82 protein-coding genes, 1 tRNA gene and 1 pseudogene are annotated in these 83324 nt (G+C 64.5%); 17 read left to right on the top strand and 67 right to left on the bottom strand.

Annotation, left to right across the window (positions count from 1 at the left end):
* Nucleotides 1-426: 426 nt before the first annotated feature.
* Nucleotides 427-2385: an alpha/beta hydrolase domain-containing protein gene (locus tag JQ586_RS27745; RefSeq protein WP_212397814.1), complete on the top strand. Its 1959-nt coding sequence runs from the start codon at nucleotides 427-429 to the stop codon at nucleotides 2383-2385.
* A gap of 115 nt (nucleotides 2386-2500) precedes the next feature.
* Here the strand turns inward: JQ586_RS27745 and JQ586_RS27750 are convergent, their stop codons facing one another.
* Nucleotides 2501-2848, bottom strand: coding sequence for a hypothetical protein (locus JQ586_RS27750; protein ID WP_212397815.1), 348 nt, complete (start codon nucleotides 2846-2848; stop codon nucleotides 2501-2503).
* Nucleotides 2849-2891: 43 nt separating this feature from the next.
* Complete coding sequence (locus JQ586_RS27755) at nucleotides 2892-4424, bottom strand: acyl-CoA carboxylase subunit beta (RefSeq protein WP_212397816.1); 1533 nt, start codon at nucleotides 4422-4424, stop codon at nucleotides 2892-2894.
* A 196-nt stretch (nucleotides 4425-4620) separates the two neighbouring features.
* Between JQ586_RS27755 and JQ586_RS27760 the strand changes: the two genes are divergently transcribed.
* Entirely contained in the window at nucleotides 4621-5031 is a 411-nt protein-coding gene (locus tag JQ586_RS27760; protein ID WP_212397817.1) for a DUF4260 domain-containing protein, read from the top strand.
* Nucleotides 5032-5082: 51 nt separating this feature from the next.
* Here JQ586_RS27760 and JQ586_RS27765 read toward each other — a convergent pair whose 3' ends face one another.
* Nucleotides 5083-5484 carry a GFA family protein gene (locus JQ586_RS27765; RefSeq protein ID WP_212397818.1) on the bottom strand — a complete coding sequence of 134 codons (402 nt, stop codon included), beginning with the start codon at nucleotides 5482-5484 and terminating at the stop codon, nucleotides 5083-5085.
* A 134-nt stretch (nucleotides 5485-5618) separates the two neighbouring features.
* Here JQ586_RS27765 and JQ586_RS27770 point away from each other — a divergent pair, with 134 nt between their 5' ends.
* The gene (locus JQ586_RS27770; protein WP_212397819.1) at nucleotides 5619-6620 is read left to right on the top strand and encodes a dienelactone hydrolase family protein; all 1002 of its coding nucleotides are present in this window, start codon (nucleotides 5619-5621) and stop codon (nucleotides 6618-6620) included.
* Between the two features lie 224 nt (nucleotides 6621-6844).
* Nucleotides 6845-7330, top strand: coding sequence for a hypothetical protein (locus JQ586_RS27775; RefSeq protein ID WP_212397820.1), 486 nt, complete (start codon nucleotides 6845-6847; stop codon nucleotides 7328-7330).
* Nucleotides 7331-7372: 42 nt separating this feature from the next.
* Here JQ586_RS27775 and JQ586_RS27780 read toward each other — a convergent pair whose 3' ends face one another.
* From JQ586_RS27780 to JQ586_RS27790, 3 genes are read right to left on the bottom strand one after another with little or no spacing between them, the layout of a single operon-like run.
* Nucleotides 7373-7642 (bottom strand): EscU/YscU/HrcU family type III secretion system export apparatus switch protein, encoded by a 270-nt coding sequence (locus JQ586_RS27780; protein ID WP_212397821.1) that lies wholly within the window; start codon nucleotides 7640-7642, stop codon nucleotides 7373-7375.
* The gene (locus JQ586_RS27785; protein WP_212397822.1) at nucleotides 7639-9222 is read right to left on the bottom strand and encodes a flagellar hook-length control protein FliK; all 1584 of its coding nucleotides are present in this window, start codon (nucleotides 9220-9222) and stop codon (nucleotides 7639-7641) included. Before JQ586_RS27785 ends, JQ586_RS27780 begins: the two co-directional genes overlap by 4 nt.
* Nucleotides 9223-9280: 58 nt before the next feature.
* A complete protein-coding gene (locus JQ586_RS27790; protein ID WP_212397823.1) occupies nucleotides 9281-10066 on the bottom strand; it encodes an ATP12 family chaperone protein in 786 nt (261 codons plus the stop codon).
* A gap of 70 nt (nucleotides 10067-10136) precedes the next feature.
* On the opposite strand from JQ586_RS27790, the gene JQ586_RS27795 reads away from it, so the two are divergent.
* Complete coding sequence (locus JQ586_RS27795) at nucleotides 10137-10592, top strand: hypothetical protein (protein WP_212397824.1); 456 nt, start codon at nucleotides 10137-10139, stop codon at nucleotides 10590-10592.
* Here the strand turns inward: JQ586_RS27795 and JQ586_RS27800 are convergent.
* Complete coding sequence (locus JQ586_RS27800; RefSeq protein ID WP_212397825.1) at nucleotides 10582-10785, bottom strand: hypothetical protein; 204 nt, start codon at nucleotides 10783-10785, stop codon at nucleotides 10582-10584. The genes JQ586_RS27795 and JQ586_RS27800 overlap by 11 nt on opposite strands.
* Before the next feature lie 262 nt (nucleotides 10786-11047).
* Between JQ586_RS27800 and JQ586_RS27805 the strand changes: the two genes are divergently transcribed.
* The 3 genes from JQ586_RS27805 (at nucleotide 11048) to JQ586_RS27815 (ending at nucleotide 15193) form a co-directional block, all read left to right on the top strand.
* On the top strand, nucleotides 11048-12049 hold the full coding sequence (locus JQ586_RS27805; RefSeq protein ID WP_249148240.1) for a formylglycine-generating enzyme family protein: 1002 nt from the start codon (nucleotides 11048-11050) through the stop codon (nucleotides 12047-12049).
* 27 nt (nucleotides 12050-12076) lie between these two features.
* The gene (locus JQ586_RS27810; RefSeq protein WP_212397826.1) at nucleotides 12077-13891 is read left to right on the top strand and encodes a sulfatase-like hydrolase/transferase; all 1815 of its coding nucleotides are present in this window, start codon (nucleotides 12077-12079) and stop codon (nucleotides 13889-13891) included.
* A 276-nt stretch (nucleotides 13892-14167) separates the two neighbouring features.
* Nucleotides 14168-15193 (top strand): transporter, encoded by a 1026-nt coding sequence (locus tag JQ586_RS27815; protein WP_212397827.1) that lies wholly within the window; start codon nucleotides 14168-14170, stop codon nucleotides 15191-15193.
* A 128-nt stretch (nucleotides 15194-15321) separates the two neighbouring features.
* On the opposite strand, the gene JQ586_RS27820 is transcribed toward JQ586_RS27815, so the two are convergent.
* Both JQ586_RS27820 and JQ586_RS27825 read right to left on the bottom strand, forming a co-directional pair.
* Entirely contained in the window at nucleotides 15322-16107 is a 786-nt protein-coding gene (locus tag JQ586_RS27820) for a carboxymuconolactone decarboxylase family protein (protein ID WP_212397828.1), read from the bottom strand.
* A complete protein-coding gene (locus JQ586_RS27825; RefSeq protein ID WP_212397829.1) occupies nucleotides 16104-17315 on the bottom strand; it encodes an arabinose transporter in 1212 nt (403 codons plus the stop codon). The genes JQ586_RS27820 and JQ586_RS27825 overlap by 4 nt, the downstream gene beginning before the upstream one ends.
* A 111-nt stretch (nucleotides 17316-17426) precedes the next feature.
* On the opposite strand from JQ586_RS27825, the gene JQ586_RS27830 reads away from it, so the two are divergent.
* Both JQ586_RS27830 and JQ586_RS27835 read left to right on the top strand, forming a co-directional pair.
* Nucleotides 17427-18341 (top strand): LysR family transcriptional regulator, encoded by a 915-nt coding sequence (locus JQ586_RS27830; protein WP_212397830.1) that lies wholly within the window; start codon nucleotides 17427-17429, stop codon nucleotides 18339-18341.
* Between the two features lie 123 nt (nucleotides 18342-18464).
* On the top strand, nucleotides 18465-20651 hold the full coding sequence (locus tag JQ586_RS27835; protein WP_212397831.1) for a prolyl oligopeptidase family protein: 2187 nt from the start codon (nucleotides 18465-18467) through the stop codon (nucleotides 20649-20651).
* A 39-nt stretch (nucleotides 20652-20690) separates the two neighbouring features.
* Here the strand turns inward: JQ586_RS27835 and JQ586_RS27840 are convergent, their stop codons facing one another.
* The 4 genes from JQ586_RS27840 to JQ586_RS27855 all read right to left on the bottom strand — a co-directional run bounded on the left by JQ586_RS27840 (nucleotide 20691) and on the right by JQ586_RS27855 (nucleotide 25636).
* A complete protein-coding gene (locus tag JQ586_RS27840) occupies nucleotides 20691-21662 on the bottom strand; it encodes an amidohydrolase family protein (RefSeq protein WP_212397832.1) in 972 nt (323 codons plus the stop codon).
* Between the two features lie 98 nt (nucleotides 21663-21760).
* Nucleotides 21761-22843, bottom strand: a complete 1083-nt coding sequence (locus JQ586_RS27845; protein WP_212397833.1) for a serine hydrolase — start codon at nucleotides 22841-22843, stop codon at nucleotides 21761-21763.
* Between the two features lie 97 nt (nucleotides 22844-22940).
* A complete protein-coding gene (locus tag JQ586_RS27850; RefSeq protein WP_212397834.1) occupies nucleotides 22941-24158 on the bottom strand; it encodes an amidohydrolase family protein in 1218 nt (405 codons plus the stop codon).
* Nucleotides 24159-24328: 170 nt separating this feature from the next.
* On the bottom strand, nucleotides 24329-25636 hold the full coding sequence (locus tag JQ586_RS27855) for an RluA family pseudouridine synthase (RefSeq protein WP_212397835.1): 1308 nt from the start codon (nucleotides 25634-25636) through the stop codon (nucleotides 24329-24331).
* A gap of 474 nt (nucleotides 25637-26110) precedes the next feature.
* On the opposite strand from JQ586_RS27855, the gene JQ586_RS27860 reads away from it, so the two are divergent.
* A complete protein-coding gene (locus JQ586_RS27860; protein ID WP_212397836.1) occupies nucleotides 26111-26566 on the top strand; it encodes a VOC family protein in 456 nt (151 codons plus the stop codon).
* A 173-nt stretch (nucleotides 26567-26739) separates the two neighbouring features.
* On the opposite strand, the gene JQ586_RS27865 is transcribed toward JQ586_RS27860, so the two are convergent.
* The 4 genes from JQ586_RS27865 to JQ586_RS27880 form a co-directional block, all read right to left on the bottom strand.
* Complete coding sequence (locus tag JQ586_RS27865; RefSeq protein WP_212397837.1) at nucleotides 26740-27123, bottom strand: hypothetical protein; 384 nt, start codon at nucleotides 27121-27123, stop codon at nucleotides 26740-26742.
* 275 nt (nucleotides 27124-27398) lie between these two features.
* Complete coding sequence (locus JQ586_RS27870) at nucleotides 27399-28064, bottom strand: hypothetical protein (RefSeq protein WP_212397838.1); 666 nt, start codon at nucleotides 28062-28064, stop codon at nucleotides 27399-27401.
* 51 nt (nucleotides 28065-28115) lie between these two features.
* The gene (locus JQ586_RS27875) at nucleotides 28116-29399 is read right to left on the bottom strand and encodes a replication-associated recombination protein A (RefSeq protein WP_249148246.1); all 1284 of its coding nucleotides are present in this window, start codon (nucleotides 29397-29399) and stop codon (nucleotides 28116-28118) included.
* A gap of 58 nt (nucleotides 29400-29457) precedes the next feature.
* A complete protein-coding gene (locus JQ586_RS27880; protein ID WP_212397840.1) occupies nucleotides 29458-30870 on the bottom strand; it encodes a DegQ family serine endoprotease in 1413 nt (470 codons plus the stop codon).
* Nucleotides 30871-31165: 295 nt separating this feature from the next.
* Here JQ586_RS27880 and JQ586_RS27885 point away from each other — a divergent pair, with 295 nt between their 5' ends.
* On the top strand, nucleotides 31166-32788 hold the full coding sequence (locus JQ586_RS27885) for an OprO/OprP family phosphate-selective porin (protein WP_212397841.1): 1623 nt from the start codon (nucleotides 31166-31168) through the stop codon (nucleotides 32786-32788).
* A 59-nt stretch (nucleotides 32789-32847) separates the two neighbouring features.
* Here the strand turns inward: JQ586_RS27885 and JQ586_RS27890 are convergent, their stop codons facing one another.
* The gene (locus JQ586_RS27890) at nucleotides 32848-33225 is read right to left on the bottom strand and encodes a helix-turn-helix domain-containing protein (RefSeq protein WP_212397842.1); all 378 of its coding nucleotides are present in this window, start codon (nucleotides 33223-33225) and stop codon (nucleotides 32848-32850) included.
* A 185-nt stretch (nucleotides 33226-33410) separates the two neighbouring features.
* Between JQ586_RS27890 and JQ586_RS27895 the strand changes: the two genes are divergently transcribed.
* Nucleotides 33411-34424, top strand: coding sequence for a zinc-binding alcohol dehydrogenase family protein (locus tag JQ586_RS27895; protein ID WP_212397843.1), 1014 nt, complete (start codon nucleotides 33411-33413; stop codon nucleotides 34422-34424).
* Between the two features lie 8 nt (nucleotides 34425-34432).
* On the opposite strand, the gene JQ586_RS27900 is transcribed toward JQ586_RS27895, so the two are convergent.
* The 33 genes from JQ586_RS27900 to rpsL all read right to left on the bottom strand — a co-directional run bounded on the left by JQ586_RS27900 (nucleotide 34433) and on the right by rpsL (nucleotide 54639).
* Nucleotides 34433-34732, bottom strand: coding sequence for a DUF1330 domain-containing protein (locus JQ586_RS27900; protein ID WP_212397844.1), 300 nt, complete (start codon nucleotides 34730-34732; stop codon nucleotides 34433-34435).
* 9 nt (nucleotides 34733-34741) lie between these two features.
* Nucleotides 34742-35536, bottom strand: a complete 795-nt coding sequence (locus JQ586_RS27905; protein WP_212397845.1) for an SDR family NAD(P)-dependent oxidoreductase — start codon at nucleotides 35534-35536, stop codon at nucleotides 34742-34744.
* A gap of 147 nt (nucleotides 35537-35683) precedes the next feature.
* Nucleotides 35684-36100: a 50S ribosomal protein L17 gene (gene rplQ / locus JQ586_RS27910; RefSeq protein WP_212397846.1), complete on the bottom strand. Its 417-nt coding sequence runs from the start codon at nucleotides 36098-36100 to the stop codon at nucleotides 35684-35686.
* A 122-nt stretch (nucleotides 36101-36222) separates the two neighbouring features.
* Nucleotides 36223-37254, bottom strand: a complete 1032-nt coding sequence (locus JQ586_RS27915) for a DNA-directed RNA polymerase subunit alpha (RefSeq protein ID WP_212397847.1) — start codon at nucleotides 37252-37254, stop codon at nucleotides 36223-36225.
* A gap of 103 nt (nucleotides 37255-37357) precedes the next feature.
* On the bottom strand, nucleotides 37358-37747 hold the full coding sequence (gene rpsK, locus JQ586_RS27920; protein WP_006021048.1) for a 30S ribosomal protein S11: 390 nt from the start codon (nucleotides 37745-37747) through the stop codon (nucleotides 37358-37360).
* Nucleotides 37748-37870: 123 nt separating this feature from the next.
* A complete protein-coding gene (gene rpsM, locus JQ586_RS27925) occupies nucleotides 37871-38239 on the bottom strand; it encodes a 30S ribosomal protein S13 (RefSeq protein WP_212397848.1) in 369 nt (122 codons plus the stop codon).
* Between the two features lie 190 nt (nucleotides 38240-38429).
* Nucleotides 38430-39269, bottom strand: coding sequence for an adenylate kinase (locus JQ586_RS27930; protein ID WP_212397849.1), 840 nt, complete (start codon nucleotides 39267-39269; stop codon nucleotides 38430-38432).
* A gap of 73 nt (nucleotides 39270-39342) precedes the next feature.
* Nucleotides 39343-40674 carry a preprotein translocase subunit SecY gene (secY, locus tag JQ586_RS27935; protein ID WP_212397850.1) on the bottom strand — a complete coding sequence of 444 codons (1332 nt, stop codon included), beginning with the start codon at nucleotides 40672-40674 and terminating at the stop codon, nucleotides 39343-39345.
* Between the two features lie 145 nt (nucleotides 40675-40819).
* Nucleotides 40820-41305, bottom strand: a complete 486-nt coding sequence (gene rplO / locus JQ586_RS27940; protein WP_212397851.1) for a 50S ribosomal protein L15 — start codon at nucleotides 41303-41305, stop codon at nucleotides 40820-40822.
* A gap of 21 nt (nucleotides 41306-41326) precedes the next feature.
* Complete coding sequence (gene rpmD / locus JQ586_RS27945) at nucleotides 41327-41530, bottom strand: 50S ribosomal protein L30 (protein WP_212397852.1); 204 nt, start codon at nucleotides 41528-41530, stop codon at nucleotides 41327-41329.
* 39 nt (nucleotides 41531-41569) lie between these two features.
* Nucleotides 41570-42145, bottom strand: a complete 576-nt coding sequence (gene rpsE / locus JQ586_RS27950; protein ID WP_139862949.1) for a 30S ribosomal protein S5 — start codon at nucleotides 42143-42145, stop codon at nucleotides 41570-41572.
* Nucleotides 42146-42203: 58 nt separating this feature from the next.
* Complete coding sequence (gene rplR / locus JQ586_RS27955; RefSeq protein ID WP_212397853.1) at nucleotides 42204-42563, bottom strand: 50S ribosomal protein L18; 360 nt, start codon at nucleotides 42561-42563, stop codon at nucleotides 42204-42206.
* Between the two features lie 11 nt (nucleotides 42564-42574).
* A complete protein-coding gene (gene rplF / locus JQ586_RS27960) occupies nucleotides 42575-43108 on the bottom strand; it encodes a 50S ribosomal protein L6 (RefSeq protein ID WP_212397854.1) in 534 nt (177 codons plus the stop codon).
* Nucleotides 43109-43123: 15 nt separating this feature from the next.
* Nucleotides 43124-43522 (bottom strand): 30S ribosomal protein S8, encoded by a 399-nt coding sequence (rpsH, locus tag JQ586_RS27965; protein ID WP_212397855.1) that lies wholly within the window; start codon nucleotides 43520-43522, stop codon nucleotides 43124-43126.
* Between the two features lie 14 nt (nucleotides 43523-43536).
* The gene (rpsN, locus tag JQ586_RS27970; protein WP_212397856.1) at nucleotides 43537-43842 is read right to left on the bottom strand and encodes a 30S ribosomal protein S14; all 306 of its coding nucleotides are present in this window, start codon (nucleotides 43840-43842) and stop codon (nucleotides 43537-43539) included.
* Nucleotides 43843-43888: 46 nt separating this feature from the next.
* Nucleotides 43889-44446 carry a 50S ribosomal protein L5 gene (gene rplE, locus JQ586_RS27975; RefSeq protein WP_212397857.1) on the bottom strand — a complete coding sequence of 186 codons (558 nt, stop codon included), beginning with the start codon at nucleotides 44444-44446 and terminating at the stop codon, nucleotides 43889-43891.
* Nucleotides 44439-44753: a 50S ribosomal protein L24 gene (gene rplX, locus JQ586_RS27980; protein ID WP_212397858.1), complete on the bottom strand. Its 315-nt coding sequence runs from the start codon at nucleotides 44751-44753 to the stop codon at nucleotides 44439-44441. The genes rplE and rplX overlap by 8 nt, the downstream gene beginning before the upstream one ends.
* A complete protein-coding gene (gene rplN, locus JQ586_RS27985; RefSeq protein WP_011473865.1) occupies nucleotides 44753-45121 on the bottom strand; it encodes a 50S ribosomal protein L14 in 369 nt (122 codons plus the stop codon). Before rplN ends, rplX begins: the two co-directional genes overlap by 1 nt.
* 75 nt (nucleotides 45122-45196) lie before the next feature.
* Nucleotides 45197-45445, bottom strand: coding sequence for a 30S ribosomal protein S17 (gene rpsQ, locus JQ586_RS27990; RefSeq protein WP_066499426.1), 249 nt, complete (start codon nucleotides 45443-45445; stop codon nucleotides 45197-45199).
* 10 nt (nucleotides 45446-45455) lie between these two features.
* The gene (rpmC, locus tag JQ586_RS27995) at nucleotides 45456-45662 is read right to left on the bottom strand and encodes a 50S ribosomal protein L29 (protein ID WP_212397859.1); all 207 of its coding nucleotides are present in this window, start codon (nucleotides 45660-45662) and stop codon (nucleotides 45456-45458) included.
* Nucleotides 45663-45667: 5 nt separating this feature from the next.
* Nucleotides 45668-46081: a 50S ribosomal protein L16 gene (gene rplP / locus JQ586_RS28000; RefSeq protein ID WP_212397860.1), complete on the bottom strand. Its 414-nt coding sequence runs from the start codon at nucleotides 46079-46081 to the stop codon at nucleotides 45668-45670.
* Between the two features lie 30 nt (nucleotides 46082-46111).
* A complete protein-coding gene (gene rpsC / locus JQ586_RS28005; protein ID WP_212397861.1) occupies nucleotides 46112-46810 on the bottom strand; it encodes a 30S ribosomal protein S3 in 699 nt (232 codons plus the stop codon).
* 17 nt (nucleotides 46811-46827) lie between these two features.
* The gene (gene rplV / locus JQ586_RS28010) at nucleotides 46828-47214 is read right to left on the bottom strand and encodes a 50S ribosomal protein L22 (protein WP_066499414.1); all 387 of its coding nucleotides are present in this window, start codon (nucleotides 47212-47214) and stop codon (nucleotides 46828-46830) included.
* 10 nt (nucleotides 47215-47224) lie between these two features.
* Entirely contained in the window at nucleotides 47225-47503 is a 279-nt protein-coding gene (gene rpsS / locus JQ586_RS28015; protein WP_008136357.1) for a 30S ribosomal protein S19, read from the bottom strand.
* 12 nt (nucleotides 47504-47515) lie between these two features.
* Nucleotides 47516-48349 (bottom strand): 50S ribosomal protein L2, encoded by an 834-nt coding sequence (rplB, locus tag JQ586_RS28020; protein WP_212397862.1) that lies wholly within the window; start codon nucleotides 48347-48349, stop codon nucleotides 47516-47518.
* A 12-nt stretch (nucleotides 48350-48361) separates the two neighbouring features.
* The gene (locus JQ586_RS28025; RefSeq protein ID WP_212397863.1) at nucleotides 48362-48661 is read right to left on the bottom strand and encodes a 50S ribosomal protein L23; all 300 of its coding nucleotides are present in this window, start codon (nucleotides 48659-48661) and stop codon (nucleotides 48362-48364) included.
* Entirely contained in the window at nucleotides 48658-49278 is a 621-nt protein-coding gene (rplD, locus tag JQ586_RS28030) for a 50S ribosomal protein L4 (protein WP_212397864.1), read from the bottom strand. Before rplD ends, JQ586_RS28025 begins: the two co-directional genes overlap by 4 nt.
* A gap of 1 nt (nucleotide 49279) precedes the next feature.
* Nucleotides 49280-49999 (bottom strand): 50S ribosomal protein L3, encoded by a 720-nt coding sequence (gene rplC / locus JQ586_RS28035; protein ID WP_212397865.1) that lies wholly within the window; start codon nucleotides 49997-49999, stop codon nucleotides 49280-49282.
* Nucleotides 50000-50053: 54 nt separating this feature from the next.
* Entirely contained in the window at nucleotides 50054-50362 is a 309-nt protein-coding gene (gene rpsJ, locus JQ586_RS28040) for a 30S ribosomal protein S10 (protein WP_002712302.1), read from the bottom strand.
* Between the two features lie 86 nt (nucleotides 50363-50448).
* Nucleotides 50449-51639 (bottom strand): elongation factor Tu, encoded by a 1191-nt coding sequence (gene tuf / locus JQ586_RS28045; protein ID WP_146991522.1) that lies wholly within the window; start codon nucleotides 51637-51639, stop codon nucleotides 50449-50451.
* A gap of 39 nt (nucleotides 51640-51678) precedes the next feature.
* Nucleotides 51679-53751: an elongation factor G gene (fusA, locus tag JQ586_RS28050; protein WP_212397866.1), complete on the bottom strand. Its 2073-nt coding sequence runs from the start codon at nucleotides 53749-53751 to the stop codon at nucleotides 51679-51681.
* A 30-nt stretch (nucleotides 53752-53781) separates the two neighbouring features.
* Complete coding sequence (rpsG, locus tag JQ586_RS28055) at nucleotides 53782-54252, bottom strand: 30S ribosomal protein S7 (RefSeq protein WP_212397867.1); 471 nt, start codon at nucleotides 54250-54252, stop codon at nucleotides 53782-53784.
* Nucleotides 54253-54267: 15 nt separating this feature from the next.
* A complete protein-coding gene (rpsL, locus tag JQ586_RS28060; RefSeq protein WP_006611834.1) occupies nucleotides 54268-54639 on the bottom strand; it encodes a 30S ribosomal protein S12 in 372 nt (123 codons plus the stop codon).
* A 685-nt stretch (nucleotides 54640-55324) separates the two neighbouring features.
* Here rpsL and JQ586_RS28065 point away from each other — a divergent pair.
* The gene (locus JQ586_RS28065; protein WP_212397868.1) at nucleotides 55325-56509 is read left to right on the top strand and encodes an NAD(P)/FAD-dependent oxidoreductase; all 1185 of its coding nucleotides are present in this window, start codon (nucleotides 55325-55327) and stop codon (nucleotides 56507-56509) included.
* A 174-nt stretch (nucleotides 56510-56683) separates the two neighbouring features.
* On the opposite strand, the pseudogene JQ586_RS40665 reads toward JQ586_RS28065, so the two are convergent.
* Nucleotides 56684-57565 (bottom strand): annotated as a pseudogene (locus tag JQ586_RS40665) (GNAT family N-acetyltransferase); the annotation flags it as partial.
* A 196-nt stretch (nucleotides 57566-57761) separates the two neighbouring features.
* Between JQ586_RS40665 and JQ586_RS28075 the strand changes: the two are divergent.
* On the top strand, nucleotides 57762-58970 hold the full coding sequence (locus JQ586_RS28075) for an FAD-dependent monooxygenase (RefSeq protein ID WP_212397869.1): 1209 nt from the start codon (nucleotides 57762-57764) through the stop codon (nucleotides 58968-58970).
* Between the two features lie 33 nt (nucleotides 58971-59003).
* Here the strand turns inward: JQ586_RS28075 and JQ586_RS28080 are convergent, their stop codons facing one another.
* The 13 genes from JQ586_RS28080 to JQ586_RS28140 form a co-directional block, all read right to left on the bottom strand.
* On the bottom strand, nucleotides 59004-61088 hold the full coding sequence (locus JQ586_RS28080) for an ABC transporter ATP-binding protein (RefSeq protein WP_212397870.1): 2085 nt from the start codon (nucleotides 61086-61088) through the stop codon (nucleotides 59004-59006).
* A 136-nt stretch (nucleotides 61089-61224) separates the two neighbouring features.
* Entirely contained in the window at nucleotides 61225-63282 is a 2058-nt protein-coding gene (locus JQ586_RS28085) for an FAD-dependent oxidoreductase (protein WP_212397871.1), read from the bottom strand.
* 178 nt (nucleotides 63283-63460) lie between these two features.
* Complete coding sequence (gene rpoC / locus JQ586_RS28090) at nucleotides 63461-67663, bottom strand: DNA-directed RNA polymerase subunit beta' (RefSeq protein WP_212397872.1); 4203 nt, start codon at nucleotides 67661-67663, stop codon at nucleotides 63461-63463.
* A gap of 130 nt (nucleotides 67664-67793) precedes the next feature.
* On the bottom strand, nucleotides 67794-71912 hold the full coding sequence (gene rpoB, locus JQ586_RS28095; RefSeq protein ID WP_212397873.1) for a DNA-directed RNA polymerase subunit beta: 4119 nt from the start codon (nucleotides 71910-71912) through the stop codon (nucleotides 67794-67796).
* A 440-nt stretch (nucleotides 71913-72352) separates the two neighbouring features.
* Entirely contained in the window at nucleotides 72353-72730 is a 378-nt protein-coding gene (rplL, locus tag JQ586_RS28100) for a 50S ribosomal protein L7/L12 (protein WP_212397874.1), read from the bottom strand.
* A 54-nt stretch (nucleotides 72731-72784) separates the two neighbouring features.
* A complete protein-coding gene (rplJ, locus tag JQ586_RS28105) occupies nucleotides 72785-73303 on the bottom strand; it encodes a 50S ribosomal protein L10 (RefSeq protein WP_212397885.1) in 519 nt (172 codons plus the stop codon).
* 575 nt (nucleotides 73304-73878) lie between these two features.
* The gene (locus tag JQ586_RS28110; protein ID WP_212397875.1) at nucleotides 73879-74832 is read right to left on the bottom strand and encodes a 2-hydroxyacid dehydrogenase; all 954 of its coding nucleotides are present in this window, start codon (nucleotides 74830-74832) and stop codon (nucleotides 73879-73881) included.
* Nucleotides 74833-74926: 94 nt separating this feature from the next.
* Nucleotides 74927-75619 (bottom strand): 50S ribosomal protein L1, encoded by a 693-nt coding sequence (gene rplA, locus JQ586_RS28115; protein WP_212397876.1) that lies wholly within the window; start codon nucleotides 75617-75619, stop codon nucleotides 74927-74929.
* A gap of 6 nt (nucleotides 75620-75625) precedes the next feature.
* Complete coding sequence (rplK, locus tag JQ586_RS28120; RefSeq protein ID WP_212397877.1) at nucleotides 75626-76054, bottom strand: 50S ribosomal protein L11; 429 nt, start codon at nucleotides 76052-76054, stop codon at nucleotides 75626-75628.
* Between the two features lie 128 nt (nucleotides 76055-76182).
* A complete protein-coding gene (gene nusG / locus JQ586_RS28125) occupies nucleotides 76183-76716 on the bottom strand; it encodes a transcription termination/antitermination protein NusG (RefSeq protein ID WP_050625731.1) in 534 nt (177 codons plus the stop codon).
* A 20-nt stretch (nucleotides 76717-76736) separates the two neighbouring features.
* The gene (secE, locus tag JQ586_RS28130; protein WP_212397878.1) at nucleotides 76737-76928 is read right to left on the bottom strand and encodes a preprotein translocase subunit SecE; all 192 of its coding nucleotides are present in this window, start codon (nucleotides 76926-76928) and stop codon (nucleotides 76737-76739) included.
* Nucleotides 76929-77236: 308 nt separating this feature from the next.
* Nucleotides 77237-78850, bottom strand: a complete 1614-nt coding sequence (locus tag JQ586_RS28135; RefSeq protein ID WP_212397879.1) for an acyl-CoA synthetase — start codon at nucleotides 78848-78850, stop codon at nucleotides 77237-77239.
* Nucleotides 78851-78984: 134 nt separating this feature from the next.
* Nucleotides 78985-79060 (bottom strand) — tRNA-Trp (locus JQ586_RS28140).
* A gap of 169 nt (nucleotides 79061-79229) precedes the next feature.
* Here JQ586_RS28140 and JQ586_RS28145 point away from each other — a divergent pair.
* The gene (locus tag JQ586_RS28145; protein WP_212397880.1) at nucleotides 79230-80453 is read left to right on the top strand and encodes a serine hydrolase; all 1224 of its coding nucleotides are present in this window, start codon (nucleotides 79230-79232) and stop codon (nucleotides 80451-80453) included.
* A gap of 103 nt (nucleotides 80454-80556) precedes the next feature.
* On the opposite strand, the gene JQ586_RS28150 is transcribed toward JQ586_RS28145, so the two are convergent.
* Both JQ586_RS28150 and JQ586_RS28155 read right to left on the bottom strand, forming a co-directional pair.
* Nucleotides 80557-81324: an SDR family NAD(P)-dependent oxidoreductase gene (locus tag JQ586_RS28150; RefSeq protein ID WP_212397881.1), complete on the bottom strand. Its 768-nt coding sequence runs from the start codon at nucleotides 81322-81324 to the stop codon at nucleotides 80557-80559.
* A gap of 52 nt (nucleotides 81325-81376) precedes the next feature.
* Nucleotides 81377-82072, bottom strand: coding sequence for a histidine phosphatase family protein (locus JQ586_RS28155; protein ID WP_212397882.1), 696 nt, complete (start codon nucleotides 82070-82072; stop codon nucleotides 81377-81379).
* Between the two features lie 138 nt (nucleotides 82073-82210).
* On the opposite strand from JQ586_RS28155, the gene JQ586_RS28160 reads away from it, so the two are divergent.
* Nucleotides 82211-82996 (top strand): SDR family NAD(P)-dependent oxidoreductase, encoded by a 786-nt coding sequence (locus JQ586_RS28160; protein WP_212397883.1) that lies wholly within the window; start codon nucleotides 82211-82213, stop codon nucleotides 82994-82996.
* The last annotated feature ends 328 nt before the right edge of the window (nucleotides 82997-83324 follow it).

Raw genomic sequence — 83324 nt, forward strand, 5'->3', positions numbered from 1 at the left:
GACACCTGCCACTAGGGCGTCAGGCCTGCACGATTTCGCCGTCCGCTTCATGCGCTCTCGTCAGTCACGCACGCAACGTCCACCGCATCCCACCACAACGTTCGTGACGATCGCGAGCGCCCCTCGAGCGGGTGAGACGGGAAACTCTATACACTGATTTGACATTACGATAAACGGAAATATTTTTGTCGAAGGGGCTGGACAGGTTTTACTGATTTGCCCGTCGTGTTGAATTTGTCGCACCAACATCAGGGAACGCTGCGCTCACCGGGGCGACACATGCTCCATGCGAATTGCGCGGGGGTGAAATGACCGGGCATTTTCGCACGCGCCGCATTCGCGAGTGATGTATAGCTCGTCAGCAACGACAATGAGCGCGCGAAGCGGACATCAACCTCTCGCGCCGCAGATTCGGGAGCAACGGCGATGCGCAGAATCCTGGCGGGCGTGATCGCGGCGGCTTGCCTCTCACCATCAGCGCTGCGGGCCGAGGTCATCGGCTTCGACATCACCGAACGCGTGCCGGCCTTCGCGGGCCGCAGCTTCGGCGATGTCGGTCCCTATGAGCGGATCACGGCCCGGGCGACGATCGCGCTCGATCCATCCGACGATCGCAACGCCGTCATAACCGACCTGACGCAGGCGCCGCGCAACCCCGACGGCAAGGTCGAAGCGATCGCCGACGTCGTGATCCTGCGGCCGGCCGATCCCGCGCATGGCAACGGCACGCTGCTGCTCGATGTGCCCAATCGCGGCCGCAAGCTCGCGCCGCAGCTGTTCGACGATTCACCCCAGCCCGGCGCCAACAATGCCGACGGCGCCGGCGACGCCGGCATCGGCTTCCTGCACCGGCAGGGCTACACGATGGTCTGGGTCGGCTGGCAGGGCGACATCCCCTCGAAGCCCGGCCAGATGGCGATGAGCGCGCCGGTGCTGAAGGGCATCACGGGACCCGCGCGCGAGGAAGTCGTGTTCGACACCACGACGAGCCCGGCGCTGACGACCCTGACCTGGCCGGCAGCCGATCCCGCCAATCTCAACGTCACCGTGCGTGCCGCCTGGGCCGATGCTCGCCAGACGCCGGCGGGCCTCTCCGCCCGCCTCGTCGATCCCACGACGGTCGAGATCGCGCGGCCGGACGGGTTCGACGCCGGCGCGCTCTACGAGATCACCTACACGGCGCGCGATCCGGCGCCACTCGGCATGGGCTTTGCCGCGGTCCGCGATGTCGTGAGCTTCCTGCGTCGTGACACGACGCCGGCCAATCCGCTTTTGGCCGGCCTGCATCCGTCGGTGAGCCGCGCCATCGGCTTCGGCGTCTCGCAATCCGGCCGCTTCCTGCGCGATTTCCTCTATCTCGGTTTCAACGAGGACCTGAAGGGCCGCGTCGTATTCGACGGGCTGATGCCGCACGTCGCCGGCACACGGCGCATGGCCACCAACGTCCGCTTCGGACAGCCCGGCCGCAATCCGCGCCATCCGCAGGATCCAGCCTGGCAGGCCGACCTGTTCCCGTTCACCTACGCGACGCTGTCGGATCCGCTCTCCGGCAAGACCGACGGCCTGCTGCGCCGCTGCGCGCTATCGGCGACCTGCCCCAGGGTGATGCAGACCGACAGCGAGCTCGAATGGTGGTCATCGCACGCCTCGCTGCTGGTCACCGATCTCGCCGGCGATCATCTCGACCTGCCGGACAATGTGCGCGCCTACATGATCGCGGGCACGCCGCATTTTGCCGGACCGACCGACGTGATGCACAAGGGCGTGCCTGCGCTGTCGCTGCCGCAGAACCCGATGCATGCCGGCGCCCCGATGCGCGCATTGCTGACCGACCTCAATGCCTGGATCAGCGACGGGGTGCCGCCGCCCTCGAGCCGCGTGCCGATGCGCTCGCAAGGCACGCTGGTCGAAGCCGGCGGCGCGGTGCCATCAGACATCCCCGGCCTGCCCTACAAGGGCATCCACATGCCGGCCGTCTTCTCCGACCAGAGCGTGTTGCCACCGAAGATGATCGGCAGCTATCCCGTGTTCGTGCCCAAGGCCGATGACGACGGCATCGCGATCGCGGGCGTCCACCAGCTTGCCGTCGCCGTGCCGCGCGCCACCTACACCGCCTGGAATCCGCGCGCGCCGGGCTTCGGCCCGACCGCCCTCTATCCGCTGCAAGGCGCCGTCGTGCCGTTCGCGCCGACCGAGGCCGCACGGAAGGAGGTTCACGACCCGCGGCCGTCGATCGCGGAACGCTATTCCGACAATGACGCCTATGTCGCGACGGTGCGCCGCGAGGCGGCGCGGCAGGTGGCGGAACGCTTGCTGTTGCCGGAGGACGCCGATCGCGCAATCGAGGCGGCGAGACAGGGAAAGCTGGCGAAGCTCGGGCAGTGATGTGGCCCGGATGTAGCCCAGCGCGATCCGGCAAGATCCATCCGCGGATGGCACGCCCCCGGATTTCGCTTCGCTCCATCCGGGCTACCGTCTGCTGAGCTTGACGCGAGCCTCCTCACATCAGCTTCAGCGGCGCATCGTGAACCAGGCGAAGGTCGATGGTGCCGATCAGGCGCGCACGGCGGGCCTCGGCGACGCTGATGGCGGCCTCGGTCTGCCGCAACGTGCTGACATTCGAACCGAGCGACACGATACCGCCGAGCACCAGCGCGATCGAACCGAGCGCCGAGACCTCCGTCGTCCCGAACAATCCGAGCAGCGTGACCAGGAGCAAGGCGAAACCGCAGGCGACGGCAATTTTCGAACCCAGAATGATCCGCCTGCTGCGTTCGGCGCTCTCGGCAAGCTCCTCGATCCGCGCCTCGATCTCGGAAATCTCGTCGGTCGGTTCGTCTTCAGTCATCAGATTCGAACCTGTAGCGCGGGTCAGGCGCAGTTCTGACGCGTCAGAGCGGCAAATTGTCGTGCTTCTTCGCCGGGATCTCGACCTTCTTGTCCCTGAGCATCGCCAGCGCCCGCGCGATCCTGCGCCTGGTCGAATGCGGCATGATGACGTCGTCGATGTAGCCGCGCTCGGCCGCGATGAACGGCGACAGGAAGCGGTCCTCGTATTCCTTGGTGCGCGCCGCGATCTTGTCGGGGTCGCCGATATCACTGCGGAAGATGATCTCCACCGCACCCTTGGCGCCCATGACAGCGATCTGGGCCGTCGGCCAGGCGTAGTTCATGTCGGCGCCGATTTCCTTCGAGGCCATGACGTCGAAGGCACCGCCATAGGCCTTGCGGGTGATGATGGTGACGAGCGGCACCGTGCACTGCGAATAGGCGAACAGGAGCTTCGCGCCGTGCTTGATCAGGCCGCCATATTCCTGCGCGGTGCCCGGCAGGAAGCCCGGCACATCGACGAAGGTGACGATCGGGATATTGAACGCATCGCAGAAACGCACGAAGCGCGCGGCCTTGCGTGAGGCGTCAGAGTCGAGCACACCGGCCAGCACCATCGGCTGATTGGCGACGAAGCCGACGGTGCGGCCGGCAATGCGGCCGAAGCCGGTGACGATGTTCCTGGCGAAGGTCTCCGAGATCTCGAAGAAGTCGCCCTCGTCGACGACCTTCAGGATCAGCTCCTTCATGTCGTAGGGCTTGTTCGGATTGTCGGGAATCAGCGTGTCGAGCGACATGTCGAGGCGGCCGATATCGTCGAAGCTCGGCCATTCCGGCACGCCGTCGGTGTTGTTCGATGGCAGGAAGTCGATCAGCCGGCGCATCTGCAGGAGCGCGTCGACGTCGTTCTCGAACGCGCCGTCGGCGATCGAGGAGCGTGTCGCATGCACCGAGGCGCCGCCGAGTTCTTCCGCGGTCACCACCTCGTTGGTGACGGTCTTCACCACGTCCGGGCCGGTGACGAACATGTAGGAGGTGTTCTTCACCATGAAGATGAAGTCGGTCATCGCGGGCGAATAGACGTCGCCGCCGGCGCAGGGGCCCATGATGACGGAGATCTGCGGAATCACGCCCGAGGCGATGACGTTGCGGCGAAACACGTAGGAATAGCCAGCGAGCGCGGCGACGCCCTCCTGGATGCGCGCGCCGCCGGCATCGTAGAGGCCGATGATCGGCGCCCTCGCCTTCATGGCCATGTCCTGCAGTTTCGTGATCTTCAGCGCATGGGTTTCCGAGAGCGAACCACCGAACACCGTGAAATCCTTGGCGAAGACGAAGGTCTTGCGGCCGTTGACGGTGCCCCAGCCGGTGACGACGCCGTCGCCGGGGATCCTGGTCTTCTCCATGCCGAACTCGATCGAGCGGTGCTCGACGAACATGTCGAATTCCTCGAACGAGCCCTTGTCCAGCAGCAGCTCGATCCGCTCCCGGGCGGTCAGCTTGCCGCGGGCGTGCTGCGCCTCGATCCGCTTCTCACCGCCGCCCAATTTCGCGCCGGCGCGCCGTTCTTCGAGGGTGTCGAGGATATCTTTCATTTGCTCCCGCCCATATTAGCTACAGTTCCGTCACTCTTTGCCTGAGCATGATCTTTCGGAAAACCGGTTTCCACTTTTCCGGATCATGCTCGGATTGTGGCGGGTTCTAACACGGCCGTTTCCGATCGGGAAAGCTTCCTTCCGGGCCTCCGGACGACGAAAACGGTAGGATTTTCCGATATCTGGGGAGACTGCAATGACCGACACGACCATCACCGAGACCGGGGCCGCGACCGGCGGGGTGCGCACCCTGCTCCGGCTGGAGGGGCTGGTGCTGTTTCTCGGCATGACCCTGCTCTATTACCAATGGGAGGGGTCGTGGCTGGTCTATGTGCTGCTGTTCCTGGTGCCGGATTTGAGCTTTGCCGCCTATCTCGCCGGCCCGCGCGCCGGCGCCATCGCCTACAACGCCGCCCACACCTATCTGGCGCCGGTGGTGCTGATGACGCTCGGCTTTGCCGCGTCCGCGCCGCTGGTGCTCTCGATCGCGATGATCTGGCTCGCCCATATCGGGATCGACCGCGCGCTCGGCTATGGGCTGAAATATTCGGCCGGCTTCGGCTTTACCCATCTCGGGAGATTCGGGAAGGCGCAGGGGCCGGCTTAGGTCGAATGCTTTCGCTTCATAGGTCATGGCCGGGCTTGTCCCGGCCATGCGTCAGGCCGGCAAGGCCTGGTATTCGACCACATCATCGGCGAGCGCATCCCAGGGCGCGCGGCTGCGGCAGAACACGGCGAAGCTTGGCTTGACGAGCGACGGATCGTCCAGCGTTCCCGCGGTCACGTTGACGATGTCGGGCGGCCGCGCCTCGGACTGCGAAGAGATCAGCGAGCCGCAGGTCGGACAGAATGCGCGCGTCACAATCTTGCCGCTGCCACCGGTCGATCGGTAGAATGCCAGCTCGCCCTCGATATGCAGCGCGGCCTTGGCAACGCCGAACGCCGTCATGTGGCCGGAGCCGGAGACCCGGCGGCAATCCGTGCAGAAGCAATGTCCGGCATAGAGCGGTGCGGCATCGATCCGGTAGCTCACCTGACCGCACAGGCAACGACCTGTCATTCCCATTGTCCCTATCCTTGCTTGGTTTGAGATCGAACATGCCGGCCGGCGTGTGCGCATGAGCCGGAGAAATTGACAGCATGGCGCGCGCTTGATCTAGTCGCGCCCATTCAGAAAAACATATGGGTGAGCCGATGCTGACAGACTGGCGCCTGGCCGCAACCGCCGTGATGCTTTGCTGCGCCGTGCTGTTCACCTGCATCGAGACCAGCGCGCAATCGATCCCGAAGGAGATCGCCGCCCGCACCGAGATCTACGGCATCCCGTCGCTGACGATCTCCGACCACCAGTTCCTGACCGGCGACGCCAACGGCAAGCCGGTCACCGTCGGCGGCGAACTGCGCATCGCGCAAGGGTCGGGCCGGCTGCCGGTCGTGGTGCTGATGCACGGCTCGAGCGGCGTCGGCAGCACGATGGATGCCTGGGTGCACCAGTTCAACAGCATGGGGATCTCGACCTTCGTGATCGACGGCTTCTCCGGGCGAGGCCTGACCGCGACGGGGCCGAACCAGGCGCTGCTCGGCCGGCTCAACTTCATCGTCGATATCTATCACGCGCTGGACATCCTCGCCAGGCATCCGCGGGTCGATCCCGAGCGCATCGCGCTGATGGGATTCTCGCGTGGCGGCCAGGCGGCGCTCTATGCGAGCCTCGACCGCTTCAACAAGCTATGGAACAAATCCGGCATCCAGTTCGCGGCCTACATCCCGTTCTATCCGGATTGCTCGACGAGCTATGTCGATGACACCGAGGTCGCGGCGCGGCCGATCCGCATCTTCCACGGCACGCCCGACGACTACAATCCGGTCGCGAGCTGCAAGGCCTATGTCGCGCGCCTGCTGGAGGCCAAGCGCGACGTGGCGCTGACCGAATATCCCGATTCCGCGCACGGCTTCGATGCCGGCCTGATCGGCATCACCAACGTCGTGGAGGCGACGGGATCACAGACCGTGCGCCACTGCACCATCAAGGAAGCCGACGGCGGCGTGCTGATCGATGCCGCAACCGAAGCGCCGTTCAGCTACAAGGACGCCTGCGTCGAGCTCGGCCCGCATGTCGGCGGCAACGCGACCACGGCGATCGAGGCGCGCAAGGCGGTCAGCGATTTCCTGACGACGCTGTTCAAGCTGGGATAGCGCACGCAGCCCAACGCGGAACCGGACTCCGCCGATTGCGTTGGCGAAAGACCGGTTCGCTGCGGCGCCAAGAACCTTTGCAACGGTCCTGCGTTGACTTGCACCAACCCGGAGCCTCTTCGTTACGATGGAACCGGAACGGAGCTCCGGATTCCTGATTTGACGCGTTTTCTTCACGCGAACCGGAATCCACTTCGCTGGAAAACGCTCCAGAGGAGGCCAAGATGTCTCGATCAACACTTGCGAAGGCCAGCCTCGTGCTGTCGCTCGGTCTGTTGGCTTCGCCCTTGCAGGCGGCACCCGCTTCGCCCTTCCTCGCCATGGCCGGCTCGTGGTCCGGTGGCGGCACTCTGACCACGTCCGACGGAGGGCAGGAGCAGCTGCGCTGCCGGGCCAATTACGATGTCGCGGGAGACGGTGTGCAGCTTCGGCTGTCGCTCAAATGCGCCAGCCAGAGCTACGCCTTCGACCTGGCGGGCGACGTCGAATACCGAGGCGGCGCGATTTCCGGCGCCTGGACCGAATCCAGCCGCAATGCGTCCGGAACGATCTCGGGGCACGCGGCAGGCGACCATGTCGAGGCCGCCGCGCGCGGCAACAATTTCTCTGCCAATCTGTCGCTGACGACACGCGGCGGCAGACAATCGGTGTCGATCCGTCCGCAACAGAGCAGCGTGACCGACGTTTCGCTCGCGCTGGCGCGGCACTAGAGCCCTGTCGCTGCTGCCGCGAAGCCAATTCGCTGCGAAGCGCTATTGTTGGCGCGCCTTGCCGGACAGCCGCAGCACGAAGATCAGGACTTCGGCGACGGCCCTGTAGAGCTCGGTCGGGATCTCCTCGCCGAGCTCGACATTGGAGAGCGCGCCGGCGAGCACCTCGTTCTCCTCGATCGGGATATCGTTGGCCTTCGCGACCTCGATGATCTTGGCCCCGACCGCGCCCCTGCCCTTGGCGACGACGCGCGGCGCACCGCTGCCCTCATAGTGCAAGGCGATCGCGAGCTGGCGCTTGCCGTCGCTCATAGCGCGCGGTCCAGGAAATGGCCGGCGCGCGCAGCGGCAGCCTGCTGCGGCGCGCCGTCGCGGATCTCGATCTCGCCGGGCGTGAGCTCGGCGCGTGCCAGCGCCTGGCTCAATTCGAAGGCGTTGGCTCGGAGCTGGGCTGCGGTCGCCGGCCGCTCGGCCCACATCCGCACCGACGTACGTTCGCCGGTCAGCGACACCAGCGCGTGCACCGGACCTGCCGGCTCGATGTCGAGCGTGAAGCGCGCCCGCCACACAAGCTGCGTGGCCTCGGCGGCCTCGTTGCCGCCGTCACGGGAGATCTCGAACTGCGCCATCGCCGTGCCCTGCTGGGTCAGGAACGGGACCTCGAAATTCCAGCGCGGGATCATCGCGTCGACTGGCGCGCGCGGGTCGACACCATGCGGCAGCGAGGCGACCTGGAGCAGCGTCTGCCGCGCCAGCGCGGCGTCGGTGTCGCCAAGCAGGCGGTGCGCAACGGCCGGCAGCGGCGCGTCGGGCGCGATCGACGGCTGCGCCATCGCCTGGGCGGCCGGCAGCGATCCGCGGATCGGCGGCGGCGGCATGGTGGTGCGGATGACGACGTCGCCGGCCGGCATCTCCCTTGCTGCAGGCTGGCGCGGGTGACCATCGAGCTCCTGCAGCGCCTCCTGGATCAGATTCAGCGCGCCGCCTGGCGACGGACCGGTATCGAGCGCGCGGGCCAGCGCGCCGGCGACGCCCGTGCCTGCGGGCAACAGATCCTCCGCGACCGGCACACGCGCCTGCGGCAGCAAAATCTCCTGCACTTCGAGATCCGGCGCAGCCGGCGGCACCAGGCCGGGTGCCGCACTGTGCGGAGCCGCCGCGTCCTGCATGGCCGGCACCGCCGGCTTGATGGCGTTGTCCGCGCCGAGCGAGGATTGCAGCGTCTGGCGCAGCACGATCAGTGCGGCCTTGAGATCGGGCACGCCGTTCGACGGCGTCACACCCGAGGCCAGCGAGGCCTCGAGCAGCAGGCCGGATTTCTGGAATGCGGTCTTGACGGCGTCGCCGTCGAGATGCTCGTCGAGGCCGGTCTGCTGCGCCAGCACCTGCGCGATCGCGGCCTGCAGCTTCGGAGGCAGGTTCGCCGAGACGACCGCGGCGAGATTGGCGAACAGCGGCCCCTGGCTGTCCTGCACCGTCGCCGCGCTCTGCACGGCTGACGTGATGGTGACGCGCTCGAGCGGCGTCAGCACCGCGCCGGACGTGGTCGTATTGCCCTGCGCGGCGGTGCCGAGACTGGCGACGATGCCCGGCGACAGCTTCACGGCATCGCTCGTTCCGCCGGATGGATCGCCCGGCCCAACCAGTTGCAGGCGGACGCCGTCGTTGGTCTGCGAGACCGCAAGCTGCAGGTTCTGCCCCGCCTGCAGCGGCACCTCGGTCTGGACATCGATCGACAGACCGGCGATCGCGATCCGCACGAGGTCGGCGGACAGTATCTTCAGCACCTGCGCGTCGACGAGGCTGCCCTGCTGCAGCGTGAGGTCGGACGCGACCTGGCCCGCCTCCTGGGGGGCAAGCACCGGCAATACGGGACTGATGGAGATTGCCATGTCGGAGGTCTCGGCCGGGGATCGACCTCGAGGCTAGCCCAGCGCCGTAAACCACTCCTTAACCGAGTGGTGCGGACAGCTCCCTGAGCACGCGGGCCGCAGCCGTGAAGTCGACCAGCCGCGCGGCACGGCGCGCGGCGACCTCCTCGTCGACGCCCCATTTCTCGATGTTCCAGTCCTCGTCGACATGGGCGGCGGCCCAGACCTGGTCCTCGTCGCGAAATCGATGCGCCAGCGCCAGCGCGAGCAGCGCCGAGCCGGTCAGCGTGGTCACCACATGGAGGGCGGCGACCGACCACGGATCGGCCGGAAACGCCGCCCGCGCCGCCTTGATCGCAGCCTCGGGCTGGCCGACATGCACGATCCCCTCGCCGAGGATGAAATGGGCGCCGAGCGTGTCGGCGGCCCAGAACAGGACCGGATCCCAATGCGCAGCCTCGCGCGCGACCAGCGGCTCGGGATGGCCGGCCCGATAGAACAGCATGTCGCTGCCGAGAAACTTCGCGGCATCCGCCGCCACCTCGTCGACGCGGTCGATCACCCCCTCGACTACGCTGTTGGCAAGGCGCGTCAGCGGCATGGTCACGGGATCGATGGTCTCGCCCTGCGCGTTCCATTCCGCCGCGACCGCATCGGCAATGGCGCGCGTCGGCACCATGATCGGCTTGCCGGAGGGCGAGCGGATCGAGCGGCCGTCGAGCGTGACGGAAAATCCGCCATCCGCCTCCGCGACGCCGGCGCCGGTATAGAAGCGCTTGCGCAGCGGCGCGCGGGTCTGGCGCCGCACCGCCTCCTGCGGGTCGAGCGGGGATTGTCCTGTCACGTCGTCAAAGAGTTCGCGCATCGCGCCGGCCGGCTTTCGTTCGGAGGGATTTCGCGGCAAGATATGTCAGGGACAACGGCAAATAAAGCTGATGCGACGCGCCATTATCCTGGCAGGCCCCCTGGTCGCCGCGACCGCCTTTGGCATCGCGCCGGCCGAGGCCGGGTTCCGCTCGCCGGAATCCCTGATCCGCAACGTCTACGCCCATTACGGCCAGGGCAGCGCCGAACACTCGAACGGCCTGCCGCACGACGACGAAACCGCCCGGCAATTCTTCGACCCGAGCATGTACCGCGCCTGGATCGCGCCGCACGACGCGCCCTACGACTTCCTGGTGCAGAGCCCGAGCTGGCGCCTCGGCGCGATCTCGATCGCGGTCCTGCGCCGGCAATTCGACAGGACCTATGTGACGGTGACCTTCGACAACGAAGGCCACACGGTGACGCTCAACTTCATTTTGGTCAACGGGCCTGCGGGCTGGGTGATCTCTGACGTCGAAAGTCCGCACGATTCACTGCGGATGTTTCTCGCGCAGTTCAAGCGCTAGCACGCGGCAGCGAAAAAGCGTTGCAATGCCACGGCACGGCCTGCGACAACTTGCCCGTGCCGCTGTCGATTTGCGCGGCATGATCATGCCACCACAGCGTAACCGCGCTGATTTTCATTTGTTTTTCCGACAACGCGGGGCGGATGGCGTGATCGGATCGATCGACCCGGAGCATCTTTCGCCAGGCCTGCATGCCTCGTTGTCGTGATTGGCACAAATTGCACATTACACGCAGAGCGTGTTGATCTATCGTTTGACCCCAAAGAGAACGCCGCGACGAAGAAAGGGAAGAGAGACTGACGAAGAACGCCGCCGAAGCTCGCGGCACAGGGTATGGAAGGGCGCAACAATGCAATCGAAGACGACGTTCGGTCGCCAAGTGTATCAGCCAACAGCGTTCAAGACACAGGGCTTCCGGGACCACTGCCCGCGGTAGTGCGTGCAGGTGCATCGCCATGTCCCGGATCACGATCGGATCTCCTGAGCCAGCCGCTGACGACGGCATCCGGACCGACGACATGGTCTGGATCCCCGGCGGAACGTTCCGCATGGGCTCGGACCACCATTATCCCGAGGAAGCGCCGTCGCATCAGGCGTCGGTCGATGGCTTCTGGATCGACCGCACGCCGGTGACCAATGCCCGGTTCCGCGCGTTCGTGCGCGACACCGGTCACATCACCGTCGCAGAGCAGCCGCCCGATCCCGCGCAATATCCGGGCGCGCTGCCTGAGATGCTGTTTGCAGGCTCGCTGGTGTTTCAGCCGCCACGACGTCTGCAAACGCTGCGCGACTGGAGCCAGTGGTGGACCTTCATGAGAGGCGCGGACTGGCGGCATCCCTACGGTCCGCGAAGCAATATCGATAAGCTCGGCAGCCATCCGGTCGTGCACGTCGCCTATGCCGATGCGCTCGCCTACGCCAAATGGGCCGGCAAGGACATCCCGACGGAAGCCGAGTGGGAGTTCGCGGCACGCGGCGGGCTCGAGGCTGAAGAATATGCCTGGGGCGGCGCCTTCACGCCCGACGGCGTGCACATGGCCAACACCTGGCAAGGCGATTTCCCGCTGCAGAACCTGCGTGAGGACGGCTTCGAGCGCACCTCGCCGGTGACAGCGTTTCCGCCGAACCGCTATGGCGTCCACGACATGATCGGCAATGTCTGGGAGTGGACGACGGATTGGTGGTCCGCTCGCCATGAAGCCGACGCCGTCAAGCCCTGCTGCATTCCGCAGAACCCGCGTGGCGGCCGCGAGGACGCAAGTTACGACCCCGCCCTGCCCGCGATCAGGATTCCGCGCAAGGTTTTGAAAGGCGGCTCGCATCTTTGCGCGCCGAACTATTGCCGCCGCTATCGCCCCGCCGCGCGTCACGCCGAGCCGATCGATACCTCCACCAGCCATGTCGGATTCAGGTGCGTGGTGCGGCCGCCGGCTGCCGTTTCCCACCCTCCGAAGTGAAGGCCTCAGCAATGTAGGGAGTTGGATATGAGTAACGAAGGCAAGGACAAGAAACAGGCCGACAAGAATCAAGCCATCGACCGCCGCAATCTGTTGCTGGGGACATCCACCCTGGTGGCGGCCGCAACGCTGACGTCGGACGCGTTGGCGCAGGCGCAGACGGCCACACCGGCCGCGAGCCCGGCGCCGGCCGCACCATCCGGCCGCAAGCCGAACATCCTCGTCATCTTCGGTGACGACGTCGGCGTTGCCAACATCAGTGCCTATTCGAGCGGGTTGATGGGCTACGAGACCCCCAGTCTCGACCGCATCGCGCGCGAAGGCATCCGCTTCCTGCATTATTACGGCGAGCAATCCTGCACGGCAGGACGCGCCGCCTTCCTCACCGGCCAGCACGGTATCCGCACCGGCCTGACCAAGGTCGGATACCCCGGTGCGCCGATGGGGATGAGCCAACTCGATCCCTCGATCGGTGGCCTATTGAAGAACCTCGGCTACGCCACCGGACAATTCGGCAAGAACCATGTCGGCGACCGCAACGAATCCCTGCCGACGGTGAACGGCTTTGACGAGTTCTTCGGCAACCTCTACCACCTCAACGCCGAGGAGGAGCCCGAACTCCCCGACTACCCCAAGGACCCCGCCTATCGCGCCAAGTTCGGTCCGCGCGGCGTGCTCCGCTGCAAGGCGAGCGATCGGGACGATCCAACCGAGGATCCGCGCTTCGGCAAGATCGGCAAGCAGACCATCGAAGACACCGGCGCGCTCACCAAGAAGCGCATGGAAACGATCGACGACGAGACCTCGGCGGCCGCAATCGATTTCATGAAGCGGCAGCAGAGCGCCGGCAAGCCGTTCTTCTGCTGGTACAACGCGACGCGCATGCATCTGCGCACGCATGTCCGCGCCGAACATCGCGGCCGGTACAAGTATGGCGACAGTGAATACATCGACGGCATGATGGAGCACGACGACACGGTCGGGTCGCTGCTGAAAGCGCTCGACGACATGGGCGTCGCTAACGACACGATCGTTGTCTACAGCAGCGACAACGGTCCGCACATGAACACGTGGCCGGACGGCGCGATGACCTGGTTCCGTTCAGAGAAGAATACCAATTGGGAGGGCGCATTCCGCGTTCCCTGCCTGGTGCGCTGGCCCGGCGTTATCAAGCCCGGCACGGTCACCAATGAGCTGATGAGCCACAATGATTGGGTACCGACATTATGCGCGGCGGCCGGCGAACCCGACATCGTCAACAAGCTGAAAGCCGGCTACACCGCCAACGGGATCTCCTACAAGGTACACCTCGACGGCTACGATCAATCGCAGTTCCTGCGCAATGTGAGCGGGACGGCCGGCAACAACAACGGGACCAAGAGCGCGCGCAACACGTTCTTCTATTCCGACGACGACGGGCTGCTCGTCGCCATCCGGCAAGGCGAATACAAGTACACATTCTCCGAGCAGCGCCTGCAGGGCACCATGGGCGTGTGGGCCGAGCCCTTCACCACGCTGCGCATGCAGAAGATCTACAACCTGTTTCAGGATCCGTTCGAGCGGGCCGATATCACCTCGAACACATATTGGGACTGGTTGATCAACCATGTCGGCGGCGTCTACGGCACGATCGACGAGGTCGCAGTGTTTGCGGTGAGCCTCAAGGAATTCCCGCCCCGCTCGTTCCCGCCGAGCTTCAACCCCGCCACCATCGTGGAAGAGATCACCAGCGGCATCAAGGACGAGCGGAGCAGGCAAGGTGCGCGGCAGCAGAGCATCGACCGCATCCGCGCCAACCTGAGGCAGATGATCGACCAGCAAATCCAGCAAAGGATGCGGTAGCGGCGAATATCCCAAGGTGGCAGCCGTGAACGGCTACGATATCTTCGCGTGGATCGTGCTCGTTATCCTACCGGCGAGCACGATCGGCAAGCAGCTCAACCTCGCACTGCTCGAGGCCGGGCAATCGGGTTGGTGGAAGGGACGTCCAGTTCGGATATCTGGGGAGACGCGACGCGAACCGGAATAGGATCAGGTTCGAATCGGCGGATCGAACGGTGCGAATGATGAAGTCAGCCGGGTGCTGAAGATGCGCCCGACAAGAAACGGGAGGCAGACATGGACTACATCAGGCATCGGAAGCCGATTTTGATCGCGGGCCTGTGCACGATCGCGCTGATCGCGCTGCCGCGTACGGCTCTGGCCGATGCCAGCGGTGTCAGCTTCTGGCTTCCCGGCACGTTCGGCAGCCTCGCAGCGACCCCGGTCGCGCCGGGATGGGCCTATGAAACCATCTATCTCCACCTCCAGCAGAGCGCCGGCGCCGGGAAGAATTTCGTCACCACCAACGGCATTCCCGGCTCGGTGACATCGGGCCTCAATGCGCGCGCTGACGCGCTCGTAGAAGGCGTGACCTACACCTGGGCAACCCCGATCCTGGGCGGTCAGGCAGGCTTCACCATGCTGGCGGCTCCCGGCAATCTCGGCGTCGGAATCGGCGCCTCGCTGACCGGCCCCCTCGGCAACACGGTCTCAGGCGTCAAGACCGATAACCGCACGACCGTATCCGACGTGTTCTATCAGGGCACGCTGAAATGGAACCAGGGCGTCAACAACGAGATGATCTATGTCGCCGGCAACATTCCGAGCGGCACCTATGACGTCAACCGCCTCGCCAATTTGAGCTTCGGCTTCACGGCCGTCGACGCCGGCGCGGGCTATACCTATCTGGACCCGAAGACGGGACACGAGTTCTCGATCGTGGGAGGCCTCACCTACAGCGGCCCCAACAACGCGCTGCAATACCAGAACGGTATCGACGCTCACCTCGACTGGGCGGCTTCGCAATTCATCAGCAAGGACGTGCTTGTAGGCGTGGCGGGATACTATTTTCAGCAGCTCACCGACGACACCGGCCTGGGCGCCAAGCTCGGCGGCTTCCGCGGCATGGCGGTCGGTGTCGGTCCGCAGATCGGCTTCCTGTTCCCGGTCGGCGACTATCAGGGCTATCTCAATATCAAGGGATACGCGGATCTCGAGGTGCAGAACCGGCCTCTGGGATGGTCGACCTGGGTAACGTTTGCAATCCAGCCGAAGGCGCCGGAGCCGCCACCGACGGCGGCGCCGATCGTTCGCAAGTACTGAGCACGATCGTCATCTCCGATACTGTTCGTGATCCCGATATGATGAACCTCCTTCGCCTGTTCCGACGTTTGCGCCCGCATGAAGCCACGCCGCACATGAAGCCGCTCCTGCCATCATCGTCCTGCGTTTCAGCGCGGCCGCTTCTCGATCACGTCCTTGACCACCGGCGCCGCGGAGAACGCATTGGGCCAGCCGGCATAGAAGGCGAGATGGCCGAGCACCTCGCCCGCCTCTTCGCTCGTCAATCCGTTGTCCATCGCGCGGTTCAAATGGTACGTGATCTGGGCTACCTGTCCGGTCGCGATCAGGGCGCTCACGGTGACGAGGCTGCGATCGCGCGGAGCAAGGCCCGGTCTCAGCCAGAGATCCCGGAACAGCACGTCGGTCGTGTACTGGACGAGGCTCGGCGTGATCCGGCCGAATTGCTCGAAGACCCGCGTCGCACGCTGGGTTTCCGCAACCTCGTCGAGCGGAAGCCGCGGTCCTGAGGCCGGCGGGAGCTGATCTGCGCCGATCCCACGGCTCGCGAAGACGTCTCGCGCCGCCGGGATTGCATCCATCGCGTTCGCCCATCCCGTGTAGAAGGCAAGGTGGGTGATGATCTCGGAAATCTCGGCCGCGGTGACGCCGTTGTCGAGCGCAAGCGCGAGATAATATGGCAGCTCGACGGTCTGGTTACGCGCGATGAGCGCGGCGATGGTGACGATGCTGCGATCGCGGCGTGCAAGGCCGGGGCGTTTCCAGAGATTGCCGAGAACGACTTCTCGGGCATATTGCTCCAGCGCAGGCGCGACGGTGCGGATGTCTTCCGGTTTCGACATGGCATTTGCTCCTTCGATGGTTGCCGTTTCGCCGGCGGCCGCGCTGCCGGCGATCAGGCAAAGCGAACACAGGACTGCCGCGAGCGGCTTCATTGCGGATGTCCCTCCACAATCGCGGGATGCGCCAGCAGCCATGACGCGACGAGCGCGGCGCAGAGCACCGTGACCGCGCTGGCGAGAAACACCACGTTCAGGCTCGCGCCGGTTGCGATCAATCCGAGCGCGGGACTTGCAAGCCCCTGGGCGAGGTCGAGAAAGGCGGTGTAGGCGCCCATGGCCAGGCCGCGGCTCTGGACCGGCACGCGGCGAACCGCTTCGACGCCGAAGCCGGGATACACCAGCGAGAAGCCGAAGCCGGTAAGCGCAGCGCCAGCCAAAGCCATCTCGGGCCGCACGGCGAGCCAGATCAGCGCCTGACCGGCGGCTTCGACCAGCGCGAACACCAGCGCGACCCTGGCGCCGCCGATCGCATCGGCGAGATGGCTGAGGACCAGTCGCGCCAGAATGAAAGCCAGGGCATAGGCCGTGTAGGCCAGCCAGCCATTGGGCCAGCCCCGGCCCGCAAACAGCAACGCGACGAACGTGGTCACGGCGCCGAAGCCGACGCTGCCGAGCGCCGCGCCGACGCCCGGGACCCAAACCGCGCCGATCACCCTGGCGAACGAGACGCGGGCATGCGGCGCCGGGGCGACCGGAGGCAGTGTCGCTACCAGCAGCAGTGCCACGAGCGGCGCCACCGCGGTTACGCATGCGATCGCCGCAAAGCCGTACGCCCCGTAGAGCGCGGAGCCGGCCGGCGCGCCGATCGCGAAGGCCGCGAACATCGCCGACCCGACCCATGCGATGACCTTGCCGGTGCTTCCCGTATCGACCAGCGCCAGTCCCCAGCTCACGGCCGCGGTGATGATGAAGCTCTCGGCAGCGCCTAACACCCCTCGCCCCAGCAGCAGAATGGCGACCGACGTCAACGGCGCGCCGCCGACACCGAGCGACAACAGATAGAAGAGCCCGGCGATCGCCGCTGCCAACAGCCCGACGACCACGCCGTGCTTCGCTCCGCTGCCGTCGGAATAGTGGCCGGCCCATGGCCGCGAGATCAGTGACGCTGCGAACTGGCTGCCGGCGACCAGGCCGACGACGACCGTGCCGAAACCCAATCCGTCGTGCACGTGGAGCGGGAGCACCGGCATCGCGATGCCGATGACGAGAAAGGCCGTGAACACCACCGCCATGATCGGCAGCAGCGTCGCCACGACGCGCGGCGCCGCGATAATGCTGCTGCTTGCGGTTTGAATCGTCATTGCTGCGGTCCGCTCCCGAGATGCCGTCATCCTGTCGGGGCAAACCTAGGGCTTCCGGTCCCTGCCGATTAGGTGATAAAAACTAACAGTGGTTATTAGACAGGCTTATCAATGAAGCGAGACGACGCGAGCGATCTCCTCGCCTTCCTGGCCGTGGCACGGGAGCGCAGTTTCACGCGGGCAGCCGCCAGACTCGGGATGACGCAGTCCGCGCTGAGCCAGATCATCCGCAGCCTGGAGGAACGGATGGGCGTTCGGCTCCTGAACCGGACCACCCGCAGCGTGACGCCGACGCAAGCCGGGGAACGGCTGTTCCTGAACATCGGCCCGAAATTCGACGAGATGGATCTCGAGCTGGCAGCCTTGAGCGAACTGCGGGAAAGACCGGCGGGCACCATCCGCATCACGGCGACCGAATATGCCGTGCAATCCATCCTGATGCCGGCACTCGGCAGGATCCTGCCGAAATACCCTGACATCAAGGTGGAGGCGTTCATCGACTATGGGCTGACCAACATCGTTGCCGCGCAATACGATGCGGGGATCCGACCCGGCGAAATGGTTGCAAGGGACATGATCGCCGTGAGGGTCGGGCCGGATCTGCGCATGGCCGTCGTCGGCGCGCCCTCCTACTTCGAGCATCACAAGAAGCCGCGGACGCCCCAGGATTTGACCGAACACAATTGCATCAACCTGCGGCTGCCCACTCATGGCGGCAGCCTGTACGCATGGGAATTCGAGAAGAACGGCCGTGACATCCACGTCCGTGTCGACGGACAGCTGGTCTTCAACGGCGCCGGCGCGCTGCTCGATGCCGCGCTCATGGGCTTCGGCCTCGCCTATCTCACCGAAGCTCACGTGCAGCCCTACATCTCGCAAGGCCGGCTGGTGCGCGTGTTGTCGGATTGGTGCGGACCGTTCTCGGGCTATCACCTCTATTATCCAAGCCGCCGCCAGCCCTCGCCGGCCTTCTCGCTCCTGGTGGACGCGCTTCGATACAGGGGCCGATCGGCACTCAAGGCCTGAACAGCTCTCCGGGTGATGTGCCTCACTAAACTGCTACCGGCGCCGCAATGGCGACCGGCCTAAATCTATGGTAGTGCACATCCGCGGTCGGAACTGAACGGCGAACCGTGATAGGGCAGGAAAATGCACTCCAACGATAGCAGCCGGCTGACCCGCCGGGCCATCCTGAGCGGGGTCGCATCCGGCGCGCTGCTGGTTGCCGATCGGGCGCTCGGCCAGGCGGTGACCGGCCTCACCGCCGGCAACGGCAATCTGCCATCGGCCCCGAGCGACGACACCGTGGACATCCTTCATGGCGTCAGCATTCCCGATCCGTATCGCCCGCTTGAGGATTCCACGCGGGCCGACGTGAAGGCCTGGATCGAAGCCCAGGATATCCGCACGCGCGACCTGATCGACGCCATGCCGATCCGAAAGCAGCTTCACGATTTCGCGAACGCGGCGCTGGACTATCCGCGGAGCTCGATCCCGGCGCGATTTGGCCGGCGTCACTTCACGTTCTTCACCGAAGGCCTCGACAATCAGCGCAGCGTCGGCGTTCAGGAGCATCCGGACGGCCCGAGAAAGACGCTGATCGACGCGAGCACCTTGTCCTCAGATGGAACGGTGGCCATCCTGTCGTTCTTCCCCGACCGGTTCGGCACCAAGGTCGCCTACCTCGTGGCAGAGGCCGGAAGCGATCGGGAGACGATGCACATCCGTGACGTCGAGACCGGCAAGGACCTGCCCGACGCGCTCGCCTGGTGCAAGCATACGACCGTTGCGTGGTCCCGCGACGGGCGCAGTTTCTACTATTCGCGCTACCCTGCCGACAGCGATCCCGCCGACTGGTACCGCCGCAGCCAGATTGTGTGCCTGCATCGGCTTGGCGAACCACAATCGGCCGACCGGGTGATCTTTCGGCGGACGGAGGCGCGCGACTTCTATTTCCAGGTCATGTCATCGATGGATGCCGATCTGTTGAAGATCGTCGCGAGAGTCGGAACATCCGAAAAGGCCGGCTACTTCGTCGCGCCCCTGCACGATGCCTCGCAGATCGACGAGATCTTTCCGATCGGTTCAGCGGGCTTCTATCCGATCGCGAATGTCGGTCCGACGCATTATGCGATCACCAATCTCGACGCGCCGAAATGGCGGCTGGTGCGTATCGACCAGTCCGATCCAAAGCCGGACCGATGGCACACCGTGATTGCGGAAAGCGAGGCTCCGCTGAATTTCGCTGCGGTGTTCGACAGCAAATTGGTGGTCAAGCACTATCAAGACGTCAATCAGCGCATCGCCATTCATGATCTGAGCGGCAAGCACCTGTCGACGATCGATCTCGGCGGCCTCGAAAGCGTGGCGTTCGGGCGACATTTCAGGGGCGATGACCATCTGCTGCTCGAGGTCAACGACTACAAACGGTCGAGCCGGATCGAGTGGCTGGACCTGGAGACCGCGAAGCCGACCCTGTTTCGTCCATCGGCGGCGAAATACGACCTTGCCGATGTCGTGGTTGAGCAGACCTTCGTGACCAGCAAGGATGGCGCCCGAATCCCGATGACTTTGATCCATCGGCCGGATATCCCACGCGACGGCAGCAATCGCACGCTGCTCTACGCCTATGGCGGCTTCGGTATCTCGTTGTGGCCCTATTACAGCGACAAGATCGCGGCCTGGGTCCGGATGGGCGGCGTCTACGCCCTTGCCTCGATACGTGGCGGTGGCGAATACGGTCAGCCATGGCATGACGAAGGCCGACGCACGCATAAGCAGACGTCGTTCGACGATTTCATCGCATCGGCGGAATGGCTGCTCGCCAACGGCTACACCCGCCCGGACAGATTGGGCATCAATGGCGCGAGCAATGGCGGCCTGCTGGTTCTGGCAACGATGCTGCAACGGCCCGAGCTGTTCGGAGCCGTCGTCTCCGAGGTTCCCGTCACGGACATGTTGCGGTTCACGAAATTCACATTCGGCGTCAACTGGGTTCCCGAATACGGCAATCCTGAAGCCGGCGAAGCCGACTTCAGGACGCTGTTCGCCTATTCGCCGCTGCACAACATCCGCAAGGGAGTGAAGTATCCGCCGCTTCTGGTTCTGACCGCAGATAGCGACGACCGCGTTGCGCCGGCGCATTCATACAAGTTCGTCGCAAGTTTGCAGGCGTTGTCTCCAGAAAGCACCGTCTACCTGGGCGTCGAGCGGCGCGCGGGACACTCCGCCGGCAATTCACTGAGCAAATCGGTCAATCGCGAATGCGACGCGCTCGCCTTCCTGACCGACAAGCTTGGCGGCGAGGTGCGGGAATTGCCGAAGATCAGCGGTTAGAGGGTTTTCGCGCTATCCCTGGTGTAGCCGCGCGCTTGCTCAAAGCCTGAACAGCTTCTCCGCATTGCCATGCGCGATCAGCGCACGATCGGCGGCGGAGACCGGAATCTGGTCGAGGAACGCGCGGGCTTTTTCCATCGAGCCATAGGGATAGTCGGCCGAGAACATGATGCGGCCGACCCCGATCTCGAGCAGCAGATCGAGGAACGTCGCCGGAAAATTGAAGCCGGCGAAGGTGTAGTGCAGATTGTCGCGCAGATAGGCGCTGACCGGGCGCTGGAGCCGCGTCAGCTCGACCGGCATCACGTCGACGCGCTGCATGAAGAACGGCAGCCCCTCGCCCATGTGGCCGATCACGATCTGAAGTTTCGGGAAGCGGTCGAACACGCCGCCCAGCACCATGCGCAGCACATGCACCGCGGTCTCGATGTGCCAGCCGAAACCCGGGCCCGCCAGCATCTCGGTGACGAGTGGGGCAAAGCCGCCGAACGAGGCTTCGATCACCGGTTTGGGCGGCCTGGTCGGATGCAGGTAGATCGGCGCGCCGAGCGCTTCGGCGGCCTCCAGCACCGGCCAGAAGAATCTGTCGTCGAGATAGCGGCCACGCTGATGGCCATTGATGACGGCGCCGGCGAAGCGCTGGTGGCTGAAGCGGCGCTCGAGCTCCTGCGCCGCCTGATCCGGCGTCGCAATCGGCAGCGCGGCGAAGCCGGACAAGCGCGTCGGATGCCTTGTGATCGCCTCGGCCAGCGCATCATTGGTGTCGCGCGCGAGCGCCGCCGCATCAGTAGCGTCCAGCTGCTCGACACCGGGCGCCGTCAGCGAGAGCACCTGCATGTCGATCCCGGCCGCGTCCATCTGGGCGATCCGGCCCTCGCCGAGGTCGCACAAATCGCGCATCAGCCGCTCGGCGCGGCCGCCGACCTGGCGCGCCTGCTCCCTGAGGTCGTGGCCCGGACCACCGAGAAAACCCGGCGTCGCGAAATGCTCTTCAAGCGTGATGGTGCGCATGGACCTGATGCTCCGCTGCCGGCCGATGGCGGCTTGTCGCCATGCCGCAGAGTCTTGCGGCGAATGGTGGCGAATTTCGGAGCCGGAATGCCGGACGATCAGCTGAGGAAGCTGGGCAACACGACATCCGAAAGAACTGTCGTGCTCACGCGGGACTGCTCCTGTCCCGGCTTGCCGTAATTGCCGCAGTTGATCGCGCCGACGAGGTCGAGCCCGGGAATGACGTACAGGCGCTGGCCGCCCCAGCCGATCCCGCCGATCCAGTGCTGCTGACGCGGCGGCTGACCGTCGCCCATGTACCAGTGATAGCCATAGCTGCGGTTTGGATCGATCGTGACCACAGGCGTGGTCACGCGCTTGACCCAATCGGACGGCACGATTTCCCTGCCGTTCCACTTGCCGCCGGCCTGCACCAGCTGGCCGACCTTCAGGAGATCGCGCGGCAACAGGCGCAGTCCCGACGCCGTGTGTGGCTCTCCGTCGTGGCCTGTCGTCCATTCGGCCGGACCGAAGCCCATGGGATCGAACAGAACGCGGCGGCAATAATTCAGCAGCGGTTCGCCCGTGCCCCTGGCAATCAGATGGCCGAGCAGCGCGGTCGCGCCGCCGCAATAGGTCCATTTCGCACCGGGCTCGCCAACGATCGGCCGTTCGAGGATGAAACGGAAACGGTCCGGTGCCGCCTCCATCGCATTCTCGCTGTTGCGCAGATCGCCATAGGGGATCGTCAACTCGTCCCATTCAAGGCCGAGCGTCATGCTGAGCACATGATGCAGCGTGATCCTGTCGCGACCGGCTTGCCCGGCGAGATCGGCGTATTCGGGGAATTGCTCGTAGAGTTTCGCTTCGGGCGCCGGCACCTTGCCGGCGGCAAGCGCAATGCCATAAGCCAGTCCGACGACGCTCTTGGAGACCGAGCGCAGATCGTGAAGCACGTCGGGCGCAAAGACCACCGTGCCGAGCGGCCGCCCCCAGATCTGGTCCTCGCCCCGGCCATAGTACTCAAACACGGTATTGCCGCCCTGGCTGACGAGCAGTGCATGCAGTCCGCTGACCTTGCCGGTCTCGAGCGATCGGGACAGCCGCTCGCCGATGTCCTCATTCATGGTTCGAGCGAAGCCAGGGCGCGCTGCGGCCGCAGCCGCAATCGCGAGGAAGTTTCGGCGGCTGAACTGTTTCATTGGGACCTCGCTCGTCTCGTGGTTGGTGCAGGATCGTGAATAGGATGGCGCTCACGCAAATCATCCTGCGCTCGTCTGCCTGGGTCCGAAATCCTGGTCACGGTTTCTGGTAGATCACGTGACCGGCTCGGATGGTGGTGCTCACTTTTGCGAGATTGCGGACGTCGCTCAAGGGATCGCCGTCGAGCACCACCAGATCCGCGTCGAAGCCCTGCTCGACCCGACCCTTCTTCGCAGCCTTGAAATACTGCGCCGGATTCGATGTCAGTGACGCCAGCACCTGACGCTCGGACAGCGCGCGATGCATCAGCTCGTATTCGAGCGTGGTGTCATAGAGCTTGATGAAGCCGACATCGGTGCCGAACAGGATCGGCCCGCCATTCTCCGAAAACTGCTTGAGCTCGTTGACGGCCGCGGCAACAAGGCGGTTCGTCACGTCGGGAATGAGAACGACGGTCGTGTAGAGCGACAGGGTCGGAATCAATGCCGTTCCCTGCGCCTTGAGCCGCGCCAGTTGCTCCGTCGTGTAGCCGCCTTCGGTCGGGTTGCTGTGTGCGAGGATATCGACGCCGGCGGCGATCACCGTGTCGACGCCGACCTGGTTTTGCGGGTGGGCAAACACCGGCTTGGCCGCCGCATGCGCCACGTCGACGGCCGCCCTGGCGATGGCGGGATCCATATTGACGACCGGCTTGCCGCCCTTGTAGACGCCGGTGAACAACTTCACACCGTCGAGATTGAGGGCCATGTAGCCGCGCGCCAGTTGCGTGGCCTCGTCAGGCGTGGTCGCCTCGGGCAACTGCATCGCGGCCGGCAGATAGGCGGGATGGCCGTCCTTCGGGAAGATGCTGCCGGCCATCAAGATCCTGGGGCCGGCAACTTCGCCCGCAGCGATGCGCTTGCGCAGCGGCAGCGTGTCCTGCGGATCCGAGCCGAGGTCCCAGACGGTGGTGAACCCCCACCGCGTCAGCATCTCCTGCATGTGCCCGGTCAGCGGCGCAGCCGGCGCCGTGGCGGCGTTGTGCCACGCCCCTTCCGTGAAGTGCACATGACTGTTCCAGAACCCGGCGACGACGGTCTTGCCGCTGCAATCGATGACGCGGGCATCGGCCGGCACATTGACGTCGCCGGATTTGCCGACCGCGCTGATGACACCATCCGTCATCACGATCACGGCATCCGGCAGCAGCGCGGCGTCGGGCGATGCATAGAGGCTGCCTCCGCGCAGCACGATCGTTTCGGCGTCTGCGCTGGCCGCGGCAGCCGTGCCGAGCAGCCCGAGGAGAAGCGCAGTACGGAGCCAGGTCCCGGTCATGGACAGCCTCTTCGATCAGGTGTGACGCCGGAAACGGGCCGGCGCGCGGCACCATAATTGCCGCGCGCGACACCGCTTTGATCGTTGTTGCTGTGGCCGGGCCTAATTCGGCATCACGTTCACGCGAACCGGTATCCACTTCGCTGGAAGACGCTCTGCGCGCCGTCCGGTCACTCCTCCGGCGCGTTCTCGATCGGATCGAACCGGTCGGCCTCGAGCCCGAGCAGATTCCAGGATTGCAGCATATGAGGCGGCAAGGGCGCGGTCGCATCGATCACGCCGCCGCGCGGGTGCGGGATCACGATCCGGCGCGCCAAGAGATGCAGCCGGTTCTGCAGGCCGCCGGGCAGCTGCCAGTTCTCCTTGTTGAAATACTTGGGATCGCCCACAATCGCGTGATCGATATGTGCCATGTGGGCGCGGAGCTGGTGGGTGCGGCCGGTCACCGGTTTGAGCGAGACCCAGGCGAGCTTCGTCGCCGAGGTCTCGACCACGGCATAATAGGTCACGGCATGGCTGGCACCCTCGTCGCCGTGGTCTGCGATCCGCATGATGGTGTCGTCCTCGCCCTCCTCCTTCGCGAGATACGTGGAGATGCGGCCCTGCTTCGGCTTCGGCACGCCCGCAACCAGCGCCCAGTAGATCTTGCGCGCCGAGCGATGACGGAACGAACCGGTCAACGCGGTGGCAGCGAAACGGGTCTTGGCGATCAGGAGGCAGCCCGAGGTTTCGCGGTCGAGCCGGTGCACGAGGCGCGGCTTCTGCCCCTTGGCGTCGCGCATCACCTCCAGCATCTGGTCGACGTGGCGCGTCATGCCGGAGCCGCCCTGCACGGCGAGGCCCGCGGGCTTGTTCAGCACCAGCACGTCGTCGTCCTCGTAGAGCGTCATCTCCTTCAGCGTGTGCAAGGTCCGGCTTTCGGCCTCGGAGAGCGCGCGGGCCGCCTTCGGCGCATCGAGCCGCAGCGGCGGGATGCGCACGCTCTGGCCCTCCTCCAGCCGGTCCTTGGAATCGGCGCGCTTGCCGTCGACCCTGAGCTCGCCCTTCCGCACGATGCGCTGGATGTGGGAGAACGACAGGCCCGGAAACCGCGCCTCGAGGAAGCGGTCGACCCGCATGTTGTTCTCGTCGGCGGTCACCACGACGGTCTGCACCTTGGTCGGCAGCTGCGGCTCGGCCGCCTTCGCAGCCGTTGATGCTGCAGGCCCGGAGCGCTCGCGCCGTTCAAGTCGCTCCTGGCGTGGCTCACGCCGCTCTTGGCGTGGCTCACGCCGCTCTTGGCGTGGCTCACGCCGCTCTTGGCTCGGCTCCGCGAAACGCTGCGGCTTGCCAGCCGCGCGGTGTGCCGGCGGGCGGTCGCCTGCCTTGCGATCCTCCGTCTTGCGGCTGCGATGTCCCGATCCGCCATTGCCGCGATCCTTGGTTCGATCCTTGCTGCGATCGCCCGGCGATATCGTTCTCTTGATGCGGCGGCTCATGGTGAATTTTCGGCTCCAGACCTGCATTGTGCCTAGCGCAAATGCAGCGAATCGTCACTGCGGAATCGGTGCAAATCCCCGCGCAGCAATCGATCTCCGCCCGAACCGGTCGAAAATGAACCATTGCAGACGTTTGCGCGTTGCGCCGAACCCGGACGCGACGCCACACCGGCAGTACCACCATTCGGCCCAAATATGCCTTAGCATGGCCGAGTGCGCGGCCATTGCTGCAGGAGCTCGCCATGCGGTTTGCGATTGGGGATGCGACCGTCGATATCATCGTGCGGAAGCTGCTGATAGCGGCCGGCTCGTGGTGCCAGCCCACTTCCGTGGGAGGCGGTGCGCTCGTATTCGCGCGCACGGAAACGGCTACGAGCCGGTGTTCGGCGCCAGCAAGGGCCGGCTGCCGTCGGCCCATCCGGCGGACGCAAGCCGGCGCGCCAATGCGCAGCGTTGATGTCAGGGAGTGACGAGATGATACTCAATCCGGATCACATCACTATCGCGGTGGCAGACGCCGGCCCTGCGATCGAGTTCTTCAAACTCCTCGGTTTCAGAAAGGGTCACGTCGCGACTATCGACGGTGGCGTTCCCGCCCGGTACATGGGCATGCCCGCCATGAAAGCCCAGCACATCACCCTCGTACTCGAAGGAGCAGACCCTCATTTCGAAATCCAGCTGCTCGAGTTCGACCCGCCCCCGGGGACCGATCCGGGTGCGCACCCCACGAACCTTCGAACACGGGGCTTCAATCACCTCGCGTTCCGCGTCGACGACATCGAGGCAATGACCGCACACCTGGTTGCCAATGGTGTAACTGTGCTGAGCGACGAGATGGACTACATCAACCGAAAGCTCCGGCTCTTCGAGGGACCAGAGGGCATCACATTCGAGCTGGTACAGCAGGACGGTTCAGAGGTTCCTGGCTAGGCCCCCACTTGCGACGCGGCATCGCCTGAGCGATCGCGATGTCGCGTGACTGCCCTTCACGGCAGTGGACGTTATCTGACGAAGGTCCGCTTTGCGCTATTGCCGCGGCCTGAGCCAAAGGCGGACACCTTCGCTCCCCATTTCGGTCAATATTGACCGCAATGTGGTGCCCGTTAGTTTTTGCACAGCGTGGCTCCGGGAGCCGCGCAGTCGATTTGATCAACCAATGTCATTTGAAGGACGCCGATGAAACGCGCGACGCTCCTTGCCCTTGGCTTCCTGTGTGCCTGCGTTTGGTCATACGGCAGCGCGAGAGGCCAGACCCCATCCGCTCCGCCGCTCTCGCTTGCTCCGCCGTCGACAGAGCAGCGTGCGGCGCCTTCGGCCGCCACCGACAGCGCCTCGCCGCCGACGGCGAAGCCCAGGGAACCGCGAGCGACCGCCGCAAGATCCAGGCCCCCGGCAAAACCCAGTGGCGATGCGTCCCTTGCTCCGAGCGATGCACTCCCGCCGGCGGCGTCCGACAAGGATTTGTCCACGCCGGTGATCGGCGACACTCGGCCGTCGCTGAATCCAGGCGTCGACTATGACGGCTTCAGCGTCGGCACCGTTGACGACGGTGCACCGTCAGGCCAGGCGGCCCGCACAACGAGGTCACGCGCTGTAAAAGGCGCCAAGCCCAATTCGGGGACGCATGGCTTTGCGGGGCAGCACTCGGCTGATCAGGAAGATGCGGCGTTGAAAGGCAAGCTTACGATCTGCCGCGACTGCAAATAGGCCGGCATGGCACCGTGGCGGCAACTGCGAGCCGGTCTGCTGATGATGAGTCAGTTCAGAACAGCCGGACCTGAACCGCGGTGCTGGCCAGCTTCGGTGCACTGGCGTCGACGACCTTCTGGACCTCCGGGAATTTGGCGCGCAGCGCCCTCTCGACCTCGTTGCGCAGCGACGAATCGTTCTCCCCCGACACGAACGCGACCGTGCCCGACGCGAGCCGGTTGGCGTCACTGAGCTCGGTGAAATCGGTGTAGACCGCGTTGGCGCTATAGCCCTGCTGCAGCAGGTAATCCTGCATCTGCATCGCGAGATCCTTGCGCTCGTTGACGTAGAGCACGACGACGACCTTGCCCTTGTTGACGTCGGCCTCGGGCTTTTCGGCTACCGTCGGAGTGACCCTGGTGGTTTTCTCAAGCGTCTCGACCCGCCGGCGGAGCATCACGATCTGCCGCCTGACGTCGGCGCCCTGCTCACCGATTTGCTGGGTCTGGGTCTGCAACTGCTCGCGGACCAGGCTGATCTCGCCGCCGCCGGGCAGCTTGATGGCGAGATTGAGAATGGTCGGTGCGACGCACAGCAAGGCCGCGACGCCGAGCACGATGGCGATGCCGTTCGGAATATCGGGATTTTTGAGTATCCTGCGCACCAGCGCCCCGATCAGTCCGAGGCCGGCGAGAAGCGGCACCGCGACGATGGCGGCGGTCAGCCAGACATTATCCATTCGGCACCTCCGGAGGTTGCCGAGATACCATACCGCTATTTCAAGGAGATGTCAGCCGCTTCCACGTTGAGCCCGCAGCCTCTGCCAATAGTCCAGCCGCTTGCGGATCTCGCGCTCGAAGCCGCGGTCGGGCGGATCGTAGAAGGTCTGGCGTCCCAGCGCTTCCGGGAAATAGTCCTGGCCCGAGAAGGCGTCGGGCATGTCGTGGTCGTATTGATAGCCGGAGCCATAGCCCTCCGACTTCATCAGCCTGGTCGGCGAGTTGAGAATATGCTTCGGCGGCAGCAGCGAGCCCGCCTGCTTGGCGGTCTGCATCGCCGCGCCGAACGCGGTGTAGGCCGCGTTCGACTTCGGTGCGGTGGCGAGATAGATCACAGCCTGCGCGATGGCGAGCTCGCCCTCGGGCGAGCCGAGGAAATCATAGGCGTCCTTGGCGGCGTTGCAGATCACCAGTGCCTGCGGATCGGCAAGGCCGATGTCCTCGATGGCCATGCGCACCACCCGCCGCGCCAGGAACAGCGGATCCTCGCCGGCATCGAACATGCGCGCGAGATAATACAGCGCAGCGTCCGGATCGGAGCCGCGCACCGATTTATGCAGCGCCGAGATCAGGTTGTAATGGCCGTCGGCCGACTTGTCGTAGATCGGCGCGCGGCGTTGCAGGATCTCCTGCAACTGCGCGGCGTTGAAGACCTCGCCCTTGCGCGCGGCACGCCAGACCTCCTCGGCGAGCGTCAGCGAGGCGCGGCCGTCGCCATCGGCCATCCGCACCAGCACGGCGCGCGCCTCGGCATCGAGCGGCAATTCTTTGCCCTCGATTTTCTCGGCATTGGCGAACAGTCTTTCGATCGCGGCCGCATCCAGCGAGTGAAACACCAGCACGCGGGCGCGCGACAAAAGCGCCGCGTTGAGCTCGAAGGACGGATTCTCCGTGGTGGCGCCGACCAGCACCACGGTGCCGTCCTCCATCACGGGCAGGAAGGAATCCTGCTGCGCGCGGTTGAAGCGGTGCACCTCGTCGACGAACAGCAGCGTGCCCTTGCCGGTCTCGCGGCGCGCGCGGGCGGCGTCGAACGCCTTCTTCAGGTCGGCGACGCCGGAGAACACCGCCGAGATCTGCTCGAAATGCAGCTCGGTGGCGTCGGCCAGGAGCCGCGCCACGGTGGTCTTGCCGGTGCCGGGAGGCCCCCAGAATATCAGCGAGCCCAGCGTACGCGTCTCCAGCATGCGCGTCAGCGCGCCGTCGGGGCCGAGGATGTGGTCCTGGCCGACGACGTCGGAGAGCGAACGCGGGCGCAGCCGGTCCGGTAGCGGATGCGGCGCGTCCTGCTCCATGCCCGCCGCGGCGAACAGGTTGGCAGCGTCGCGAGGCTGCTTCGGGCTCACCTGGCGCTCACCCGCCGAGTGTGACGTTGATCTGCTGGCCGCCGCGCACCAGCGTAATTCGCCAGACCCGCGTCCCTGCCTTCGACGCCTGCTCGAGATCGCGGGTCCGCGCGATCTTCTCGTTGTTGACCGCGAGGATGATGTCGCCCTTCTGGAAGCCGACATTGGCCGCGGTGCCGTCGTCGGCGAGATCGGTCACCACGACGCCCTCGGTGCCGGCGTCGAGATGCAACTCATCGGCCAGCGCCGGCGAGATATTGGCAACCTTGGCGCCCTGGAACGGCGAGCGCGCGGTGAGGACGATTTCGTCGCGGTTGGTATCAGGCGCGGTCTCCAGCGGTACGGTGAGCTTGATCGGCTTGCCGCCGCGCTGCACGTCGATCTGCGCGGTGCCGCCGAGCGGCCTTGTGGCAAAGCGATAATCGAACGCGTTGGGATCATCGATGGCCTGGCCGTCGATCGCGACGATCAGGTCGGACAGTTTCAGCCCGGCCTTCGACGCCGGACTGTTCGGCGCGACACTGGCGACCAGCGCGCCGCTCGGCAGCTTCAACCCGAGCGACTCGGCGATCTCGGGCGTCACCGCCTGGAGGCGCGCACCGAGCCACGGCCGCTTCACCGCCTTGCCGCCGCTCTTGGCCGAGGCCACCACCACCCTCACCATGTTGGCGGGGATTGCGAAGCCGATGCCCTGCGAGCCGCCGGAGCGCGAGAAGATCGCGGTGTTGATGCCGGCGAGCCGCCCGGTCATGTCGACCAGCGCGCCGCCGGAATTGCCGGGATTGATCGCGGCATCGGTCTGGATGAAGAACTGGTAGTCGGTGATGCCGACCTGGGTGCGCGCCAGCGCCGAGATGATGCCGTGGGTGACGGTCTGGCCGACGCCGAACGGGTTGCCGATCGCGAGCACGACGTCACCGACCTGCAGCCCGTCGGAATTGTCGAAATCGAGGGTCGCGAACTTTTCTCCGTTGGTGTCCTTCAGCCTGAGCACCGCGAGGTCGCTGCGGCTGTCCTTCAGCACGATCTCGGCCTCGTATTCGCGCTTGTCGGCGAGCGAGACCTTCACCTGGTCGGCGCCTTCGATCACGTGATTATTGGTCACGACGAGGCCGGACGAATCGACCATCACCCCCGAGCCGAGCGAACGCTGCATCTGCTCGGGCTGCTGGCCCGGCACGCCGAAGAATCGACGGAAGATCGGATCGTCCAGCAGCGGGTTGCGGTTCTGGATGGTCTTGGCGGCATAGACGTTGACCACCGCCGGCCGCACCCGCTGCACGATCGGCGCATAGGACAGCTGGAGCTCCGCCTGCGAGGACGGCACGCGGCGGTCCTGCGCCTGGGCGTGGCCAAGGCTGCCTGCGACGGCCAGCGCGCCAAGCACGGGAATTGCGGCAAAGCGGATCAATCGGAGCATTCTCACCTCTTTCGGAAAACGCGGGAATATAGGCGCGTTCGTACGGCAAATGAAGGGTATCGGGCTCAATATCTCGTGCCCGTTCGGCCGGTGCAAAACCCGCCACAGGCGGTTTGAAGGCGGCTGTCAACCTCATATGATCGATGTCATCTCACTGGGTTGCTTCGCCTGTTGCGCGTCCACAACAAGCGGAACTCCGATCACGTCCTGGGCTGTCGCGCGTCAGTCACGCAAGGCTCCTAGGACTCAAGGCTTCGGTGAGCGGGGAATGCAGACATCAACTGGGGAGCGTAGAATGGGTGCGACAAGATTTGGTGCAATCACGATAGGACTGGGGCTGGCCGGCGCTCTGGCGACATCGCCGGCACATTCGGAATCCGGCAGCGACGCGGAAATCGCGCTGCTCAAGCAACAGCTCAAGATGCTCGAGCAGAAGATCGACAAGCTGCAGAAGCAGAGCGATGCGAACGCCGCCACCGCGGCGGCCGCCAACGCCCATGCCAAGGCGGCAGACGCCAAGGCGGCCGATGCCAAGACTGTCGCGAACGCCAACGCCGCCCTCCCGGTCAAGGGTCCGGTCGCAGCGTCCGGCGTCGTGGTGTCGATGCCGAACAACCGGCCGACGATCTGCACCGCGGACGACCAGAACTGCATCGCGATCACGGGCCGCATCCACTACGACGTCGGCGGTTACAGGTATCGCCCCGACACGGCAGCGACCACACCGCAGAAGCTCGACAATGGCGAGAACCTGCGCCGCGCACGCATCGGCATCACCGGCAAATTCCTCAGCGACTGGAATTTCGCGTTGATCTACGACTTCGGCGGGTCGTCCGACGGCTTCGGCGGCACCGGCGCGGCCGGCGCCGCCCCGGTCGGATTCCTTCCCGGCGGCCAGACATCGGGCGTCGAGAACGCCTATCTGAGCTACACCGGCTTCAAGCCGTTCGGCGGCAAGATGGCGATCGAGGGCGGCGTCATGGACCTGCTCTGGACGATGGACGAATCCACCAGCTCCAACGACATCCTGTTCATGGAGCGCGCCTCGGCCGGCATCATCGCCCAGAACATTGCAGCCGGAGACTTCCGTTCGGCGTTCGGCTCGCGCTGGTGGAACGACCAGCTCTGGGTCGGCGGCTACGTCACGGGACCGACCTCGGGTTCGATCCACTCCGCGTCCAGCGTCATTCCGGCCGGAACGTCGGAGCAATATGGCGGCGTTGTCCGTGCCGCCGGCAACCCGATCAACGGCAAGGATTACTCGGTGCACATCGGCGCCGATGCGGAGTGGCTGATCCAGCCGCCGCGCAACCTGGTGACGCAGGCGCAGACGCTCACGCTCAGCGACCGACCCGAACTGCGCATCGATCCGACGACGCTGATCTCGACCGGCGCGATCGCCAACGTCTCGGGGGCGCAGGTCTATGGCGTCGAAGCGGCGGCGACCTATGGCTCGTTCATCGCGCAGGGCGAGTACTACTGGTTCAACATCGATCGCACTGCGAATACGGGCCTGCCGCCGTTCGGCGCACCGAGCCTGAAATTCGACGGTGGCTACGCGCAGGTCGGCTACGTGCTGACCGGCGAGACGCACGCCTACAACCCGGCGACGGCCTCCTATGGCGGGATCAAGCCGGCGAACCCGGTCTCGTTTGCAGGCGGCGGCTGGGGCGCCTGGGAAATCGCCGGGCGCGTGAGCCAGATGAACCTGAACGATCAGCTTGCGACGGCGGCCGGCATCGCCGGTGGACGGCAAACCGTCTACACCGCAGCCCTGAACTGGTACGTCACCGGCAACGTTCGCTTCATGCTGGACTACCTGCATGGCACCATCTCCAAGCAGGCGTCGGCGATCTCGACCGTCGATGCGGGCTCGAAGTTCGACGCGGTGGCGCTGCGCACGCAGGTCGCATGGTGATGTAGCAAGGCCGGGAGCCTGCACCTGCTCCCGGCCTCCCCTTCACGATGGTGTCGCGGCTACGCTGCCCGCTTCGGTTTCCGCACGACCTCCGGCGGCGGCGCGCAGGACAGCCGCTCCTGATGGCCCTCGCCCCATGCCTTCAGAATATCGATCACCGGGCGCAGGCTCTCGCCGAGTTCGGACAACGTGTATTCGACGCGCGGCGGCACCTCGGCATAGACCTTGCGGATCACGAGCTTGTCGTCCTCGAGCGCACGCAGCTGCTTGGTCAGCATGCGCTGGGTGATGCCGGGCATCCGCCGCCGCAATTCGCCGAAGCGCTGGGTGCCGGCCTGCAGGTGAAACAGGATCACGCCCTTCCATTTGCCGTCGATCAGGTCGAGGGCCGCCTCGACCGCGCAGCCCGGCCGGCGCGCGAAATTCTTCCGTTTCATGCGGGTATCCTTGGTATTTCCTTGGGATTTTCCTTGGGATTTTCCTTGGGATTACCTTGGGATTTCCTCGGGATTTTCCCAATAGTATCCAAACGGGGACTAGTTCCCTGTTTTTACAGTACTTGCCAATTGAACGCTAGCGCGACAGTTAGATGGCAGGCAATTGCCACCAATGGAGAGAAGGCATGAAGGCCGTCGGATACCAGAAATCGCTGCCGATCGAGGCGGCGGACGCACTCGTCGATATCGAGATCGCAAAGCCGGAGCCGAAGGGACGCGACGTCAGAGTGGTTGTGAAGGCGGTCTCGGCCAATCCGGTCGATTACAAGGTCCGCAAGCGCGCGGCGCCGCCCGAGGGCGAATACAAGATCCTCGGCTTCGACGCCGCAGGCGTGGTCGACGCCGTTGGTCCTGATGTCAGCCTGTTCAAGCCGGGCGACGAGGTGTTCTATGCCGGCTCGATCCTGCGCCAGGGTACCAATTCGGAATTTCACCTCGTCGACGAACGTATCGTCGGCGCCAAGCCGAAATCGCTGTCGTACGCGCAGGCCGCCGCGCTGCCGCTGACCTCGATCACCGCCTGGGAGCTGCTGTTCGACCGGCTCGGTGCCGTGCCGGGCAAGAGCCTTGATGCGCGCACGCTGCTGATCACGGGCGGCGCCGGCGGCGTCGGCTCGATCCTGATCCAGCTCGCGCGCCGCCTCACCGGGCTGACCGTGGTTGCCACCGCAACGCGGCCGGAATCGCAAAAGTGGTGTCTCGATCTCGGCGCCCATGCCGTGATCGATCACTCCAAAGCGATGAAGGAGCAGATCGAAAGGTTGAAGCTGCCGCCGGTCGGCCTCGTCGCCAGCCTCACCTTCACCGAGCAGCACTACAAGGGCATCGCCGAGTTGATCGCGCCGCAGGGCAAGTTCGGCCTGATCGACGATCCCTCGGAGTTCAACGTCGCCGCGTTCAAGGGCAAGGCGGTGTCGGTTCACTGGGAATCGATGTTCACGCGCTCCTCGTTCCAGACATCAGACATGATCGCGCAGCATCACCTGCTCGACGACGTCGCCGACCTCATCGACAAGGGCGTGCTGCGCACGACGCTGGACCAGACCTTCGGCACCATCAACGCCGCCAACCTCAAGCGTGCGCACGCGCTGCTGGAGAGCGGCAAGTCGCGCGGCAAGATCGTGCTGGAGGGGTGGTAGCTTTCGCCCTACAAAGCTGGCGGCACGCCTTCCACAAACAACAGCCGCCGCTCCAGCGCTGACGCGCGGAGTTTCAGCGCCTCGGCGTATTCCGGCGACGCGTACCATTCCCGCAGGATCGTCATCGTCGGAAATTCGACGATGACGATCGCCTTCGGTGGCGGACCGCCCTCCACCACCTCGGCCGCGCCGCCGCGCGCGATGTAGCGCCCGCCATATTGCGCGATGGTCCTCGCCGCGAGCGCGCGATAGGCCTCGAACGCCTCGGCGTCGCGCATCTCGACTTCGGAGATCACGTAGGCCGGCAAGCGCCGCCCCTACGCAATCGTGTTGACGATGCCGCCCTCGGCGCGCAACGCGGCGCCGTTGGTCGCGGAGGCCTGTTTCGAGCAGACATACACGACGAGATTCGCGATCTCCTCGGTGCTGGCGAAGCGTTGCAGCAGCGAGGTGGGTCGGTGCTGCTTGACGAAGTTGGACGCCGCCTCCTCGATTGACTGGCCATTTTGTCTTGCGAGATCCTTCACGAAGGTCTCGACGCCCTCCGACATCGTCGGGCCCGGCAGCACGGAGTTCACGGTCACCGCCGTGCCACGCGTCAATTGCGCAAGCCCGCGCGCGATCGCGAGCTGCGCGGTCTTGGTGGTGCCGTAGTGGATCATCTCGGTCGGGATGTTGAGGCCGGACTCCGATGAGATGAAGACGATGCGGCCCCAGTTGCGCTTCAGCATGCCCTGCAAGTAGCCGCGCGACAGCCGCACGCCCGACATCACGTTGACCTCGAAGAAGCGGCTCCAGTCCTCGTCGGGAATCGCGAAGAAGTCCTTCGGCTCGAAGATGCCGGCATTGTTGACGAGGATGTCGACGTCAGGCAGCGCCGCGAGCAGCGCCTTGCAGCCGGCCGCCGTCGAGACGTCAGCGGCGATGCCGCGGACCCTGCTGTCAGGCACAGCCTTCGCGATGGACGCGACGGCGGCATCGACCTTGGCCTGGCCGCGACCGTTGACCACGACATCAGCGCCGGCCGCGGCAAGGCCCTTGGCGATGGCATGGCCGATACCCGCGGTCGAGCCGGTGACGAGCGCAGTCTTTCCGGAAAGGTCGATTTTCATGGGAGGTCTCCTGTGGGTGCAGCAGGAGATATTTGCGCGCCAACACGCGGCCGCAACCGGCACACCGCACGGGGCAGATGCGCAAATAAAAAACGGCGCCGCAAGGCGCCGTTTTCCAAGCCTTTCCGAAACCTGATCGAGACCGGCTTACGCCGCCTCGGCTTCCTTGTCCTGCACCGGACCGGAGTCCTGGCCCTTGGCGTCGACGTCGCGGTCGACGAACTCGATCACGGCCATCGCCGCGTTGTCGCCGTAGCGGAAACCGGCCTTGATGATGCGGGTGTAGCCGCCCTGGCGGTCCTTGTAGCGGGTCGCCAGCGTGTCGAACAGCTTCTTGACCTGGTCGACGTCGCGCAGCTCGGAGATCGCCTGACGGCGCAGCGACAGCCCGCCCTTCTTGCCGAGCGTGACGAGCTTCTCGACGATCGGCCGCAGCTCCTTGGCCTTGGGCAGCGTGGTGACGATCTGCTCGTGCTTGATCAGGGCCGCCGCCATGTTGGCGAACATCGCACGCCGATGCTCGGCCGTGCGGTTGAGCTTCCGGTGAACCTTGCCGTGACGCATTGACTTCTTCCTTCTTCAATTCTGTCGCGGTGGTTCAGCGACAAGTTTCTCAGGTGGGCTGCCTGCGTTCGCCCAATAAAAAGTCGTGGCCGGAAATCTCCGGCCACGACAATCAGAATCGATCAGTAGTGATCCTCGAAGCGCTTGGCGAGCTCGTCGATGTTCTCCGGCGGCCAGCCCGGCACTTCCATGCCGAGGTGCAGACCCATCTGGGCCAGCACTTCCTTGATCTCGTTGAGCGACTTGCGGCCGAAGTTCGGGGTGCGGAGCATTTCCGCTTCCGACTTCTGCACGAGGTCGCCGATGTAGACGATGTTGTCGTTCTTCAGGCAGTTTGCCGAACGCACCGACAGCTCGAGTTCGTCGACCTTCTTGAGGAATGCCGGGTTGAAGGCGAGATCGGGGATGATCTCCTGCGCGACTTCCTTGCGCGGCTCCTCGAAGTTGACGAACACGTTGAGCTGATCCTGCAGGATGCGCGCGGCATAGGCGACGGCATCCTCCGGCGAGATCGCGCCGTTGGTCTCGATCGTCATGGTCAGCTTGTCGTAGTCGAGGATCTGGCCCTCACGGGTGTTCTCGACCTTGTAGGAGACCTTGCGAACCGGCGAGAACAGGCTGTCGACCGGGATCAGGCCGATCGGGGCGTCCTCGGGACGGTTGCGCTCGGCGGCGACGTAGCCCTTGCCGGTCGTGACCGTGAACTCCATGCGGATCTCGGCGCCGTCGTCCAGCGTGCAGAGCTGCAGGTCGGGGTTGAGCACCACGACGTCGCCGACGGTCTGGATGTCGCCGGCGGTGACGGCGCCCGGGCCTTGCTTCTTCACGACCATGCGCTTGGGGCCTTCGCCCTGCATCTTGATCGCGATGTCCTTGATGTTGAGGACGATGTCGGTGACGTCCTCACGGACGCCGGCGATCGAGGAGAACTCGTGCAGCACGCCGTCGATGTGCACCGACTGCACCGCCGCGCCCTGCAGCGAGGACAGCAGGATGCGGCGCAGCGCGTTGCCGAGCGTCTGGCCGAAGCCACGCTCGAGCGGCTCGGCGACGACGGTGGCGAACCGGCTCGCGTCCGAGCCCGGCGTCACCTGCAGCTTGTTCGGTCGAATGAGTTCTTGCCAATTCTTCTGGATCGTCACTGTTTCACCCATGTGCCGGTGGAGTGGATGGACCCGGCGTTGGAGATCGCGGAACAGTCCGCGCGGTCAATTCCAAAAACGATCGCAGGGCGGCCGAGGCCGCCCGCGACTTCGATCAGACGCGCCGGCGCTTGCGCGGGCGGCAGCCATTGTGCGGGATCGTGGTCACGTCGCGGATCGAGGTGACGGTGAAGCCCGCAGCCTGCAGCGCGCGAAGCGCCGATTCCCGGCCCGAACCCGGGCCGGCCACTTCGACCTCCAGCGTGCGCATGCCGTGTTCCTGCGCCTTCTTGGAGACGTCTTCGGCCGCGACCTGCGCGGCATAGGGGGTCGACTTGCGCGAGCCCTTGAAGCCCATGGTGCCGGCGGACGACCAGGCGATCGTGTTGCCCTGCGCGTCGGTGATGGTGATGGTCGTGTTGTTGAACGACGAATTCACATGCGCGATGCCGGAGGCGATGTTCTTGCGTTCGCGACGGCGGACGCGGGTGGCTTCCTTGCCCATTTCTAACCTTTCCTGTGATCTCAAGCGCCGCCGTAGTGCCAGCGGCTACACCAAAAAAACGAATGGCGAGTGGTGAATAGCGAATGGATCAATCCGCTATTCCCTACCCGCTGTTCGCGAATCTTACTTCTTCTTGCCGGCGATCGCCTTGGCCGGCCCCTTGCGCGTACGCGCATTGGTGTGGGTGCGCTGGCCGCGCACCGGCAGACCGCGGCGATGACGCAGGCCGCGATAGCAGCCGAGGTCCATCAGCCGCTTGATGTTGATGCCGACCTCGCGACGCAGATCGCCCTCGACCAGATAGTCGCGGTCGATGACTTCGCGGATCTGCAGCACTTCCTGGTCGGTCAGCTGGCTGACGCGACGGTCGAGCGGAATCTTCACCTTCTCCATGATTTCGGCGGCGTTCTTCTGGCCGATGCCATGGATGTACTGAAGCGCGATCAGCACGCGCTTGTTGGTCGGAATGTTGACGCCGGCAATACGGGCCACGGACTTCTCTCCTGTCGCCGATCCCTCACGGATACGGACTGCTCAAGTTCTTGCTACTGCGGGCTTGTGTCCACAAACGCGAACACGACGCCCTTCCCCTCATGTCCTTCGGGGCCCGGCATCGTCATAAAACTATCCAACTTGGATGCGGGGCTTATTAAAGGATTCATGTCGGTTTCGTCAACCGCTCCTAGCGCTTAGCTCGCTTTTTCGTGAGCTTTTTTGCAGGCTTTTTGGCGGCTTTCGCCCCCTTCCGGGCACTTGCGGCGCGGGCGACCTTCTTTGCGGGCTTCTTTGCCGCTTTTGCCTTGGAGACCGCCTTGGCGGCCTTCCGGGCCGATCCTGTGGCCTTTTTGGCCGATTTGACCGGTTTCTTGGCTGCCTTCTTGGCCGTCTTGGCGGCCTTCACGCTTTTGGCAGGCTCGTGGTCCTTCGGTTCCAGCGCACCGATGGCGCCAAGGATCCGGTTGATATCGCGGGTGACGTGCTCGATGGTCATCATTCCATCGACGGTCAGGAGCTTGCGCCGCTCGGAGTAGTAGTGAATCAGCGGCTCGGTCAGGGAGCGGTACTGGGCCAGGCGCTTGCTCAGCACCTCCGGCGTATCGTCGAGCCGCACCTCCTCGCCGCGCGCCCGGGTCTCCTCGGCACGCTTCTCGACGCGATCCAATAGCGCGCTCTCGTTGACGCGGAGCTCGACGACGGCATCGAGCTTGAGGTGCTTCTTCTTCAGGAGCTCATCCAGCGCCGCCGCCTGCGGCACCGTGCGCGGGAACCCGTCGAGGATGAAGCCCTTCCTGGCGTCGTCCTGCTCGATGCGGTCGGCGATGATACCCACCACGACCTCGTCGGGGACGAGGCCTCCATTGGACATGATCTCCCTGGCCTGCAGACCGATCGGAGTTCCAGCGGCCACCGCGGCACGGAGCATTTCGCCGGTCGAGAGCTGAACGATGCCGTGCTTGTGGACCAGCCGCTGCGCCTGGGTTCCCTTGCCCGAGCCCGGCGGCCCCAAAAGGATCAATCTCATGACTATTTCGCCCCCCGGCTAGGTGAGCGAAAGCCGCGCACCCGTGTTTTGAGTTTGGAACGGCCGCCCGTGATCAGCGACGACGGCCCCTGAGCTTCGACTTCCTGATCAGCCCTTCATACTGATGGGCGAGCAGATAGCCCTGAACCTGCGCCACCGTGTCCATCGTAACGCTGACGACGATCAGCAGCGAAGTGCCACCAAAGTAGAAGGGCACCGAGGCGTAGGAAATCAGAATCTCGGGAATCAGGCAGACGATCGCCAGATAAATCGCGCCAAGCACCGTGATGCGCGACAGCACGTAGTCGATATATTCCGCGGTGCGCTCGCCGGGTCGGATGCCCGGGATGAAGCCGCCGTGCTTCTTCAGGTTGTCCGCGGTCTCGGTCGGGTTGAACACGATCGCGGTGTAGAAGAAGGCGAAGAACACGATCAGCGCCAGATAGAGCACCAGGAACAGCGGGCGGCCATGGGCGAGCTGGGTGGTGATCCACTGCAGCCACTCCGGCCCCTTGCCGGCGTTGAAGTTCGCAACCGTGGTCGGCAGCAGCAGCAGCGACGAGGCGAAGATCGGCGGAATCACGCCCGAGGTGTTGAGCTTGAGCGGCAGATGCGAGGACTGGCCCTCGAACATCTTGTTGCCCACCTGGCGCTTCGGATACTGGATCAGCAGCCGGCGCTGGGCGCGCTCCATGAACACGATGAAGGCGATCACGGCGATCGCCATGACGATGACGATCAGGATCAGGCCGGTCGACATCGCGCCCTGGCGGCCGAGTTCCAGCATGTTGGCGAGCGCCGATGGCAGTTCGGCGACGATGCCGGACAGGATGATCAGGGAGATGCCGTTGCCGATGCCGCGCGAGGTGATCTGCTCGCCGAGCCACATCAGGAACATGGTGCCGCCGGTCAGCGTGACCGCGGTCGAGAGGCGGAAGAACAAGCCGGGGTCGCTGACGACATTGCCGGCGCCCTCGAGGCCGACCGCGATACCGTAGGACTGGAACGCGGCCAGGATCACCGTCAGATAGCGGGTGTACTGGTTCAGCGTCTTGCGGCCCGCCTCGCCTTCCTTCTTCAGCGACTCCAGCTGCGGCGAAACCGTCGTCAGCAGCTGGATGATGATCGATGCCGAGATGTACGGCATGATGTTCAGCGCGAAGATCGCCATGCGGTGAATGCCGCCGCCGGCGAACATGTTGAACATGCCGAGGATGCCGCCCGCCTGGGTGCGGAACACCTGTTCCCAGATGTTGGGATCGATGCCCGGCAGCGGGATGTAGGTGCCGAGCCGATAAACAAGCAGCGCACCCAGCGTGAACCAGATGCGCTTCTTCAGCTCGTCGGCCTTGCCGAGCGCTGCAAAATTCAGGTTGGCTGCAAGTTGTTCGGCTGCTGAGACCATGTTTCGGCTTTCTCCCGGAGCCCCCTTCGCCGAGGTCCCGGCAGGACCATCGGCAGACGCCGGACATTATCTGGTGCTCGGCCTCGATAAGTCCATTACTCGATCGGCGGATTGCCCGCGGAGGCCGCGGGCAATGACGCAGATGTTACGCCGCCGCGCCTTCTTCCTTGGCGGGCGCCAGGACCTTGACCGAGCCGCCGGCCTTCTCGACCGCGGCAATGGCCGACTTGGAGGCGCCGTGCACCTCGATGGTCAGCTTGGCCTTGATCTCGCCACGGCCGAGCAGCCGGAGGCCGTCCTTGGCGCGGCGCAGCACGCCGGCCTTGACCAGCGATTCGGCGGTCACGGTCGCGGTCGTGTCGACCAGCTTGTTGTCGATCGCTTCCTGCAGACGGTCGAGATTGATCTCGGCGAAGTCGAGCCGGAAGATGTTGTTGAAACCGCGCTTCGGCAGACGGCGATGCATCGGCATCTGGCCGCCTTCGAAACCCTTGATACGGACGCCGGAACGCGCGGTCTGGCCCTTGCCGCCGCGGCCCGACGTCTTGCCCTTGCCGGAACCGATGCCGCGACCGACACGCATGCGCTTCTTGCGCGAGCCGGCGTTGTCGGCGATATCGCTGAGCTTCATCGCCCTTCTCCTATGTCTTGCTTACTCGCCGATAACGCGGACGAGGTGATGGACCTTGTTGATCATGCCGCGAACCTCAGGGGTGTCCCGCAGTTCGGAAACCCGGCCGATCTTGTTGAGCTTGAGGCCGATCAGCGTCGAACGCTGCGAGTGATGGCGGCGGATTGCGCTGCCGATCTGCTCGACCTTGATCGTTTTGCTGGCCGTCTCGTTGGCCTTGGCCATGACAGTAACTCCAAATAGCGCGCAGGCTTGTCGCGCGGGTTATTCCGCCACCGCTTCGGCGTCGCCGCCGACGCGGCGCGACTGCAGGGTGGAGACCTTGATGTTGCGGCGCGCGGCCACCGATCGCGGCGAATCCTGATGCTTCAGCGCGTCGAAAGTGGCGCGAACCATGTTGTAGGGATTCGACGAGCCGATCGACTTCGCCACCACGTCCTGGATGCCGAGCGTCTCGAACACCGCGCGCATCGGGCCGCCGGCGATGATGCCGGTACCGGCCGGAGCGGCACGCAGGTAGACCCGGCCGGCGCCGTGACGGCCGGCGATGTCGTGATGCAGCGTGCGGCCCTCGCGCAGTGCGACGCGGGTCAGGTTGCGCTTGGCCGATTCGGTCGCCTTGCGGATCGCCTCGGGCACTTCGCGCGCCTTGCCGTGGCCGAAACCGACCCGGCCCTTCTGGTCGCCGATCACGACCAGCGCCGCAAAGCCGAAGCGCTTGCCGCCCTTGACGACCTTCGCCACGCGATTGATGTGGACGAGCTTGTCGACGAACTCGCTGTCGCGCTCCTCGCGCTCCCTGCTCCGTTCGCGTCCGCCGCGTTCGCGTTCACCTGCCATGGTGTTTTCCAATCTCTAGGAGGCCTTGCGCCTCTTTCCTCGTAATCGTTCGAATGGTTTAGAAGCTCAATCCGCCTTCGCGGGCCGCATCCGCGAGCGCCTTGACGCGCCCGTGATAGATGTAGGCGCCGCGATCGAACACGACTTCCTTGACACCCTTCTGCGCCGCCCGCTCGGCGAGCAGCTTGCCCACCGCCTTGGCCGCGTCGATGTCGGCGCCGGTCTTGCCGGCATCGCGCATCGACTTCTCCAGCGACGAGGCCGAGGCCAGCGTCTCGCCCTTCAGGTCGTCGATGACCTGGGCGTAGATGTGCTTGGACGAGCGGAACACCGACAGCCGCGGACGGCCGCCTGCCGAGCGGCGAAGCGCAAGGCGCACGCGCTGCTTGCGCCGGGCATTCGTAACCTTCAGTGACATGACCGGCTCCGTTACTTCTTCTTGCCTTCCTTGCGGAAGATGAATTCGTTGGCGTACTTCACGCCCTTGCCCTTGTACGGCTCCGGCGGACGGTAGGCGCGGATCTCGGCGGCGACCTGGCCGACGCGCTGCGGATCGTTGCCGGTGATCGTGATCTCGGTCGGCTTCGGCACCGCGATGGTGATGCCTTCCGGGATCGCGTAGATCACGTCGTGGCTGTAGCCGAGCGCGAGCTGCAGGTTCTTGCCCTGCATCGCGGCGCGGTAGCCGACGCCGGTGATCTCGAGCTTCTTCTCGAAGCCCTTGGTGACGCCCTCGACGAGGTTGGCGACCTGCGCGCGCGCGGTGCCGTACAGCGCCTGCGCACGGTTGGTCTCGACGCGCGGGGCGACCTTGATCTGGCCGTTCTCGAACTTCACCTCGACGTCGTCATGTACGACGAACTGAAGCTGGCCTTTCGGCCCCTTCATCTTCACCGTCTGGCCTTCCACGGTCGCCGTCACACCCGACGGGATCGCCACCGGCCGCTTGCCGATACGTGACATCGCAAAAATCCTTCCTCAGAACACCGTGAAGAGAACTTCGCCGCCCACATTGGCGTCGCGCGCCTCGTGGTCGGCCATGATTCCCTTCGGCGTCGACAACACCGAAATGCCGAGACCGTTGTTCACGCGCGGCAGGTTCTTCACCGAGGCGTAAACGCGGCGGCCCGGCTTCGACACCCGCTCGATCTCGCGGATGACGGGTTCGCCGTCAAAATACTTCAGCTCGATCTCGAGCTCGCTGCGGCCCGAGGCATGCTCGACGCTGGCATAGCCACGGATGTAGCCCTCGGCCTTCAGCACCTCGAGCACGTTGGCGCGCATCTTCGAGCCCGGGCTCGAGACCTTGGACTTCGAACGCATCTGCGCGTTGCGGATGCGGGTGATGAGATCGGAGATCGGATCGTGCGTAGACATGGTTACGACCCTCCTTACCAGCTCGACTTCACGAGCCCGGGAACCAGGCCCTTGGAGCCGAGTTCACGCAGCGCGATGCGCGAGAGCTTGTTCTTGCGGTAGTTCGAGCGCGGTCGGCCGGTCAGCTCGCAGCGGTTGCGGATCCGCACCGGCGACGAGTTGCGCGGCATCTCGGCGAGCTTCAGCGTCGCCGCGAAGCGCTCTTCCATCGGCTTGGTCTTGTCGGCGATGATCGCCTTCAGCTTCTCGCGGCGCGGAGCGGCGTTCTTCGCCATCCGCTTGCGCCGGTTGTTCTTCTCGACTGAACTCTTCTTTGCCATGCTTGGCTCCTGGGTATCCGCGTTTGAGTGGCTGCTGGTCAGCTACTCACTGCCGGAACGGGAAATTGAATGCGGTCAACAAGGCACGCGCCTCGTCGTCGGTCTTGGCGGTGGTGCAGACGGTGATGTCCATGCCACGCGCTTCCGAGACCTTGTCGAAGTCGATCTCGGGGAAAATGATGTGCTCCTTGATGCCGAGCGAATAGTTGCCGCGGCCGTCGAAGCTCTTCGGGTTCAGGCCGCGGAAGTCGCGGACGCGGGGCAGCGCCACGTTCACCAGGCGGTCGATGAACTCGTACATATGGGTCTTGCGCAGCGTGACCTTGCAGCCGATCGGCTGGTTCTCACGCAGCTTGAAGGTCGCGATCGCAATGCGCGAATAGGTCACGATCGCCTTCTGGCCGGCGATCTGGGTCAATTCGGCGGCGGCGGTCTCGGCCTTCTTGCGGTCGTTGACGGACTCGCCGACGCCCATGTTGAGCACGACCTTGTCCAGGCGCGGAACCTGCATCACGTTGGCATAGCCGAACTTCTCGGTCATCATGCCGCGGATCTTCTTGTCATACTCCGCGCGCAGGCGCGGCACGTAAGCTGTATCAGCCATCGATCTCTGCTCCCGAGCTCTTGGCAACACGAACCTTCTTGCCATCGGCCTGAATCTTGAATCCAACGCGGGTCGGCTTTCCGTCCTTGCCGACATACGCGATGTTGGACAGGTGGATCGGCGCCTCCTTGGAGATGATGCCGCCCTCCTGGGACTGGGTCTGCTTCTGGTGACGCTTCACCAAATTGATGCCGCGCACGAGAGCCTTGTTCTCGTCCGGACGCACCTCGAACACCTCGCCGGTGCGGCCCTTGTCGCGGCCGGTCAGCACGATCACCTTGTCGCCCTTGCGGATCTTGGCAGCCATCACAGCACCTCCGGCGCGAGCGAAATGATCTTCATGTGGTTCTTGGCGCGAAGCTCGCGCGGCACCGGCCCGAAGATACGGGTGCCGACCGGCTCCGACTGGTTGTTGATCAGCACGGCGGCGTTGCGGTCGAAACGGATGACCGAACCGTCGGCGCGGCGGATGTCCTTGCGGACCCGGACCACGACGGCCTTCATCACGTCGCCCTTCTTCACCTTGCCGCGCGGAATGGCTTCCTTGATCGACACAACGATAACGTCGCCCACGGTGGCATAGCGGCGCTTGGAACCTCCAAGAACCTTGATGCACATGACACGGCGTGCGCCAGAATTATCGGCCACGTCGAGGTTGGTCTGCATCTGAATCATTGATGCACCTCGTCCTCTTTCTGCGCTTTAGCGCGCTCAAAATTTCCCTGAATTGCCTCGGCCAAGCCGAAGTAATCAGGCCGTTTTCTTGTGTTCGCCCCGGACCACGGTCCAGCGCTTCAGCTTCGAGATCGGCTTCGATTCCTCGATCCAGACCATGTCGCCAGGCTTGAACTGGTTGTTCTCGTCGTGCGCGTGGTAGTTCTTGGAACGGCGGATCGTCTTCTTGTAGATCGGATGGGTGAAGCGGCGATCGACGCGCACCACCACCGTCTTGGCTTGCTTGTCGCTGACGACCACGCCCTGCAGAGTACGTTTCGGCATAGCTGGCCCCTTACTTCTTCTTCGCGCGCTGCTGGGCAGCGACGGTCTTGATACGAGCGATATCGCGGCGGGCTTCCCGCATCCGCGAGGTGTTCTCGAGCTGTCCGGTGGCGCGCTGGAAGCGCAGGTTGAAGCGTTCCTTCTTCAGGTTGAGGATCGCGTCTTCCCGCTGGTCGTCGCTCATCGCGCGAATGTCTTCAACTTTCATCTCGGCCATGGCGATTACTCCGCAATGCGCGCAACGAAGCGCGTCTTGATCGGCAGCTTGGCGGCGGCGAGCGACAGTGCCTCCCTGGCGGTCTGCACCGTTACGCCGTCGATCTCGAACATCACGCGGCCCGGCTTGACCCGGACCACCCACAATTCCGGCGAGCCCTTGCCGGAGCCCATGCGGACTTCGGCCGGCTTCTTCGACACCGGCACGTCGGGGAACACACGGATCCAGACGCGGCCGGCGCGCTTCATGTGACGGGTCAGCGCGCGGCGGGCGGCTTCGATCTGACGTGCGGTGACGCGCTCAGGCTCCATCGCCTTCAGGCCGAACTGGCCGAACGCCAACGTCGCGCCAGAGGTCGCAACGCCGTGGATACGGCCCTTATGCGCCTTCCGGAACTTCGTTTTCTTAGGTTGCATCATGGCTTCAAGCCCTCAAATTCCTGCTTTGCCTCAGGCGGCGTCGCGACGCGAACGCGGCGTGTCACCCTCGGCCATCTTCTTGTCCTGGGCCATCGGATCGTGCTCGAGGATCTCGCCCTTGAAGATCCAGACCTTGACGCCGCAGGTGCCGAAGGTCGTGAACGCGGTGGCAACGCCGTAATCGACGTCGGCGCGCAGCGTGTGCAGCGGCACGCGACCCTCGCGGTACCACTCCATGCGCGCGATTTCGGCGCCGCCGAGACGGCCGGAGCAGTTGATGCGGATGCCTTCCGCACCGAGGCGCATCGCCGACTGCACGGCGCGCTTCATGGCGCGGCGGAACGCGACGCGGCGCTCGAGCTGCTGGGCGATCGATTCGGCGACCAGGGTCGCGTCGAGCTCCGGCTTGCGGATTTCGACGATGTTGATCACGACGTCGGACGAGGTGATGTCGGCGACCTTCTTGCGCAGCTTGTCGATGTCGGCGCCCTTCTTGCCGATCACCACGCCCGGACGCGCCGAGTGGATGGTCACGCGGCACTTCTTGTGCGGACGCTCGATCACGATGCGGGCGACGGCCGCCTGCTTGAGCTCCTTGTGCAGGATCTCGCGGATCTTGACGTCTTCGTGCAGCAGCTTGCCGTATTCCTGCTTGCCGGCGAACCAACGGGAGTCCCAGGTCCGGTTGATGCCGAGACGCAGCCCGATTGGATTGATCTTTTGACCCATCGTCTTCTCCTGCGCCCTTAAGCGCTTGCCTCGGCCTCGACCTGACGAACCACGATGGTCAGGTGCGAGAACGGTTTGTACACACGGCCCGAACGGCCACGGCCGCGCGGAGCAAAGCGCTTCATCACGATGCCGTTGCCGACATGCGCCTCGGCGACGACGAGGTCGTCGACTTCGAGGTCATGGTTGTTCTCGGCGTTGGCGATCGCCGATTCCAGGCACTTCTTGACGTCGACCGCGATCCGCTTGCGCGAGAACTGCAGGTCGGCGAGCGCCGCCGACGCCTTGCGGCCGCGGATCAGCTGCGCCACCAGGTTGAGCTTCTGCGGGCTGACGCGCAGCATGCGGGCGACGGCCTTGGCCTCATTGTCCGCGAGGCTACGTTCGCGCTTTGGTTTGCTCATCGTCTAATCCTCAAGCCTTCTTGGCTTTCTTGTCGCCCGAGTGGCCATGGAAGGTCCGGGTCGGCGAGAACTCGCCGAACTTGTGACCCACCATTTCCTCGTTGACGGCCACCGGCACGTGCTTCTGGCCGTTGTAGACGCCGAACGTCAGACCGACGAACTGCGGCAGGATGGTCGAGCGACGGCTCCAGATCTTGATGACGTCGTGACGGCCGGACGCGCGTGCGGCATCTGCCTTCTTGAGCAGAGAACCTTCGACGAACGGGCCTTTCCAGACTGAACGAACCATGTCCGGCGTTCCTTACTTCTTCCGCTTGTGGCGGCTTAGGAGAATGAATTTGTTGGTCGACTTGTTGGTGCGGGTCTTCTTGCCCTTGGTCGGCTTGCCCCACGGGGTGACCGGGTGGCGACCGCCCGAGGTGCGACCTTCACCACCGCCGTGCGGGTGATCGATCGGGTTCATGACGACGCCGCGGTTGTGCGGGCGCCAGCCGAGCCAGCGGGTGCGACCGGCCTTGCCGATCGAGATGTTCATGTGATCGGGGTTCGAGACCGCGCCGATCGTGCCGCGGCAACGGCCGTGCACGAGACGCTGCTCGCCCGAGTTCAGGCGGACGATCACGTAGTCCTGGTCGCGGCCGACGATCTGGGCGTAGGTACCGGCGGAGCGCGCCAGCTGGCCGCCCTTGCCGATCTTCAGCTCGATGTTGTGCACGATCGTGCCGACCGGCATGTTGCCGAGCGGCATGACGTTGCCGGGCTTGACGTCGACATGGTTGCCGGCAACCACGGTGTCGCCTGCGGCGAGACGCTGCGGCGCCAGGATGTAGGCCTGCTCGCCGTCCTGATACTTGATCAGGGCGATGAAGGCGGTGCGGTTCGGATCATACTCGAGCCGCTCCACGGTCGCCGGCACGTCCACCTTGTCGCGGCGGAAGTCGACGGTGCGGTAGGCCTTCTTGTGGCCGCCGCCGCGGAAGCGCACGGTGATGCGGCCGGTGTTGTTGCGACCGCCCTTACCGAGCTTGCCCTCGGTCAGCGCCTTCACCGGCTTGCCCTTGTAGAGCGCCGAACGATCGACCATGACCAGCTGGCGCTGGCCCGGCGTCGTGGGATTGTAGGTTTTCAATGCCATCGTCGTTACGCCTTATAGTCCGGTCGTCACGTCGATCCGGTGGCCCTCTTCCAGGGTCACGATCGCGCGCTTGGTGTCCGACTGCGAGCCGAGATTGCCGCGGAACACCTTGGTCTTGCCCTTGCGAACGAGGGTGTTGACGCTCTTCACCTTGACGTCGAACAGCTTCTCGATCGCTTCCTTGATCTGCGGCTTGGTCGCGTTGTGCGCGACCTTGAACAGAACCTTGTTGTGCTCGGAAGCGATCGTCGCCTTTTCCGTCACGACGGGGGCAACGATCACGTCGTAATGGCGCGGGTCGATATTCTTCATTTGAAGCGCGCCTCCAGCGCATCAACCGCAGCCTTGGTCAGCACCAGCTTGTGGCGGCGGAGAATGTCATAGACGTTGATGCCCTGGATCGGCAGCACGTCGATGTTGGGGATGTTGCGGGCCGCGGTCGCGAAACCGGTGTTCAGCTCGGCACCGTCGATGATCAGCGCGTTGGTGAGCCCGAGGCCGGAGAAGTGACCGACCAGAGCCTTGGTCTTGGCTTCCTTCACCGCGGCACTGTCGATCACGATCAGCCCGCCGTCCTTGGCCTTGGCCGACAGCGCATGCTTCAGCGCGAGCGCGCGCACCTTCTTCGGCAGGTCGGTCGCATGCGAGCGCACGACCGGACCGAACGCACGGCCACCGCCGCGGAACTGCGGCACGCGGGCCGAGCCGTGACGAGCGCCGCCGGTGCCCTTCTGCTTGTACATCTTCTTGCCGGTGCGCCAGACGTCGGCGCGGCCCTGGGCCTTGTGCGTGCCGGCCTGACGCTTGTTGAGCTGCCATTGCACGCAGCGCTGGATGATGTCCGCACGCGGCTCCAGACCGAAGATCGCGTCCGAGAGCTCAACGGAGCCCGCGTCCTTGCCTTCAAGGGTCGTGACTTTCAGTTCCATCTCACGCACCCTCCTTCTCGGCGGCAGCCTCGACAGCCTCGCCGCCGGCAACCTTGAACTTGCCGGGCTTCGGGGCTTCCTTCGGCAGCGGCTTCTTCACCGCGTCGCGCACCGAGATCCAGCCGCCCTTGGAGCCGGGAACGGCACCTTCGACGAGGATCAGGCCGCGCTCGACGTCGGTCTGCACCACGCGCAGATTCAGCGTGGTGATGCGATCGACACCCATGTGGCCGGGCATCTTCTTGTTCTTCCAGGTCTTGCCGGGGTCCTGACGGCCACCGGTCGAACCGATCGAGCGGTGCGAGATCGACACACCGTGGGTGGCGCGCAGACCGCCGAAATTCCAGCGCTTCATGCCGCCGGCGAAACCCTTACCGACCGAGGTGCCGGTCACGTCGACAAACTGGCCAACCACGAAATGGTCCGCCTGGATTTCAGCGCCGACCGGGATCAGCGCGTCCTCGGACACGCGGAACTCGGCGACCTTGCGCTTCGGCTCGACCTTGGCGACGGCGAACTGGCCACGCTCGGCCTTGGGCATGTAGACGGTCTTGCGGGCGCCCGCGCCGACCTGAAGGGCGACGTAGCCGTTCTTCTCGGTCGTGCGGTGGCCCAGCACCTGGCAGTTGCCCAGCTTCAGCACGGTCACAGGGATATGCTCGCCGGCCTCCGTAAAGACCCGCGTCATCCCGACCTTTTGTGCGATCACTCCGGAGCGCATCGGCGTGCTTCCTGTCTTTCTGTCCGCAACCCGCGGACGTAAAAATCCAAAACCTTAGAGCTTGATCTCGACGTCGACACCGGCGGCCAGGTCGAGCTTCATCAGCGCATCGACGGTCTGTGGGGTCGGGTCGACAATGTCGAGGAGGCGCTTGTGGGTGCGCATCTCGAATTGCTCGCGGCTCTTCTTGTCGACGTGCGGCGAACGGTTGACGGTGAACTTCTCGATGCGGGTCGGCAGCGGAATGGGTCCGCGAACCTGCGCACCGGTGCGCTTCGCCGTGTTCACGATCTCGCGGGTCGACGTATCGAGGATCCGATGGTCGAACGCCTTGAGACGGATGCGAATGTTTTGGCCGTTCATTGCCGTATTCTTTCTTTAGTGAGTGGCGAGTAGCGAATAGCGAATGGATCGACCCACTCGCTACTCGCCATTCCCTATTCGCGTACTTACTCGATGATGGCGGCGACGACGCCGGCGCCGACGGTGCGGCCGCCCTCGCGGATCGCGAAGCGCAGCTTCTCTTCCATCGCGATCGGCACGATCAGGTGCACTTCCATCGCGATGTTGTCGCCCGGCATCACCATCTCGGTGCCTTCGGGCAGGTGCACGACGCCGGTCACGTCGGTGGTGCGGAAGTAGAACTGCGGACGGTAGTTCGTGAAGAACGGGGTGTGACGACCGCCTTCTTCCTTGGTGAGGATGTAGGCCTCGGCCTTGAACTTGGTGTGCGGCTTGACCGAGCCGGGCTTGCACAGCACCTGGCCACGCTCGACTTCCTCGCGCTTGGTGCCGCGGAGCAGCGCTCCGATGTTGTCGCCGGCCTGACCCTGATCGAGCAGCTTGCGGAACATTTCGACGCCGGTGACGATGGTCTTCTGGGTGTCGCGGATGCCGACGATTTCGATTTCCTCGCCGACCTTGATCACGCCGCGCTCGACGCGGCCGGTGACCACGGTGCCGCGACCCGAGATCGAGAACACGTCTTCAACCGGCATCAGGAACGGCTGGTCGATCGGACGCTCCGGCTGCGGGATGTACTCGTCGACATTGCGCATCAGCTCGAGGATGGCGTCGTGACCGAGCTTCTTGTCCTTGTCTTCGAGGGCGGCGAGCGCCGAACCCTTGATGATCGGAATGTCATCGCCGGGGAACTCGTACTTCGAGAGCAGTTCGCGAACTTCCATCTCGACGAGCTCGAGCAGCTCCGGATCATCGACCATGTCGCACTTGTTGAGGAACACGACGAGCGCGGGAACGCCGACCTGGCGGGCGAGCAGGATGTGCTCGCGGGTCTGCGGCATCGGGCCGTCGGCAGCCGACACGACCAGGATCGCGCCGTCCATCTGGGCAGCACCGGTGATCATGTTCTTGACGTAGTCGGCGTGGCCGGGGCAGTCGACGTGGGCATAGTGACGATTGGTCGTCTCGTACTCGACGTGAGCGGTCGAAATCGTGATGCCGCGCGCCTTCTCTTCCGGCGCCTTGTCGATCTGGTCGTAGGCGGTGAACGTCGCGCCGCCGGTTTCTGCGAGCACCTTGGTGATCGCTGCGGTCAGCGAGGTCTTGCCATGGTCGACGTGACCGATGGTACCGATGTTGCAGTGCGGTTTGTTACGTTCGAATTTTGCTTTGGCCATTTGACTCTCCGTTCAATCGTTGACTGCCGTCAACGACAATCAGGCAAACTTCTTCTGGACTTCAGCCGACACGTTCGCCGGAGCTTCGGCGTAGTGATCGAACTGCATGGTGAAGGTCGCGCGCCCCTGGCTCATCGAGCGCAGGTTGTTCACGTAACCGAACATGTTCATGAGCGGCACCATCGCATTGATGACGTTGGCGTTGCCGCGCATGTCTTGACCCTGGATCTGGCCGCGCCGCGAATTCAGGTCCCCGATGACCGAACCGGTGTAGTCTTCCGGGGTCACCACCTCGACCTTCATGATCGGCTCGAGCAGAACGGACTTGCCCATCTGCAGCGCCTCGCGGAAGCAGGCCCGCGTGGCGATTTCGAATGCCAGCGCCGACGAGTCGACGTCATGGTACTTGCCGTCGATCAGCTGCACCTTGACGTCGACGATCGGGAAGCCCGCGACCACGCCGGAGGACAGCACGCTCTCGATGCCCTTTTCGACGCCCGGGATGTATTCCTTCGGCACCGCGCCGCCGACGATCTTCGACTCGAACTCGTAGCCCTTGCCGGGCTCGTTCGGCTCGACGATGATCGTCACCGCAGCGAACTGACCGGTACCGCCGGTCTGCTTCTTGTGGGTGTAGCTGTGCTCGACGCGCTTGGTGACACGCTCACGGAACGCCACCTGCGGCGCGCCGATGTTGGCGTCGACCTTGTAGGTGCGCTTGAGGATGTCGACCTTGATGTCGAGATGGAGTTCGCCCATGCCCTTGAGGATGGTCTGGCCGGACTCGTGATCGGTCGACACGCGGAAGGACGGATCCTCCGCGGCGAGCTTGGCCAGCGCCACGCCCAGCTTCTCCTGGTCGGCCTTCGACTTCGGCTCGATCGCGATCTCGATCACCGGCTCCGGGAATTCCATCTTCTCGAGGATCACCGGCTTGTTGGGATCGCACAGCGTGTCACCGGTGCGCGCTTCCTTCAGGCCGGCCAGCGCGACGATGTCGCCGGCATAGGCTTCCTTGATGTCTTCGCGGTTGTTCGCATGCATCAGCAGCATGCGCCCGATGCGCTCCTTCTTCTCGCGGGTCGAGTTCACCACGCCGGTGCCCGATTGCAGGATGCCGGAATAGATGCGGCAGAAGGTGATGGTGCCGACGAACGGGTCGTCCATGATCTTGAACGCGAGCAGCGCCAGCGGCTCCTTGTCGTCCGCCTTGCGCACGACTTCGTTGCCGTCCTCGTCGGTGCCCTTGATCGCGGGCACGTCGATCGGCGACGGCAGGTAGTCGACGACGGCGTCGAGCAGCGGCTGCACACCCTTGTTCTTGAACGCCGAGCCGCACAGTACGGGGTAGAAGGCGCCGGTCAGCACCGCCTTGCGGATCAAGCGCTTCAGCGTCGCCTCGTCCGGCTCATTGCCGTCGAGGAAGGCAGCCAGCGCGTCGTCGTCGAGCTCGACGGCGGCTTCCACCATCTTCTCGCGGTATTCCTTGGCCTGCTCGACCAGATCTTCCGGAATGTCGACATAGTCGAACTTGGCGCCGAGCGATTCATCGTTCCAGATGATGCCCTTCATCTTCACGAGGTCGACGAGACCCTTGAAGTTGTTCTCGGCACCGATCGGAAGCTGGATCGCGATCGGCTTGGCGCCGAGGCGGTCGACGATATCGGCCAGGCACTTGAAGAAGTCGGCGCCGGTCTTGTCCATCTTGTTGGCGAAGACGATGCGCGGAACCTTGTACTTGTCACCCTGGCGCCACACGGTCTCGGTCTGCGGCTCGACGCCCTGGTTGGAGTCGAGCACGCATACGGCGCCGTCGAGCACGCGCAGCGAACGCTCGACCTCGATGGTGAAGTCGACGTGGCCGGGGGTGTCGATGATGTTCAGACGCTTGCCGTTCCAGAACGCGGTGGTCGCAGCCGAGGTGATCGTGATGCCACGCTCCTGCTCCTGCTCCATCCAGTCCATCGTCGCGGCACCTTCGTGCACTTCGCCGATCTTGTGGCTCTTGCCGGTGTAATAGAGGATGCGCTCGGTGGTCGTGGTCTTGCCGGCGTCGATATGCGCCATGATACCGAAGTTGCGGTAGTCCTCGATGGCATGTTGGCGGGGCATGAGACTGTTCCTTAAATTCCGTTATTCGCCTTACCAGCGATAGTGCGAGAAGGCGCGGTTGGCTTCCGCCATCCGGTGCACGTCTTCACGCTTCTTGACGGCGTTGCCACGGTTGTTCGACGCGTCGAGCAGTTCCGCCGACAGGCGCTCCGTCATGGTCTTCTCGTTGCGCTCGCGCGCGGCCGCGATCAGCCACCGGATGCCGAGCGCCTGACGGCGCACCGAGCGGACTTCCACCGGAACCTGGTAGGTCGCGCCGCCGACGCGGCGGGAGCGAACCTCGATGGTCGGCATGACGTTCTCGAGCGCCTGCTCGAACACGCCGAGCGGGTTCTGCTTGGTCTTGGACTCGATCATGCCGAGCGCACCGTAGACGATGCCTTCGGCAACCGACTTCTTCCCGGCGTACATCACCGAATTCATGAACTTGGTAATGACGATGTTCCCGAACTTCGGATCGGGAAGGACTTCACGCTTCTCGGCAGAATGGCGACGCGACATCTGATCGTTTCCCGCTTACTTCGGACGCTTCGCGCCGTACTTCGAACGACGCTGCTTACGGTTCTTGACGCCCTGGGTATCCAGCACGCCGCGGAGGATATGGTAGCGAACGCCGGGCAAGTCCTTGACGCGACCGCCGCGGATCATGACCACCGAGTGCTCCTGCAGGTTATGGCCCTCACCCGGGATGTAGCCGATCACCTCGAAGCCGTTGGTCAGGCGCACCTTGGCGACCTTGCGAAGCGCCGAGTTCGGCTTCTTCGGGGTCGTGGTGTAGACGCGCGTGCACACGCCGCGCTTCTGCGGCGACTGCTGCAGCGCCGGCACCTTCTTGCGCGACTTCTGCACTTCACGTGGATTTGCGATCAGCTGGTTGATCGTCGGCATGTAGCCTTCACCCTTTTATTCGCGCGAACCCTTGAGTGGCTTCGCAAATTCTTCTCGGGATCAGCCGTCCCGTACGGCCCGTCCCGCGCGGAAAAGCATCCGCGCAAAACGAAATCACGCCAACCGCTCATTGCTGAGCGGAAAGCGCTTCGACGCCACAGAGGACCGCGATCCCGGGCTGATCAGCGTTCGCTGTTCAGTCCGCCACCGAGGTCATGCATCCGAATTCACTCTCAAGAGGACTTGCTCAAGAGAACCAAAATCGTCCTGGCATTGCCTAGCTATAGTCGACAGCGTTTGAGCGGCATTCGTCGAGGTTGGTGCCCGTTCCGACCCAAAAAGGCCGTCCGGGTGTTCCGTTCCGACTCTGGCGTTGCTCACCGCCTGTCGATAAGTGCGCGCCTTGTATAAGCGTGAGATAGTGAAGTCAAGCAAAACGACAAGCAAAGAAACGCTTCTGCCGCCTGCGTATTTCGCATTTCGCCGACGTCGCATCCAGCGCGGATTGTGACAGCTCCCCTGTCCCGCGCGGTCCGTCCCGGCCGGTCCTGCTCCCTATTTTACCCGGATTAAATAAGTTTAGAAACACTTCTCTTCGACTTGGTCGTCAAGGCAGGCGGCAAAACTAAGCGTTTATTTGCCATTCGCGGCGCAAAAACGGGTTCGAGGACGCGGAACACCCTGCATGCGGCATACGGATATTGCGATCATCGGCGGAGGACTTGCGGGATCGACCGCAGCCGCGATGCTCGGGCGTGCCGGGATCACCTGTATCCTGATCGACCCGCACCAGATCTACCCCTTCGATTTCCGCGTCGAGAAGCTCGGCGGCTCACTCCAGCTCGGGCGATTCGCCAGGACCGGCCTTGCCGAATCCGTGCTGCGCGCGGCGACACAGGATTATGAGAACTGGATCGCCCGATACGGCACCCTGCTCGACAAGGCGCCGTACCAGCAATTCGGCATCATGTATGATGCGCTGATCGCAGCGCTCCGCGCGGAAATCTCCGGGTCGGCGGAGTTCATCCGCGACAAGGTCGTCGACGTCGCGACCAGCGCCGAGCGGCAAAAGCTGGTGCTCGCGGGCGGCGAGGAGATTTCGGCACGCCTCGTGATGCTTGCCAACGGACTGAACGTCGGGCTGCGCCGCACGCTCGGCATCGAGCGCCAGGTCATCAGTCCCTGCCACTCGATCTCGATCGGCTTCGATTTCACGCCGGTGGGACGTCCCGCCTTCCCGTTTCCGGGGCTCACGTATTTTTCGGAGCAGCCGAGCGACCGGATCCCCTACATCACGCTGTTTCCGATCGGAAACCGGATGCGCGCGAACCTCTTCACCTATCGCGAGGCGAGCGATCCCTGGCTGCGTGCGTTCCGGCACGCCCCGGTCGAGACGCTGAATGCATCGCTGCCGCGGCTGCGCCGGATCACCGGCGACTTCGCAATCGCCGGCGACATCAAGATCAGGCCGGCGGATCTCTATGTCAGCACCGGCCATCGGCAGGCCGGCGTCGTGCTGGTCGGCGACGCCTTCGCCACCAGCTGCCCAGTCAGCGGCACCGGGACCGACAAGGTGTTCACCGACGTGGTCCAGCTCTGCAACGTCCATATCCCGGCCTGGCTCGCCACCGACGGCATGGGTGCCGACAAGATTGCGGCATTCTATGACGATCCGCTGAAGACGGCCTGCGACGCCTGGTCGAACGCCAAGGCGTTCAGCTTCCGCTCAGTGTCGATCGACCGCGGGATGTACTGGAAGGCCCAGCGGCTCGCTCGGTTTATCGCCCATTTTGGCCGCGGCCGTCTGCGGCGGCTGGGTGGCGGACGGCGCCGGGCGGCCGTCGTGCATGTGATGCCACAAACGCCGTAGCCACTGGTAGCCGATCAGCCGGCCGGCCTCCATCCGGTACGCGAGCGATCGACCGGTGCGTAGATCGATCAGCATGTCCACCATCGGACGGCGGCCGCTCCACAGACTCCCCATGAAGCTGTCTTCCGCCGCGCAGGAGTTGATCGCGGTGATATCGCTGCTGGCGAGCAGCTCATCGGTGACCTTGTCGACCAGGAGCACGCCCGGCGAGTATTTGCCGAAGCTGGCGTCGAACGCCGTCTTCCAGGTGTAGGCCATCGTGCCGCAATACATCAGGACCTGCGCCGCGATGACGTTCCCGCCGGAGCGCAACAGCGCGACCGACGCGCAGCCTTCGGCCGCGAGCTTTTGCACCAGGGTCCGCGCAAACACGGCGTCGTGGCCGTGCGACAGCAGCGCGGTGCCCCGCGCGCCTTTCCAGCTCGCCTGCTCCATTTTGAGGAACGTCTCGAACGCCATGCGCACCGCGGCCGGAGATCTGTCGTTGACGACCTCGGCGGGCCCCAGCGCGGACAGCCTGTTCCAGTCCTGGCGCAACTTCTTTCGCGTCGAGCCGGACCGCTTCACGCCGAAATCCCTGGTCACAAACGGCCTCGCGCCGGTCGACAGCACCAACGGGGCGATGCCTCGCTCGGACAGCGTATCGAGCACGACCCGATGGCTCGGCGTGTCAGCGTCGAACGCGCCGAGATTGATGGTTTTCGGCAGTCGCGAGCTCTTCTCGATCGCCGCAAGCAGCGCCGGGATCACCTCATCGACATGAGCGGGATCGATCACCGGATTGGACAGGAAGGCATAATTGTAGGGCAGCGCCTCCAGCACTTCGGGCCAGAGCGGGATGATCCTGCGCAGCTGCATCGCCCAGGCGCCGACGAGGCGACGCGAGCCGGCGCCCTCGTCCCAGGCGAGCAGCATCCCGATCCGCGCAAAACGCGTGTCGTTCGCAGCCCTCAAGGCTGCGGGATGCATGAAGACATTTGGCGACGACCGCCGGACGAGATCGTCCCATTGCGCGCCGAGGTCCAGACTTGGTGAATCAATCGTTACCGAAATCATCTGCAACCAGCCCTTGCAGCCGCTTCGAGGGCCGGATCGTGCGATGCGGAGATTGTCATTCCATTAAACGCTGCCGCGTTGACCAGATCGTGATCGACGTTTCACCGCATCTTTTCAGCGTTTCTTTGCCATTCAACCCCACAATCCGCGCCTCACATCGGGGCCCGATCTCCAACAAGAGCCAAGCGGTGAGCCAATGCGGTACACGGACGTTGCGATCGTCGGCGGCGGCCTGGCCGGCGCAACTGCCGCGGCCATGCTGGGTCGCGCGGGGATTGCGGCCTGCCTGATCGATCCGCACGTCACCTACCCACCCGAGTTGCGCTGCGAGAAGCTTGCCGGCGACCAGCTCGAACTGTTGCGCAGGACCGGGCTCGCCGAGCAGACACTCCGCGCCGCAACCCTCGACGACGAGGTCTGGGAGGCGCGCTTCGGCATGGTGGTCGCGAAGAAGCCGAGCGACCAGCACGGCGTCATGTACGACACGCTGGTCAACGCCGTTCGCGCGCAGATTCCACCAAGTGTCGAGATCATCCACGGCAAGGCCTACGCGGTCGCGACCGGGAGCGACCGCCAGCGGATCACGCTGGCAAATGACGAGACGATCTCCGCGCGCCTTATCGTGCTCTCCAACGGGCTGAACATCGGCCTGCGCCAGATGCTCGGCATGGAGCGCCGCATCATCAGCGCGTGTCATTCCATCACGCTGGGTTTCGACATCGCGCCGATCGGTCGTCACAGCTTTGAATTTCCGGCGCTGACCTACTGGCCGGGACGGCCGGGCGCGCGGATGGCCTACCTCTCGATCTTCCCGATCGGCGAGAAAATGCGCGCCAACCTGATGGTCTACCGCGACATGACCGATCCGTGGCTGCGCGAATTCCGCCAGGCGCCGGAATCCGCCCTGATGGCGTTGATGCCCGGCCTGCATCGCATGCTCGGCGATTTCAGGGTTGGCGACCCAATCCGGATCAGGCCCGCCGATCTCTGCGTCACCGAAGGCCATCTCCAGCCGGGCGTCGTACTGGCCGGCGACGCCTTCTCGACGTCGTGCCCGGCCGCTGGCACAGGCACGACCAAGGTGTTCACCGACGTCGAGCGGCTCTGCAACGTCCACATCCCGGCGTGGCTGTCGACCGACGGCATGGACGTCGACAAGATCAGGCAATTCTACGAGGACCCCGCCAAGATCGACTGCGAGACCCGCTCGCTGGCCAAGGCGTATCACCTTCGCTCGCTCTCGATCGATCGCGGGCTTGCATCGCGCGCCGGACGCTGGGGCCGCTTCGCCGTTCGCGTCGCCCAAGGGTTCCGCTATGCCGTCGGCAAACGGATTCCGGCAACAGCTGCGCCCCCGGAGCAGCGCGCGATCGGCGGACAAGCGCATCGAGGCCGGCTCGCCTGAGCGGAGAATCGAAGGCGACGCGACGATGCGGACCTACTCCTCGTCCTCCTCGTCCTCGTCCTCTTCGCTGTCTTCCCCGTCCTCGGCGTCCTCCTCATCGTCCTCCTCCAGGTCCTCCTCATCCTCATCGTCTTCGTCGCCGTCGGCCGAATCGTGCTGAGCGTGGCCCTGATCGTCCCAGAGCTTGCGATAGACGCCGTTCCTGGCGAGCAGTTCGGCGTGCGAGCCGCGCTCGATCGCCCTGCCGCCCGAGATCACGATGATCTCGTCCATGTCGACCACCGAGGTCAGGCGGTGCGTCGACCAGATCATGGTGCGCCCCCTGGCGACCTTGAGCAGCGTGCGATTGATCGCGGCTTCCGTGGTCTGGTCGAGCGCAGACGTGGCTTCGTCCAGCAGCAGCACCGACGGATTGCGGATGATCGCGCGCGCGATCGCGATGCGCTGGCGCTGGCCGCCCGACAGAGTGTCGCCGCGCTCGCCGACCGGCGTGTCGTATTTCTGCGGCAGGCTCATGATGTAGCGGTGGATCTCGGCCTTTTTCGCCGCGTCCACGACCTCGGCGTCGGTCGCGCCCTCCTGGCCGAGCCGGATGTTCTCGCGGATCGACATGTTGAACAGCATGTTCTCCTGGAACACGACAGCCATGCTCGCGCGCAGCGATTCCCGCGTCACGCGGCGGATGTCGACGCCGTCGATGGTGACGCGGCCCTCGTCCGGGACGTAGAGGCGCAGGATCAGGTTGAGCAGCGTGCTCTTGCCCGAGCCGCTGGGGCCGACGATCGCGACGCTCTTGCCGGCATCGAGCTTGAGGCTGAGATTGTCGAGCACCGGCGCCAGCGCGCCTTCGTACTGGAAGGTAACGTGGTCGAAGGTGATGTCGTTGGTGATGCGCGGCAGGTCGGGGGCGCCCGGCCGGTCGGCGCCGCGGGTCGGCTCGTCGAGCAGCTCCTGGATATGCCGCACCGCCGCCGCCGCCTGGATCGACACCGGGATGAAGTGCATCACATGCGCGATGTTGTACGAGACCTCCCAGAACGCGCTTTCGAAGGTCACGAAGGTGCCGACCGTGATCTGGCCCTTGGTCGCGAGATAGGCGCCGATCGCCAGCACCACCAGATGGAGCAGGAGCACCGCGATGGTGACGGTGCGCTCCACCATGGTCGACAGGAACATCGCCGAGGCCGCCTTCGCCCGCACTTCGCGGTTGCGCAGCGTGAACCAGCCGAGCGCGCGGCGCTGCAAATTGAAGGCCTTCACGACCGCCTGCGCCGCGACGTTCTCCTGGACCGTGCCGAGCAGCGCGGATTCGTTGAGCTTCTGCTCGTAATTCGCCTGCACCGCCTTTGGCGTCAGGACGCGCGGGCCAATCAGCGTGATCGGAAACACCAGGAGCGCGACCGCGGCGAGCTGCCAGTTCAGGAACAGCATCAGGATGATGCCCGCGATCAATTCCAGGAACGGCAGCGCCGCGCTGTTGGCGAAGATCTTGACCACGCCCTCGAACGCCGAAAGATCGATCGAGAAGCGCGACAGGATCTCGCCGCGCTTGGTACGGGCAAAATAGGCCGACGGCAGGTTCTGGACGTGGTCGAACAGCCGCGTCCGAACGTCGGAGATGATGCCGGCGGCGAGCCGCGCATCCCAGCGCTCGTACCAGACCGCGATGATCGATGTGATGATGCCTGCGACCGCGAGCACGCCAAGGATCACGTAGAGGGCCCCGAAATCCTCCTCGCCGAGCGCATCGTCGATCAGGAATTTCAGGCTTAGCGGCATGATCACGTTGAACAGCGTCTCGACCACCACGCCGATGGCGACGAACGCGACCAGCTTCCTGTAGCTGGCGAGGAACGGCCGGATGAAACCGAGGACGGTGGAGAGCGCGCCGGCGGCCTCCTTGGCGGTGAAGACGACGAGGTCCTCGTCGTCATCATCGTCGTCGAGCTCGAGCTCGTCTTCGTCATCCTCCTCGTCATCATCGTCAGGAGCGGCGGACGGTTTCGGTTGGGCGGCCCGCGCCGAAGAAACGGGTGTCGCCGCGAGCTTCTTCTTCAGCTCGGGATCGTCGGCATCGACCCGTTTCGGATCGTCAGATGCAGGAGGCTTGGGCGCCATGAAACCAACCGATGCTCCACGGCCGGCATGACCGCAAATCGAAAGCGCAAGCGTCGAGCGCCGCCGCGCGATCCTACGCGATCAGGATGCATTCGGCAAAGCGCTTGCGGCTACGGACGTAGTCGTAGCTGTAACGCTAATCGTCGTCGGCCTCGACCTTGTCGAAGAAGGAATAGCGCAGGCTGTCGGAGTCGGCGTACCACTGTCCCGGCCCCTTGCCGGCGGCGAGCGTCAATTCCCACAGCGCATCGGTGCAGTCGCGGCGATGCATCGAGAGGTCGAATCCGTTGTTGAAGAACAGCTCCGACCACTCCCACCAGGTGCCGAGCTTCTTCACCCCGTGCAGAAGGTCGTAACGGTCGATCAGCCCCGGCGCCATGTCCGAGGTCACCGAGCCGAACAGCAGGCCGGTCTTGACCACGCGGTTGATCTCGCGCACCGCGCGCGCGACCTGCTTCTCGCCGAGATGGCACAGGCTCGTCTCGAACACGAAGTCGAACTCGTCCGTCTTGAACGGCATGTCGGCGATCGAGCCGAGCTTGTTGTACTTCTTCAGCGCCTTCGGCGTCTTGCCGTGGATGTAGCGGTTGTTCTCGATGCCCCAGGCATCGACGCCGCGCTCGCGCAGCGCGCCGACCAGCTCGCCGCTGGCGGAGCCGGCGACCAGGAGCTTGTAGCCCTTCGCCCTGCCCCAGACGGTCTTGATCAGGTCCATCAGATAGGCCGGGTCGCTGAACTGGCGCCAGGTTTCACCGTACGGGCCGACGCCGCGATAGTTCTCGAAATAGGCGCGGTCGATCTTGTCGGCGAACTCCGCCTTGTCCTGCGCGCGTGCCCGGCGCAGCCGCATCATCTCCGTGACGATGATATCGGTCGCGGCATCGGAGGAGTCGAGCAGCCCGTTCAGCGTCGAATCGAACAGATAGTCGCCGACCACGACCAGGCCCGGATGCTGCTTCGGTTCGGGGCGATGATTGGTCATGACGTCGCGCACCGGCAGGCCGCCCGGCAGTGCGTTGACCGACGACAGCCAGCGATGGATCTTGCCTTCCATGAAATGCGCGCGGGCGTTGCCGAGCGAGGCCGGCAGCGACTTCAGCGCGGCGTCGATCAGCTCCTCGTCGCCGAGATTGGCGAAGGCCAGCGCGTCGGAGCCGGCGATCAGCCAGTTCAGCACGCCGTGCTTGCCGACGTCGTGGCGCGCGCCTTCGTTGTAGACGCAGCAGCCGCCGAATGCCTCCGACATGAACCAGGCGCCCGGGATCCTCTCGCCCCAGAACGGCTCGTCGAACAGGATCGAGACGCGCAGATAGTGCGCCGGACGATCGAAGTAGGCGACATGCTTGACCATCGACTGGCGCAGCGCCTCGCCGTCCCAGCGCAGCGTGGCGAGCCAGGAATGCGGCAGGCAGACCAGCACGAGATCGAAGTCGCGCGTCTCCGGTCCCTTGCCGTTCATCATGTTGAGCTGGTAGCGGCCGTCGGCGGCCTTGCCGACCTTGAGGACACGATGGTTGAGCTGGATGTCGGCGTCGACTTCCGAGCGCAGGCAATCGATCAGCTGCTCATTGCCGTTCTGGATCGAGTACAGGCCGAGATAGCCGTCGACGTCCATCACGTAGTTCTTCAGCGCATTGAGCCCGTTGGTGTTGTGGCTCTCGGTCGCGATGTCGGAGCGCGCCATCACCTTGAAGAAGCGCTTGGCGGTCGCGTCCTCGACCTCTTCGTCGAGTATCTGCTCGGCGGTCTTGTAGGCCCAGGGGTGCTCGTTGTCGTGGGCGCCGACGCCCTCGTAATATTCGATCGGCGACACCAGGTCGGCGCAGCGCTTGCGGAACGCCTCGATCGCGGCCGCGGTCTTGGGTCCGTATTTGCGGCGCATGCCGGGAACGTCGGCCAGCAGTTCGCCATCGAGCTGCACCTGTTCGGCATCCATCGGGATGGTCTGCAGCCCGAAATGCTGGATCAGCTCGCGCAGCGGGTCCGGTCCGGTCATCGAGTAGTCGTAGATCTCGGCAACGCCGGCCTCGTACATCGCCGGCGCGGACTCGAATTTGCGCGTGACGACCTTGCCTCCGAGGCGGTTCGACGCCTCGAAGATGGTTACGCGGCAGAGGTCACCGAGTTTGCGCTTCAAGTACCAAGCGCTCATCAGCCCCCCCGGGCCGCCGCCAACGATAGCCAAGTCAAGCATATGGATTCCGTCGTCTCCGGCTCTGCAAATGGCCGGTGTAAGTCACCCCAGCAAAAGCGCTTTTTTGCCTGAAGGGAAGATGAACAAATTGCGTCCCTGCACCGCAGCAGGCAAAGAAAGCAGCAAAAAGGCCGGCAAAAGCCGGCCTTCCCGCTATTCACCGTATTCTTGCGGGTGCCTATTCCGCCGGCGGCAGCGCCAGCGGCTCCGCTTCCGGGGCCGTCGGCACGATCGCCGCCTGCTGCTTCTCGCGCTCGTCGAGGATCAGCTTGTCGCGCTTGACCGCAACCTCGCGGATCCGCGCCATCGAGGCACCGGTGCCGGCCGGGATCAGCCGGCCGACAATGACGTTCTCCTTGAGGCCTTCGAGCGGATCCACCTTGCCGTTGACGGCGGCCTCGGTGAGCACGCGCGTGGTCTCCTGGAACGACGCCGCCGAGAAGAAGGAGCGGGTCTGCAGGCTCGCCTTGGTGATGCCGAGCAGAACCGGCGTCCCCGTGGCGGGCTTCTTGCCCTCTTCCTTGGCCTTGGCGTTGAGCGCGTCGAACTCGATCTTGTCGACCTGCTCGCCCGAGATCATGTCGGTGTCGCCCTGGTCGGTGATCTCGACCTTCTGCAACATCTGACGGACAATCACCTCGATGTGCTTGTCATTGATGAGCACGCCCTGCAGCCGGTAGACCTCCTGGATTTCGTTGACCAGATAGGCAGCGAGTTCCTCGATGCCCTTGATCGCCAGGATGTCGTGCGGTGCCGGGTTGCCTTCGACGATGAAGTCGCCCTTTTCGACGACGTCGCCGTCCTGCAGGTGGATGTGCTTGCCCTTCGGGATCAGGTACTCGCGCGGCTCCTCGGTCTTGTCGAGAGGCTCGATCGAGATGCGGCGCTTGTTCTTGTAGTCGCGGCCGAAACGGATGGTGCCCGCCGTCTCCGCGATGATCGCCGCGTCCTTCGGCTTGCGGGCCTCGAACAGTTCAGCCACCCGCGGCAGACCGCCGGTGATGTCGCGCGTCTTGGCGCTCTCGGTCGAGATACGCGCCAGGATGTCGCCAGGCATCACCTTCGCGCCGACGTCGACCGACAGGATGGCGTCGACCGACAGCATGTAGCGGGCATCGCCGCCACGCGCGAGCTTCATCACCTTGCCGTCCTTGCCCTTGACCACGATGGCCGGACGCAGGTCCGAGCCGCCGCGCGTCGTGCGCCAGTCGATGACCACGCGCTTGGCGATACCGGTGGACTCGTCGAGCGTTTCCGAGATCGACTGGCCCTCGACCAGGTCCTCGAACCCGATCGTGCCCTCGACCTCGGTCAGCACCGGGCGGGTATAGGGATCCCACTCGGCGATACGCTGGCCGCGCTTGACCGTGTCGCCCTCGTCGACATGCATGCGCGAACCGTACTGGATGCGGTGGGTCGCACGCTCGGCGCCGTCGGCGTCGACGATCGCGACCACCATGTTGCGCACCATCGCGATCAGCTGGCCTTCGCTGTTGCGGGCGATGGCCTTGTTCTTGATCACGATCCTGCCGTCGAAGTTCGACTCGATGAACGACTGCTCGTTGAGCTGCGCCGCGCCGCCGATGTGGAACGTGCGCATCGTCAGCTGCGTGCCGGGCTCGCCGATCGACTGCGCCGCGATGACGCCGACCGCCTCACCGTGGTTGACCGGCGTGCCGCGCGCGAGATCGCGGCCGTAGCACTTGCCGCAGATGCCGTTGACGAGCTCGCAGGTCAGCGCCGAGCGGATCTTCACCTCCTGGATGCCGGCCTGCTGGATCGCATCGACGTGAGTCTCCTCCATCAGCGTGTCGCGCTTGACGATCACGTTGTTGGTGGCGGGATCCCGCACGTCCTCGCAGGCCGTGCGGCCCAGGATGCGCGAACCGAGCGAGGCGACGACCGTGCCGGCGTCGACGATGGCGCGCATCTTGATGCCGAGCATGGTGCCGCAATCGGACTGCGTGATGATGCAGTCCTGCGCGACGTCGACCAGACGACGGGTCAGGTAGCCGGAGTTCGCGGTCTTCAACGCGGTGTCCGCGAGGCCCTTGCGGGCGCCGTGGGTCGAGTTGAAGTACTCGAGCACCGACAGACCTTCCTTGAAGTTAGAGATGATCGGCGTCTCGATGATCTCGCCCGACGGCTTGGCCATCAGGCCGCGCATGCCGGCGAGTTGGCGCATCTGCGCCGGCGAACCACGCGCACCGGAGTGCGCCATCATGTAGATCGAGTTGATGTCGGCATCGGCCCCGCTCGCCGTCTTCTTGGTGGCGGAGATTTCCTTCATCATCGCCTTGGCGATTTCTTCGGTCGCCTTCGACCAGGCGTCGACGACCTTGTTGTACTTCTCGCCATGGGTGATCAGACCGTCATTGTACTGCTGCTCGAAATCCTTCGCCAGCGTACGGGTCGAGTCGACGATCTTCCACTTGCCGTGCGGCACCACCATGTCGTCCTTGCCGAACGAGATGCCGGCCTTGAACGCATTGTAGAAGCCGAGCGCCATGATGCGGTCGCAGAAGATCACCGTCTCCTTCTGGCCGCAGTGACGATAGACCTGGTCGATGACGCCGGAGATCTCGCGCTTGGTCATCAGCTTGTTGATGATGTCGTACGAGATCTTCGGGCTCTTCGGCAGCAGATTGCCGAGCATGACGCGGCCCGCGGTGGTCTCGATCCAGCGCTTGCCCAGCTTGCCGTCCTCGCCGACGCCCTCCCACCGGTACTTGATCTTGGTGTGGAGGTGGATGACCTTCGAGTGCAGCGCGTGCTCGAGCTCGGCCATGTCACCGAACAGCTTGCCCTCGCCGGGCAGGCCTTCACGCATGATCGAGACGTAGTAGAGGCCGAGCACGATGTCCTGCGACGGCACGATGATCGGCTGGCCGTTCGCGGGATGCAGGATGTTGTTGGTCGACATCATCAGGACGCGCGCTTCCAGCTGCGCCTCGAGCGACAGCGGGACGTGTACGGCCATCTGGTCGCCGTCGAAGTCGGCGTTGAAGGCGGCGCAGACCAGCGGATGCAGCTGGATCGCCTTGCCCTCGATCAGCACCGGCTCGAAGGCCTGGATGCCGAGGCGATGCAGCGTCGGCGCTCGGTTGAGCAGCACCGGATGCTCGCGGATCACCTCGTCGAGGATATCCCAGACCTCCGGACGCTCCTTCTCGACCAGCTTCTTGGCCTGCTTCACCGTGGTGGACAGGCCCTTGGCGTCGAGCCGAGAATAGATGAACGGCTTGAACAGCTCGAGCGCCATCTTCTTCGGCAGACCGCACTGATGCAGGCGCAGCTCGGGACCGACCACGATCACCGAACGGCCTGAATAGTCGACGCGCTTGCCGAGCAGGTTCTGGCGGAACCGGCCCTGCTTGCCCTTCAGCATGTCTGCGAGCGACTTCAGCGGGCGCTTGTTGGCACCCGTGATGACGCGACCGCGGCGGCCGTTGTCGAACAGGGCGTCGACGGCCTCCTGCAGCATGCGCTTTTCGTTGCGGATGATGATGTCAGGCGCGCGCAGCTCCATCAGCCGCTTCAGGCGGTTGTTGCGGTTGATGACGCGGCGATACAGGTCGTTGAGGTCGGAGGTCGCGAACCGGCCGCCGTCGAGCGGCACCAGCGGACGCAGGTCCGGCGGAATCACCGGCACGACCGTCATGATCATCCACTCCGGCTTGTTGCCGGAGAAGCGGAATGCCTCGACGATCTTCAGCCGCTTGGCGAGCTTCTTGTGCTTGATGTCGGAGTCGGTCTCGGCCATGTCGGCACGCAGCTGCTGCTCGAGCTTCTCGAGCTCGAGACCCTTGAGCAGCTCGCGGATCGCCTCCGCACCGATCATGGCGGTGAAGGAATCCTGGCCGTACTCGTCCTGCGCCTTCAGATACTCGTCTTCCGACAGCAGCTGACGGTCCTTCAGCGCGGTGAGGCCCGGCTCGAGCACGACGTAATACTCGAAGTACAGGATCCGCTCGAGATCCTTCAGCGTCATGTCGAGCAGGAGGCCGATGCGCGACGGCAGCGACTTCAGGAACCAGATATGAGCGACCGGCGCGGCCAGCTCGATGTGGCCCATGCGCTCGCGCCGGACGCGCGACAGCGTCACCTCGACCGAGCACTTTTCGCAGATGATGCCCTTGTACTTCATCCGCTTGTACTTGCCGCACAGGCACTCGTAGTCCTTGATCGGCCCGAAAATGCGCGCGCAGAACAGGCCGTCACGCTCCGGCTTGAACGTGCGGTAGTTGATGGTCTCCGGCTTCTTGATCTCGCCGTAGGACCACGACAGAATCTTCTCCGGGGACGCGATCGAGATCCGGATCTGGTCGAAGACCTGGGCCGGCGTCGTCGGATTGAAAAGATTCATAATTTCTTGGTTCATGGTCTTCTCCTCGCGTGCCGATCGTCACCGGCAGCAAATTCGAAAATTCTCTTCGGCGCGCCCCGCTCAACGTCCGGGCGGAGCGCGAATGCCCGGCGCATCTCGGCGCCGGACATGAAACCTTTCAGCGTTACTCGGCCGCTTCCGACGTCGACGCCGGTCCCACCTTGGAATTGTGCAGGTCGACGTTGAGGCCGAGCGAGCGCATTTCCTTGACCAGCACGTTGAACGATTCCGGAATACCGGCCTCGAAAGTGTCGTCGCCGCGCACGATCGCCTCGTACACCTTGGTACGGCCGGCGACGTCGTCCGACTTCACGGTCAGCATCTCCTGCAGCGTGTAGGCGGCGCCGTAGGCTTCGAGCGCCCAGACCTCCATTTCGCCGAAGCGCTGGCCGCCGAACTGCGCCTTGCCGCCCAGCGGCTGCTGGGTGACGAGCGAGTACGGACCGATCGAACGCGCGTGGATCTTGTCGTCCACGAGGTGGTGCAGCTTGAGCATGTAGATGTAGCCCATCGTCACCTTGCGATCGAACGCATCGCCGGTGCGACCGTCATAGACGGTCGACTGGCCGGAGGCGTCGAAGCCGGCAAGCTTCAGCATCTCCTCGATGTCCGCTTCCTTGGCGCCGTCGAACACCGGAGTGGCGATCGGCACGCCGTGGCTCAGATTGCGGCCGAGCTCGAGCAGCTCGCTGTCGTTCAGCGACTTGATGGTTTCATCCTCGCCGTAGATCTTCTTCAGGGTCTCGCGCAGCGGCTTGAGGTCCTGCCTCTGATAGTAGGCGTCGATGGTCTGGCCGATGCGCTTGCCGAGGCCGGCGCAGGCCCAACCGAGATGCGTCTCCAGGATCTGGCCGACGTTCATGCGCGAGGGCACGCCGAGCGGGTTCAGCACGATGTCGGCATGGGTGCCGTCCTCGAGGAACGGCATGTCCTCGATCGGAACGATCTTCGACACCACGCCCTTGTTGCCGTGACGGCCGGCCATCTTGTCGCCGGGCTGGATCTTGCGCTTCACCGCGACGAAGACCTTGACCATCTTCATCACGCCGGGCGGCAGCTCGTCGCCGCGCTGCAGCTTCTCGACCTTGTCGAGGAAGCGCTGCTCGAGGCCCTTCTTCGACTCGTCGTACTGCTTCCGCATGGCCTCGATCTCGGCCATCAGCTTGTCGTTCGGCGATGCGAACAGCCACCACTGCGACTTCGGATACTCGTCGAGCACCGCGCGGGTGATCTTGGTATCCTTCTTGAAGCCCTTGGGACCGGCGATGCCCTGGCGGTTCTCCAGGAGCTCGGCGAGGCGGTTGTAGACGTTGCGGTCCAGGATCGCCTGCTCGTCGTCGCGGTCCTTGGCCAGACGCTCGATCTCCTCGCGCTCGATCGCCAGCGCACGCTCGTCCTTGTCGACGCCGTGGCGGTTGAACACGCGGACTTCCACGATGGTGCCCTGCACGCCCGGAGGCACGCGCAGCGAGGTATCGCGGACGTCGGAGGCCTTCTCGCCGAAGATGGCGCGCAGCAGCTTCTCTTCCGGCGTCATCGGGCTCTCGCCCTTCGGCGTGATCTTGCCGACCAGGATGTCGCCGGCGCGGACTTCCGCGCCGATGTAGACGATGCCGGCTTCGTCGAGGTTCTTCAGCGCTTCTTCCGAGACGTTCGGAATGTCGCGGGTGATTTCCTCGGGGCCGAGCTTGGTGTCGCGGGCCATCACCTCGAACTCCTCGATGTGGATCGAGGTGAAGACGTCGTCCTTCACGATCCGCTCGGAGAGCAGGATCGAGTCTTCGAAGTTGTAGCCGTTCCACGGCATGAACGCGACCAGCACGTTGCGGCCGAGCGCGAGCTCGCCGAGATCGGTCGACGGACCGTCAGCGATGATGTCGCCCTTCTTGACGACGTCCCCGACCTTCACCAGCGGACGCTGGTTGATGCAGGTCGACTGGTTCGAGCGCTGGTACTTCATCAGCCGGTAGATATCGACGCCCGACTTGGTCGGATCGAGATCCTCGGTGGCGCGGATCACGACGCGGGTGGCGTCGATCTGGTCGATCACGCCCGAACGGCGTGCGGCGATCGCAGCGCCCGAGTCACGGGCGACCACGCCTTCCATGCCGGTGCCGACGAACGGCGCCTCGGCACGAACCAGCGGCACCGCCTGGCGCTGCATGTTCGAGCCCATCAGCGCGCGGTTGGCGTCGTCGTTCTCGAGGAACGGGATCAGCGCCGCAGCGACCGAAACCAGCTGCTTCGGCGACACGTCCATGTAGTCGACCTTGTCCGGCGTCACCGGCAGCACTTCGCCGGCGTGACGGCAGACCACCAGATCGTCGGTGAAGCGGCCCTTGGCATCGAGCGGCACGTTGGCCTGCGCGACGCGGTAGCGGCCCTCTTCCATCGCCGACAGATAGACCACCTCGTCGGTGACGCGGCCATCCTTGATCTTGCGATAGGGCGTCTCGACGAAACCGTACTTGTTGACGCGCGCGAACGTCGCCAGCGAGTTAATCAGGCCGATGTTCGGACCTTCCGGCGTCTCGATCGGGCAGATGCGGCCGTAATGCGTCGGATGCACGTCGCGCACCTCGAAGCCGGCGCGCTCGCGGGTCAGACCGCCCGGGCCAAGCGCCGACAGGCGCCGCTTGTGGGTGATCTCCGACAGCGGGTTGGTCTGGTCCATGAACTGCGACAGCTGCGAGGAGCCGAAGAACTCGCGCACCGCCGCGGCCGCCGGCTTGGCGTTGATCAGATCCTGCGGCATGACGGTGTCGATATCGACGCTCGACATGCGCTCCTTGATCGCGCGCTCCATGCGGAGCAGGCCGATGCGGTACTGGTTCTCCATGAGTTCGCCGACCGAGCGCACCCGGCGGTTGCCGAGGTGGTCGATGTCGTCGATTTCGCCCTTGCCGTCGCGCAGGTCGACCAGCGTCTTGATGACCGCAAGGATGTCTTCCTTGCGCAGCGTGCGATGGGTGTCGGGCGCATCGAGCTCGAGGCGCATGTTCATCTTGACGCGGCCGACCGCGGACAGGTCGTAGCGCTCGGCGTCGAAGAACAGCGACTGGAACATGGCCTGCGCCGAATCCAGCGTCGGCGGCTCGCCCGGACGCATCACGCGGTAGATGTCGAACAGCGCGTCCTCACGCGTCATGTTCTTGTCGGCATGCAGCGTGTTGCGGATGTAGGCGCCCACATTGACGTGGTCGATGTCGAGCAGCGGCAGTTCCTTGTAGCCCTGCTCGTTCAGCACCTTGAGCGACTTCTCGGTGATCTCCTCGCCGGCTTCGGCGTAGATCTCACCGGTCTTCGGATTGACGAGATCCTCGGCGAGGTAATTGCCGACCAGTTCCTCGTCCGACATGCGCAGCGCCTTCAGGCCCTTCTCCTGAAGCTGACGCGCCTGGCGCACGGTCAGCTTCTTGCCGGCCTCGAGCACCACCTTGCCGGTGTCGGCGTCGACCAGGTCGTTGACGGTCGAATAGCCGCGGAAACGGTTGGCGTCGAACGGCACGCGCCAGCCTTCCTTGGTCCGCTTGTAGGTGATCTTCTTGTAGAAGGTCGACAGGATCTGCTCGCCGTCGAGACCGAGCGCGTACATCAGCGAGGTCACGGGAATCTTGCGGCGGCGGTCGATGCGCGCGAACACGATGTCCTTGGCGTCGAACTCGATGTCGAGCCAGGATCCGCGATACGGAATCACGCGCGCGGCAAACAGGAGCTTGCCGGACGAATGGGTCTTGCCCTTGTCGTGGTCGAAGAACACGCCGGGCGAACGGTGCATCTGCGAGACGATGACGCGCTCGGTGCCGTTGACCACGAAGGTGCCGTTCATCGTCATGAGCGGGATATCGCCCATGTAGACGTCCTGCTCCTTGATGTCCTTCACCGACTTGGCACCGGTTTCCTCGTCGATATCGAACACGATCAGGCGCAGCGTCACCTTGAGCGGCGCAGCGAAGGTCATGCCGCGCTGGCGGCACTCGTCGACGTCATACTTCGGCGGCTCGAATTCGTAGCGAACGAATTCGAGCATCGAGGTGCCGGAAAAATCCGAGATCGGGAACACCGAACGGAACACGGCCTGCAGGCCCTCGTCGAGGCGCCCGCCCGTCGGTTCATCCACCATCAGGAACTGGTCGTAGGACGCCTTCTGAACCTCGATGAGGTTCGGCATCTCTGCGACTTCCTTGATGTGACCGAAGAACTTGCGTACGCGTTTGCGACCGGTGAATGTCTGCTGCGCCATCGTGGCCTCTCATTTTCGTCGCCTTGTAGGGCGAACCTTCCGGACACCGACTGCCATCGGCACCGGGTTGAATTTCGAATCGTCCCGAAGGAACCAGGACCTGCTTCAGGAATTAAATCCTTGAGCGCAGCCCCGCAGCCTTCAAAACGCAAAACGACGCGCGGGGCGCATCACTGCACCCGCCCGTCACAACTCTCCGCTTCACGGACTGAAAAAGCCCGAAATCTGACTGTCTCCCAACGGCTTCCACCGGGAACCCTGCCGCTCCCGCCGCCGACCGTATTTTTCCGCTGCCATCCCGATATGGGAAGGCAATATGGAGATTCGAGGGTTAAGTCTACGAATCCCCACACATTCTTGTGTCCGGCGCGCCACGCGACAACCTGCCGCGCGCCGTCTGCATGGTCCGGGAGCGCCAGATGGCGCTCCCGGATCGCGCATTACTTGAGCTCGACCTTCGCGCCAGCCTTCTCGAGCTGGGCCTTGATCTTGTCGGCTTCGTCCTTGTTGACGCCTTCCTTGACCGGCTTCGGAGCGCCTTCGACGAGGTCCTTGGCTTCCTTCAGGCCCAGGCCGGTGATGGCGCGGACTTCCTTGATGACCTCGATCTTCTTTTCGCCGGCAGCAGCCAGCACGACGGTGAAGTCGGTCTTCTCTTCAGCCGGAGCGGCGGCAGCGCCACCAGCGGCCGGGCCGGCCACCGCGACGGCGGCAGCGGCGGACACGCCCCACTTTTCTTCGAGGAGCTTGGCGAGTTCGGCCGCTTCGAGCACGGTGAGGCTCGAGAGGTCGTCGACGATTTTCTGCAAGTCAGCCATTGATCTGTTTCCTTAAACGTTTGGTTCGAACCAGGTTTGAGATTAGCGAAGGGGTCAGGCCGCTTCGCTCTTTGAGGCATGAGCCTGAATGACGCGTGCGAGCTTGGCCGCGGGCGCGTTGGAGAGCTGAGCGAGCTTGGTCGCCGGCGCCACGATGAGGCCCACGATCTTGCCGCGCAGTTCGTCGAGCGACGGCAGTGAGGCGAGCGCCTTCACGCTGTCGACATTCAGGACGGTTTTGCCCATCGAACCGCCGAGGATGACGAACTTTTCGTTCGCCTTGGCGAATTCGACGGCAACCTTTGGCGCCGCGACCGGATCGTTTGAAGTTGCGATCACGGTCGGTCCCTTCAGCAGGGAACCGATGGAAGCGACGTCAGTGCCTTCAAGAGCAATTTTGGCGAGACGGTTCTTCGAGACCTTCACCGACGCGCCCGCCTGCTTCATCTGCATGCGCAGCTTCTGCATCTGGGCCACGGTGAGGCCGGAATAATGAGCAACGATCGCAACCGACGTGGTCTTGAAGACCCCGTTGAGTTGTTCGACCGACTCTTTTTTTGCCGCTCGTTCCACAGCAAGCTCTTTCCGGTTGGCGGCCGTTCCGCATTGGGAGGACCGCCGGGTTGCACCCGTCGTCCCACCCAAAACCTGGCCTTCAGGACTCGCGTCCCAAGGACATGTCGGGCAAGACGACAATTAGAAGCCTGCCCTCCCAGAGCCTTGCGACCCTGGGGTGTCGAGGTTCGAACCAAACCAGCATCCAGCCGCGATGCGATCGCAGCAGGGAATGCGAAATCCGGTCTTCACCCGTCTATGCAGGCCATGCGATTAAGCCGTTGAAAACGCTAAGTTCTCGCGGGCGCCTGCAGTCTTGGACAGGATCGAGGCACTTCAGCATGCTGAAGGCCCCTGCTCCCATTCCGCTTGAGGCGATAAGGTCTCCTTCCTTTCGAGCATCCTTGCGGGCATGCGGAAAGGAATGATCTCCTATCGTATCGGGTTTTCGGAATGCGAGCACAGACATGCCAGCAAGTGCCAGCACGCCCGGAAGCGGCTATGTAGCCGCTCCCGGTCGACTTGCCAAGAGCAAAATTCAGACCAGTTCAAGCTAGCCGCAGGGAACCGGTTCCCCGTCCAATCGGTTCCGGTCAGGTGCCCTTCACCCGGTAAGGCAGCGGCTTGCCGGCGAAGAACGCTTCGAGGTTGGCGAGCACGCAATCCTGCATCGCCACGTGCGACTCCAGTGTGTGGCCGCCGAGATGCGGCGTGAGCACCACATTCGGCAGCGCGGTCAGCGCGTCGGGGGCGTGCGGCTCCCGGGCGAACACGTCGAGCCCGGCGCCCGCGATGGTGTGGTCGGTCAGGGCCGCGACCAACGCGGCTTCGTCGACGACGGAACCGCGCGAGATGTTGACGACAATGCCGCCGTTGCCGAGCCGGCGCAGGATGTCGGCATTGACGATGCCGACCGTCTCCGTACCGGCGCGGACCGCTATAACGAGGATGCTGCACCAGTCGGCGAGCGCCTCGAGATTGGGAAAATAATGGTAGGGCACGTCGTATCTGGTGCGGCTGAAATAGCCGACCTCCGTCTCGAAGGCGGCGGCACGTGCGGCGATCTTGCGGCCGATCTCTCCGAGGCCAAAGATCCCGACCTTGCGGCCGCGCATGCCGGCCTGCGGCCGCATCATCGGTGACGGCACCCTCCCTACCCAATCGCCGCTGCGGACGTAATTGTCGGCGACCGGCAGCCGGCGGACCGCCCCCAGCATCAGCATGGCGGCGATGTCGGCGACCGACGAGGCGTTGGCACCGGGACTGTGGCCCACGGCGATGCCGCGCTTCGCGGCGGCGGCCAGATCGATCCCTTCGTAGCCCGTGCCGTAGCAGATGATGGCGCCAAGGCTCGGCAGCATGTCCATCGCCTCGCCGCCGAGCGGCGTGCCGCCAGCGGTGATGATCGCCCGGATTCCGGCAAGCTCATCCGCCGGGAACATCTCGGTCGGCCGCTTGCCGGCGGCATTCAGCAGCATGTAGCGCTCGCCGAAGCGGACCAGTTCGGCTTTCGGAAACCGGGAATAGATCAGGATCTTGTCAGGCATTCTTGTTGTTTCCTGCGAGATGCTTCGCCTGTCAAAACAAAGGGCGGAACCGGTTGCCCGATCCCGCCCTTCTTTATCTCATCACCGGAAGACCTCAGCCGAGGATCGTGCCCGGCTCGACCTTCACGCCGGGGCCCATGGTGGAGGAGACTGCCACGCGCTGGATGTAGGTGCCCTTGGAGCCAGCCGGCTTCGCCTTGGCGACCGCGTCCGCGAGCGCCTTGACGTTCTCGACCAGCTTGTCCTCGGAGAACGAGGCCTTGCCGATGCCGGCCTGGACGATGCCGGCCTTCTCGACGCGGAACTCGACCGAGCCGCCCTTGGCGCCCTTCACGGCCGACGTGACGTCCATGGTCACGGTGCCGATCTTCGGGTTCGGCATCATGCCGCGCGGGCCGAGCACCTTACCGAGGCGGCCGACCAGCGGCATCATGTCGGGGGTCGCAATGCAGCGGTCGAAATCGATCGCGCCGCCCTGCACCTTCTCGACCAGGTCTTCGGCACCGACCACGTCAGCGCCTGCAGCCTTGGCCTCCTCGGCCTTGGCGCCTCGGGCGAACACACCGACGCGCAGCGTGCGGCCGGTGCCGTTCGGCAGGTTGACCACGCCGCGGACCATCTGGTCGGCGTGACGGGGATCGACGCCGAGATTGATCGCGATCTCGATCGTCTCGTCGAACTTCGACTTGGCACGCTCCTTGACCATCTTGATGGCATCCGCGAGCGGATAGAGCTTTTCGCGGTCGACGCCCTCACGGGCCTTCTTCAAACGCTTTCCGATTGCCATGACCCGTTACCCCGCAACTTCCAGACCCATCGAGCGGGCCGAGCCCTCGACCATCTTCATGGCCGATTCGATGGTGTCGCAATTGAGGTCCTTCATCTTCTTCTCGGCGATCTCGCGCACCTGCGCCTTGGTCACCTTGCCGGCCTTGTCACGGCCCGGCGCCTTCGAGCCAGACTGGATCTTGGCGGCCTGCTTGAGGAAGTAGGACATCGGCGGCGTCCTCATCTCGAAGGTGAAGGAACGGTCCGCATAGATGGTGATGATCACCGGGATCGGGGTGTTCTTCTCTTCCTTCTGGGTCTGGGCGTTGAACGCCTTGCAGAACTCCATGATGTTGAGACCGCGCTGACCAAGCGCGGGACCGATCGGGGGCGAGGGATTCGCCGCACCGGCCGGGACCTGAAGCTTCAGGTATCCGGTCACTTTCTTTGCCATTTAGTACTCCTGTTGGGCCGGACGATGCCGGCGGGTTCAGGTTCCGTGGTTCGGTTGAAGGGGCTGGCGACCGCCTCCTCCCTCCCACGGCCTCATCTGACGCGAGGGATATACCCCGCGCCGTCCGGTCAGACCACCTTTTCGACCTGACCGAATTCCAGTTCCACGGGGGTCGCGCGGCCGAAGATCGACACCGCGACCTTCACGCGCGAGCGCGCCTCGTCGATTTCCTCGACCACGCCCGAGAACGAGGCGAACGGGCCGTCGGCCACGCGCACATTCTCGCCGATCTCGAACGACACCGACGCCTTCGGCCGCTCCACGCCTTCCTGCACCTGGTGCAGGATGCGCATGGCCTCGTTTTCCGAGATCGGCATCGGCTTGTTTTCGGCGCCGAGGAAGCCGGTCACCTTCGGGGTGTTCTTGATCAGGTGGAACGCCTCGTCGGTCAGCTTCATCTTCACCAGCACGTAGCCGGGGAAGAACTTGCGCTCGGCGTCGATCTTGCGGCCGCGCCGCACCTCGGTGACCTTCTCGGTCGGCACCAGCACCTGCTCGAACAGCTCTTCGAGCCCGCGCTGCTTCGCCTGCTCGCGGATCGATTCCGCGACCTTCTTCTCGAAGTTCGAGTAGGCGTGAACGATGTACCAGCGCTTGTCCATCAATTGAGTTGCAGTGCTCATCAGTGGATACCCAGTATCAGGGTGACGAGGTAGCGGATGAGCTGATCCGCGGCGAAAAAGAAGATCGAGGCCAGCGCCACCATCACGAACACCATGATCGTGGTGATGGTCGTCTCGCGGCGTGTCGGCCAGGTGACCTTGGCGGTCTCCGAGCGCACTTCCTGCAGGAATTTGAACGGGCTGAAAGCCATCGTTGGGTCCGCGTCCGTCACAGGACGATTTGCAAAGTTTCAAGGAATCCGAACAGCCGATCGCAAGGTCCCAGCCCTCGTTTGGAAGGTTGAGCCGATGAACGAGCTCGAATGTTCGGGGAATTCGGGCCGCGCCGGATATCCGCGATCAAAGCGGGCCGGCTGCGAGTGCGGGGTATCTACTGCGGCGAGGGCCAAACGTCAAGACGCCCCGTCTCCCCCTTGCCCCGGCCGGCGGGAACTGAGCTCCTCGAATCAAGGGCTTAGTCGGCCGGTATCCCCCAATGCGCCCGTTCGCCCGATTCCCCTTATCCGGCAAAGCTCTTCTGCACCGCCTGGTCGAGGGTGGCGCTGCCCGCATGGCGCTGGCGCAGTTCGCGCTTGAGCAGCTTGCCGCTCGGGTTCTTCGGCAGGCTGTCGACGAAGATGACCTGCTTCGGCACCTTGAAATGGGCCATGGCACTAGCGCAGTGCCTGATGACGGCATCGGCATCGAGGCTCTCGCCCGCCTTGACCACCACGATCGCAGTCACCGCCTCGATCCAGCGCGGATCGGGCAGGCCCACCACCGCGACCTCCGACACTGCAGGCAGCCGGTAGATCATCTCCTCGACCTCGCGGCTCGCGACATTCTCACCGCCGCTCTTGATCATGTCCTTCACACGGTCGACCACGGTGATGTAGCCGTCGGCATCCACGGTCGCGAGGTCGCCGGAATGGAACCAGCCGCCGGCGAAGGCGGCCGCGGTCTTGGCCGGATCGTTGTAGTAGCCGGACAACAGATGCGGCGAGCGATGCACGATCTCACCGACCTCCCCGACGGCGACGTCGGTCATGTCGGGATGGACCACCCGCGTCTCCACATTGATGGCGGGCTTGCCGGCCGAACCCGCCTTCGGCAGTTGATCCGCCGGCTCCAGCACGGTCGCGAGCGGCGCAATCTCGGTCTGGCCGTAGAAGTTCCAGAATTTCACTTCCGGCAGCCGGCGCTGCAATTCGAGCAGCACCTCGACCGGCATGATCGAGGCGCCGTAATAGCCCTTGCGCAAGGTCGACAGGTCGGTGCGATCGAACAGCGGCGAGCGCAGCATCGAAATCCAGATCGTCGGCGGCGCGAAGAACGCGTTGATCCCGTGGGCCGCGATCAGCGCCAGGATATTGTCGGCGACCGGCTTGCCTGTGATCAGGCTGGTGGCGCCGAGATAGATCGCGGGGCCCAGGAACACGTCGAGCTGCGCGCAGTGATAAAGCGGCAGCGCATGCAGCACATTGTCATCGACGGCCATGCCGCCATCGATGATGCAGCTGACATACTGCCACATCACGGCCTCATGCGTGAGGATCGCGCCCTTCGGCAGCGACTCCGTGCCGCTGGTGTAGATGATCTGCGCGGGGTCACGGCTGTCGACCGAAACGCCGGGCGCCGAGGCGTCGCTCGACAGCAGGCCGTCGAAGGCCTTGATGCCGTCAGGCGCTGTGGCCGGATCCTCACCGGGCAACCAGACCAGCTTTTCGACCGCGGAACCCTTGGCAGCCGCGGCGCGTCCCGTCTCCACGAAGTCGGGCCCGACCGCTAGCAGCTTCGCGCCGGAATTGGCGAGGATGAAATTGATCTCGTCGGGATTCAGCATGAAGTTGATCGGCACAAGGATCGCGCCGAGCCGCGCCACCGCGAAGCGGAGGGCAGCAAAGGCGTGCGAGTTGCGCGACAGCACCGCGACGCGGTCGCCCTTGACGATGCCGAGATCGCCGAGCCCGCGCGCCAGACGATTGCAGATCGCGTCCATCTCCGCGAAGGTCCAGCTCACCTCGCCGCAGATCAGCGCAGTCTTGGCCGGATAGCGCCGCGCAGACCGGCGCAACAGATCACCGATGCTGTGCTCGCGTGCGTGCTCGATGGTGGCTGCGAGATCTCCGCTCATGTGTCCCTCCCCAATGTGCTTGCCGTCATTGTTATGGTTTTGGCCTTCCGGCCGCATGCTCATCAAGTGAGCGAAAATGATCATGGCCGGAGCTCAAAGCCTCAGCCAACCCATTCAAATTGTTTGATAAAAGCTGGCAGGAGTGGCAGGGCTCGAACCTGCGACCCCCGGTTTTGGAGACCGGTGCTCTACCAATTGAGCTACACTCCTGCAGGGAACCTGCGTCGCCGCCGGTTCGCGCCGTTTCAAGCACAGGGCATGGCCGGTTTGCAAGGGCGAAGCGGTGAACCTCCTGTTCATTGCAGAGCTTCTGCGCCAGAGTTCGCCCTTCACCGCCCGCCGGCGGCCCGCCGCAATAACCAAGACCGAGGGAGAGACCATGAACGCTCAGACCGCCAGCAAGCACGCCGCCAGCCTGAAAACTCCGTCCCTCCCCCTCGCCAAACCCGAAGCGATCGGGCTGTCGAGCGCGCGGCTGCAAGGGATGAGCGATACCTTCAAGCGCGAGGTCGACAAGGGGGCCACACCCGGCGTGACGGTGCTGGTGGCGCGGCGCGGCCAGATCGGCTGGTTCGACGCGATCGGCCGGCAGAACCCGCTGGCCAGCGCGCCGATGGCGCATGACACCATCTTCCGCATCTTCTCGATGACCAAGCCGATCGTCTCCATCGGCATCATGATGCTGCTGGAGGACGGCCACTTCCTGCTCAGCGATCCCGTCGCGAAATTCATTCCCGAGTTTTCCGAGACCAAGGTCGGCGTCGAGCACAATGGCGAACTCGAGCTCGTCCCGGCCAGGCGGCAGATGACGATCCAGGACCTGCTCCGCCACACCTCCGGACTTACCTATGACCACACCGGCACCAGCATGGTGCAGCGGCTCTACCAGCAATCGCGGCTGCGCAGCCGCAAGATCACCAATGCCGAGCACGCCGCAATGCTCGCCGGCATGCCGCTGATCTGCCAGCCCGGTGCCGAGTGGAACTACAGCCGTTCCACCGACATCCTCGGCCGAATCATCGAGGTCGTCAGCGGCCAGACGCTTGGCGCCTTCCTGAACGAGCGCATCCTCGCTCCGCTGCAGATGACCGAGACCGCGTTCCATACGCCCGAGGCCAATGCCGGCCGCCTGGCGGAGGCGTTCGCAACTGATCCCTGGAGCAAGGAGAAGGTGCAGCTCTTCAACATGCTGGAGAAGCCCGCCATGGAATCCGGCGGCGGCGGGCTGGTCTCGACCACGATGGACTATGCACGCTTCGCGCAGTTGCTGCTCAATGGCGGCTCGCTCGACGGCGTGAGGATCATCGGCCGCAAGACGCTGCAATTGATGGCATCCGATCATCTCGGCGCCGACGTCAAGATCCAGGGCACCCTGGTGCCTGCAGGCCACAGCTTCGGCCTCGGCTTCGCCGTGCGCACCCATCAGGGCATCGCGCCTTTCATGGGCTCGCTCGGCCAGTTCTTCTGGAGCGGCATGGCCGGGACGTTCTTCTGGATCGATCCGAGCGAAGATCTGATCGCTGTCTTCATGATGCAGGGCCCGGGCCAGCGCGAATATTTCCGCTCGCTGGTGCGGAACGGGGTGTATGCGGCGGTGGAGTAATTGGTCATTCCGGGGCAGCCCGCAGGGCTGAACCCGGAATCTCGAGACCGGTGCGCGAGATTCCGGGTTCGCGTTTTCGCGCGCCCGGAATGACTTCCCGCCATCAGCTGATCGTGGCGCCGCCGTCGATCACCACGGTCTGGCCGGTCATGAAGTCGCCAGCGCGCGATCCCATGAACACCGCGCAGCCCGCGATCTCGTCCGGCACGCCGATGCGCAGCAGCGGCGAGCGCGCGGTCGAGGCCTTCAGGTTGTCCGGATTGTCCCACAGCGCTTTGGCAAAATCGGTCTTGATCAGGCCCGGTGCAATGCAGTTCACGCGGATGTTGTGCTTGCCGTATTCGCAGGCGAGGTTGCGCGCGAGCTGCATGTCGGCCGCCTTCGAGATCGCGTAGGCGCCGAGGATGGTCGAGCCCTTGAGGCCGCCGATCGAGGACACGATGATGATGGAGCCGTCCTTGCGCTCGATCATCTGCGGCACCACCATCGAGATCAGCCAGTTGTTGGCGACGATGTTGTTGTCGAGAATCTTGCGGAACTGGTCGTCGGAGATGCCGGCGAGCGGACCGTAGTACGGATTCGACGCTGCGTTGCAGACCAGCACGTCGATCCTGCCGAATGCGCGGTTGCTCTCGTCGACCAGGTTCTGCAGGTTTTCCTTTGACGAGATGTTCGCGGCGATCGCGACCGCCGTTCCCTTGCCGAACTTCCCGTTGATCTCGCCGGCCACCTGCTCGCAGACGTCGGCCTTGCGCGAGGAGATCACGACCTTGGCGCCGTGCTCCGCCATGCGCTCGGCGATCGCCCGGCCGATGCCGCGCGTCGAGCCGGTGACGACGGCAACTTTTCCCTTCATGTCGAACAAGGTCATGTTTCTCTCCCAGGTGTGAGGTGTTGGATTCTGTGATGGACCGGTCTGTTGATCATGCGAGCTTCACTTCGGGCCCGGCAGGCTGATGCATCGCCGCGTGCCGCGGATCCGATATCCAGGGCTGCTGGTTCACCATCGGCAACCGCCATGTCGACACGCCGGGTGCGGCGAAATGATCGAGCCGCGTCACCGAGACGTTCTCGACGTCAAACGAGAGTCCCCGCTCCGGCTGTCCGCCGAGCGCGAGACCGACGGCGGCCTTGATCACGCCGCCATGGCCGGCGGCGATGATGTCCTTGCCGGCTTCCGCGGCCGTGATGCGCACGATGGCGCGGCAGACACGGGTGTAGAGATCCATGAAACTCTCGCCGCCGGGCGCAGGCTCGTTGACGTCGGCGAACCAGGCGCTGCCGGGCGGACGGCTGGCGAGAATAGCAGCGCGGTTCTTGCCCTGCCACTCACCCAGATGCTGCTCGGCGAACGCTGCCTCCTGGGTCATCGTCTCAGGTTTCGGAAAGCCCGCGGCCCAGATCGCGTTGGCCGTCTTGTGCGTGCGCTTCAGATTGCTCGAATACCACACCGCGTTGCGCGGCAGGATCTTTGCGACCGCCTCGAACACTTCGGTGTCGCTGGTGTCGCAGTCGATGTCTTCCTGGCCGTAGATGTTGCCGCCATCGCTGCGCACCGGCGCGTGGCGAACCCACCACCACCGCGTCACCGTCGTCTTCGGCTTGTCTGCATTGGACATCGGATGAGCCCTTCAATACTGTCCCTCGTCGCTGTACGTCAGAGCATACATCGTCTCAAGTGCTTCGGACGTTTGAAATCTTGTTTGAATTCCGTCGCGCGGCAGACGCGCGACGATCACGTCACCAGGGAGAAAAACATGGGCCGCCTCGAAGGCAAATCCGTCATCATCACCGGCGCGGGAAGCGGCATCGGCCGCGCGGCCTCGCTGCTGTTCACCAGGGAAGGCGCAAAGCTGATCGCGGTCGATCGCACCGACGGCGTCAACGAGACCGCAAAGCTGGTGCGCGATGCCGGCGGCACCGTCGAAGCGGTCAGCGCGGACGCGGGCTCGGAAGCCGACGTGAAGGCGTTCATCGACAAGGCGCTCGCGACATACGGCAAGCTCGATGCGATCTGGGCCAATGCCGGCGTCAGCGGCGGCCTCGTGCCGCTCGCCGACCAGACCCCGGAACACTGGCAGGAAGTGCTGCGCGTCAACCTGATCGGCCCGTTCCTTGCGATCAAGCATTCGATCCCGCACATGACCAGGCAAGGCTCCGGCTCGATCATCTGCACCGCCTCGGTCGCGGGCCTGAAGGCCGGCGCCAGCGGACATCCCTACGGCGCCAGCAAGGCCGGCGTCATCAGCCTGGTGCAGACCACCGCCTACTCGCTGTCCGGCACCGGCGTGCGCATCAACGCGGTTTGCCCGGGCCTGATCGAGACCGGCATGACCAAGCCGGTGTTCGATCGCGCCAAGGAGCGCGGCACCCAGGACAAGATCGGCCAGCTCAATCCCTTGAAGCGCCCCGGCCAGCCGCACGAGCTCGCTGCAATGGGCCTGTTCCTTGCGAGCGACGAGGCCTCCTACGTCAACGGCCAGGCCATCCCCGTCGACGGCGGCCTGACGGCGTCGATGCCGTACACGGGGAAACCGATCTAGCACGGGCTCTCTGCATTGTCGTCCTGGCGAAAGCCAGGACCCACACCCCGCAGCGGATGTTGTGAGAGGGCTTCGTGGTTCCGGCATCGCGCAGCAACCAACATTTGCGGTCATGGGTCCCGGGCCCCGTGCGCAATTGCGCGCCAGGCCGGGACGACATCGAATGTGTTGCGCGCTCGTGAGTCATACGTCCGCATTCTCGCGACATGGACCGTCCGAGCTTTTGCTTTGATCTTCGCCGCCCTGAACTCAGAGGGCGCAGGGAAAGCCGGGTGCCGATCGCACCCATGGGCCCCGTGCAAGGTAGAAAGCACGGGGGTAGGACCAC

The sequence above is a fragment of the Bradyrhizobium jicamae genome (genome assembly GCF_018130215.1).
Lineage (GTDB): Bacteria > Pseudomonadota > Alphaproteobacteria > Rhizobiales > Xanthobacteraceae > Bradyrhizobium > Bradyrhizobium jicamae_A.

Bases quoted from the DNA above. Each gene is read 5' to 3' on its own strand.
- rpsQ (WP_066499426.1), bottom strand. From the start codon at position 45,445: ATGCCGAAACGTACTCTGCAGGGCGTGGTCGTCAGCGACAAGCAAGCC.
- JQ586_RS27775 (WP_212397820.1), top strand. From the start codon at position 6,845: ATGTCTCGATCAACACTTGCGAAGGCCAGCCTCGTGCTGTCGCTCGGT.
- JQ586_RS27780 (WP_212397821.1), bottom strand. From the start codon at position 7,642: ATGAGCGACGGCAAGCGCCAGCTCGCGATCGCCTTGCACTATGAGGGC.
- rpmD (WP_212397852.1), bottom strand. From the start codon at position 41,530: ATGGCCAAGGCCAACGAGACGGCCAGCAAAACGATCAAGGTCGAGCAG.
- JQ586_RS27835 (WP_212397831.1), top strand. From the start codon at position 18,465: ATGCACTCCAACGATAGCAGCCGGCTGACCCGCCGGGCCATCCTGAGC.
- rpoB (WP_212397873.1), bottom strand. From the start codon at position 71,912: ATGGCGCAGCAGACATTCACCGGTCGCAAACGCGTACGCAAGTTCTTC.
- JQ586_RS27825 (WP_212397829.1), bottom strand. From the start codon at position 17,315: ATGACGATTCAAACCGCAAGCAGCAGCATTATCGCGGCGCCGCGCGTC.
- JQ586_RS27860 (WP_212397836.1), top strand. From the start codon at position 26,111: ATGATACTCAATCCGGATCACATCACTATCGCGGTGGCAGACGCCGGC.
- JQ586_RS27755 (WP_212397816.1), bottom strand. From the start codon at position 4,424: ATGAAAGATATCCTCGACACCCTCGAAGAACGGCGCGCCGGCGCGAAA.
- JQ586_RS27805 (WP_249148240.1), top strand. From the start codon at position 11,048: ATGTCCCGGATCACGATCGGATCTCCTGAGCCAGCCGCTGACGACGGC.
- secE (WP_212397878.1), bottom strand. From the start codon at position 76,928: ATGGCTTTCAGCCCGTTCAAATTCCTGCAGGAAGTGCGCTCGGAGACC.
- rplQ (WP_212397846.1), bottom strand. From the start codon at position 36,100: ATGCGTCACGGCAAGGTTCACCGGAAGCTCAACCGCACGGCCGAGCAT.
- secY (WP_212397850.1), bottom strand. From the start codon at position 40,674: ATGGTCTCAGCAGCCGAACAACTTGCAGCCAACCTGAATTTTGCAGCG.
- rpsN (WP_212397856.1), bottom strand. From the start codon at position 43,842: ATGGCAAAGAAGAGTTCAGTCGAGAAGAACAACCGGCGCAAGCGGATG.
- rplE (WP_212397857.1), bottom strand. From the start codon at position 44,446: ATGGCTGATACAGCTTACGTGCCGCGCCTGCGCGCGGAGTATGACAAG.
- rpsJ (WP_002712302.1), bottom strand. From the start codon at position 50,362: ATGAACGGCCAAAACATTCGCATCCGTCTCAAGGCGTTCGACCATCGG.
- JQ586_RS27765 (WP_212397818.1), bottom strand. From the start codon at position 5,484: ATGACAGGTCGTTGCCTGTGCGGTCAGGTGAGCTACCGGATCGATGCC.
- rplO (WP_212397851.1), bottom strand. From the start codon at position 41,305: ATGAAGCTCAGCGATATCGCCGACAACGCCGGCTCGCGCAAGAAGCGC.
- JQ586_RS28155 (WP_212397882.1), bottom strand. From the start codon at position 82,072: ATGTCCAATGCAGACAAGCCGAAGACGACGGTGACGCGGTGGTGGTGG.
- JQ586_RS28080 (WP_212397870.1), bottom strand. From the start codon at position 61,088: ATGGCGCCCAAGCCTCCTGCATCTGACGATCCGAAACGGGTCGATGCC.
- JQ586_RS27875 (WP_249148246.1), bottom strand. From the start codon at position 29,399: ATGGAGCAGGACGCGCCGCATCCGCTACCGGACCGGCTGCGCCCGCGT.
- JQ586_RS27820 (WP_212397828.1), bottom strand. From the start codon at position 16,107: ATGAAGCCGCTCGCGGCAGTCCTGTGTTCGCTTTGCCTGATCGCCGGC.
- JQ586_RS27885 (WP_212397841.1), top strand. From the start codon at position 31,166: ATGGGTGCGACAAGATTTGGTGCAATCACGATAGGACTGGGGCTGGCC.
- JQ586_RS27880 (WP_212397840.1), bottom strand. From the start codon at position 30,870: ATGCTCCGATTGATCCGCTTTGCCGCAATTCCCGTGCTTGGCGCGCTG.
- JQ586_RS27810 (WP_212397826.1), top strand. From the start codon at position 12,077: ATGAGTAACGAAGGCAAGGACAAGAAACAGGCCGACAAGAATCAAGCC.
- rpsL (WP_006611834.1), bottom strand. From the start codon at position 54,639: ATGCCGACGATCAACCAGCTGATCGCAAATCCACGTGAAGTGCAGAAG.
- rpsG (WP_212397867.1), bottom strand. From the start codon at position 54,252: ATGTCGCGTCGCCATTCTGCCGAGAAGCGTGAAGTCCTTCCCGATCCG.
- JQ586_RS28025 (WP_212397863.1), bottom strand. From the start codon at position 48,661: ATGAAGAATATCGACCCGCGCCATTACGACGTGATCGTTGCCCCCGTC.
- fusA (WP_212397866.1), bottom strand. From the start codon at position 53,751: ATGCCCCGCCAACATGCCATCGAGGACTACCGCAACTTCGGTATCATG.
- rpsK (WP_006021048.1), bottom strand. From the start codon at position 37,747: ATGGGCAAGGAAGCCACCCGCGTCCGCCGTCGCGAACGCAAGAACATC.
- JQ586_RS27915 (WP_212397847.1), bottom strand. From the start codon at position 37,254: ATGGGTGAAACAGTGACGATCCAGAAGAATTGGCAAGAACTCATTCGA.
- rpmC (WP_212397859.1), bottom strand. From the start codon at position 45,662: ATGGCCGAGATGAAAGTTGAAGACATTCGCGCGATGAGCGACGACCAG.
- JQ586_RS27830 (WP_212397830.1), top strand. From the start codon at position 17,427: ATGAAGCGAGACGACGCGAGCGATCTCCTCGCCTTCCTGGCCGTGGCA.
- JQ586_RS27795 (WP_212397824.1), top strand. From the start codon at position 10,137: ATGCGACGCGCCATTATCCTGGCAGGCCCCCTGGTCGCCGCGACCGCC.
- JQ586_RS27840 (WP_212397832.1), bottom strand. From the start codon at position 21,662: ATGCGCACCATCACGCTTGAAGAGCATTTCGCGACGCCGGGTTTTCTC.
- JQ586_RS28135 (WP_212397879.1), bottom strand. From the start codon at position 78,850: ATGAGCGGAGATCTCGCAGCCACCATCGAGCACGCACGCGAGCACAGC.
- JQ586_RS27790 (WP_212397823.1), bottom strand. From the start codon at position 10,066: ATGCGCGAACTCTTTGACGACGTGACAGGACAATCCCCGCTCGACCCG.
- rplC (WP_212397865.1), bottom strand. From the start codon at position 49,999: ATGCGCTCCGGAGTGATCGCACAAAAGGTCGGGATGACGCGGGTCTTT.
- rplK (WP_212397877.1), bottom strand. From the start codon at position 76,054: ATGGCAAAGAAAGTGACCGGATACCTGAAGCTTCAGGTCCCGGCCGGT.
- JQ586_RS27890 (WP_212397842.1), bottom strand. From the start codon at position 33,225: ATGAAACGGAAGAATTTCGCGCGCCGGCCGGGCTGCGCGGTCGAGGCG.
- JQ586_RS28085 (WP_212397871.1), bottom strand. From the start codon at position 63,282: ATGCTTGACTTGGCTATCGTTGGCGGCGGCCCGGGGGGGCTGATGAGC.
- rplR (WP_212397853.1), bottom strand. From the start codon at position 42,563: ATGTCACTGAAGGTTACGAATGCCCGGCGCAAGCAGCGCGTGCGCCTT.
- JQ586_RS27770 (WP_212397819.1), top strand. From the start codon at position 5,619: ATGCTGACAGACTGGCGCCTGGCCGCAACCGCCGTGATGCTTTGCTGC.
- rplN (WP_011473865.1), bottom strand. From the start codon at position 45,121: ATGATTCAGATGCAGACCAACCTCGACGTGGCCGATAATTCTGGCGCA.
- JQ586_RS28075 (WP_212397869.1), top strand. From the start codon at position 57,762: ATGCGGTACACGGACGTTGCGATCGTCGGCGGCGGCCTGGCCGGCGCA.
- rplF (WP_212397854.1), bottom strand. From the start codon at position 43,108: ATGTCACGTATCGGCAAGCGGCCGGTGGCGATCCCGTCGGGTGTGACG.
- JQ586_RS27870 (WP_212397838.1), bottom strand. From the start codon at position 28,064: ATGGATAATGTCTGGCTGACCGCCGCCATCGTCGCGGTGCCGCTTCTC.
- JQ586_RS27785 (WP_212397822.1), bottom strand. From the start codon at position 9,222: ATGGCAATCTCCATCAGTCCCGTATTGCCGGTGCTTGCCCCCCAGGAG.
- JQ586_RS28065 (WP_212397868.1), top strand. From the start codon at position 55,325: ATGCGGCATACGGATATTGCGATCATCGGCGGAGGACTTGCGGGATCG.
- JQ586_RS27895 (WP_212397843.1), top strand. From the start codon at position 33,411: ATGAAGGCCGTCGGATACCAGAAATCGCTGCCGATCGAGGCGGCGGAC.
- JQ586_RS27905 (WP_212397845.1), bottom strand. From the start codon at position 35,536: ATGAAAATCGACCTTTCCGGAAAGACTGCGCTCGTCACCGGCTCGACC.
- rplA (WP_212397876.1), bottom strand. From the start codon at position 75,619: ATGGCAATCGGAAAGCGTTTGAAGAAGGCCCGTGAGGGCGTCGACCGC.
- JQ586_RS27760 (WP_212397817.1), top strand. From the start codon at position 4,621: ATGACCGACACGACCATCACCGAGACCGGGGCCGCGACCGGCGGGGTG.
- JQ586_RS27815 (WP_212397827.1), top strand. From the start codon at position 14,168: ATGGACTACATCAGGCATCGGAAGCCGATTTTGATCGCGGGCCTGTGC.
- JQ586_RS27750 (WP_212397815.1), bottom strand. From the start codon at position 2,848: ATGACTGAAGACGAACCGACCGACGAGATTTCCGAGATCGAGGCGCGG.
- rplV (WP_066499414.1), bottom strand. From the start codon at position 47,214: ATGAGCAAACCAAAGCGCGAACGTAGCCTCGCGGACAATGAGGCCAAG.
- JQ586_RS27850 (WP_212397834.1), bottom strand. From the start codon at position 24,158: ATGACCGGGACCTGGCTCCGTACTGCGCTTCTCCTCGGGCTGCTCGGC.
- rpoC (WP_212397872.1), bottom strand. From the start codon at position 67,663: ATGAACCAAGAAATTATGAATCTTTTCAATCCGACGACGCCGGCCCAG.
- JQ586_RS27930 (WP_212397849.1), bottom strand. From the start codon at position 39,269: ATGAGATTGATCCTTTTGGGGCCGCCGGGCTCGGGCAAGGGAACCCAG.
- rpsC (WP_212397861.1), bottom strand. From the start codon at position 46,810: ATGGGTCAAAAGATCAATCCAATCGGGCTGCGTCTCGGCATCAACCGG.
- JQ586_RS28110 (WP_212397875.1), bottom strand. From the start codon at position 74,832: ATGCCTGACAAGATCCTGATCTATTCCCGGTTTCCGAAAGCCGAACTG.
- JQ586_RS28160 (WP_212397883.1), top strand. From the start codon at position 82,211: ATGGGCCGCCTCGAAGGCAAATCCGTCATCATCACCGGCGCGGGAAGC.
- nusG (WP_050625731.1), bottom strand. From the start codon at position 76,716: ATGGACAAGCGCTGGTACATCGTTCACGCCTACTCGAACTTCGAGAAG.
- rplB (WP_212397862.1), bottom strand. From the start codon at position 48,349: ATGGCATTGAAAACCTACAATCCCACGACGCCGGGCCAGCGCCAGCTG.
- rplL (WP_212397874.1), bottom strand. From the start codon at position 72,730: ATGGCTGACTTGCAGAAAATCGTCGACGACCTCTCGAGCCTCACCGTG.
- rplD (WP_212397864.1), bottom strand. From the start codon at position 49,278: ATGGAACTGAAAGTCACGACCCTTGAAGGCAAGGACGCGGGCTCCGTT.
- JQ586_RS28150 (WP_212397881.1), bottom strand. From the start codon at position 81,324: ATGACCTTGTTCGACATGAAGGGAAAAGTTGCCGTCGTCACCGGCTCG.
- tuf (WP_146991522.1), bottom strand. From the start codon at position 51,639: ATGGCCAAAGCAAAATTCGAACGTAACAAACCGCACTGCAACATCGGT.
- JQ586_RS27800 (WP_212397825.1), bottom strand. From the start codon at position 10,785: ATGCAGGCCTGGCGAAAGATGCTCCGGGTCGATCGATCCGATCACGCC.
- rplX (WP_212397858.1), bottom strand. From the start codon at position 44,753: ATGGCTGCCAAGATCCGCAAGGGCGACAAGGTGATCGTGCTGACCGGC.
- rpsH (WP_212397855.1), bottom strand. From the start codon at position 43,522: ATGTCTACGCACGATCCGATCTCCGATCTCATCACCCGCATCCGCAAC.
- rpsE (WP_139862949.1), bottom strand. From the start codon at position 42,145: ATGGCAGGTGAACGCGAACGCGGCGGACGCGAACGGAGCAGGGAGCGC.
- JQ586_RS28145 (WP_212397880.1), top strand. From the start codon at position 79,230: ATGAACGCTCAGACCGCCAGCAAGCACGCCGCCAGCCTGAAAACTCCG.
- rplP (WP_212397860.1), bottom strand. From the start codon at position 46,081: ATGATGCAACCTAAGAAAACGAAGTTCCGGAAGGCGCATAAGGGCCGT.
- JQ586_RS27845 (WP_212397833.1), bottom strand. From the start codon at position 22,843: ATGAAACAGTTCAGCCGCCGAAACTTCCTCGCGATTGCGGCTGCGGCC.
- rpsS (WP_008136357.1), bottom strand. From the start codon at position 47,503: ATGGTTCGTTCAGTCTGGAAAGGCCCGTTCGTCGAAGGTTCTCTGCTC.
- JQ586_RS27855 (WP_212397835.1), bottom strand. From the start codon at position 25,636: ATGAGCCGCCGCATCAAGAGAACGATATCGCCGGGCGATCGCAGCAAG.
- JQ586_RS27745 (WP_212397814.1), top strand. From the start codon at position 427: ATGCGCAGAATCCTGGCGGGCGTGATCGCGGCGGCTTGCCTCTCACCA.